This is a genomic window from Alkalihalobacterium chitinilyticum, from assembly GCF_029028005.1.
Lineage (GTDB): Bacteria > Bacillota > Bacilli > Bacillales > Bacillaceae_F > Alkalihalobacterium > Alkalihalobacterium chitinilyticum.
The window spans coordinates 115,343-230,685 of the sequence record NZ_JAOTPO010000003.1 but is presented as its reverse complement, the minus strand read 5'-3'; the positions used below and the strand labels follow the sequence as shown (position 1 = coordinate 230,685).

The window sequence follows — 115,343 nt, the reverse complement described above, 5'->3', positions numbered from 1 at the left end:
AATACCCGATTGAAAACCGTGATTATAGTGAAGAAGAAATTATGAAAGCCGGTAACTATGTACGTGAACTTCTCGATGACAAGGAGGTATAATCATGCCTGAAACATCATTATGTGAGGAACAACAATTATGGGATAAGTGGATTGGGACAAGAGACAACGAAGCAGCAGATTCGTTAATTCGCTTATATATGCCACTCGTTCGATATCATGTTAGTCGAGTTGCGTCTGGGCTCCCGCGCAATGTAAATAAGGATGATTTAATGAGTCATGGAATGATGGGCTTATATGATGCTCTTGAAAAGTTTGACGCTCAACGGGATTTAAAGTTTGATACATATGCTTCTTTTAGAATAAGAGGTGCTATTATTGACGGGTTACGAAAGGAAGATTGGTTACCCCGGTCTTTAAGGGAGAAATCCAAAAAAGTTGAGTCAACAATTGAGAAGTTAGAACAAAGGTTAGGGCGTTATGTGAATGCAAATGAGGTAGCGAATGAAATGGGGACTTCCGAAGAAGAAGTAACTTATATAATGTCTGAAAGTTTCTATGCAAACATGCTTTCGATCGATGAAAAGACAAATGATACAGATCGTGATGAAACGTATAAATCATCGATTGAAGATAAACGCGCCTTAACTCCAGAACAGTCTGTATTGGCAGAGGCTACAAAAAAAGAATTGGCTCGAGTCATTAAAAATTTAAACGAAAAAGAACAGCTTGTTATTAGCTTGTTCTACTTTGAAGAACTAACATTAACCGAAATAGGACAAGTTTTAGACCTTTCCACATCACGTATTTCTCAAATCCATTCAAAGGCTCTATTTCGACTGCAGCAAGTGTTAAAAAAGGCGATAAGCTAATTCATGCCAATCGAAAGTGGTGATTTAAATACTATGACACCTTTAGACGGGGTTTTTGAAATCATAATCAGTAAAGATAAAATGAATGCTACCCTCATTCAAAATCAAAAACTCGAGGCTGAATATCTATTAACGATGGAACAATTGAGGTCTTGGATAAAAGAACACGGAGTGGTTTCAGGAATTAATGAAAGTAACCTTAAGGTCATAATAGATCATGTCGAACCTATTACATCACCAATCGTTATTGCTGAAGGAAAATCTCCAATTAATGGACGTAACGCTTTTTTACAGGCGAACCAATTTGGCGCTGAAACAGACGAAAATGAAGAAGGTCAAGTCGATTTAAAGAAAGTCATTACGATTCCTTCGGTTAGTCAAGGGCAGACAGTAGGGAGAAAGGTCGAAGCAACAGCTGGGCAATCGGGTATTAATGTATTCGGAGAAGAAATCCCTGCAAAGCCTGGCAGAGATTTCATCTTACGTCCCGGAAAAAATACTGCCGTATCTGAGGATAAATTATCGTTAATTGCCCAAGTAGACGGTCAGCAGTGTATCGATAGGAAAACGATTCATGTTTACCCGGTATATGAAGTTCAGGGTGACCTAGACATGAAGACTGGAAATATTGACTTTATTGGGAATGTTACGATACGTGGAAATGTGCCAGCTGGATTTAAGGTGAAAGCTAAAGGAGATATTCGCATCCAAGGAACTGTTGAAGCGGCTACTATCATTTCTGAAGGTTCAATATTTGTTGCAGCAGGCATTGCCGGCCAAGGAAAAGGTTTGATAAAAGCGAAAAAGGATATACACACAACCTTCATTAATCAGGGGAATGTTGAAGCTGATGGTGATTTGCATGTCAATCAATCGATATTGCATAGTAAATGTACTGTTAACGGAAGCATTTACTGTAATAAAGGAAAAGGTAATCTCGTTGGGGGGCAGTTATCTGCTGGAAAAGAAATTTTTGCAAAAGAGATTGGCAATTCGATGCACACTCAGACAGAGCTGTTTATTGGAGTTCACCAGCAAGTATTAGCAGATATTGAGAAGAATAAAAAAATACTCACATTAGCCACAGGGGAGTTAGAAAAACTTAATAAGTTATTACATGTCTTTGAATTAAAAGAAAAACAGGGGCAGGTCCTGCAAGCTAATGAGAGGATTATGAAGCTAAGAGTAAGGAATACACTTCTGCAAACAGAAGAAAAAAAAGTAACAGCTCAAGAAGAGCTCACTGAATTGAACGAGGAATTGGAGCAAGGTCAGACTGGATCCGTTAGGGTTGAACGATCTCTTCTGCCTAACGTTACATTAACATTCGGTAAATATCGTCGGAAAATTACTGCAACTCACCAAAATGTAAAAGTATTTATTATGGATAGTGAAATACAGATCGTTCCCTTATAATAAAGGAAAATGGTAATTGGTGGAGTGTGACATTAGATGAGTTTAAGACCAATTGAAATGCAAGGCTCGTTTACGCGTTCGCAAGCCGCAGGAAAAATTCAAGAACAATTGCAACAACGTGGCCAAGTTGGACAAGATATCATTACAACAGCACATAAAAAAGAAGAAGAGCAAAAAAGGAAGCAGGTCAATAAATCAGATTCATCAGATGCTAGTAAGCTAGAACCGGATAAAGAAAACAAAAAAGAGAAACAACAACATGACAGGAATAGTAAAAAGAAACACAGGAAACAACAGGATAATGACGTACAGCACCCATACAAAGGGAATTTTATAGATTACTCAGGCTAAGGGAGTACAATATGATTCAATTTTTAGTAACTACTAGTCTCGTATTACATTTGCTTACTTTTCTATGGATCGTTACTTTACTTCAGAAAATTAATAATCAACAAACACCTGCAGTCGATGAAGAGAAGCTAAAGCGGGAAATAGAAGATTTACTTTTTGCTTATACATCAGAAATGAAAGAAGAAAACCAACAACTCCTAGAACAATTAAATAAATATAAGCAAGAAAGCTCAACAGCTTCAAGCATAAAGCGTTCTGAAGATCAGGTGAAGGCACCTGAAGTGATGATGTCAACGGAAATGAAAGAAGAAAATAAACGACCTCCTGCTTCAAAGGAGCAAATAGAATATGAAGACTACCAGCCTCCAGCGTTAGAGGTTGAAGAAACGGAAATGTATGAACAATCTAACACAGCGAAAGTTCTTTCTTTGTCTAAACAAGGCTACTCGGCAGAAGAAATAGCAAAAAAACTTCAACTCGGAAAAGGTGAAGTTGAATTAATGATAAAATTTTATCAATAAATCTCCTATGCTACTTGCTATTGCATTCTCGTTGTGGTATATTAATCCACGGTGTTAATCACACACGCATTCTAATTTAGGTGAGGGTGCTGAAAGTTTTTTCAGTCTTACTTAAAGATGAGGATTGCGGAGGAAAACAAAAACCATTGAAGGAGGTGTTTGATGTGGCAGTAATTTCAATGAAACAATTACTAGAGGCAGGGGTACACTTCGGTCACCAAACTCGTCGTTGGAACCCAAAAATGTCTCGCTACATCTTCACAGAACGTAACGGAATTTACATCATCGATTTACAAAAGACTGTTAAAAAGGTTGAGGAAGCTTACAATTTCGTAAGAGACCTAGCAGCAGACGGAGGAAAAGTTTTATTTGTTGGTACAAAGAAACAAGCTCAAGACTCTGTTAAAGAAGAAGCTGAGCGTTGTGGAATGTACTTCATCAACCAACGTTGGTTAGGTGGAACATTAACAAACTTTTCTACAATCCAAAAACGTGTTGGACGTTTAAAAGAGTTAGAAAGAATGCAAGAAGATGGAACGTTTGATGTTCTTCCAAAGAAAGAAGTTATTCTTCTTAAAAAGGAAATGGAGCGTTTAGAAAAGTTCTTAGGTGGAATTAAAGATATGAAGGGTGTTCCAGATGCATTATTCATTATCGATCCACGTAAAGAGCGTATTGCAATTGCTGAAGCTCATAAATTAAACATCCCAATTGTTGCTATTGTAGATACAAACTGTGATCCAGATGAGATTGATTATGTTATCCCAGGTAACGATGATGCAATTCGTGCCGTAAAACTTCTTACTGGTAAGATGGCTGATGCGATTATCGAAGCTACTTCAGCTGCTGGTAATGAAAGTGCAGAGCAAGAAGAAGTAGAAGAAACTGTTTAATTTCATTTGCTCTTCAAAGGGTGGTAAAGGGGTTTGCCCTTTATCACCTTTTTTAAAAGAAAAGTAATCACTCATAGGGTTACTTTTCATGAAAATGGACATGCATATAAGTATTGGCCAGTTCAAAAGGATGACACAAATACTGTTTTAATTTTGAACAATGACTATATATGCAAAATACTACATACAACCATAAGGAGGAATTGATGATGGCAATTACTGCTAGCATGGTAAAAGAATTACGTGAAAAAACAGGTGCAGGTATGATGGACTGCAAAAAAGCATTAGTAGAAACTGATGGTGACATGGAAAAAGCAATCGACTACCTTCGTGAAAAAGGTATCGCTAAAGCTGCTAAAAAAGCTGATCGTATTGCTGCAGAAGGTTTAGCTTACGTAGCAACTGAAGGTAACAAAGCCGTAATCGTTGAAATTAACTCTGAGACTGACTTTGTTGCTAAAAATGATAACTTCAAAAACTTAGTTGCTGAGCTGGCAAAACAAATCTTAGCTGATAATCCTGCAAGTGTTGAAGAAGCACTTTCAAAACCAATGCACGGTGAAACTGTTGAGACATACATTAACAGTCAAATCGCAAAAATTGGAGAGAAGATCTCTCTTCGTCGTTTTGAAATCGTAGAAAAAGCTGATTCTGCAGTATTTGGTTCTTATTTACATATGGGAGGACGCATCGGGGTTCTTACTGTACTTGATGGAACAACTGATGAAGAATTGGCAAAAGATGTTGCTATGCACATCGCTGCAATTAAACCAGTCTACGTTTCTCGTGATGAGGTTCCAGCTGAAGAGGTAAATCGTGAGCGCGAAGTATTAAAACAACAAGCGTTAAACGAAGGGAAACCTGAAAATATCGTAGAGAAGATGGTAGAAGGACGTTTAAGTAAATATTTTGAAGACGTATGTTTACTTGACCAGCCATTTGTTAAAGATGGTGACCATAAAGTTGGTAAATACGTTGCAAACAAAGGTGCTTCTGTTCAAACATTCATTCGCTATGAAGTTGGCGAAGGTATGGAAAAACGTGAAGACAACTTCGCAGAAGAAGTTATGTCTCAAGTGAAGAAATAATGAATTAACTAGGATAGGGAGCACACTGTGTTCCCTATTTTTCAAAAAAGGCATAATAAAAAAGCCCAATGTGGACGTATTTGTCGCTAATGGAGGTAGAGATGAGCAAATATAATCGCGTAGTTTTAAAGCTAAGTGGCGAAGCTTTAGCTGGAGACTTAGGATATGGAATTGACCCAGCAGTCATTCAATCAATTGCAACTCAAGTGAAGGATATTGTAGAACTAGATGTTGAAGTTGCTGTAGTTGTAGGTGGAGGAAATATTTGGCGTGGTATGGCAGGCAGTGCAAAAGGCATGGATCGTGCAACTGCTGACTACATGGGGATGTTAGCCACTGTGATGAACTCTCTTGCTCTTCAAGATAGTTTAGAAACAATTGGGGTTGAATCCCGAGTTCAAACATCAATTGAAATGAGACAAGTGGCAGAGCCTTACATTCGCCGTAAAGCTATTCGTCACTTAGAGAAAAAGCGTGTTGTTATTTTTGCGGCAGGAACTGGTAACCCGTATTTTTCGACAGATACTACTGCTGCTTTAAGAGCTGCTGAAATTGAAGCAGAAGTCATTCTTATGGCAAAGAATAAAGTAGATGGTGTTTACAGTGCGGATCCAGCAGTTGATGCATCCGCTAAGAAATATCAGTCTATTACGTACTTAGATCTATTAAAAGAAGGCTTAGCTGTAATGGATTCTACAGCTTCATCTTTGTGTATGGATAATGATATTCCACTTATTGTCTTCTCAATCATGGAAGAAGGAAATATTAAACGTGCCGTTCTAGGCGAACAAATTGGAACAGTTGTAAGGGGGAGTTAAAATGTCAAAAGAACTTATGCAAGATGCACAAGGTCGAATGAAAAAAGCATTAGATGCTTTAAATCGTGAATTATCTACGTTGCGTGCTGGGCGTGCAAATCCGAGCTTACTTGAAAAAGTAACAGTGGAATATTACGGTGCTCCAACACCGCTGAATCAATTAGCGACAATTTCTGTCCCGGAAGCAAGGATGTTAGTTATCCAACCATTCGATAAAACAGTTATTGGTGATATTGAAAAGGCTATTTTAAAATCAGATCTAGGTCTAACTCCTTCAAATGACGGAACAATTATCCGTATTACGATTCCAGCTTTAACAGAAGAACGTCGTAAAGACTTAGTAAAACTTGTTAAGAAATATGGAGAAGAGGGAAAAGTAGCTGTTCGTAACATCCGCCGCGACATTAATGATGACTTGAAAAAGTTGCAAAAAGACGGTGAACTAACAGAAGACGATCTTCGTCGTTCAACAGATGAAGTGCAAAAGCTGACTGATAAACATATTGCAGATATCGATCAAATTACTACAAATAAAGAAAAAGAAATCATGGAAGTATAAGTGATTTCACGGTACAATAGAATAATGTAAATAGACCCTCTTGATACAGGGGGTTTTTTTACACTGTTTTATTGAAATGATATATTTAAGCAGATTTTGTATTATAGATCATCCATATGGTAAAAATGGATGATGTTGTTTTGGAGGGCTAGAAATGCTTGAGAAATTTAAAAAGTTAAAATCATCTAATGAAATGGATAGACCCTCACTTGAAGTGGATTTAGAAAATGTCCCAGGTCATGTAGCCATCATCATGGATGGTAATGGCAGATGGGCTAATAATAAAGGATTGCCTAGAATAGCTGGTCATCGTGAAGGAATGAAAGTTGTAAATAAGATCGTCAGCCGGGCAAACAAGTTAGGTGTAAAAGTTCTAACACTCTATGCATTTTCAACAGAAAACTGGAAAAGACCTAAACCAGAAGTTGAGTTTTTAATGAAGTTACCTGAGCTGTATCTTGGCAAGGAACTACCTAAGCTGAAAAAAGAAAATGTAAGAGTTAGGTTAATGGGGTGTCCTGATGAGCTGCCTGCTCATACGCTTCGAGCAGTACAAACTGCCATCGAAGAAACAAAAGAAAATACAGGACTCATACTAAATTTTGCTCTTAATTATGGCAGTCGAGTCGAGATTATAAGAGCCATTCGTACGTTAGCGTCTCAAGTTCAAGACGGAAAGATTTCTCCTGAAGAAATAACTGAGGAACAACTTGAACAGTACTTAATGACAGATGATTTAAATGATCCAGATTTACTAATTCGTACGAGCGGTGAACTCCGATTAAGTAACTTTATGCTTTGGCAACTTGCATATAGTGAGTTTTGGTTCACTGATGTTCTCTGGCCAGACTTCACAGAAGAGCACTTCGAGGATGCTATCCGTGTTTATCAAAAAAGAGGTCGTAGATACGGTGGTGTATAGAAAGGAGGAAGGATTATGAAACAAAGAATTATTACAGCCGTCATTGCTGCATCATTTTTTATTCCAATAACGATGTTAGGTGGCTGGCCGTTTACATTAACAATTATTTTGGTTGCTTCTATTGCAATGTTTGAACTATTAAAGATGAAAAAAATTCCTCCTTTCTCATTTATTGGCCTCGTTAGTTTAATTCTAATGTGGATTTTGCTCGTACCTACAAATTGGCTTGATTTATCTATTTTTTCCCATGTGACCAAAGTTGAACTATTTGTATTTATGATCTTAATACTACTAATGACTACAGTTATAACGAAAAATAAATATACATTCGATGAAGTAGGATTTATTATTCTATCATCTGTTTATGTAGGGTTTGGATTTCATTATTTAATCATGACTCGATTAGATGCTGTAAATGGACTAGCACTCGTATTTTTTGTATTGTTCATTATTTGGTCTACCGATTCCGGTGCTTATTTTGTCGGTCGTAAACTAGGGAGAAGAAAACTTTGGCCAGATATTAGTCCAAAGAAGACGATCGAAGGGTCTATAGGTGGGATAATATGTGCTTTTGTAGTTGGTTTTGTATTTCAACTCATATTCCCGATCTTTGACTCGTATATTATTTTAGGACTTGTCATATTAGTTGCATCTATTTTTGGTCAAATGGGAGACTTAGTAGAGTCTGCTCTGAAGCGTCACTACGCTGTTAAGGACTCAGGAAATGTACTTCCTGGTCATGGGGGAATATTAGATCGTTTTGACAGTCTTATATATGTCATGCCGATTTTACATCTGTTACAATTAATTTAAAATGTGGTTTTGTAGTAAAGGGTGAAAGTCATTGAAAAAAATTAGCTTATTAGGTGCTACTGGTTCGATTGGCACGCAAACGTTGGATATAATAACTCAACACCCTGACCGCTTTGAACTTGTTGCAATGTCTATAGGGAAAAATGTGAAACTGGGGATGGAGTTAGTTCACCAATTTAAACCTAAACTATTATCCGTTTTAACAAGAGAAACATTCGAACAAATTAAACACGAAGTACCGAGCAGTGTAAAGTTAAGCTACGGTGATGAAGGTCTCGTAGAAGTAGCGACTTTTTCAGAAGCTGATGTACTTGTGAATGCTGTCATTGGAAGTGTTGGTTTAGGTCCAACTCTTGCAGCGATTGAAGCTGGAAAAACGATAGCGATTGCAAATAAGGAAACGTTAGTAACCGCAGGACACATTGTTACCCAAAAGGCAAAAGAATACGGAGTGTCTCTCCTTCCAGTTGATAGTGAACATTCTGCTATCTTTCAATGTTTGCAAGGTGAGGACATAAAGAAGGTAAGTAGGTTACTTGTAACGGCTTCTGGTGGAAGTTTCAGAGACAAGCGTAGAGATCAATTAACTAATGTTACGGTAGCAGATGCGTTAAATCACCCTAATTGGTCGATGGGTGCAAAAATTACAATTGACTCTGCTACTATGATGAACAAAGGACTAGAAGTGATAGAAGCACATTGGCTCTTCGATATACCATATGATCAAATTGAAGTTCTCTTACATAAGGAAAGTATCATTCATTCTATGGTTGAGTATGTGGATGGAAGCGTTATTGCTCAATTAGGCACCCCAGATATGAGAGTACCGATCCAATATGCGTTGAGCTATCCTGACAGGCTTGATTTCAAGAAACAAGAACGGTTAAACTTATGGGAAGTAGGTAAGTTACACTTTAATAAGCCTGACTTCGAACGTTATCGTTGCTTGAAGTTTGCTTATGAAGCTGGACGTTCTGGCGGCACTATGCCTACCGTATTAAATGCAGCTAACGAAGTTGCTGTTGCAGCTTTCTTAGAAAATAGAATTACGTTTTTACAAATTGAAGATTATATTGAACAAGCATTGGAAAATCATCAACTAGTTAATAAACCTTCGTTAGAAACTATTATTGAAGTGGATCAACAGACTAGAAGGTTTGTTCACTCACTCATGACATAAAGGTGGGGATACGTTCATGAATACTTTAATTGCCATTATTATCATCTTCGGTTTACTTGTGTTTATCCACGAATGGGGACACTTGTATTTTGCAAAACGTGCAGGAATATTATGTCGTGAATTTGCTATAGGGTTTGGACCTAAGTTGTTCTCATTTAGAAGAGATGAAACGCTTTATACGATTCGCTTGTTACCATTAGGTGGCTTTGTTCGTATGGCTGGAGAAGACCCTGAACTAATTCAAATTAAACCGGGATATGAAATTGGCTTAGTATTTAACAGAAGGAATCAAGTATCAGAAATCATTGTAAACAATAAATCGAAACATCCAGAAGCAAAAATTGTTACTGTTGAGCGTGTCGATTTAGAAAAAGATTTATTCATTGAGGCCTATGAAGATGGGGAACTCGTTTCATTTCCAGTCCATGAAAAAGCAAGTATTATTTATGACGAGGAACCTACACAAATTGCACCACTAGATCGCCAATTCGGCTCAAAGACGATTCCACAACGCGCACTAGCTATTTTTGCTGGTCCGATGATGAACTTTGTTTTAGCATTTTTGATTTTGACAGCCTTTGCTCTATTAGCAGGAATGCCAGTAGACGAATCTAGAATTGGAATGGTTTCGCCTGAAGGAGCTGCAGCTGAAGCTGAACTTGTAGAGAATGATCGGATTCTAGCAATTAACGGTCAACCACTTGAAACGTGGGAGGACTTAACATCAGTTATTCAAAAGCACCCCAATCAAGACTTAGTCTTCGAAGTCGAGCGTAATGGGCAAGTCTTTGAAGCAGTGGTAACGCCTCAAGAAAGACAAGGGCCCACTGGTGAGCCTGAAGGTTTTATAGGGGTTGGCCAATCAACAACATTCACCGTATTAGGATCGATTAAATATGGAGTTACTGAAACTTATGTTTTTGCTAAGTTGATCTTTGAGGCATTAGGAATGTTAGTAACTGGTCAATTTTCATTAGATCAGCTAGCAGGGCCAGTTGGAATATATAATTATACGGGTCAAGCAGCTGAAATGGGAATTTTAGTTCTTATGAAATGGGCGGCTATTTTAAGTGTAAATCTTGGTATAATTAATCTCCTCCCTCTTCCTGCCCTTGATGGAGGACGACTCATGTTTATTGGGGTAGAAGCGCTTCGCGGAAAACCAATTGATCCACAAAAGGAAGGGTTAGTTCATTTTATTGGGTTTGCATTATTAATGCTATTAATGCTAGTAGTAACCTGGAACGATATTAATAAATTCTTTTTATAGGAAGGGAAAAACAAATGAAACAAAGCTCATATTTTATCCCAACGATGCGGGATGTACCTGCTGATGCTGAAATTGCCAGCCATCAGCTAATGCTTCGAGCAGGTATGATCCGCCAGACGGCATCGGGAATTTATAGTTATTTACCATTAGGAAAAAGAGTGTTAAAGAAGGTAGAAGAAATTATCCGTGAAGAAATGGATGCTTCAGGAGCGATCGAAGTTTTAATGCCAGCTATTCAACCTGCAGAATTATGGGAAGAATCAGGGCGATTAGGGGATTATGGCCCAGAACTTATGCGTTTAAAGGACCGGCATGACCGGGACTTTGTACTTGGAGCTACTCATGAAGAAGTTATAACAAGTTTAGTCCGTGATGATGTTAAATCATATAAAAAATTACCTTTGAACCTTTATCAAATCCAAACAAAATATCGTGATGAGCGTAGACCTCGATTTGGGGTTCTACGTTCGCGTGAATTTCTAATGAAAGATGCCTATTCATTTGATACGTCAAAAGAAGGATTAGATGTAAGCTATGAAAAGATGTACAATGCTTACACCCGAATTTTCCAACGTTGCGGACTTGAGTTTCGTGCAGTTGAAGCGGACAGTGGTGCTATCGGTGGAACAGATACACATGAATTTATGGTGTTAACAGAAGTCGGTGAAGATACGATTGCCTACTCAGATCAATCAGAATTCGCAGCTAATATAGAAATAGCACCTGTTCAAGCTGAATATACAAAAAGTTCGGAAGCGGCAGAAGTGCTTACGAAAGTTGAAACACCAAACGTCAGAACTATAGAAGAGCTAGTCGGCTTTTTTAATCATCCTGCGGATCTCATGATTAAAGCTATGCTATTTTTAGTAAATGATGAACCAGTAGTAGTTCTAGTACGCGGAGACCATGAAGTAAATGAAATTAAGGTGAAAAACCTTTTTGATAAAGGCGTTGTTGAACTTGCTGCGCCTGAACAAGCAAAACAATTACTAAACTGTGAGACAGGATACATCGGCCCTATTGGTTTACCTGCAAATGTAAAAGTTGTCGCTGATCTAGCAGTACAATATGTAGTCAATGGAGTATGTGGCGCCAATGAGCCAGGCTACCATTTTCAAAATGTAAATCCTGAGCGTGATTTTGAGGTTTCTACTTATGCCGACCTTCGTTTAATCCAAGAAGGAGACCCTTCACCTGATGGGAAAGGTACAATTCAATTTGCAAAAGGAATTGAAGTCGGTCATGTCTTTAAATTGGGCACGAAGTATAGTGAAGCTTTAGGTGCCAGCTTCTTAGATGACCAAGGAAAATCACAACCGATGATTATGGGTTGTTACGGAATTGGTGTTTCTCGAACGGTAGCAGCGATTGTAGAACAAAGCAACGATGAAAATGGTCTAGTGTGGCCAACAACTGTAGCACCATTTGATATTCATCTTATCGCTATTAATGTAAAAGACGAAGCACAGTTAAACTTGGCGGACAAGCTATATGATGAATTAAGAAATAGTCGTTATGATGTCCTTTATGATGAGCGCCCTGAGCGAGCTGGCGTAAAATTCAAAGATGCCGATTTAATTGGTTTACCGATCCGAATTGGTGTAGGTAAAAAAGCATCAGAAGGAATCGTTGAAGTAAAACTTCGTAAAACTGGGGAAATGTTTGAAGTTTCTGTAGAAGAGCTTAATGAAAAATTAAACGAGATCGTTAGTAAGCTCTAATATTTTCAGGGAAATTAAATGAGGCTGACTCATAAGTGACTACAAATCCTTGCAATGTTCAATTGTAAGAAAGGTACAAGCACTTTTCATTTGAGTTAGCCTCATTACCTTTTTACAAATAGAGGAGAAGGAGGAGTCTTATGAATAACCAGGAACAGCAGACACGAAAAGAAAGATTTCAGTTACTCCTTCAGCAAATGTTAGTACCAGAAGAGCTTGTTCAACAATATTTCCAAAATGGACAAATCCTGAAATTGACCATCCATAAAGACAGGAAAGCATGGCATTTTCAATTCCAATTAGATACGGTATTGCCGGCTAATGTATATATTGCATTTTCAGAAAGGCTTACTCAGTCCTTTGAACACATCGCAAAAGTTTCATTTTCTATTCAATACAACAACAGCCAGTTTAGTGAAGCGATGGTGGCAGATTATTGGAAAGTAATTGTTGCGCAACTGAAATCAGTATCGAATGGCTTTATTCCATTACTAGAAAAACAAACACCTAAAGTTAATAACAGGCAATTAATCATCCAAGCTAGAAATGAAGCTGAAAAGGAAGCCTTACTACGAAAATTAGTTGGTCCTATAAAAGAAACTTGTCAAATGCTAGGACTGCCAACATTTCAACTAGAAGTAGAAGTAAAAGAGTCTGTAGAAGAAATGAACAAGTTTATGGAGCAACGTGCAAAAGAAGATCACTCTAAAGTTATCGAAGCGATGATTGAAAAGAAAAAGATGGAAAAAGACGCAGATACAAGAACTGCACAATCTTCTCTTGTTATTGGTTACCAAATTAAGGATGAACCTAGACCAATTAGTGAAATCGTCGACGAGGAACGGAAAATTGCTGTTCAAGGATATGTATTTGACACAGATCTTCGCGAGTTGCGTTCAGGTCGAACGCTTCTTACTTTTAAGATTACGGACTACTCGGATTCAATTATTGTTAAAATATTTTCAAGAGATAAAGAAGATGTACCGTTACTCCAAGGAATTAAAAAAGGAATGTGGTTAAAAGTTCAAGGAATGGTACAAAACGATACATTTGTACGGGATCTTGTAATGATTGCAAAAGATATAAATCAAGTAAAGCCAATTGAGCGAATGGATACTGCTCCAGAGGATGAAAAACGGGTTGAATTACACGTTCATACGACAATGAGTCAAATGGATGGAATGGTAAATGCAGGCCGGTATGTAGAACAAGCTGCTAAGTGGGGGCATAAGGCGATAGCAATTACAGATCACGCTATCGTTCAATCTTTTCCAGAAGCTTACTCAGCTGGTAAAAAACATGGAATTAAAGTTCTATATGGTTTAGAAGCTAATGTAGTTGATGACGGAGTACCTATTGCTTATAATGAAGCGCCACGTCCTTTACTTGAAGACACGTATGTTGTCTTTGACGTTGAGACAACGGGCTTATCTGCTGTTTATAACACTATCATTGAGTTAGCAGCAGTTAAAGTAAAGAATGGTGAAATTATTGACCGTTTTGAGTCATTTGCTGATCCACATGAACCATTAACCAAAATAATCATTGATTTAACTGGAATAACCGATGACATGGTTAAAGGGGCACCAGAAATAGATGATGTCCTCCGAGATTTCCATGCGTTTTGTGGCGATGCCATTCTTGTAGCTCACAATGCGAGCTTCGATATGGGCTTCCTAAATGTAGGATATCGAAAAATTGGATTAGGGGATGCGCCAAACCCGGTAATTGATACTCTTGAGTTAGCTCGATTTTTATACCCACAAATGAAAAATCACCGCTTAAACACACTTTGTAAAAAGTTTGATATTGAACTCGTTAGTCACCACAGAGCGATCTATGATGCTGAAGCAACAGGCTTCCTAATGTGGAAAATGATAAAAGATGCGATTGAGAAAGGGCTAGAGTCTCATGATCAATTAAATCAAAACATGGGTAAAGGTGAGTTTTACAGACAACGACCGTTTCATTGTATAATTCTCGCTCAAACCCAAGAAGGATTGAAAAACTTATACGAGCTTGTTTCGATTGCTCACGTCAATTACTTTTTCCGTACCCCGCGTATACCGAGATCAGAATTACAAAAACGCCGTAAGGGCTTGTTGATCGGAGCATCTGGGTGTGACATGGGTGAAGTATTTGAGGCTATGATGCAAAAGTCGCCGGATGAAGTTGAAGAACTTGCTAAATTTTATGATTACCTAGAGGTCCAACCGCCTTCTAATTTCCCACAATTACTGGAGCGAGAGATCGTTAAAAGTGAAGCGCATCTCGAATTGATTATTCGGAATATCGTGAAATTAGGTGAGAAGTTAGAAAAGCCAGTTGTTGCAACAGGTAATGCTCATTACCTGGATGAAAATGATGCGATATATCGGAAAATATTAATTGGATCACAAGGTGGAGCAAACCCATTAAACCGAAACTCTTTACCTGTCGTTCACTTCCGAACGACTAATGAAATGTTAGATTGTTTCTCGTTTTTAGGGGGAGATCAAGCGCAAGAAGTCGTTGTAACCAACCCTAATAAAATAGCTGACAGTGTGGAGACAATTCAACCGATTCCAGACGACTTATATACACCGAATATTGAAGGTGCTGATGAAGAAGTTCGGCAGATGAGTTATGACCGTGCAAGGAGTATTTACGGTGAAGAATTACCAGAGATTGTGGAAGCGCGATTAGAAAAAGAGCTGAAAAGTATCATCGGCCATGGATTTGCCGTTATTTATTTGATTTCACATAAATTGGTTAAGAAGTCGTTAATTGACGGTTATCTAGTTGGTTCAAGGGGATCTGTAGGTTCTTCATTAGTTGCGACGATGACTGAGATTACAGAGGTAAATCCGCTCCCACCACATTACGTATGTCCGAACTGTCACCATTCGCACTTTTTTAATGATGGATCTGTAGGTTCGGGGTATGACCTACCGGATAAAGATTGCCCTGAATGTGGCACGAAGTATGTTAAAGACGGACAAGATATTCCATTCGAAACGTTCCTAGGCTTTAAAGGGGATAAGGTACCGGATATCGATTTAAACTTTTCTGGTGAATATCAACCACGGGCTCATAACTATACAAAAGTATTGTTCGGTGAAGAAAATGTATACCGTGCAGGTACAATTGGTACTGTAGCTGAAAAAACAGCTTATGGTTATGTTAAAGGATATCAAAACGATAATAACTTGCAAATTCGTTCAGCAGAAATTGACCGTCTTGTTTCTGGTTGTACAGGCGTTAAGAGAACAACGGGACAGCATCCTGGAGGTATAATTGTAGTTCCCGATTATATGAATATCCATGATTTCTGTCCAATCCAGTTCCCAGCTGATGATAAAACATCTGAATGGAAAACGACGCATTTCGACTTCCATTCAATCCACGATAACTTGCTAAAGTTAGATATTTTAGGACACGATGATCCGACGGTTATAAGAATGCTTCAAGACCTTAGTGGTATCGACCCTAAAACAATCCCGACAGATGACACTGAAGTAATGAAAATATTCTCAAGTCCAGAAGTATTAGGCGTAACCGAAGAACAAATTATGTGTAAAACGGGAACGCTTGGAATTCCTGAATTCGGGACTCGTTTTGTTAGACAAATGCTTGAAGAAACCAAACCAAGTACCTTCTCTGAACTCGTCCAAATTTCAGGGCTGTCACATGGAACTGACGTATGGCTAAACAATGCGAATGAATTGATTTATAGCGGTACGTGTGAGTTAAAAGATGTGATTGGTTGCCGTGATGACATAATGGTTTATCTAATTTATGCCGGCCTAGAACCTTCATTAGCATTTAAAATAATGGAAAGTGTACGTAAAGGTAAAGGACTACAAGAAGAGTGGATTGAAGAGATGAAAAAGAATAATGTACCGGATTGGTATATTGGTTCTTGCTTGAAAATTAAGTACATGTTCCCGAAAGCCCATGCTGCGGCATACGTATTAATGGCTGTGCGAATTGCTTATTTCAAAGTTCATTTTCCACTCCTCTATTACGCGGCATATTTTACCGTCCGAGCAGATGACTTTGATCTTGACATCATGGTAAAAGGTTCGACAAGCATTCGTGCGAAAATTGAAGAAATCAATGCGAAGGGCTTAGATGCAGCACCAAAAGAAAAAAGTTTATTAACGGTTCTCGAATTAGCGCTTGAAATGTGTGAACGTGGATTTTCGTTCCAAAAAGTCGATCTATATCGTTCAAGTGCATCAGAATTTATTATCGATGGAAATACACTTTTACCACCATTTAATGCTCTAAACGGTGTCGGTACGAACGCGGCCATCAACATCGTCCGTGCTAGAGAAGAGCGAGAGTTTCTTTCGATTGAGGATTTACAACAACGTAGTAAATCAACAAAAACGGTGATCGAACATTTATTAGATCATGGTTGTTTAGAAGGGTTACCAGAGTCGAATCAACTGTCTCTATTCTAACTTGGTCACATTGCCCTTCTGTTGCAATTAAGGAAAGATTATGATATTGTTTTTATGGCAATACTTAGAATAGGAAGAGAGAAGAGTGGGGAAACCCACTCTTTCTTATTCCTCCTTAAAAGTAAAGGGATAGAAAATTTGGAAAACTGGATATGCAATAAAGGAGGAGCCTATGAGTAATAAGGTTACGGATATTACAGAAGAGTTAGTTTCACCTATAGTAGACGAGTTAGATTTGGAGTTAGTCGATATAGAGTTCAAAAAGGAAGGAAAAAACTGGTTTTTACGAGTTTTTATAGATTCAGAAAACGGTGTTGATATAGAAGACTGTGGAACGGTTAGTGAGCGTTTAAGTGAGAAACTCGATGAACTAGACCCGATTACGCAAGCTTATTTTCTTGAAGTTTCCTCTCCAGGTGCAGAAAGACCTTTAAAAAAAGAAAAGGATCTTTATAAAGCTGTTGGGAAGAACGTACATGTAACTACATATGAACCGATTGAAGGCGAAAAAGCTTTTGAAGGCAAGTTAATTGACTTTGATGGTTCAGACTTGAAAATTGAAGTTAAAATAAAAACTCGTAAAAAAGAAATTACGATTCCTTATACAAAAGTAGCAAGCGCAAGATTAGCCATTATTTTTTAAGGTTTTTATATTGAAAGGGGGAAAGAATTCCATGAATAGTGATTTTATGGAAGCACTATCTACTTTAGAAAAAGAAAAAGGTATTAGCAAGGAAGTTATTCTAGAAGCTATTGAAGCAGCTTTAATTTCAGGTTACAAGCGTAACTTCAATCAAGCACAAAATGTTCGTGTGGATATTAACCGTGAAACAGGAGACATTAGAGTCTTTGCACGTAAAACAGTTGTTGAAGAAGTTTTTGACGCAAGGTTAGAAATTTCTCAAGATGCTGCTAAAGAGTTAAATCCTAATTTTGAAGTGGATGATGTAGTCGAAATTGAAGTGACACCGAAAAACTTTGGACGTATTGCTGCACAAACAGCAAAACAAGTTGTAACTCAACGTGTCCGTGAAGCTGAGCGTGGTATTATCTATTCTGATTTTATCGATCGTGAGGAAGATATTATTACGGGAATTGTTCAGCGACAAGATAGTCGGTTTATCTATGTAGATCTAGGGAAAGTAGAAGCAATTCTTCCTGTCAATGAACAAATGCCAAATGAAAGCTATCGCCATAATGACAGAATTAAGGCATTTATTACGAAAGTTGAAAAAACAACTAAAGGTCCTCAAATTATGATTTCACGCACACACCCTGGACTATTAAAGCGTTTATTTGAACTAGAGGTACCGGAGATTTATGATGGTACGGTTGAAATTAAATCGGTTGCACGTGAAGCCGGGGATCGTTCAAAAATTGCAGTACACGCTGAAAACCCTGAAGTTGATCCAGTTGGAGCATGTGTTGGTCCTAAAGGTCAGCGTGTTCAGACAATTGTTAATGAGTTAAAAGGCGAAAAAATTGATATTGTCCGCTGGTCTGAGGATCCAATAGAGTACGTCGCAAACGCACTTAGTCCTTCAAAGGTTGTTCAGGTAAAAGTGAACGAAGAAGAGAAGATGACTCAAGTTATCGTTCCTGATTATCAACTTTCTTTAGCGATCGGGAAACGCGGACAAAATGCACGACTAGCAGCAAAGCTGACAGGGTGGAAAATTGATATAAAAAGTGAGTCTGAAGCAGAAGAACTTGGGTTATTAGATCCTGTTGAAGAAACATTAGGCCATAATGTAGAAGAAACAGAAACGGCAGTAAATGAAACTGTAGAAGAGGAAGAAATTGAATTAGATAAGTAAGGGAGATGGAGCCAATGAAGCAACGTAAAGTTCCACTTCGAAAATGTATCGTCACCAACGAAATGAAGCCTAAGAAAGATCTCATTCGGATCGTTCGATCTCCAGAAGGGGAAGTTTCTATTGATCAAACGGGGAAAAAGAATGGACGAGGTGCATACATATCTAACGGGAAAGAATACTTTGAGCAAGCGAAGCAAAAAGATACTCTTTCAAAGCACCTTAATATTAAAGTAAGTGAAGAAATTTATGATCAATTAATTGAACAGGTTGGGAAATAATGAACGAAAATAAATGGTTGTCTCTTTTAGGGCTTGCGGCTAGAGCACGAAAAATCGTTTCAGGTGAAGAATTGGTTATAAAAGAAATACGAAAAAAACAAGTTCATCTTGTAATCGTTTCAACAGATGCATCCGAAGCAACAGGGAAAAAGTTAAACGATAAATGTACATTTTATAATACACCTATCCGAATGACTGGAACGAGAGAACTGCTTGGCCAAGCTATTGGGAAGAGAGAGAGAGTCGTATTAGGTGTTATCGACCAAGGCTTCGCGAAGAAGTTGATCTCACTAATCGATCAATAAAGGTGGAGGTAAACATATGAGGAAGATGCGAATATATGAATATGCAAAAGAAAAAAACATTACCAGTAAGGAAGTCATCGAAAAATTAAAAACTTTAGGTTTTTCAGTCACAAATCACATGTCAGTTATTGATGAGGAAGCGATGCGAAAGCTTATCGGGGATAGTAATGGAGATAAAAAAGGTGAAGATGAAGTTTCTTCAAATAAAAAGAAAGAAGACCGTCCATCAAAAATGAAAAAAACAAACAATGATGATAAAGCTAATAATCAACAAAAAAATAGTAATAAAAAAGGCAACAATAATAAGAAGCCAAAAGGGAAAAATAATTTTCAGCAAAATAATCAAGCCCAACAAAAACCTGCGAAACAACCGCTTCCTGACAAGGTTACATACTCAGGTACTTTAACAGTAGGTGAGCTTGCTAAGAAACTTCATAAGGAACCATCTGAAATCATTAAGAAATTACTCTTCTTAGGTGTAATGGCAACGATTAACCAAGAGCTAGATAAAGACTCGATTGAATTAATCGCTGGTGATTATGGTGTAGAAGTAGAAGAAGAAATTATTATTGATGAAACAAATTTCGAAGAATTTGTTGAAGAAGAAAACGAAGCTGAATTACAAGAGCGTCCTCCAGTTGTAACCATTATGGGACACGTTGACCACGGAAAAACAACATTATTGGATTCAATCCGTAATACCAAAGTAACTGCTGGAGAAGCTGGTGGAATTACTCAACACATCGGTGCTTACCAAGTAGAAACCGCTGGAAAACGTATTACGTTCCTAGACACACCAGGTCACGCCGCATTTACAACGATGCGTGCTCGTGGTGCTCAAGTTACGGATATTACCATTCTTGTTGTTGCAGCTGATGATGGTGTTATGCCTCAAACTAAAGAAGCAATCAGCCATGCAAAAGCAGCAGGAGTACCTATTATTGTTGCAGTAAACAAAATGGATAAGGAAGCAGCAAATCCTGACCGAGTTATGCAGGAATTAACGGAATTCGAGTTAGTACCAGAAGCTTGGGGTGGCGACACTATTTTTGTACCAGTATCTGCCCTACAAGGAGAAGGTATTGATGAATTGCTTGAAATGATACTACTTGTTGCTGAAGTAGAAGAATATAAGGCGAATCCAAACAGTTTAGCAAGAGGGACTGTTATTGAAGCCCAATTAGATAAAGGACGCGGACCAGTAGCCACTTTATTAGTTCAATCCGGAACTTTGAAGGTCGGTGACCCTATTGTAGTCGGTAACGCGTTTGGTCGAGTACGTGCAATGACAAATGATTTAGGTCGTCGAGTAAAATCAGTTGGTCCGGCAGCTCCTGTTGAGATTACTGGATTAAATGATGTTCCGCATGCCGGCGATCAATTTAAAGTGTTTGAAGATGAGAAAACAGCTCGTCAAATTGGTGAGACTCGTATGATTCGTCAACGAGATGAAGAGCGTAACGAGACATCTAAAGTAAGCCTTGATGATTTGTTTAATCAGATCCAACAAGGGGAAATTAAAGAGATCAACGTTATCATCAAAGGTGACGTTCAAGGGTCAGTTGAGGCGTTGCGTGGTTCACTAGAAAAGATTGACGTTGAAGGTGTAAAGGTTAATATTATCCATACTGGGGTAGGAGCAATCACTGAATCAGATATTATTTTAGCTGCGGCATCTAATGCTATCGTTATTGGTTTTAATGTTCGTCCAGATGCTAATACGAAGCGAGTGGCTGAGTCAGAAAATGTTGATATTCGACTCCACCGAATTATCTATAATGTAATTGAAGAAATTGAGAGTGCAATGAAGGGAATGCTTGACCCTGAATATGAAGAAAAAGTTATTGGTCAAGTTGAAATTCGTCAAACGTTTAAAGTATCTAAAATTGGTATGATTGCTGGTTCATATGTTACAGACGGTAAAATTACACGTGATTCTACAGTACGTTTAATCCGTGATGGAATCGTTATTTATGAAGGTGCAATCAACGCTCTTAAACGCTTTAAAGATGACGCTAAAGAAGTTGCAGCTGGTTATGAATGTGGTATTACGTTAGAGAAGTTTAATGATGTTAAAGAAGGCGATATTATCGAAGCTTACATCATGGAGGAAATTAAACGTAAATGACAATAGGTGCAGTTTACTGTGAACTATTAATTTATGACGCCCAGTCTTTAAAGGACAAACGCTCAGTTTTAAAAAGTTTAATTACAAGGATAAAACAACGTTTTAATGTATCCGTTGCAGAAATCGGACATCAGAATGTCTGGCAACGATCAGAAATTGCAGTTGTAACTGTATCCGCAAATAAAAATGTGGCAGAACAGGAAATAGATCGAGTTTTATCTTTTATTGATCGTATGACTGAATTGGAACGAACAGTTACAAACTATGAATGGCTGTAATAGCTATTAGTGAGGTGACTTTATATGAGTAATGTTAGAGCAAGCCGTGTTGGGGAACAAATGAAGAAAGAGCTTAGCGACATTATCATGCGTGAAATTAAAGACCCGAGAGTACGATTTGTTACAGTAACTGGTGTTGATGTAACAGGTGACTTGCAGCAAGCAAAAGTGTACATTACAGTACTCGGTGATGAGAAAGAGAAAGAGGATACGATTCAAGGGCTGTCAAAAGCAAAAGGATTTATTCGAACGGAGATTGGAAAACGAATACGTCTTCGAAAAACTCCAGAAATTGAGTTTGAATTTGATGAGTCCATTGAGTATGGTAACCGTATTGAAACGTTATTGACGGAAATAAACAAACAAAAAAATGATTAATTAAGAAGAGGCTGACTCATAAGTGTCTTTATACCTGACAATGAATGGACCGTAATGGCTCGTTAGAAGTAGGTAGATGACTCTTTGCTATTGGAGTCAGCCTCTTTTTTTTCACGTAAATGAGGTGATCAAATGGAATTTAATGGAATATTACCATTACATAAACCTAAAGGAATGACTTCCCATGATTGTGTTTTCCGGCTTCGAAAATTATTAAAAACGAAAAAAGTCGGACATACAGGTACATTAGATCCTGATGTAACTGGTGTATTACCTATATGTATTGGAAAAGGGACAAAAGTAGCCGAGTATATGACCGATTACCCGAAAGAATATGTTGGAGAAGTTACGCTAGGTTGGTCTACAACAACCGAAGATAGCAGCGGAGAGATCGTTGAGAAAAAAAGCGTGGATACGCCGCCTACGGTAGAGCAGGTTAAGAAAATTCTTCAATCCTTTACAGGTGAGATAGATCAAGTTCCACCTATGTATTCTGCTGTGAAAGTAAAAGGAAAGAAGTTATATGAATATGCAAGAGCAGGAATTGAAGTTGAACGACCTGTTAGACGTGTGAACATATACGAGCTACAATTAGTAGAAAATGAAATTAATACAAGCGATAATACCGCGTCTTTTTCATTCCGCGTGAAATGCAGCAAAGGTACGTATGTTCGAACCCTTGCGGTTGATATTGGAAAAGAATTAGGCTACCCGGCTCACATGTCGTATTTGCAGCGGATCGCTTCTGGGCCATTTCAATTATCAGATTGTTATACATTTGAACAACTTGAGGAAATGGTAGAAAAACATGAAATCGAAAACGTACTTTTACCAATAGAAGAAGCCATCAAACACTTTCCTTCAGCTGTTGTAGATAGCCAAACTGAGGCAAAAATTAAAAATGGATCAGTCTTACCACAATTCAAATCAATAGATGAAAATCGATTTTCTGTATATAATGAAGACGGAGTATGTTTAGCAATCTATCAACAACATCCCACAAAGCAAGGTTTGATTAAACCAGAGAAAATGTTCAGTTAACTGTAACTGTACTCAACAAAAAGAAGGTGAAAGACATTGGACGTTATCCATTTAACCTACCCATTAAAGATTAGAAACGAAAAACCAACAGTATTAGCTCTTGGCTACTTTGATGGAGTGCATATAGGTCATCAAAAGGTAATTGAAACGGCAAAGAAGGTTGCAATGGAAAAAGGTTTACTAACTTCGGTTATGACTTTTAATCCGCATCCAAAAGAAGTATTAAGAAAGCCAACAGAGCCAATGATGTATATTACACCGTTAGAAAAAAAAATTGAAGTATTGTCGCAATTAGGTGTCGACCAATTATTTGTTGTTCAGTTTGACCAGTCATTTTCAAAACTAACCCCTCAACAATTCGTTGATGACTACTTAATCAATATGCATGTACAGCATGTAGTAGCAGGTTTTGATTATAGTTACGGCCACTTAGGAAAAGGAACAATGGAAACATTACCTTTTCACTCAAGAGGAGTATTTGGTCAGACAACAGTAAATAAAGTCCAATTAGGCGAATTAAAAATTAGTTCAACATTAATTAGAAGTAAGATTGTAGATGGAGCCGTCGACGAGCTTCCTGAACTTCTCGGACGGAATTACGTTGTCGAGGGTGTTGTTGTACATGGGGATAAACGTGGACGAACTATTGGTTTCCCTACAGCTAATATTAAAGTAACTAATCGATATATGATTCCGAAGCTAGGTGTTTATGCTGTTACGTTGGATGTAAAAGGGACACTGCATGAAGGTGTGTGTAACATCGGATATCGGCCGACCTTTAAAGATGAAGAAGTCATGCCGACAATTGAAGTACATTTATTTGATTTTAACGAAGATATTTATGATGAGGCTATTTCACTTACTTTCCATCAATATATTAGAACAGAGAAAAAGTTTGGATCAATGGATGAACTTATTACACAAATTGAATTAGATAAAAATGCAGCAGAAAGATATTTTCAGCTAAATAAGGCTAAATAACTTGCATTTATCTTTAAAAAAAGGTATTCTAGTATCTGTACTAAAAGTACTAACAACCATTGCTTGGCAAAATCGATTCACCGACGTTTTGCTAGGGAATTGGTGATTATTTTGAAGGAGGTGGATAGGATGGCACTAACACAAGAACGTAAGAACGAGATCATCAGTGAGTTCAAAACTCATGACACTGACACTGGTTCTCCAGAAGTACAAATCGCTATCCTTACTGAGCAAATCAACACATTAAATGGGCACTTACGTACTCATAAGAAGGATCACCACTCACGTCGTGGTCTTTTGAAAATGGTTGGGCAACGTCGTAATCTTTTAACGTACCTACGTAATAAAGATGTAATTCGTTACCGTAACCTTGTTGATAAGCTAGGATTACGTCGCTAATCACAAGTTAACACTTAATAAAAAGCGGGAGCATTCCCGCTTTTTTATTAGGGAAAATTAATGGTTATTTTATCCATTCTGTTGGACATTTGATTTATTCTTTTATTTTAAGTATAAATAGGTAATAATAAAGACAGATTGAACGATTTTGTTTAATGAGAGGAGTACAAACCTGTATGGAACAAGAAAACCAAGTTTTTTCTTTTGAATGGGCAGGTCGCCCGTTAACAGTTGAAACAGGCCAATTAGCGAAGCAAGCAAATGGTGCTGTCATGGTCCGCTATGGTGACACAGCTGTGCTTTCAACTGTTACAGCTTCAAAAGAACCGAAAGATTTACCGTTCTTCCCGCTTACAGTAAATTATGAAGAGCGCCTTTATGCAGTTGGAAAAATTCCAGGTGGCTTTATCAAACGTGAGGGACGACCTAGTGAAAAAGCAATACTCGCAAGTCGCTTGATAGACCGACCGATTCGTCCACTTTTTGCTGACGGATTCCGTAACGAAGTTCAAGTCATTAGTATTGTTATGAGTGTAGATCAAGAATGTTCTTCTGAAATGGCTGCCATGATTGGTTCAAGTTTAGCACTAAGTATTTCTGATATCCCGTTCGACGGTCCGATTGCTGGTGTTACAGTAGGTAGAATTAACGACGAGTTTGTTATTAATCCAACACCAACTCAACTTGAGAACAGTGATATTAACTTAGTAGTAGCGGGTACAAAAGAAGCCATTAACATGGTTGAAGCCGGTGCGGACGAAGTTTCCGAGGAAGTCATGTTAGAAGCTATTATGTTTGGTCATGAGGAAATTAAACGTCTTATTGCATTTCAAGAAGAGGTTGTTTCTAAAGTTGGAAAAGAGAAGTCGGAAGTCGTTTTACGAGAACTTGATCCAGAGTTAGAGCAACAAGTTCGTGCAATCGCAGAGTCGGACTTAAAACAAGCTGTACAAGTTGTTGAAAAACACGCACGTCAAGATGCAATTGATGCAGTTATGAATGAAACAGTTGCCAAATTCGAAGAAAATGAAGAAGTTAGTTTATCTGAAGTAAAAGAAATTTTACATAAGATGGTAAAAGAAGAAGTTCGACGTTTAATAACAAAAGAAAAAGTCCGTCCAGATGGAAGGTCCATTGATGAGATCCGCGCCCTTTCTTCACAAGTTAAATTATTACCAAGAACGCATGGTTCAGGTTTATTTACACGTGGACAAACTCAAGCGCTTAGTATTTGTACATTAGGAGCATTAGGAGATGTTCAAATTCTTGATGGATTAGGAATTGAAGAATCAAAACGTTTTATGCACCACTATAATTTCCCGCAATTTAGTGTTGGTGAAACAGGGCCAATTAGAGGTCCCGGGCGTCGTGAAATTGGACATGGTGCACTTGGTGAGCGTGCATTAGAGCCGGTTATTCCAAATGAAAACGACTTCCCTTATACAATTCGTCTAGTTTCAGAAGTTCTTGAATCCAATGGTTCAACATCACAAGCTTCGATTTGTGCAAGTACATTAGCAATGATGGACGCTGGTGTTCCAATTAAGGCACCTGTTGCTGGTATTGCTATGGGTCTTGTTAAATCAGGCGATGATGTTACGGTATTAACAGACATTCAAGGGATGGAAGATGCCCTAGGTGATATGGACTTTAAAGTAGCTGGTACAAAAGATGGTGTAACTGCACTACAAATGGATATTAAGATCAGTGGTATTGATCGTAACATCTTAAAGGAAGCACTTGATCAAGCAAAACGTGGTCGTATGGTTATTTTAGATAGTATGTTAGCTGCAATCGGTGCATCACGTACTGAACTATCCGAATATGCGCCTAAGATATTGACAATGAAGATTAATCCGGATAAAATCCGTGATGTCATTGGTCCAAGTGGAAAAATGATTAATAAGATCATTGAAGATACAGGAGTTAAAATCGACATTGAACAAGACGGCACAGTGTATATCTCTTCTGTTAATCATGAAATGAACTTAAAAGCTAAGTCTATCATTGAAGACATTGTTCGAGAAGTTGAAGTGGGACAAACATACTTAGGAAAAGTTAAACGCATTGAAAAATTTGGTGCATTTGTTGAACTATTCAAAGGTAAAGATGGACTTGTCCACATTTCACAGTTGGCTGAAGAACGTGTCAATAAAGTTGAAGATGTAGTGAAGATTGGGGATGAAATTTTAGTGAAAGTTACTGAAATTGATCCACAAGGCCGTGTAAACTTATCACGTAAAGTATTACTTAAAGAACAAAAGCAAGAAAGTTAATAAGGAGAGGCTGGACAGTGACCAGTCTCTTTTTAAGCACCTTTAAAGAATGGCGGAATACTTTTCAAGCTCACTTGTTCTACCCTGTCCAATATGTGCATACGATTTAGTACAAGGGGGTAGAGCGATGAGGAGTAAGTTTAGTGTTCATTTATTTATATTTCTCTTTATTATTCTTATTGCATATGGGACGATTCAAAACCCATTTTCAGTGAATTACATAGACCAATTGAAGCAAGAATCAATCATGGTTTCTAAGATGCAAGACCCACTATATGAAAAAATTGCGACTGAGGCGAAAAAGTATGAAAAGGAGCCTATTGACGCAGTTGCAGATAAAGTTTGGAAAGCTGTCCCAGGTTACAATGGCTTGGAAGTTGATATTGAGGCTTCCTACCAGAAAATGAAAAAGGAAGCTGTCTTTGATAAGCATAAGCTCGTGTTTCGTGAACTGGAGCCAAAAGTTCATTTAGAAGACTTACCGCCACTGCCTATTTATAAAGGGAACCCAGAAAAGCCAATGGTTAGTCTTCTTGTAAACGTAGCCTGGGGAAATGAATATTTACCTGATATGTTGAAGATTATGAATAAGCATGATGTTAAGTCGACTTTCTTTTTAGATGGCTCTTGGGTAAAAAATAATCCAAAATTGGCTAAAATGATACTTGAAGAAGGTCATGAGATTGGTAATCATGCCTATTCACATCCAGATATGAAACAACTATCAGCTGCACGTATTAAAGAAGAACTTAATAAAACAAACGAAGTGATCTATGCAACATTAGAAGTTACACCAAAGTGGTTTGCTCCTCCTAGTGGAAGCTTTCGGCAGGAAGTTGTTGATATTGCTGCAAATTTAAATATGAAAACAATCATGTGGAGTGTTGATACAGTCGATTGGAAGCGACCAGATCCCCAATCGATGGCACAAAGAGTTCTGGGTAAAGTTCATCCAGGAGCTATGGTATTGATGCACCCGACTTCATCTACTGCAGCAGGCCTGGAGCAAATGATTGTCGGCATAAAAAACAAAGGGTATCAAATTGGTACCGTCTCACACTTAATGGATGAGTCAAGAATAAATTTTGGTGTAACCCTAGACTAAGTTAGGGGGATGTATATTGATACAAAAAGTTGAACTGCCAAACGGCTTACGTATACTTGTTGAACAAATACCTCATGTTCGTTCCGTTTCAATTGGAATTTGGATTGGAACAGGTTCAAGATTCGAAGAAAAACGTGAAAATGGTGTTTCTCATTTCTTAGAGCATATGTTCTTTAAAGGAACAAAGACGCGTTCAGCTGCTGATATAGCGGAGTCATTTGATTGTATTGGCGGTCAAGTGAATGCGTTTACTTCTAAAGAATATACATGCTATTATTCAAAAGTTCTAGATGAGCATGCGGAGTATGCTTTAGACGTTTTATCTGATATGTTCTTCAACTCTGTTTTTGCTCCTGAAGAGCTTGAAAAAGAAAAGAATGTAGTTTTCGAGGAAATTAAAATGGTTGATGATACGCCTGATGACATTGTTCATGATCTCTTGTCGAAGGCTAGCTTCGGTGAACACCCACTCGGGTTGCCAATTCTTGGCACTGTGGACACATTAACTTCTTTTGATGCCGATTTACTTCGTGACTATATGAGGAGATATTATACTGCAGAAAATGTAGTCGTATCCATAGCGGGTAATGTAGATGAGAAATTAATTGATAAAATCAAGGAAACATTCTCGTCAGTTCAGAAAAGTGATGGAACAGGCAATGTTGAAAAGCCAACATTTTTAGCAGAACATATCGCTAGAAAAAAGGAAACGGAACAGGCCCATATTTGTATCGGATACCAAGGCTTACAAATTGGACACGAAGATATCTACAGCCTAGTACTATTAAATAATATTTTAGGTGGAAGTATGAGCAGCCGTCTCTTTCAAGAAATTCGTGAAAAGCGTGGCTTAGCTTACTCTGTGTTTTCCTATCATACGGCTTACCAAGATGATGGGGTATTAACACTGTACTCAGGCACTGCCCCTCACCAGTTAGACGAATTGTACGATGCTGTAATGGAAACTGTTAAACAACTTAGCAAAGAAGGTATTAAAGATAAAGAACTTAATAACGGTAAAGAGCAACTCAAAGGAAACTTAATGTTAAGTCTAGAGAGTACCAACAGTAGAATGAGCCGAAACGGCAAAAATGAATTACTATTAAAACGTCACCGTTCACTCGATGAGATTATTGAGGAAATTAACAATGTTTCCATTGATGCTGTTAATGATCTAGCTAAGACAATTTTTACTAGTACACCTGCTATTTCTCTTATTAGTCCAAAGGGTGAATTACCAAAAGGGATGCAGTAATAAATATAATATGCGTTATTCCTTAGCAGCATTTAGCTAAGTAACCACTTTTTAATTACCAGGTTGAATTGAACCTGGTATTTTTTTGTCCAATTGTTCATATGAAATATAAAAGGGAAAAGATTTGACAACTAGGGGGGACAAACGTGAGGTTAAGTGAAATTAGCGGGAAGGAAATTATTGATTATCAAAAAGGAGAACGATTAGGTATTCTCGGACAGACGGACCTTGTAATTGATGAGAGTACCGGCCAAATTCAAGCCTTTATCATTCCAACCATGAAATGGTTTGGATTTGGAAAAAAAGATAAAGAAGTTAAAGTATATTGGCACCAAATTAAAAAGATAGGAACGGATATGATCATTATTGATATGGGAGAATTTCAATAAGAAACCGGAATGAAAGGCTGACATTATTGTCAGTCTTTTTATTTTTGAACTAAACACTCACCCATTCAGCATGTAATACATATGCTAGTTGTGAAATAGCTAAGGTAATTACAAATGGATATAAAATTATCCATAAAAAATTAGAGATAGCTACAAGTATTAGCTGATGTACCCCAGTCTTAGCACTAGGTTAACATCTAGCGAATAGGATTTAGAATTAAGTAATTATTCACCAATTAACCCCCACATTGATAAGTATAGGATATATCCTTTACTTATTTAGTAGTTAATTTAATAGGAAAGGGGAGGAATAGAATGCTTACTGGGAAACACATTGTCATCATGGGCGGGGATGCAAGGCAACTAGAAATTATTCGCAAGCTTTCAACACTTGATGGAAAAATCTCGATGGTTGGTTTTGAACAACTGGATGACGGATTTGTCGGTGCAACAAAGAAGCAGATTGATGAAGTCGACTTTCAGTCAGTAGATGCGATCCTATTGCCTGTTAGTGGAACTGGTCAACAAGGTGAAGTGGAAACTATCTTTTCAAATGAAGGAATCAAGTTGACTCAGGAGATTTTAAAAAAGACACCTGACCATTGCGTAGTATATACAGGGATCACAAATGATTATTTAAACCAAACGGTTAAGAGTGCAAACCGCAGACTAGTAAAGTTACTAGAACGAGATGACATAGCTATATATAATTCAATTCCTACGGTAGAAGGTACTATTATGATGGCTATTCAACATACCGATATTACGATTCACAGTTCAAAGGTAGTTGTCATAGGATTCGGTCGTGTGGGTATGTCAGTAGCAAGAACATTTGCAGCATTAGGAGCGGATGTGAGAGTAGGAGCAAGAAACTCCAGTCATATTGCTCGAATAACTGAAATGGGTCTTAAACCATTTCACACATCGAAGTTAATTGATCAAGTTTCAGATGTAGATATTTGTATAAATACGATTCCAACCTTGATCGTTTCGGCAGATGTGATTGCACAAATGCCTACAAATTCACTTATTATTGATCTTGCTTCTAAGCCAGGTGGTACTGATTTCCGTTATGCTGAGAAGCGGGGCATAAAAGCTCTGCTAGCTCCAGGTCTGCCAGGAATAGTAGCTCCCAAAACAGCGGGTCAAATATTAGCTAACGTGTTAGCTGAATTACTAAAAGATCAAGATAAGAAATAAAAAGGAGGACATGGTCATGTCATTAAAAGGAAAGCACATTGGCTTTGGATTAACCGGTTCTCATTGTACGTACGATGAAGTTTTACCTTTAATGAAAAAATTGGTAGAAATGGGGGCTAAGGTTACTCCATTCGTCACTCATACAGTGGCATCAACAGACACAAAGTTTGGAAAAAGTGAAGACTGGATCCAAAAAATTAAAGAAATTACACAAGAGGATATTGTTGATTCAATGCCAAAAGCTGAACCATTTGGCCCAAAGACACCATTAGATTGTATGGTTATTGCCCCAATGACGGGAAATTCCACCAGTAAATTTGCTAATGCAATGACAGATTCACCTGTATTAATGGGTGCCAAGGCCACATTAAGAAATGGAAAGCCAGTTGTGCTAGCTATATCTACGAATGATGCACTCGGGTTAAATGGGGTCAATATTATGCGTTTAATGGCAACTAAAAATATATATTTTGTTCCATTCGGTCAAGATAATCCACAGGTAAAACCTAACTCTCTAGTAGCGAGAATGGAAGCATTACCTGAAACTATTGAGTCTGCGATTGCTGGTAAACAATATCAACCAGTTTTAGTGGAAAAATTCAGAGACTAGTCCTATAACGTTGTTGCTAAAAATTTAGATTTCCCTTAAAGTTTAATAGGAGTGCTTGAGTGATTTACTGTCATTTAAGCTACGGTATGTTAAAATAGATGTCATCAATATGAACTTCTTATTTTGGTGAGTGTTTAAACATCCACTATTAAACTACGAATCTTGAAGGGAGATAGCAATTATGGCAGTTGAAAAAGGATATCATATAGCGGTCGTTGGAGCAACAGGAGCGGTAGGACAACAAATGTTAAAGACATTAGAGGAAAGAGATTTTCCAATTCAATCGGTTAAACTACTTTCTTCTAAGCGTTCTGCAGGAAAGAAGATCATTTTTAAAGGTGAAGAGATTACAGTGGAAGAAGCAACTCCAGAAAGTTTTGAAGGGGTACAGCTGGCACTGTTCAGTGCAGGTGGTTCCGTTTCTAAAGCGCTGGCTCCAGAAGCAGCAAAGCGTGGAGCGATTTGTGTTGATAATACAAGTGCGTTCCGAATGGATGAAAATGTACCTCTAGTTGTACCTGAAGTAAATGAGGAAGATTTGCGACTTCATAACGGGATTATTGCTAACCCAAATTGCTCAACTATTCAAATGGTAGTAGCTCTTGAACCTTTACGTGAAAAATATGGTATTAAAAAAGTGGTTGTGTCAACGTACCAAGCCGTATCTGGTGCAGGGTTAAATGCTATTAATGAAATGAAAGAACAAACAAGGGACCTATTGGAAGGAAAAGAAGTAACTCCAGAAGTTCTTCCGGTAGGCGGGGATAAAAAGCATTACCAAATTGCGTTTAATGCGATTCCTCAAATCGATAAATTCCAAGAAAATGGATACACTTTTGAAGAAATGAAGATGATTAATGAAACAAAAAAAATTATGCATCTTCCAGAATTAGAAGTAGCTGCTACTTGCGTTCGTCTGCCTGTTGAAACAGGTCATTCAGAATCGGTATATGTTGAAACAGAAAAGGGCGGAGCAACAGTTGAAGAAATTAAGGAACTGCTAGCTTCTTCACCAGGTGTAACGTTACAAGATGACCCAGCAAATCAAGTATATCCAATGGCAATTGATTGTGTTGGTAAAAATGATGTATTTGTTGGTAGAATTCGAAAAGATTTAGATCGAGATAACGGCTTCCATATGTGGATTGTCTCAGATAACCTTCTTAAGGGTGCTGCATGGAACTCAGTTCAAATCGCAGAGAGTTTAGTTAAATTACAATTATTGAAATAAGAGTAGGTGTCCTATGAAGGTAATTGTTCAAAAGTTTGGTGGAACGTCTGTTAAAAATGACGAGGTGCGACGATTAGCAGCTCGTCATGTTCAAAGATCGGTAAATGATGGTTATAAAGTTATAGTTGTTGTGTCAGCGATGGGTCGCAGTGGCGATCCATATGCTACCGACACATTACTAAATCTTATAAACACTAAAACGGTGGCGAAGAGAGAACAAGATCTTCTTCTTTCTTGTGGAGAAGTTATTTCTTCGGTCGTTTTTACAGATTTACTAAGTAGCTATGGTGTGCAGGCAACAGCCATGACCGGTGCTCAAGCTGGCTTCAGAACAAACGATGATTTCTCAAATGCAAAAATCTTAGAGATGAAATGTGAAAAGTTATTAAAGACACTTGAAAAAGTTGATGCAGTAGTTGTAGCAGGTTTTCAAGGTCAATCGAAAACGGGTGAAATCACAACTCTTGGCCGTGGTGGCAGCGACACGTCTGCAACAGCAATTGGAGCAGCCGTTGGAGCAGAATGGGTTGATATATTTACAGATGTAGAAGGTGTAATGACAGCAGATCCTCGTATTGTTGAAGGTGCTAGGCCCTTATCGGTTGTTACGTATAATGAAATATGTAATATGGCTTATCAAGGGGCGAAAGTCATTCACCCTCGTGCAGTAGAAATTGCGATGCAGTCAAAAATACCCATTCACATTCGTTCGACTTATTCAGACAGTAAAGGAACGATCGTAACATCCACAGTAGGAGACCAACAAGGTCAAGACGTTCAAGATCGACTAATTACAGGTATTGCCAACTTAGCTAAAGTGACACAGATTAAGGTGCTGGCTAAAGAAGGTCAATATGATCTTCAAGAAAAAGTGTTTAAGGCAATGGCAAATGAAAAAATTAGTGTTGACTTTATTAATATCAATCCATTAGGTGTTGTTTATACAGTAATGGACGAAGTTGCAGATCGTGCAATAGAAGTATTAGAACAAATGGGATATGAACCACAAGTTACACGAAAATGTGCCAAAATTTCAGCAGTCGGGGCAGGAATGACAGGAGTTCCTGGAGTAACAGCAAAAATTGTAGCTGCACTTTCGAAAGAAAACATACAAATCTTACAGTCAGCAGACTCACACACGACCATTTGGGTGCTTGTTAAAGGTGAAGATATGATTAAAGCAGTTAATGCTTTACATGACATGTTTCAGCTTGAGAAAGAAAGTATGTTTGAACCAAGCCGTTCATTGGAAGAATGATACTGTAATGTAGCTACAGTTAAGGAGATGAACAAAGTGAATTTTGGTCGGGTTTTAACAGCGATGGTGACTCCTTTTGATGAGTTGGGTGCAATAGATCTTCCCAAAACAGAATCACTTGTTGAATATCTTATTAACAATGGTTCTGACGGACTCGTTGTTGCAGGTACAACAGGTGAATCACCGACTATAACGAAAGATGAAAAGTTAGCTCTTTTTGAAACTGTCGCAAAAACTGTTAATGGGAGAATCCCAGTTATAGCTGGTACAGGATCCAATAATACGCAAGCTTCAATTGAATTAACAAAGGAAGCTCAATTGCTTGGAATTAATGGGGTAATGGCAGTGGCTCCTTATTATAATAAACCGTCACAACAAGGCATGATTGAACATTTTAAGGCGATTGCCAATTCGACAACTTTACCAGTCATGCTTTACAATATTCCAGGTCGATCAGTAGTCAACATGACTGCCGATACAATTATTGAGTTATCCAAAGTAAAAAATATTGTTTCGGTTAAGGAAGCTAGCGGTGATTTAGAACAAATGGCCGCAATTATTGAAAAAACAGATGCTGATTTTTCGTTGTATAGTGGTGATGACAGTTTAACATTACCGTCTATGGCAATCGGCGGTAACGGTGTTGTTTCTGTAGCTTCACATATCATTGGGAATGAAATGCAAGAAATTGTTCAATTGTTTCAAGCAGGGAGTGTTAATGAGGCCGCTAAACTACATCGCAAATACCTTCCAATTATGAAAGCATTGTTTTTCACTCCAAATCCGACTAGTGTTAAGATGGCACTCCAATTAAAAGGAATTGATGTGGGTAGTGTTAGACTGCCGCTAGTTCCTTTAACAAATGATGAGAAAAACACTCTATATCAAATTATAAGCAGCTGAACCAACGGTTCAGCTGTTTTATTGTTCCAATTTTTCTAGATACATCTTGTTTTCTAATTCATATTTAAGTTATACTACAAACAAGTGATTAGTTCGGGTAAATTTTAATGGCAAAAGGAATAACGCTTATGGCAGATGGCACGCCAATAATTTATAGGACACTAGAAAGAACTTGTAACGATTAGTAACAGTAGAGGTCAATTTTTTCAGGCTAACTTTAATTTCAACGATATTATCTGAAATGAACGCACAGATTAACTTTTAGTGATCTAGGTGTGTATTACCTAATGTTTTTTACGGAGTCTTCTGCCTCGACTACGACGAGTTATCATTGCAGTACGGTAGAATACTAATGATTTTTCACAATATTTGTAAAGTTAGTCAAAATACTTTTATGAAATAAGCATTTATTTAATTGTGCATTTAGGAGGAACATGAATTGTCAAAAGTAAATACAGAAAAGATTCGGGTTTTTGCCTTAGGGGGAGTCGGCGAGATAGGCAAAAATATGTATGTGGTAGAGGTCGAGGAAGATATTATCGTCATCGACTCTGGTTTAATGTTCCCAGATGATGATATGCTGGGTGTAGACATTGTTATACCAGACATATCTTACCTAGTTGAAAACGCTGACCGTGTCCGTGCCATTATTCTAACTCATGGTCATGAAGACCATATTGGTGGTTTGCCATATATATTACAAAAATTAAAAGTACCCGTTTATGGAACAAGATTAACACTTGGATTAGTAGAGGCGAAACTTCGTGAAGCTGGAATATATAAATCAACAACATTAAAGTTAATTGATAATAATTCAGAAATAACGGTCGGCTCAACACCAGTTTCATTTTTTAGAACTAATCACAGTATCCCAGATTCAGTAGGGGTAGTCATTAAAACGAATTATGGTTCAATTGTACATACAGGGGATTTCAAGTTCGATCAGACTCCTGTAGATGGGAAGCACGCAGAAATTGGGAAAATGGCTGCAATAGGTGAGGAAGGAGTACTTTGCTTACTCTCTGACAGCACAAACGCAGAACGACCTGGACACACTCTTTCTGAAACTGTTGTAGGACAAGGTATAGCAGACGTTTTTCAAAATACAATGAACAGAATAATAGTTACTACGTTTGCTTCTAATGTTCATCGAATTCAACAAGTTATCAGTGCTGCGGCAAAGGCAAAGCGTAAAGTTGCCATCGTTGGTCGAAGTATGGAAAAAGTGATCTCGATTGCCAATGATCTAGGTTATTTAAATGCTCCAGATGAATTATTTATAGATGTTGATCAGGTGAAGAACTATCGTCCACATCAGGTAGCTATTATTACAACAGGGAGCCAAGGTGAACCAATGAGTGCTCTTACAAGAATGGCTAGAGGTGCACACCGGCAAATTACGCTTTCAAGTGAAGATACTGTCATTATTGCGGCTTCTCCAATTCCAGGGAACGAGAAATCGGTTTCTAAAATCATAGATCAACTTTACCGAATTGGCGCAGATGTTGTATACGGACATACGAAAGTCCATGCATCTGGTCACGGTAGTGCAGAAGAGTTAAAATTAATGTTAAATCTCATGAAACCGAAATATTTTCTTCCAATTCATGGTGAATATCGAATGCAAATCGCTCATCGTGATCTTGCGGTGGAGGTAGGCGTAAATCCTTCGAAAATTTTCCTGGTTGAAAAAGGGGAAGTTGTTGAATTTCTAGATGGTGCAGGCAGAAAAGCTGGAAAAGTTCCATCCGGAAATGTACTAATTGATGGACTTGGTATCGGAGACGTAGGAAACATCGTATTACGTGATCGTCGTCTCTTATCAAAAGATGGTATTTTAGTTGTCGTTGTTACCTTAAATAAAACAAACGGTGAAATTATCTCAGGCCCTGATATTATTTCAAGAGGTTTTGTCTATGTAAGAGAGTCCGAAAAGCTTCTTGATGAAGCAACCGGAATGGTCAAGCAAACCTTAGTAAAATGTGTAACGGAAAATGTCAATGAATGGTCTTCATTAAAAAGTAACATTAGAGAAGTCTTAAGCCGTTATTTATTCGAGAAGACGAAACGCAGACCAATGATTTTACCAATTATTATGGAAGTGTAATACAAAAGAAGCGGATTTTCCGCTTCTTTTTTTGATGGAGAAAATTACAATACTAATTAATTAGGGAATAATATTTTGTCTATTAGTGAAGATAAATTGTAGTGCTTATTTTTATCCCGTTAAGCTGAAGCTAATACTCCTATTAAAAAAGTTTATGTTTGAACACAGATCACGGCACCGCCTGTGTGAACCTCAGTACCAACCCGTTTGGTTTAACTAATTTTCAGTAGGGATGAAGGAAACCCCACTGAAAAAGTTTCATTTATGTCATTATCATGTTGTAATTGGAATTATTCATCGTTATCACGACATACTAACATTAGATACATATAAAGGAGGATCCTATAATGACTGAATCTAATCAACCACAACAACCTCAAGGTGATGAAAAGCCTGCACTAGATCCTAAATCGAGCATTGTAAATAAAATTCAGGAATTAGGTCAAACGAATGTTCCTGATATGGACGCTTCAAACATACATTGTATGACGATTGTTGGCCAAATTGAAGGTCACATGCAGTTACCACCTCAAAATAAAACAACGAAGTATGAGCATATCATTCCACAGCTTGTAGCTACTGAACAAAATTCAAAGATAGAGGGAATGTTAGTTATTTTAAATACAGTTGGTGGAGATGTTGAAGCAGGGTTGGCAATTTCTGAGATGATTGCATCTATGTCCAAACCTACTGTAACACTCGTATTGGGAGGCGGCCATTCTATTGGTGTACCAATTGCAACGGCTTCAAATTACAGTTTTATTGCTGAAACAGCAACTATGACCATACACCCTGTGCGCTTAACTGGTCTAGTTATAGGTGTGCCGCAAACATTTGAATATTTAGATAAAATGCAAGAAAGAGTCATTCGATTTGTTACGAAACATTCTTCTATTGATGAAGAGAAATTTAAAGAGTTAATGTTTTCAAAAGGCAATTTAACACGTGACATCGGAACAAATGTAATTGGAACAGATGCTGTAGAGTATGGAATTATTAACGAGGTGGGCGGATTAAGCCATGCATTAATGAAGCTTAATGCTTTAATCGAGGAACGTAGAGCAGAGCATGCAGGCGGCGGTGATATTGTACAATGATCCTATACACGATGTTACCTGAAGAAATGATTTTTCCACAAGATGAAACGAGTTTCTCAAAACAACAGACTATTCCAGTTGAAGGTGGGTTATTAGTCGTTGAAGATATTGGGGAGTCGCAATATAAAGTGATCCGTCTCATAAGTAGTGACCCGAGTCAATATTTAAATGATAACTATTCCCCCGGCCGAATAATTATGGGTAAACCCCAACTTTAATAATGAAGACAAGTTTTGGATTATGTTATAATCATAATACAAAACTTGGTTGAAGCAGCCAGTTTTGGCTGCTTTTCTTATTTGAAGTAAATAAATGGAAGATTTGCTACGCTTAACTTTTATGATTGTTGAACGAAAGTTAAATGGCCCTAACATAAAGGTTTTTACTTTATGAGACAAGCACCATAGTAATTTCGTATATTAAGTCGCAATTGAGGGTGAAATAATGTCAAAGAAAAGAAAAAAGAAAAAAACTGAATGGAAATCACAACTGACGTTTGAGCTGATAGGATTATCCTTATTTATTTTATCTATAATTACATTCGCAAAATTAGGCAGTGTAGGTGAAGTTGTTGTTTATTTATTTCGATTTTTTATTGGAGAATGGCATGTAATACTAACGATAGCTTTATTTCTAACGTCACTGTATATCATTGTTAAACGAAGTATACCTTCCTTTTGGACGCGTCGCCTTGCAGGAATTTACTTGCTGTTGTTTTCATTTATTTTATTGAGTCACGTCCGTTTATTTGAGGTATTAGCAACAAAGGAAGGTTTTGAAGACCCTTCTGTATTAAGAAATACGTGGGAATTATTCTGGATGCAAGTACATCAAACTGCCCCTGTCAATGATCTTGGCGGTGGTATGATTGGTGCACTAGGATACGCTGCAACTCATTTTCTATTTGATGCACCGGGAACTTATTTAATCTCATTTTTTGGAATGATCGTTTCTATTTTATTAATTACAAATCAATCTTTATCAGATGTCATTAACCGTGTTCTTAGTAAAGCAAAACAGATCTTTGTAGTGACATTTAGTTTCTTTGAAAAGTTGGTTCGTAGTTGGATAGATGAATTATCAGCCAAATTATCAGAACGAAAAGAAAAACAAAAACAAAAGAAAGAGGTTGCAGCAGAGGAACCACCCGAACCAATTGCTACACCTACTGAACCAGTTATACATGATTTCACGAGTCAAGCCTATGAAGAAGAACCACCGGATCTTACTTTACCACTATCAGATGAAAGAACTGAAGGGAAGGAAAGTCTAAAGGATAAGGAAAATAATGATCAACAGGAACAAATGTCACCACAACCATTAATTATGTCAGAAATAGCGAATGAGGATTATTTATTACCTAGTTTAGAATTGCTGCATTTACCCAATAATAATGGACAACATATGGAAAAACGCCACATATCAGCAAATGCTAAGAAATTAGAGCAAACACTTGACAGTTTTGGTGTCAAAGCGAAAGTAACAGAAGTTCACCTTGGACCAGCTGTTACAAAATATGAGGTTCATCCAAGTGTAGGTGTGAAAGTAAGTAAAATAGTCAATTTAGCTGATGATTTAGCTCTAGCTTTAGCAGCAAAAGATATTCGAATGGAAGCACCAATCCCAGGAAAGTCGGCAATAGGAATAGAAGTTCCGAACAAAGAAGTTGCTCTCGTTACGTTAAGAGAAGTACTCGACTCACCTAAAAACAGACAAGAAGCACATCCGCTTTCGGTTGCTTTAGGCAGGGATATCTCAGGTGAACCGGTATTAGCACCGTTAAATAAAATGCCCCACTTACTAGTCGCAGGTGCAACAGGTAGTGGAAAAAGTGTGTGTATCAACGGAATTATTACAAGTTTACTAATGAAAGCAAAGCCCCACGAAGTTAAACTTATGATGATTGACCCTAAGATGGTTGAGTTAAACGTGTATAATGGTATCCCGCACTTATTGACACCGGTTGTAACTGAACCGAAAAAAGCTTCACAAGCTTTAAAGAAAGTCGTTAGTGAGATGGAGCGACGGTATGACTTATTCTCGCATTCTGGAACGAGAAATATCGAAGGATATAATGATTTAATCAAGAAACAAAATGAAAGGGAAGACGCAAAACAGCCATTATTACCATACATTGTGGTTATCGTTGATGAATTAGCAGACTTAATGATGGTGGCGTCTGGAGATGTTGAAGATTCGATTACACGGCTGGCCCAGATGGCGCGTGCTGCCGGTATTCATATGATTATAGCGACACAACGACCTTCCGTTGATGTTATTACTGGAGTAATTAAAGCAAATATTCCTTCAAGAATAGCATTTGGAGTATCCTCTCAAACAGACTCGAGAACGATCCTAGACAGTGGAGGAGCAGAAAAGCTTTTAGGAAGAGGGGACATGCTCTACCTTCCAGTAGGAGCTACTAAACCGACACGAGTCCAAGGGGCATTCTTATCAGATGACGAAGTTGAATTAGTAGTTGATTTTGTAATTAGTCAACAACGGGCGCAATACCAAGAAGAAATGACACCTTCAGAAGAGCCGGAAATCGTTGCAGAAGTGGATGATGAATTATACCAACCCGCAGTTGATTTAGTCTTAGAAATGAACACAGCGTCTGTATCTATGCTGCAACGTAGATTCAGGATCGGTTATACAAGAGCAGCCAGACTTATTGATGAGATGGAAGCTAGAGGTATTGTAGGACCATATGAAGGAAGTAAACCAAGAGAAGTATTAATTACAAAATCTACAGAAGAAGCATCAGCACAATAATTGTTGGGGTTAAGGAGTGGGGAGAATGATTAAAGCTGATAGTCGTCCATTGTATTTACAAGTCATTGACAAAATTAAAGACGATATAGATCAACAAGTTTTTAAAGAAGGTGAGAAATTACCTTCTGAATTTGAGTTATCCAAGCAGTTAGGTATAAGTAGAGCAACTTTAAGAGAAGCGCTGCGAATACTTGAAGATGAGGGTGTCGTGTTAAGAAGGCATGGCGTTGGTACTTTTGTTCATTCCAAGCCGTTGTTTTCTTCAGGGATTGAGGAGCTGTATAGTGTAACAGATATGATTGCTAATGCTAAAAAAGAGCCTGGTACGATCTTTTTATCTTCTTATGTTGAAGAAGCTACAGAAGATGATCGAGCAAGTTTTAATGAAGATCAGATGGAAAACTGTGTTGTCATTGAAAGGGTTCGAACAGCAGATGATGAGCCCGTGGTGTATTGTTTAGACCGCATTCCTGAAGAGATACTAGGCAAGCATTCAATCCATGAAATTAGTTCCATTTTTACTTTTTTAGAATCGATCGGTCATAGCATTTCATATGCAGTTACAACGATAGCACCTGTTGGATACCACGAAACGATCTCACCGATTTTAAACTGTGAGCCCGAGACCTCTTTGTTGTTGTTGAAACAAATGCATTATGATGAGTCAGATCAACCAATCCTATTTTCGCTAAATTATTTTAGAGCCGATAAATTCAAGTTTAAAGTAGTAAGAAAGCGAATAAAAGCATAACCTATGGCTAAGTAGGAAGTATATTCTTAAAGCAGGGAGTGATTAGGATGAACCAACTGCAGGAAATTCATAGTGAATTGAATGGTATGCATTTACATATGGTAAATACACCAAAGTATAAAACGACTACTCTCGTAATATTGCTAAAGGCTCCGTTACAAGCAGAAACAGTTACAAAAAGAGCATTAATACCGCATATCCTTCAAAGTGGAACTGCAAAATCACCAACAAGAAAAGAGCTAAGAAACCGCTTAGATGAACTTTATGGTGCTAGTCTTTCTGTAGATGTCCAGAAAAAAGGTGAAGAACACGTTATCGGAATTCGAATGGATATTGCGAATGAAAAATTTTTAAAAGACACTACACCGTTGTTGGAAAATGCAGTTCAACTACTGGCAGAAGTGTTATTACAACCGATCCAAGAAAATGGTCAGTTTAAATCTTCGATTGTCGAAAGTGAAAAGCGCTCGCTTAGACAACGTATAAAGTCTGTTTATGATGACAAGATGCGCTATGCAAATATGCGTATAACTGAGGAAATGTGTAAAGGGGAACCATTTGCATTATCAGTACACGGTGATGCAAAACAAATTGATGAAATTAATGAAAAAGATCTTTTTGCATACTACCAACAGATATTAAAAGAAGATAAAATGGACCTGTATATTATCGGTGATATTAATTCAGATGAAGTAAAGGACAAAGTCCAAAAGTATTTCACTTTGCCTGAAGGCCGTACGAATACGGGAATTGAGGTAGAAACAACCAAAAAAGAAGTAACAGAAGTGAACACTGTATTTGATGAGCAAGATGTCAAACAAGGAAAACTTCATATGGGGTATCGCACCTACACGACTTATAAAGATGACGGTTATTACGCACTTCAAGTATTCAATGGCTTATTTGGAGGTTTTTCTCACTCTAAATTATTTATAAATGTTCGTGAAAAAGCGAGCTTAGCATACTACGCAGCATCCCGTTATGAAAGTCATAAAGGAATTATTATGGTCATGTCTGGTATTGAGTTTGAAAACTACGATAAAGCAGTTTCCATAATAAATGAACAAATGGAGAATATGAGAAAAGGTGAATTTACTGAAGCTGAGTTAGATCAAACAAAAGCTATGATTAATAACCAGTTGTTAGAAACGGCGGATACGGCAAGAGGGTACACTGAACTTTTATATCATAATGTAATAGCTAAGCAAGACCGATCACTTGAAGACTGGATTTCAGGTGTTAATAGTGTTACGAAAGAAGATGTTGTAGCTATTGCGAATCAAATCAAGTTAGATACCATCTATTTCCTTAAAGGAAAGGAGGGGACGACAGCATGAAAGAAATCCAATTCGATCAATTAAAAGAAACGCTATACTATGAAAAATTGGAAAATGGTCTTGATGTATATGTCCTTCCGAAAAAAGGATTTAACAAAACATATGCTACGTTTACAACAAAATACGGTTCGATTGACAATCATTTTATTCCACTTGGAGCGAAAGAAGCGATTGTCGTTCCAGACGGAATTGCTCATTTCTTAGAGCACAAAATGTTTGAAGATGAGCATGGAGATGTATTTCAAGATTTCAGTAAACAAGGTGCACAAGCAAATGCATTTACAAGCTTTACTCGTACTGCTTATTTGTTTTCAAGTACTGCTAATGTAAATCAAAATCTTGAAACATTACTTAATTTCGTTCAACACCCTTATTTTACAGAAGAAAGTGTTGAGAAGGAAAAAGGAATTATCGGTCAAGAAATTAATATGTACGATGATAACCCTGATTGGCGTGTATATTTTGGTGTCATTGAAAATATGTATGAGCACCACCCTGTAAAAATCGATATAGCAGGAACGATTCCTTCGATTTCTAAAATAACGAAGGACTTATTATACCAATGTTATGAGACATTCTATCACCCAAGTAATATGTTAATGTTTGTGGTAGGGCCTGTCGAACCGGGTGAAATCCTACAGCAAATAAAAGAAAATCAACAGAAAAAGACGTTTAAAGAACCTGAACAAATTCAGCGGTTCTTCCCGGCAGAAGGCGCGGAAGTTGCTAAAAAGAAAAATGTCATTACAATGAGTGTTCAAACACCAAAATGTCTTGTTGGTTTTAAGGAAGGAAATCCGACGAAACAAGGAACGGATTTACTTGAACATGAGCTTGGCATGAATATATTACTTGATTTAATGTTTGGTCAAAGCTCATCCAATTATCAAGAGCTTTATGATGCAGGATTAATCGATGATACCTTCTCATTTGATTATTCAGCGGAATATGGATTTGGATTTACAATTCTCGGAGGAGATACAAAGTATCCAGACCGATTAGCAGATAAGGTTAAAGAGATGGTTGAAGGATTTATTTCTAGCTCATTAAATCAGTCAGAGGTTGAACGAGCAAAGAAGAAAAAAATCGGATCATTCTTAAGATCATTAAATTCACCTGAATATATTGCTAATCAATTTACCCGTTATCAATTTAATGATATGAATTTGTTTGACGTTGTGTCCACGTTAGAAAAAATTGATGCGGAAACATTAACAGCCATCATGAAAGAACATTTTAACATGGATCGATTTACAGTTTGTCAGGTGAAACCTGAAGGGTATACGGAGGAAAGTTAATTGAAACAAACTTGCTTAATTACAGGAGCAAGTGGAGACATTGGAGCAGCCATTGCAGAAAAAATGGCTGCTCGTGGTTTTTCTCTTTACTTGCATTATTATAAAAATGAACAAGGTATTCAAAAGACAGCCGACATATGCCGTACTTTTGGAGTGAACGTTCAAATTGTTAATGCGGATTTATCCGAAAAAGGATCAGTCAATTATTTAGTCGATCAAATTACGGAACCGATTGATGTGATTATCCATAACAGTGGTTCTTCTTATGTTGGTTTGTTGACGGATATGAAAGACGAAGAAATTGAAAGAAGTATTCAACTAAATTTAACTACGCCCATTCAATTAACGAAGGCTTTATTACCACCAATGATCCGAAAACAAAATGGGTCAGTTATTGTTATTTCCTCGATCTGGGGTTTAACTGGAGCGTCGTGTGAAGTCGTTTATTCAGCAGTAAAAGGCGGGTTAAATTCTTTTGTAAAAGCTTTAGCAAAAGAATTAGGACCGACTGCTATTCGCGTAAATGGTGTGGCGCCAGGAGCGATAAAAACGAATATGCTAACATCATTCACAGATCAGGAATTAGAGCATCTTGAAGAGGATATACCGATGGGAAGACTAGGGACACCTGGAGAAGTCGCCAATGCGGTTTCTTTTTTAAGTTCCAATGAGGCAAGTTATATTAATGGCCAAATTTTATCGGTTAATGGTGCTTGGTATTGTTAATTCTTTTTTTTGACACATTCAATTTTGCATAATTTCCCTACGTTCATGAAAAACTATGATTGAACTTAATATTAAGGAGGGATTCATGTGTCAGTTTTAGATAATTGGGATCAGTGGAAAGATTTTTTAGGTGATCGTCTCAACCAAGCGCAACAGGAAGGGATGAACCAATCTGTTATCTCTGATGTTGCTTATCAAGTTGGGGAATACTTAGCACAACAAGTTGAGCCTAAAAACGAACAAGAACGTATATTAGCCGATTTATGGAAGGTAGCAGATGAGCAAGAACAACACGCTATCGCTAATATGATGGTTAAGCTTGTTCAAAACAATCATTAATATAAAAGTGCTGCATTAATGTGCAGCACTTTTTCATTAGGTAATAAAAACTTGTAGAATCGAAAAGTCTTAGAAAAATATGAAAAAATATAAATAATTTTTTGATACGATGTGAAAAACTATGAGACCAATAGAAATCACTTGTTTATTCCACAACTAATAGCGTAAAATGATAATATATAAGTTAAAATGGTAAATGTTTCTTTACAATGAATAGAATTTTAAGTCGAACTATTCTTAAATATGGCTCGATTCTTTTTCATAAATTTAAATAGTATAGATTTTTTTATTAAGAAAATGGAAATGAAGGAGGGGGGACTGAAATGAAAGAGTGGTACTTAGAATATCAAATACATAAAAATCGTCCAGGTTTGCTAGGTGATATTGCATCATTGCTAGGAATGCTATCTATAAATATTGTTACAATTAATGGGGTTGAAGATAAGCGTCGGGGGATGCTAATTCGCAGTACGTGTGACGATCAAATCGAAAGGTTTCATTCCATTCTTAATACAATTGACAATATTACCGTGATCAAACTTCGTGAACCACATTTACGAGACCGAATGGCTATACGGCACGGGCGTTATATTGAACGTGATGCAGATGATAAAAAGACATTTCGCTTTGTTCGAAATGAACTGGGTTTGCTCGTTGACTTTATGGCTGAGTTAATGAAGAAAAACGAACATTCCTTAATTGGGATCCGTGGAATGCCTCGTGTCGGGAAGACCGAGTCTGTTGTGGCTGCAAGTGTTTGTGCTAATAAACGTTGGTCATTCATCTCATCGACTTTACTTAGACAAACCGTTAGAAGTCAGTTAGCAGATGATGAGCTAGGAGAAAATCACATTTATATTATTGATGGAATTGTCTCTACGATGAGAGCGACAGAAAAACACAGAATATTAGTCAATGATGTAATGAGGCTGCCAGCCGTTAAAGTTATTGAGCATCCTGATATTTTTGTGAGAGAAACAGAATTTACGTTAGATGATTTTGATACAATTATTGAGTTGCGAAATGATGAAACAGAGGAGATTTCTTATGATGTGGTCGAATCTGGTTTTTCATCTTTCGATATTAGTTAAGTTGGTAGGTGTTTTCATTGTCTGAATTAGGCCAAAGATTAAGAGAAGCAAGAGAACAGAAAGATATTAACCTAGATGATTTACAGAAGACAACGAAGATTCAAAAACGCTATCTTCTAGCTATTGAAGAAGGTAATTTTGATGCGCTTCCAGGTAAATTTTATGCTCGTGCCTTTGTTAAAAACTACGCGGAAGCAGTCGGTCTAGACCCAGAAGAAATTTTTCAAGAGTTTGGCAATGAACTTCCTAATCCGCACAAAGAAGGATCCGAATTACCTTCAAGGCGTACCACACGAGCCCAAAAAACACCAACTGCGCCTAAGAAGAAATCAAAAGGGTATTCCATTTTTCCGGCGTTAGTTGCTGGACTCCTTATTATTGTTGTGTTTGCAGGCATATGGGTGTTTGCACAGTATAATTCACAAGATAGTGCTGAGGGAGTTGTTCCAGAGGAACAAGATGACAGATTCGAAGGCGAGATTAGTGAAGAGATACCAACTGTTCCCGATGAAGAAGAGGAAGAGGTAGCAGCAGTGGAAGAAGAAAGCCCTGCTCCTGAAGAAGAAGAGGTTGAGGAACAAACACAAGTCCTTTCACAAACTGATGTTTCAGGAAATCATAGCTACTATACGTTAGATGGAACTGATACATTTGAAGCAAGGCTTGTGGCTGCGGGTCGAAGCTATGTTGGGATTGCAAATGCGAAAGGAAATTCCTTCTTTACTGGTGAAGTTAAAGATGGCGATGAGTTAGATTATGATTTTAGTGCTGAAGAGGAAATTACATTTAATCTTGGTGCATCTAATAATGTTCAATTAATCATAAACGAAGAGCCTTTTGAACTTCCACTAGAAGCTGTTCACCAAAAGGTAACGATTACTTTTGCGCCGGCAAATGAATAGTAGTTTAGCGAAGAGTGGTTCTTACTCTTCGCTTTCTTCTGGTTATTTCTGAAGAATATAACAATGTTAACAACAATTTCTCAATTTGGTACAACGTGTGATACAATAAGAGTTAAGTTGACGTGAGAGTATACTTATCAAAGGTAGAAAGGATGTTTCATTATGGCTAAAGAGCACTCTTTTGATATTGTTTCAGAAATAAATATACAAGAAGTAGATAATGCAATACAACAAGCGATAAAAGAGATTCAAACACGTTATGACTTTAAAGGTTCAAAAAGTACAATCGAACGAACAGCCGATGATAAAATAACGTTAATTTCGGATGATGAATACAAATTAGAAAGTGTTATTGATGTCTTAAAAGGAAAATTCATCAAACGTGGACTTTCACAAAAGTCTATGGATTTTGGCAAGATAGAAAAAGCTTCCGGTGGAACCGTTCGGCAAGTGATCACATTAGTTTCGGGAATTAGTTCTGAACGTGCCAAGGACGTTACTAAATTAATTAGAGACTCTAAGGTAAAGGTAAAAGCACAAATTCAAAATGAGCAAATTCGAGTGACTGCTAAAAGCATAGATGATTTACAGGAGGTCATTCAATTAGTAAAGTCTAAAGATTTGGAGTTCCCTGTGCAATTCGTCAATATGCGCTAAATTTTAAGAAAAGCTTAAGTTAGGGAGGATCTTTGTGAACGTACCAAATCAAATTACAATATCAAGAATTTGTCTCATCCCCATATTTATGATTTTTTTGATCGTTCCAATGGAATTCGGAAATTTATCATTACTTGGTACAGTTGTCCCCGTTTCACACTTTATTGCAGCAATCATCTTTATTATTGCAGCAGCTACGGATTGGTTAGATGGGTATTACGCTAGAAAGTATAAGCTTGTTACGAATTTAGGTAAATTTTTAGATCCGTTAGCCGATAAATTATTAATTACAGCTGCACTGATTTCATTGGTTGAATTACAAATGGCCCCTGCATGGATGGTCATTGTTATTTTGAGCCGTGAATTTGCTGTAACTGGTGTAAGGCTCGTCGCAGCAGCCGATGGTTCGGTAATAGCTGCCAGCCCATTAGGAAAGATTAAAACAGTCTTTCAAATTATTGCAATCTCTGCATTAATGTTACATAACTTTCCGTTTGAACCAATAGGCATCCCGTTTGCTATGTTAATGTTATGGGTTGCAACTATTTTAACCATTGTCTCAGGAATCGATTATTTTATGAAAAATAAACATATTTTTTTGAAGGCATAACTTAGATACTCTGCATGATCATGTCAACTATATCTATTTGAACTGAGGTGCATGAATGAACAGCGAAATAATTGCTGTAGGTTCGGAGCTCTTACTCGGACAAATTGCAAATACCAATGGTCAATTTCTATCGCAGCAATTAGCCCCTCTAGGAATTAACGTTTATTATCATACTGTAGTCGGAGATAATAAGCTGCGTTTGCAGGAAGCCGTCATCCAAGCAAAAAAGAGAGCTAACCTAATCATTATTACAGGAGGATTAGGTCCTACAAAGGATGATTTAACGAAGGAAGCGGTTGCAGAACTGTTAGAACGTGAATTAGTCTATCATCAACCGTCATTACAGCAAATTGAATTATATTTTCATAATAGTAAGAGGGCCATGACTGAGAATAACAAAAAGCAAGCTTTAGTTATTGAAGGAGCTACAGTCCTTAATAATGATCATGGTATGGCCCCAGGAATGGCTTTCTTTGAAGACGGTGTCTATTATTTGTTGTTACCTGGACCGCCAAAAGAATTAAAACCGATGTACACTACATATGGAGAAAGTTATTTACTTGCTAATTTAAGCGAACAATCAGTTATTTACTCTAGAGTTCTTCGTTTTTTTGGAATTGGTGAAGCAAAATTAGAAGAAGTTTTACTAGATTTAATTGAATCTCAAAGTAATCCTACGATTGCACCGTTAGCAGCTGAAGGTGAAGTAACCCTGCGTTTAACTGCTAAACATGAAGATCAAACAAAAGCTGTTCAATTATTAGATGAATTAGAAGCTAAAATTCAAGCTAGAGTGGGTAAGTATTTGTATGGTTATGATGATACATCTCTTATGCAAGAGGTAGTAAATACTTTACGAGCAAAGAATTATAAAATAGCATCGGCTGAAAGTTTAACGGGTGGGTTGTTCAGTCGGCAACTTACAGATTATTCGGGGATATCTGGAGTCTTTTCGAGTGGAGTTGTAAGTTATTCCTCGGAAATGAAGGAAAAAATCCTCTCAGTGTCTAAAAATACATTAGCAGAGTATGGTGCGGTCAGTAGTGAATGTGCAATTGAAATGGCACAAGGTGTTAAAAAATTATGTGAAGCTGATATAGGAATTAGTTTTACAGGTGTAGCAGGGCCAAATCAACATGAGGGTAAGGAAGTTGGTACTGTTATTATTGGTGTTGCTCTACCAAGTGGCGAGTCGAAATCATTTGAATTAAACTTAGCGGGAACTCGCGGACAAATAAGAGAAAGAACTGTAAAATATGGCTGCTATTACTTGCTGAAAGAATTATAAAGGTGGAATTATAGAAATGAGTTATTTCAAAGATTTTAATATTACAGAACAAGTAAAAAAAGCAATTTATGATATGGGATTTGAAGAGCCGTCTCCAATTCAAGAAAAAGCGATCCCTGTCATTTTATCGGGTGAAGATGTCATCGGACAAGCGCAAACGGGAACGGGTAAGACAGCTGCTTTTGGTATTCCAGTAGTTGATAAAGTTACAGAAGACCGCTATGTTCAAGCACTTATTTTAACGCCAACACGTGAATTAGCTATTCAAGTTTCAGGTGAGTTGCAAAAGTTAACGAAGTACAAAAAAATTCGTACATTGCCAATTTACGGCGGGCAATCGATTTCTCACCAAATTAGAGCATTAAAACAAGGAGTTCAGGTTGTAATTGGTACACCTGGACGACTTACAGACCATATTCGAAGACAAACACTAAGCTTGGATAAAGTACATACCGTAGTACTAGATGAAGCTGACGAGATGCTAGATATGGGGTTTATTGAAGATATTGAAGCAATTTTAAAACAAGTCAACGGAGAGCGCCAAACGCTTTTATTTTCAGCGACTATGCCGCCTCCAATTAAGAAGCTGTCATACAAGTACATGAAAAAACCACAGCTTGTTGCAATCAGTAAAGGTGAAGTTACAGCTCCATCAATTAACCAAGTATACTATAAAGTGCTCGAACGTAATAAATTAGATTCATTGTGCCGCATTATTGATAGTGAAGAGATTGATCTTGGAATCATCTTCTGTCGAACAAAAAAAGGTGTATCTGAGTTAACGGAAGCTCTGCAAGCGAGAGGATATATTGCTGATGGCTTACATGGAGACTTAACGCAATCACAACGTGATAATGTAATGAAAAAGTTCCGAGATTCAACCATTGAATTTTTAATTGCAACCGATGTAGCTGCTCGTGGAATTGATGTTGACAATGTTACCCACGTTATTAACTACGATATTCCGCAAGACCCTGAGAGTTATGTACATCGCATTGGTAGAACTGGTCGTGCAGGAAGAAAAGGATTAGCGTTAACTTTAGTTACTCCTCGTGAAATGAAACATCTGCGTTCGATTGAAGATGAGATTAAGATGCCGATTCCATCTGAAAATGTACCAACATTTGCTGAAGTCATTGAAAAACAGCAAGAGACTTGGAAGAAGCAAATAGAAACTGCTATGAATGATGATAAAGACAGTGAATGGTTTGCACCGTTAGTCCATGATCTCCTTAACACCTATCCAGCAGAAAAGATCGTCACAGCTTTACTGAAACGAAACTTCCTTAGTGATAATACGCTCGATGATGATGGCTATAACTTTGGTGAAACAGGTGGAGCTAAAGGTATGGTTCGCTTCTTTATTAATGTTGGAAAAAACGTAAATATGAGTCCGAAAATTTTAATTGAAGAAATTTCTGAACTCGTCGGTATTCCTGGAAAAGCTGTAGGGCGTATCGATATCTTTGATAAATTCACATTCGTTGAAGTTCCTGAAGAAGTGGCCCCGTTTGTTTATGAAGCCCTTCGCTACTCACGAATAAATGGAGCTCGAGTTAATTTAGAGCCTGCAAAACCGCGCCCAAAACGTGAAAAACGTCCGTTAAAGTGATATAATGTAGAAATGTAAATGTAGTGTCTGTGCTCCTCGCATTGTATGATAAGGTGTAGATGATCGGTATAGCACCGATCATCGTTGAGGTGCCTGACACTAGTTAATTAAGCAAACCTTTCCAAAACTCCCCTTCTCCTTTTAAAATTTCCAATTGTAAATTCTTATAAAAAACGAATAAATGTTCGCAAAATCTATTGGCAAAATCAAAAAAAAAAGTTATCATAGGTAAAGACATATGAGATATGTTATACGTGCTACTGGTTCTTCAGTTTATTTACGACCGATATGTACGTATTAAAAATTAAAACCTATAATTTGTAGAAAAAATATTTTCATATATTTGAGGAGATGACGTAATGAGTGATAGAAAAGCCGCATTAGATATGGCGTTAAGACAAATTGAAAAGCAATTTGGTAAAGGTTCTATTATGAAAATGGGTGAGCAAACTGAAACGCGAGTATCAACGGTTTCAAGTGGTGCGTTAGCATTAGATATCGCACTTGGTGTAGGTGGATATCCTCGTGGAAGAATTATTGAAGTGTACGGCCCTGAGTCATCTGGTAAAACAACAGTTGCATTACATGCAATTGCTGAAGTACAACGTCAAGGTGGACAAGCTGCTTTTATTGATGCTGAGCATGCACTTGATCCTGTTTATGCTAAGAAGTTAGGTGTAAATATTGATGAATTACTACTATCGCAACCAGATACAGGAGAGCAAGCATTAGAAATAGCGGAAGCGCTAGTTCGAAGTGGTGCTGTTGATATCATTGTTATTGATAGTGTTGCAGCTCTTGTACCAAAGGCTGAGATTGAAGGAGAAATGGGAGACAGTCACGTTGGTTTACAGGCAAGACTTATGTCTCAAGCACTTCGTAAGTTAGGTGGTGCAATCAATAAATCAAAGACACTTGCCATCTTTATTAACCAAATCCGTGAAAAAGTTGGAGTTATGTTTGGAAACCCAGAGACAACACCAGGTGGACGTGCACTAAAGTTCTATTCTTCGGTTCGTTTGGAGGTTAGACGTGCTGAAACTTTGAAGCAAGGTAACGACATGGTCGGTAATAAGACGAAAATTAAAGTTGTTAAAAATAAAGTAGCTCCTCCATTCAAAGTAGCGGAAGTAGATATTATGTATGGTGAAGGAATTTCAAGAGAAGGTTCTATCCTAGATATTGGGGCAGAGTTAGATATTGTGCAAAAGAGTGGAGCATGGTACTCATTTAATGAAGAACGACTAGGCCAAGGTCGTGAAAATGCAAAGCAATTCTTAAAAGAGAATGTAGACTTGACAGCTGAAATTGAACAACTCATTCGTGCACATTATGGACTTGATGGTGAGATTACAGTTGAGGCACCTAGTGAGAGTGAATTCGAAGATTTACCGTTAGATTTAAAATAAGTAAAAAGAATGGTGCATAAATACGCCTAATAAAATTGCTCTTTTATTAGGCGTATTCGTCATCGAGTAAAACATACGACAGCATTTAGGTAGAGGATGACTCAACGCTAAGTGTCAGGCACTCCAACTGTAAAATTTAGTTTGCTAGTACGAATGGGCAAGGATATTTTACTGTGAGAAGTGTAGACGCTAATGAGTTATCCTCTTATTCTATTTTTAATTAAGAGTACAAAGCTTAAAAGGGAAAGAGGAAGCCCATTGAAGTTCTTATACTTTACTGATACTCATATTCGTGGAACAACACCTAAAAACCGGTTAGATTCTTTTGTAGATACATTAAAAATGAAGCTTGTTGAAATCATGGAAATAAGTAATCGAGAGAATGTCGATGTTATGCTTCATGGTGGGGATGTCTTCGATCGACCAGATTTATCACCAAATGTTGTTGGACAATTCGCGCAAATCTTCCGCCAAGCGAACGCACCGATTTATGCAATTTCTGGAAACCATGATACGTATGGACATAACCCGGAAACGATATCAAGGACGATGCTTGGTTTGTTACATGCGTTTGGTATCATAACTGTGATCTCCCCTGAAGAGCCTTTAGTGATTGAAAAAAACGATGTTAAAGTTCAAATTTCAGGTCAACCTTATCATTACGATATCGATCAGCGTGATGCAAAACTTGATTATTATCCTGAAAATCAATCAGGAGCTGATATACTTATTCATCTCGTTCATAGTATGCTCGTAGAAAAAGCACTTCCTGATGGTATCCCCTACACGTTGATCGATCATATTTGGGGAACAACAGCGGACATTATTCTTACTGGGCATTTTCATGGCGGCTTTGGAATTAAGGAGAGAAATGGAAAATATATATGCAATCCAGGAGCAATTGCTCGAGTAAACAACCATTGGTCTGAAATGAACCGTATCCCAAAAGTCATCATCGGAACAATATCTCAAGATAATATAAAACTAACAGAAATTCCTCTTACATGTGCCTTAAAAGGTGAGGAAGTATTAGATCGAAGTTTCCTAGAAAAGGCTGTTCATCAAGAAGAAAAGTTAAACTCATTTATTCAACAAGTGAAAGAACAATCGGATTTTCAAACGGTAAACATGAAACAGATCATCACGCAAATAGCATCAATGTCGAACGTAGATGATAAGGTGAAGACCGAAGCGTTAAGAAGAATTGAAGTGATTGAAGAATTATGGAAAGGTGGAGACCATGAATTGGATTAAAGAAGTACGCTTAGAAAACTTTCAGTCCCACCTTGATACGAGTATAGAATTTTCCAAAGGACTTAATGTAATTGTCGGCCAATCAGATAGTGGAAAGACAGCTATTTTGCGTGGGATCCGATGGGTTTTATTCAATCAACCAAGAGGAACTGACTTTATGAGAGTTAGTAGTGATTTTGTTCGTGTAACTCTAACGTTTGCCAATGAAGTTAGTATTATAAGAGAAAGAACGAGTTCGAAAAACCGTTATATTATAAAAAAAGTTGGAAAAGAAGATCTCGTTTTAGAAGGGTTTGGTATCCATGTTCCCCAAGAAGTTCTTGATGCTCATCAAATCTACCCATTGAGAATTGACCGGGATATGGAATTATTACTAAATGTTTCTCAACAATTGGATGGGCCTTTTTTACTCGAACAGACAGCTTCTGTAAGGGCTAAGACGATCGGTAGAATTAGTGGTGCACATTATATTGATATGGCTGTAAGAGATACAACAAAAGATGTGGCTAAACTCCAACAACAGACAAAGCACGTAGAAGCGGAAGTCAATATACTGAAGGAGAAAATAGAACCCTATCAGTTTTTAGATCATGCTAGGGTAGCACTTGATCAATCGGAGCAAAAGTACAGGGATCTCAAACGAAAAGATGAAAAACTTTCCAAACTAGAAAACTTAAAGAATAGCTTGCATGATTTATCGATAAGTGAAGAAACTGTAAAGAAACATCTTTCTGTTCTTAAAGGGATAGATGAGTGGGAGCGGTCTCTAGAAAGGCTGCAATTTATTAACGAAAAGAAGCGCTCATTTCAACTGAAGCGAAGTCAAATAGCAGAAATTAGAAAAACGATGGATACGTGTAAACTTTGGATTCAAAAAACGAATGGTGTAGATGTTGCTAATAAAAATGTCACTGTTATTGTACAAAAATATAATCTGCTAACTCAACTCAATTATTTAAAGAAAACCTCCAATCGTTTAGAAAGTAGTTTACTAGACGTACAAACGACGATAAGTAAAACTGCTTTCGCAACTCTTTCTGAAGAACAAAAAGTACAGAAGTTACTCCAAAAAGTAAAAAGAGCAAGAGAGCTCAAACGTCTTGAGCAAAGCTATAAAACATTGAATAACCAAATGATTAGCATGAAGAGAACAATTGAACGTTTAGAAGAAGCAACTATGAGTGAGGAAAAATATAAACAATTACAATCCAACATTCAAGGACTAGAATCTTATCAACTTTTACTAGAAAAGCTCCAAGATGTAAACAAACGCTTGAAAGATGGTGCAACTTTTATTGCAAAGAAAAAGCAGGAAGAATTGCAGTTACGAACTAATTATGAGCAACGCTTAGTAGAAAAAGAGGAATGTCCAACTTGCGGCGGGCAATTAAATCGTTCAGCAATTAAACAATTATTAAACGGCGGGTGAAAAAATGTGAAACATGTTGAACATGAACTAACAAAGATCAAAGAAGCAATCGATAAAGCAAAAGATATGCGATATCGAGCTGAGGCAAAGCTAGAAGAACTAGAAAATCAACAAAAACGATTATTAGATGAATTAGAAGAGCTTGGTGTTAAGCCGGAAAATTTAGAAGCAGAAATAAAGAAGCTTGAAGAAGAAATTGAAAGAGGATTAGCAGAAACAAAAGCCATCATACCTAGGGAATTGATGGAAAAAAATGAGTAGATTCGAAAAAGCATTTAACGAATTGAAGCAGGATTTACATCGATCTCAAAATGAGTGGGTCCGTCTGGATGCTGAGCGAAAATTATTAACTGAGCAATTAGAAGAGAAATTAAATGCACTGGAACAGTTTTATGAAACGAAAGATACGTATGAAAAAGCAAGAGTATTATTACAACAGTCTGCAGAATATGCTCGGGAACAGGCAAAACAGCAAATTGAAAGTTTAGTAACAAACGCATTACAGTTTATTTTTGGCCCTCTTTTTGAATTTCAGATTGAAATCGAAGAACAAGGAAATAAGCCTGTTGCTGAATTTTACGTCGTCTCTGATTATGAGGGGATTAAAGTTAAAACTAAGCCGCAAGAAGCACGAGGTGGCGGTGTAGTGGATATTGTTACACTCGCATTGCGTGTTGCTCTTATTGAAACGACCCAACCGAAAATGGATGGCCCGATCCTTCTAGACGAGCCAGGTAAGCATGTTTCAGGAGAGTATGTTTTGTACCTTTATGAATTCCTTAAATCGATTAGTACGATGTTTGATCGACAAATTATTATGATTACTCACAACCAACATTTGGCACAGTCCGGTGACAGAGCTTATTATGTAGATATTCGCGATGGTATTAGTGAAGTTAATCGAACTGACAATGCTTGACAACAAAATTATCCAACTATACAATTAAGGAGAATACGGCATTTTAAATGTCATGTTTCCTTCATGAGGTGTGTAAGTTAACGCACGATAATTAACGAATGATAATATGACTTTTGGAACCAACAATTAGATAGCAAGAGGAGGTGACTACATGGATAACGTCTTAATCATCTCCATTTTGCTTGTTGTCTCTGCAGGTGTTGGTGCAGTTGTTGGATATCTTGTTAGAAAATCCATTGCTGAAGCGAAAATTTCTAGTGCGGAACATGCTGCCAAACAGATTGTTGAAGATGGTAAACGAGAAGCTGAAGCTAGTAAGAAGGAAGCCGTTCTTGAAGCTAAGGACGAGGTTCATAAACTTCGCATAGAAGCTGAGCGTGACATTCGTGAACGTAGAAATGAGATTCAAAAACAAGAGAATCGTTTGGTTCAAAAAGAAGAGATCCTTGACCGTAAAAGTGAAACTCTAGATAAGAAAGAGGAATCATTAGAAAAGAGAGAGGAGTCTCTCGCCAAAAAACAACGACATATTGAAGAGATGGATAGCAAAGTGGAGGAAATCTTGAATAAGCAGAAAACTGAGCTCGAACGGATTTCTGGACTATCTCGAGATGAAGCGAAAGAAGTTATTCGACGTGAAGTTGAGCAAGACCTTACCCATGAAATGGCAGTGTTAGTCAAAGATCGATTAACACAAGCGAAAGAAGAAGCTGACAAGAAAGCGAGAGAAATTCTATCGTTAGCTATTCAAAGGTGCTCAGCAGACCATGTTGCAGAAACAACGGTTTCTGTTGTAAGTCTTCCTAATGATGAAATGAAAGGTCGCATCATAGGAAGGGAAGGTCGTAATATTCGCGCTTTAGAGACGCTTACAGGTATTGATCTAATTATTGATGATACTCCTGAGGCAGTAATCTTATCAGGCTTTGATCCGATTCGAAGAGAAATAGCCCGAACAGCGTTAGAGAAACTTGTTCAAGATGGACGAATTCATCCAGCTCGTATTGAAGAAATGGTAGATAAATCTCGTCGCGAGGTTGATGAGGCGATCCGTGAATACGGTGAACAAGCAACCTTTGAAATGGGAATCCATGGCTTACATCCAGACCTTATTAAAATATTAGGTCGATTAAAGTTTAGAACGAGTTATGGTCAAAACGTCTTGAAGCACTCGATGGAAGTAGCTTACTTGGCTGGACTGATGGCTGCTGAACTTGGTGAAGATGTTCAACTTGCTCGTCGTGCTGGCTTACTCCATGATATTGGAAAAGCAATAGATCACGAAGTAGAAGGAAGCCACGTTGAAATTGGTGTAGAGCTTGCTACGAAATACAAGGAACATCCAGTTGTAATTAATAGTATTGCATCACACCATGGTGATACCGAACCAACTTCAATTATTGCCACACTCGTAGCTGCTGCTGATGCGTTAAGTGCAGCACGACCTGGTGCTAGACGAGAAACTCTAGAAACGTATATACGTCGATTAGAGAAACTTGAAGAGATATCTGAGTCTTTTGAAGGTGTTGAAAAGACTTATGCAATTCAAGCTGGACGAGAAGTTAGAATAATGGTAAAACCTGATATTGTTGATGACGCACAAGCCTACAAACTGGCTCGTGATATCACGAAAAAAATTGAAGAAGATCTCGATTACCCGGGGCATATTCGTGTTACTGTAATACGTGAAACCAGGGCTGTTGAGTACGCAAAATAAAGTGGTGAAAACCACTTTATTTTTTTTCTAAGATTTAACTAAATAACTTGTCATTGATAATTATTTATAGATATGATGGTACATATACTTTGTAAGTAAGTTTGTAGAAAAGAGGCACGAAATGAAGATATTATTTGTTGGAGATGTAGTCGGTTCTCCAGGTAGAGCCATGGTTAAAGAATACTTACCGAAATTGAAAAAAAAATACCGTCCACAAATTTCGATTATAAACGGTGAAAATGCTGCAGGTGGAAAAGGTATTACCCAGAAAATATATAAAGGTTTCCTTGATGCTGGCGCTCAAGCAGTGACATTAGGTAACCACTCATGGGATAATCGTGAAATTTTTGAATTTATTGATGACGCAAAGACGTTAGTACGTCCTGCTAATTATCCAGATGGAACACCAGGACAGGGCTATACAATTGTTAAAATAAATAGCATCGAAGTCGTAGTAATTAACTTAATGGGAAGAACATTTCTTCCTCCAAACGACTGCCCTTTCCGAAAAGTTGATGAGATATTAGAGCAAGTAAAAGCTAGAACACCATATATATTTGTTGATTTTCATGCAGAAGCAACGAGTGAGAAACAAGCAATGGGTTGGTATTTAGATGGAAAAGTAACAGCTGTCGTAGGAACACACACACATGTACAAACGGCTGACCAAAGAGTATTACCAAAGGGAACAGCTTATATAACAGATGTTGGAATGACTGGACCATATGACGGCATATTAGGGATGGAGCGTTCAGCAGTATTAAACAAATTCTTGACGAATCTCCCTGTACGATTTGAAGTTGCTGATGGCAGGGACCAATTAAATGGTGTCGTAATTACTGTGGACGAAAAAAGTGGTCGAGCAAAATCGATCGATCGTGTATTAATCAACGAGGATTCTCCATTCTTCGAATAAAAAAATGAGAGAATATTTCGAAAACACCTCCTTATTAGCAGGAATATTTGAATATTTCGGGAATATATTTAATAAGCGGCAATTTTCATCATTAAGGAGGTACAAGAAATGGAGATATTAAAAGTTTCAGCAAAATCTACACCTAACTCTGTAGCAGGAGCACTGGCAGGTGTCATAAGAGAACGAGGCGCAGCAGAAATTCAAGCAATTGGCGCTGGTGCTCTAAACCAGTCAATTAAAGCGATTGCAATCGCCAGGGGGTTTGTTGCACCAAGTGGTATTGATCTCGTTTGCATTCCTGCTTTTACAGATATTCAGATTGATGGTGAAGAAAGAACAGCGATAAAATTAATTATCGAGCCAAGATAAAAGGCTCAAAAAAGGGCTAACTTGCAAAAGTTTCTCTATGCAAATAAGAGAAACTAGACGCTATAGTTAGCCTTATTTTTGTGTATTTATTAAGATTGTAAAAAAAAATTTTAAAAAAGTAATAAAAACCTTTGAAGTAGGTAGTCAACTTTTGTTAAAATTATGTCAAGATCGTGAACGAAAATGTTCCGATCCATTTTGACAAATTTTATACGTTTTCACTATTCCGTAATATTTTCCTTTAAAGTCTTGCTTTTTCTTATGGATAGATTTATTATTGTAATCGTTTAGTACATAATTATTCATGAGCATGGCACGTAAGTTACCCAAAGTTAGCCTAGTGAATTTACAAAGGGATTTACTATGCATAGTGGAAACAGTCATTCTCATTCAATACGCCAAAGGGGTGGAGAAAATGATCAATCAACTTTCTTGGAAAGTTGGAGGACAGCAAGGGGAAGGTATTGAAAGTACCGGAGAAATCTTTGCTATTGCACTTAATCGTTTAGGGTACTATTTGTACGGGTATCGACACTTTTCTTCTCGTATCAAAGGTGGACATACGAACAATAAAATCAGAGTAAGCACAAAGCAACTTAATGCAATTTCAGACGACTTAGATATCTTAGTAGCATTTGACCAAGAAACAATTGATGTCAACTACCATGAACTTCGTGAAGGTGGAGTAGTTGTTGCTGATGCTAAATTCAATCCTACATTAGCAGAGGATTCTAAAGCGACATTGTATGCGGTTCCATTTACTGAAATTGCTAATGAACTCGGAACTTCTCTTATGAAGAACATGGTTGCAGTTGGTGCATCAAGTGCTATCCTTGGTTTACCTGCAGAGTCTTACCGTGAAGTTGTTGAAGAGATCTTTAAGAAAAAAGGTATGTCAGTTGTTGAAAAGAACATGGAGGCTATTCAAGCTGGTGCTGACTTCTTCAACAAAGAGGCTGGTGGTCAAATTGAGTCTCTTCAATTAGAAAAAGCTGATGGGAAAAAACGTATGTTCTTAATCGGGAATGATGCGATCGCGATGGGTGCTCTTGCTGGAGGATGCCGTTTCATGCCTGCATACCCTATTACTCCTGCATCAGAAATCATGGAATATTTAATCAAAAAGCTTCCTGAGTTCGGTGGAACAGTTATTCAAACTGAAGATGAGATTGCTGCTGTAACGATGGCGATTGGTGCCAACTATGCTGGTGTTCGTACACTAACAGCTTCAGCTGGTCCTGGTTTATCACTAATGGCAGAAGCGATTGGTCTTTCTGGTATTACAGAAGTTCCATTAGTACTCGTTGACACACAACGCGGGGGTCCTAGTACTGGATTACCAACAAAGCAAGAACAATCTGATTTAATGGCAATGGTATATAACACTCACGGTGATATCCCGAAAGTTGTTATTACTCCAAGTACAGTAGAAGAGGCATTCTACGATACAATTGAAGCATTCAATATTGCTGAAGAGTATCAATGTCCTGTCATTATTGTAACTGACCTTGCTTTATCATTAGGTAAGCAAACAGTCGAGCCATTAGATTACAATAAGATTGAAATTCGCCGAGGTAAGTTTGATATAAATGAAGAGTTACCTGAGCGTGTAGATGGAGAGTACTTCAAACGCTTCTTAGTAACTGAAGATGGAGTATCACCACGTGTTGCTCCAGGAATGAAAAATGGTGTTCACCACGTAACTGGGGTTGAACATGATGAAACAGGGAAACCATCTGAAAGCCCTGAAAACCGTGTAGCACAAATGGACAAGCGATTACGCAAATTAAACACGTTGGCGGACCGCTTCGATACACCGGTATATACGAATGCACCACATGAAGAAGCAGATCTATTAGTTATTGGTATTAACTCTACTCGTGGAACAATTAACGAAGCAATGCCACGATTAGAAGCTGATGGAATTAAAGTAAACCATGCACATGTACGTTTACTGCACCCATTCCCGACAGAACAATTAAAGCCATTAATGGATCGTGCTAAGAAAGTTGTAGTTATTGAAAATAACGCAACTGCACAATTAGCAAGTATTATTAAGATGAATGTTGGCGGAACAAATGTTGAGAGTATGCTTAAATATGACGGTAACCCATTCCTGCCATCAGATATCTACAAACAATGCAAGGAGTTGGTCTAAATGGCAACATTTAAAGACTTTCGTAACAAAGTAAAGCCTAACTGGTGTCCAGGGTGTGGGGATTTCTCGGTACAGGCAGCTATCCAACGTGCCGCTGCAAATGCTGGATTAGAGCCAGATAGTCTTGCTGTTGTTTCAGGTATTGGCTGTTCTGGTCGTATCTCGGGTTACATTAACTCATATGGTTTCCATGGTGTCCATGGCCGTGCTTTACCAATTGCACAAGGTGTAAAAATGGCAAATCGTGATTTAACAGTTATCGCTTCAGGTGGAGACGGTGATGGATTTGCGATCGGTATGGGGCATACAGTTCATGCTATTCGTCGTAACATCGACATTACGTATATCGTAATGGATAACCAAATTTACGGTTTAACAAAAGGTCAAACATCACCTCGTAGTGAAATGGGCTTTAAAACAAAGAGTACTCCAGGTGGTTCAATTGAGTCTGCGTTAAACGTAATGGAAACAGCTCTAACTGCAGGAGCAACTTTTGTTGCACAAAGCTTCTCAAGTGACCTTAAAGAACTAACATCTTTAATTGAACAAGGGATTAACCATAAAGGTTTCTCATTAATCAACGTATTTAGTCCTTGTGTTACATTTAATAAAGTTAACACATATGACTGGTTTAAAGATAACCTAACTAGCCTGTCTGCAATTGAAGGTTACGATTCGTCTAATCGTATGCAAGCGATGCAAACGTTGATGGAAAATAATGGTCTAGTTACAGGTCTTATCTACCAAGACAAAGAAAAGAAATCGTACCAAGAACTAGTTGCTGGTTACGACGAAAATGGTCTTTCTAAACAAGACCTAAAACTTGATGAAGAGAAATTCAATCAGTTAATGGCTGAATTCATGTAATTTAATATAATTAGGAAAAGACGTCCAATGGAATTGGGCGTCTTTTTCATAATTGTATCATAGTAAAAAGAGAATTTATATAAATTTCAGAAAATTGTTAAAATATTTTGATGGATTTCTTTCCTTTAGTGTTAAAATTAAGAATGTAACAGATTAATCGTATTGGGGGAGATGAAAGGTGTTTAGTTTTTATTCCCGTATAGTTGTTGCATATGATGGTTCTTCTTTAGGAAAGAAAGCATTAGAAATGGCAAAAGCTTTAGCAAAACAAGATGACAGAATTGAAGTTAACGTTCTCTATGTATTAAATCCGAAATACTTAGGAAGTGAATTTGGCGTTTATGAAATGCTTTTGGAAAACCAGAAGGAAAAGATTAAAAAAACATTAGATGATGCAAAATCCGTCATGGAGGAGTTAAAAAACCCCAAAGACTATGTCGTATTAAATGGTAATCCTGCAGAAATGATCATCGAGTATTCGAAAAAGAAAGATGTCGACCTGATTGTAATTGGAAGCAGAGGGCTTAGTACAATTAAAGAAATTGTCTTAGGCAGTGTAAGCCATAATGTTGTACAACATGCACACTGTCCGGTACTTGTAGCTAAATAAATAAAGAATTTATAAGGTGCATCTAGTCTTTAGGATGCATCTTTTTTATTATCGATCTAAAGACAGTCTGCCATTGTGTTTTAAATAAAAGACATAGATTTTATGATTCTATCTTAAGCCATAAAGTTTCATTAGTTCTTCAAGGGTTATTCATATGAAATGTTGTGTAGAATGATAGAAGCGTATATAATATTATTTTGTACGTCTCATTATATTTCTCTAAAATATGAGAAAGGAGCTATATATTATGAATGAAAATAATAACAACAAAAGCAAAAAGGTTTCCACACAGGACGTAAAATCCTCTAGTGGAAACAGTTCTAAAGACTATAGTAAATATTTCGACTTCTCTAATGCTAAAGTGACAGAGAGAGAAGATGGTAAAAAAGTAATGAAAATTAGTGGCCGTAGTATTCTGATTAACGATCAACCGGATTATTCAAAAGGTAAGCGTCGCGGTAAGGAAGATGTTCAAGTTCATTATGACTTTAACATTCCTGAAGATATGAAAGAAATTGGTAAAGGAAAATCTTTCTTAATTCGCACATACGGCTGTCAAATGAACTACCATGATACAGAAAACATGGCAGGGATGCTATTAGAGCTAGGATTTACAGAAACAGAAGATACAAATATAGCAGATATCATTATTTTAAACACTTGTGCGATCCGTGAAAATGCAGAAAACAAAGTGTTTGGTGAAATTGGTAATTTAAAGCCTCTAAAAAGAGAAAGACCAGAATTAATCTTAGCAGTATGTGGCTGTATGTCACAAGAAGAAGGCGTAGTAAACCGTATTATGCAGAAGCATCAGCACATTGACCTGATTTTTGGAACTCACAATATTCACCGCTTACCACAATTATTAAAAGATGCGATCTTTGGTAAGGAAATGGTTGTTGAAGTTTGGTCAAAAGAAGGCGATATTGTTGAAAATATGCCACGTAAGCGTCAAGGTAATACTCAAGCGTGGGTAAATATTATGTATGGCTGTGACAAGTTCTGTACGTATTGTATCGTCCCTTATACGCGAGGAAAGGAACGTAGCCGCCTTCCTGAGGATATTATTGCAGAAGTACGTGAGTTAGCTCGCCTAGGCTACAAAGAAGTGACTTTGCTTGGTCAGAACGTAAATGCATACGGTAAAGATATCGAAGGAATAGATTATGGACTTGGAGATTTAATGGATGAACTCCGTAAAATTGACATTCCAAGAATTCGCTTCACGACAAGTCACCCGAGAGACTTTGATGATCATTTAATTGAAGTTCTTGCTAAAGGTGGGAACTTAGTTGAGCATATCCATTTACCGGTGCAACACGGAAATTCAGAAATTCTAAAATTAATGGCACGTAAGTATTCACGTGAGCAATATTTAGTGTTAGCTGGTAAAATAAAAGAAGCGATTCCAAATGCATCTTTTACGACTGATTTAATCGTTGGTTTTCCAAACGAAACCGAAGAGCAGTTTGAAGATACACTTTCATTAGTACGTGAAATTGAGTTTGACAGTGCGTTTACGTACATCTACTCGCCACGTGAAGGTACACCTGCCGCTAAAATGGTTGATAATGTTCCAATGGAAGTTAAAAAAGAGAGACTAGCTCGTTTAAATGCTTTAATTAATGAAATTTCAGCTAAGAGAAACTTAGATTATCAAGATAAAGTGGTCGAAGTTTTAGTTGAAGGAGAAAGTAAGAAGAATCCAGAGATTTTATCAGGTCGTACACGAACTAATCGTCTTGTGAACTTTAAAGGGCCGGAGTCAGTTATCGGCAACATCGTCTATGTAAAAGTGACAGATGCTAAAACGTGGTCGTTAGATGGAGAAATGGTTGAATTAGCAGAGGTGAAGGAATAATGGAAAAAATGTATACGAAAAGAGAAATTGTTGAGAAAGCAACAGAACTGGCAAAAATGATTGCTGAAACAGAAGAAGTAGATTTCTTTAAGAAAGCCGAAAAGCAAATTAATGAAAATGTAAAAGTTCAAGAATTAATGGCTAAAATCAAGCGTACACAAAAAGAGGCTGTTAACCTACAACATTATGGTAAAATAGAGGCCCTAAAAAAAGCAGAAGCTAAAATTGATGCTTATCAAGAAGAGTTAGATCAAATTCCGTTAGTACAAGAATTTACAAGCAGTCAAATGGAAGTTAATGATATTCTTCAACTTGTATCATCAACGATTTCTAATACGGTGACAGATGAAATTATTAAGTCAATGGATGGAGATCTATTAAAAGGGACAACGACGAAAAGTCCATTCAGTTCAGGTGGATGCAAAAGCTAAGGACCTATCAAGAAGCCTACTCTAATTAAGAGAGGCTTCTTTTTTTAGTAGATCTGTATGTAAATAAATTCATAGCTGTACTGACGGAATTAAAGCTACATACTATCGTTAAATAGTTCCAAGAAAGAAAGTTTAATAATTCTTTCATGTATTCTGCTGCATGTGAATACTCTATATTAATCAATGAAAAACTGCCCAAAAAATAATTTAATCAAATCTAGAAAAGGGAACATAATTGTAAGGTTTGCCTCATATCGTTTTATAGATTATGTATTGAAATTATCGTCTCTTTCTACAAGAAGAAATTAATTTTTTTGGCACAATGGTTATTCGCCCTGCATAGGATGGAAGTGAAGAAATTGGCGACGCTAGTTTGACCTAAGACTAAGACATCGTATTTTGAATTAGATGGACGCCGGTCTAATTTATCGGACTATCAAAGTCAGGCTTTCTCCTATGACTTAACTTCGACACCTAGACACGATGTTGAAGCGAAGTACTTACGGCGACATGCCGAGTTTTTCTAACGATTTGATCGAGGAGGGTTCACTCATGTCACAAACGGATAACTTAAATTATCGTGAAATTATTACGAAGGCGGTTTGTGGTAAGGGAAGAAAGTTTACTCAAGCTAGTCATACAGTAAGCCCTTCCCACAAGCCTACTAGTATCCTTGGTTGTTGGATTATCAACCATAGGTACGAAGCAGCTAAAAAAGGAGATACGGTGGAAGTACAAGGCAGTTATGACATTAACTGTTGGTATTCTCACCAAAACAACACGAAGACTGAAGTAGCTACTGAAACGGTAACTTACACAGACGTGGTACCATTGCAAGTTAAGGATGACAACATTTTATCTGATGATGTGCAGGTTATGGCTAAAGCAATTCAGCAGCCTAACACACTTGAAGCAACAATTTCACCGAATGGCTCAAGTGTTGTCGTTCAAGTAGAACGTGAATTCTTGACTGAAGTAATTGGCGAAACGAAAATTCATGTCGCGGTTCATCCTGATGGAACGATTGCTGAATTAGATCCTTCAATGTTTGAAGAAGACGTAACGGATGAAGAGTTCGAAGACTTAGACCCTAACTTCATGATGGGTGACACAGAAGAATAGTTGATTGGAGCTAGGAAGGAAACTACTTCCTAGTTTTTTTATTTTTATGGATGTGTACTTATTGAGGTGTCAGGCACCTTTAACCAACTAAAGGTGCCTGACACCTCTTCTATGAATATGATATAATGATAGGCGTAAAATGTAGAATTTTGGGGGATTACAATGGCACAGCATACGCCTATGATACAGCAATATTTAGGAATTAAGGCACAATATAAAGATGCCTTTTTATTTTTTCGTTTAGGAGATTTTTATGAATTATTCTTTGAAGATGCGAAGCTCGCAGCAAAAGAATTAGAGATTACATTGACTGGAAGAGGTGGTGGTGAGGACCGAATTCCGATGTGTGGAGTTCCTTATCACTCAGCTGAGCAATATATTACTCAATTAATAGAAAAAGGGTATAAGGTTGCCCTATGTGAGCAAGTAGAGGACCCGAGAGAAGCGAAAGGCGTCGTTAAACGGGAGGTTGTGAAGTTAATTACGCCTGGAACAGTAATGGATGGTAAAACCATTGCTGATAAAGAAAATAATTTTATAACATCTGTATCCGATCTGGATGATGGACGGTTCGGTTTTGTTCGTACGGATTTAACGACTGGTGAAAGTTCTATTACCGTATTAACGGGTGGAATAGATGAAGTCATTTATGAGCTTGCTTCGACTGCAGCTAAAGAAGTCATTGTTTCACCAGACTTTAACGAGTCGTATCTTGAGATGGTAAAGCAGCGATTAGCAATCACTATATCATTTGAAGCGGATGAGGGAGTGCCTGAATTCTTTAAACCAAATTGTGAAGGAATTGAACATGACTACCTCGTGGCAACGATTGGAAGGCTATGTAATTATTTAGTTCGAACACAAAGGCGTTCGCTCGATCATTTACAGCAAGTTCAATATTATACGGCTAATCAATATATGAAAATTGATTATCATTCAAAGCGAAACCTAGAATTAATTGAAACGATTCGAGAGAAAAAGAAAAAAGGCTCATTACTATGGATTGTTGATGCAACTGTAACGGCTATGGGTGCCCGCTTACTAAAAAAGTGGTTAGAGCGTCCATTAATTAATCAAGGAGAAATTGAAGAGCGTTTAACCGTTGTTGAGACTCTTATGGAGCAGTTCTTTGCTAAGGAAGAGTTAAGAGAAGCGCTGACGGAAGTATATGATTTAGAACGCCTAGCCGGGAAGGTAGCCTACGGTAATGTGAATGCACGTGAACTTGTGCAACTACGCAGATCCCTTCAACAGGTTCCCAAGATCGTTCATATCGTACAACAGCTTAATGTACCTCTATCAGAACGCTTAATTACGACAATCGATCACTGTGATGAACTTTTAGACTTGTTAGAAACGAGTATTGTTGACGATCCCCCGCTCTCTGTAAAGGATGGCGGCATGATTAAAGCTGGTTTTAATAGGGAACTAGATACTTATAGAGATGCGAGCTTAAATGGAAAGACGTGGATTGCTGCACTTGAACAAAGAGAGCGGCAGGAAACCGGGATCAAATCGCTTAAGATTGGATATAACAAGGTCTTTGGCTACTATATTGAGGTTACTAAGTCGAATATCCCAAATCTGCCAGAAGGGCGTTACGAGCGAAAACAAACGCTAGCGAATGCTGAACGTTATATAACGCCAGAACTTAAAGAAAAGGAAACACTCATTCTAGAAGCAGAAGAAAAAATAGAGTTGCTTGAATATGATTTATTTCAAATGATCCGTGAACAAGTAAAAAGTTATATACGCCAACTTCAACAACTTGCTAAAACCATTAGTACAATCGATGTTTTACAAAGCTTTGCGACAATTAGTAATGAACAACACTTTGTGAGACCGCAATTTACTGAAGATCGTCAAATTCAAATTGAGAATGGCCGGCATCCGGTCGTTGAAAAAATGATTGACCGTGGTCAATACGTTTCAAATGATGTTGTCATGGATCGTGAACGGGAAATCTTATTAATTACGGGACCAAATATGGCCGGTAAAAGTACGTATATGAGACAGTTAGCATTAACATCGATTATGGCGCAAGTCGGGTGTTTTGTTCCTGCAACAACTGCAGTTCTTCCAATTTTTGATCAGATCTTTACAAGAATTGGTGCAGCAGATGATTTGGCAAGCGGACAAAGTACATTTATGGTGGAAATGTTAGAAACAAAACATGCATTAACAAATGCAACAGAAAATAGTCTGATTCTTTTAGATGAAATTGGCAGAGGAACATCTACCTACGATGGGATGGCACTCGCTCAGGCGATTGTTGAATATATTCATGAACAAATTGGAGCCAAGACTTTATTCTCCACTCACTATCATGAACTTACCGCTTTAGAACAACAATTAGAACGACTTAAGAACGTTCATGTTTCAGCAATAGAGGAAGATGGAAAAGTTGTCTTTTTACACAAAGTGGTTGACGGACAAGCTGACAGAAGCTATGGGATCTATGTTGCGCAATTAGCAGAACTTCCAGAACATGTGATTGTTCGAGCTGATGAAATTTTACACCAATTAGAGGGCGGCGAAAAACAAGCAGTATTACCTGCCGAACCTAAGAAAGAACTTAAAGTACACGAAGAAAAAGAGGAACAACCTGTGCAGTTATCTTTATTTGGTGAAGAAGAGCAACGACCGAAAAGAACACAAGTTAGCTATGTAGAAACAGGAATTATTAAAGACATAAAAATGTTAGACATCCTCAATATGACACCATTTGAAGCGTTACAAATGTTAAATGACATTCAACGCAAATTAAGAAAATAGCAAAGGGAGGTGCGTGAAGCCATGGGGAAAATTGTAAAGTTAGATGAACAGCTTTCAAATAAAATCGCAGCTGGGGAAGTGGTGGAACGCCCCGCTTCAATTGTTAAAGAGTTAGTCGAGAATGCAATTGATGCAAACAGCACACAAATCGTCATTGAAGTTGAAGAAGGCGGACTTTCCAAAATTAGAATACTGGATAATGGTGATGGTATTTTGCCTGATGATGTTGAAACGGCATTTTATAGACATGCAACAAGCAAGATTAAGACGGACAAAGACCTTTTCCATATTACGACTTTAGGTTTTCGTGGAGAAGCCCTTCCAAGTATCGCTTCGGTATCATACCTTGAATTGAATACAAGTACAGGTGATGGTGCAGGGACAAGTATTCAATTAGAAGGTGGAAAAATAATTGCAAAACAGTCGGCTAACAGCAGGAAAGGAACTGAAATAACGATAACAAACCTTTTTTATAATACTCCGGCGAGGTTGAAGTATTTGAAGACAGTTCACACGGAATTGGGTAACATAAGTGATATTGTAAATCGCATTGCACTGGCAAACCCTGAAATTGCATTTGAACTTTACCATAACGGCAAGCAAATGCTACAGACGAATGGAAATGGAAGTCAACTGCAAGTCTTACATTCGATATATGGTGCGGCTGTCGCTAAACAAATGTTACCAATCGAATTAGAAACGATTGACTTTCAAGTTACCGGTTTTATTGTGAAGCCTGAGGTAACTAGAGCATCCAGGCAATATATGTCTACATTTGTAAATGGAAGATATATTAGAAATTATTCATTAGCAAGAGCGATCCAAGAAGGGTATCATACGTTGCTTCCAATTGGTCGGTATCCGATTGTTGTACTTAACATAAAGATGGATCCTTTATTAATTGACGTCAATGTTCATCCTTCTAAATTGGAAGTTCGATTAAGTAAAGAAGATGAACTAACGACGCTCGTCAAAGAGGGAATTCAGAATGTCTTTAAAAAAACACAGCTCATTCCTGAAGTCGTTCGAGAAAAGAAGGAAAAACCAAAATCTGAACAAATTGCTTTTCAACTCCATCATGAAAAACAACAGGTAAGGCCAGTTGAATATCAACCGACTATTCCTGTGACTGAAACCTACAATGCGTCTACACCAACTAAACACTATGCAGAACAAGCAATCGAAACTGACGATGATTTTCAAGAGGAAAACAGCATCTCTTGCGAAACAGTAGAGAAAGTCGAAATGCAAAAAGATATACCAGTAGAAATTGCAGTTAAAGAACAACCGTCGCCTGATTTGGAACGAAGTGATCGTGTGCCGACTCTTTACCCGATTGGTCAAATGCACGGAACGTATATTCTTGCCCAAAATGAACAAGGTTTATATATTATTGATCAACACGCGGCACAAGAAAGAATTAAATATGAATATTTTAAAGAAAAAGTCGGACAAGTTACTTCACAACTACAAGACCTTCTCGTTCCAATCACACTTGAATGCACTCAGAGTGAATTTATTACCTTAAAGGAACACACTGAAGAATTAAAAGAAGTCGGATTGTTTTTAGAGCCGTTCGGTAATCAAACCTATATTATCCGCTCGTATCCAACTTGGCTTCCAAAAGGTCATGAAGATGAAACATTGCGAGAAATGATTGACGAAGTCCTTTCTAAGAAAAAAATAGACATCAAAAAACTTCGTGAAGAAGCTGCCATACTCATGTCTTGTAAGGCAGCGATTAAAGCTAATCGTCATTTAAGGACGGATGAACAGTTTGCTTTATTAGAAAGTTTACGGAAATGTATCGATCCGTTCACTTGTCCACATGGGCGCCCAATCCTTATTCATTACTCGACGTATGAAATGGAAAAAATGTTCAAAAGGATCATGTAAAAAGTGATGTGTAATGATTATCACTCTTTCAATATGGATATAATGATAGATGGCATATCTACTAATTAGTTGCGATAAAGGCGGGAAAAAGTCTATAATATGGAAGCACTATAGTGAATGTGGAGAGATAATGTGTATATAACAACAGCCTTAAAGCATAATGAAAAGTTAGTAGAAGAAGCTAAAACGATAAGCTTAGACTTGGATGCACTATATATTGACAGGGAAGACAAACCGATAGAGGTGATGATAGAAGAGCTTGGGGATGACATTTTTGTAGTCGGGAAGAAAAAGCTCTTCTATTACTCCATTCATTCAACAGAGCCTTTCTTTTTTCACCCTAATTCGGCGATGTTCCGTTTTAAAAGATTACAGAAAGACGGTTATGATCCATTTATAGAAGTTTCCCAGTTGCAAGAAGGGATGTCTCTATTAGATTGTACGTTAGGTCTTGGGTCGGATGCGATTATTGCTCAATCAGTCGTTGGTTCATCGGGAAAAGTGGCAGGGATTGAAGGGAGCCGGTCAATCGCCTATATTGTTAAAGAAGGTTTGAAGCATTGGGATTCTGGTAATAACTTGTTTAATCAAGCGATGCGCTCGGTACAAGTTATTCATGGGAATCACTTTGAAGTCCTCCGTAGATTAGAAGATGCTAGCTACGATGTCGTTTATTTTGATCCGATGTTTGAAGCTGATCTAGAAACATCGCAAGGCTTAACACCGCTAAAGTCCTTAGCCCTGTATCAACCAATAACTGTTGAAACAATTAAAGAGGCAAAGCGGGTAGCGAGACAACGGGTTGTTTTTAAAGATCATTGGAAAAGTGATCGGTTTGCTAAATTCGGTTTTGACGTGATAAAAAGACGAACTTCTAAATTTCATTTCGGTTACTACGATATAAACAGTCAAATGAATAAATGAAAAAGAAACAAAAAGGGTGTTGTCATGAAGGAGAAGCTTGTTGTTATAGTTGGCCCTACAGCGGTTGGAAAAACTAAGATGGGCATAGAGCTAGCCAAACGTTTCAACGGGGAAATTATTAGTGGTGACTCCATGCAAATTTATAAAGAGATGGACATTGGTACCGCGAAAGTAACGATAGAAGAGATGGATGGAATTCCTCATCACTTGATTGACATCAAGGAGCCGACAGAGCCTTTTTCGGTTGCTGAATTTAAAGGTTACGTTCAGCCACTGATAAAATCGTTAAATGCACAAGGAAAATTACCATTTATCGTTGGAGGAACGGGTCTATATATAAACTCAGTCATACAAGATTATAACTTTGCGGATACATCTACTGATTTCAAGTTTCGAGAAGAAATGGAGAAGTTTGTAGAAGAGCATGGAGTTGAACAACTTCATCAGCAATTAAGAGTTGTGGATCCTGTCAGTTATAATGCTATTCATCCGAATAATTACAGACGAGTTATTCGAGCCTTAGAAGTGTTGAAGCTAACGGGAAAAACATTATCTGAATACCAACAGACCCAAACGAAAGAGTCGCCTTATGACTATGTCTTTATTGGCCTGACGATGGACCGGGACGTATTATATAAGCGTATAAACGACCGTGTCGATCTGATGATTGAACAGGGGCTGATAGAAGAAGCGTACCGTCTGTATAATCATGGGGTTCGGGAATGTCAATCTGTACAAGCCATTGGCTATAAAGAAATTTATGAATACATAGAAGGAAAAGTGACTAAGGAAGAAGCGATCGAAATCTTAAAGCGAAACTCTAGACGTTATGCGAAAAGACAATATACATGGTTTCGAAATAAAGCAGATGTTCACTGGTTTAACATGACAAATGCAAATTTTAATGAAAAGATTATAGAAATTCAACAATTTATAGAAGGAAAGCTTTATAATCATAGCGAAATAAAATAACAGTACATAGAAGGGGGACTTATAAATGAAGCAATCCGTTAACATTCAAGACCAATTCCTAAATCAACTACGCAAGGATAATATCGCAGTTACTGTTTTCTTGTTAAATGGTTTCCAGTTACGTGGATTAATTAAAGCGTTTGATAATTTCACAATTATCCTAGAGAGTGAAGGAAAACAGCAACTTGTTTATAAACATGCTATTTCAACTTTTGCTCCGCAGCGTAATGTTCAAGTGAATATTGATCCAGAACAACAATCGTAAAGATTGGAATTGGTGAGGGTTACTCGTAAGTGTTATTACCTTGATACTAAGATGCATATCTTAGTAAGGTATTGTGCACTTTGGAGTAACCCTCTTTTTCTTGCTGAAAAATCTTATTAGGCATTTGTCACAAAAACTAGGCGGATGCGTATAGTATTGTAATCGATTGTAAACAGAGGGGTGAAACAATGAAAAATACAACAGTTACCCGCTCGAAAGGACAAATTAATGTTGTCCTGAACCGTGAAAATAAGCGAGATAAGGAAAGTTTATATCGAAAAGAACAACCTTTTGGAAATACATTGGCCGAAAAACATGAAGTGCTTGAGCGTATGGAAAAAGAATTGTCCTCGTTAGTTGGATTAAACGATGTAAAACAATTGTTAAAAGAAGTATATGCGTGGCTTTACATCAATAACTGTCGTAAAGAAAATGGGTTAAAAAGTTCTAGACAGTCTTTGCACATGATTTTTAAAGGCAATCCTGGAACGGGAAAGACGACAGTAGCGCGCCTCATTGCGAAGCTATTTCATGAAATGGAAGTACTTTCGAAGGGACATCTGATTGAAGTTGAGAGAGCTGATTTAGTAGGTGAATATATTGGACATACCGCGCAAAAAACGAGAGAAGTACTAAAGAAAGCTCTGGGTGGGGTGCTATTTATTGATGAAGCGTATTCTTTAGCTCGCGGAGGAGAAAAGGATTTTGGTAAAGAAGCGATCGATACGCTAGTTAAAGCAATGGAAGATCAACAACATGACTTTATTTTAATTTTAGCTGGGTACGGTAGAGAAATGGATTATTTCCTATCCCTAAATCCTGGTTTGCCATCCCGTTTCCCAATCACCATTCCTTTTGAAGATTATTCAACGGAAGAATTAATGGAAATTAGTGAAATTATGTTAGCGGAAAGAGAATATCAGCTATCAAGGCAAGGGGAACAAAAAGTTCGAGATTATTTACGACGCATTAAAGGAGAACAAGGAAAAACGTTTAGCAATGGCCGATTTGTGAGAAACTTAATTGAGCAAGCAATTCGTACTCAGGCTGTTCGCCTTCTGGTTGAAGGGAAGTACGACCGGCAATCACTATCCACTCTTCAAGCAGAAGACTTTGACTTTGAGAAGTCTAGAGTCCAGCCGTTTTCTTGACATTTTGTGGACGTATGTGTAATATCTTCAAGACGGAATTAGAAATCGAAGGTTGTGAGTTCATAGTGCAAGAAGTTAGAAATGATTCAAAAGAACGCGTTATCTTAGCAGGTTGTCAAACGAAAGATCGAAATGATGACCATTTCTTATATTCTATGGAAGAGCTTAAATCTTTAACAGCAACGGCTAACGGTGAAGTTGTTGCTATGATTGATCAAAAGAAAGTGTCCATTGATCCGGCGACCTATTTAGGACGTGGTAAAATCGAGGAGCTTTCGCTGCTAATAGAAGAGAAAGAACCAGATTTAGTGATTTTTAATGATGAGTTATCGGCTGGTCAAATTCGAAATATATCCTCTATATTTGGAGAAGGTGTACGTGTGATAGACCGTACGCAGCTCATCTTAGATATATTTGCGCAACGAGCGCAATCAAGGGAGGGTAAGCTCCAAGTTGAGCTTGCCCAATTAAATTATCTTCTGCCCCGTCTTATGGGACGAGGTTTAGCTTTATCTCGTTTAGGTGGTGGAATAGGAACGCGTGGTCCCGGTGAAACACAGTTAGAAACTGATAGAAGGCATATCCGCCGTCGTATGGACGAAATCAAACAGCAACTATCAACGATCGTTCAACATCGAAAACAGTATCGCGAGCGACGAAAAGAAAATCAAGTGTTACAAATCGCCTTGGTTGGTTATACAAATGCAGGGAAATCTACAATTCTTAATCGTTTAACTGCGGCTGACACATTTGAACAAAACCTATTGTTTGCAACTTTAGATCCGACGACAAGAAAATTGAAATTACCGAGTGGATTGAACGTTTTATTGTCCGATACGGTAGGATTTATTCAAGATCTTCCAACGACATTAATTGCTGCCTTCCGTTCAACGTTAGAGGAAGTTCAAGAGGCTGACCTGATTTTACATATTATTGATGCCTCACATGAGAATTTTAGTGAGCACGAGAAGACCGTTTTAAAGTTATTAGAGGATCTGGATGTTAATGAGATACCGATGTTGACAGTCTATAATAAAGCGGATCTAATTCAGGATAAAGAAGATGTTTTTGTTCATTCATCAGAACTGTTAATCTCAGCAAAAGATGAAAAGCAATTAAGAAAGCTGCAAGATAAGATTGAAGAAACACTTAAACAAGAAATGGTCTTTTATAAAGCAAAAATTCATTCCGATCAAGGAAAATTACTAGCAAGAATTAAAACGGAAACAATTCTTTTAAATCAAGATTGGGATGAAGAAACAGAAACTTATGAATGTGAGGGATACGTTCATCCGAATCACTCACTTGCACATCAACTAAACCAAACAGAGCATTAAATAGCAGGGAGAATAGTATGTACGAACAATTTTCATTTGGACAACAATTACAACCAATTGTAGAGAGAACAGAGAAGAAATTAACAGAACAATTTCAAGAAATTGATCGAGTGACTGAAACAAACCAGCTTCGAGTTTTACAAGCCTTTCAAAAATTTCAAGTCGGTGATTTTCATTTTACACCTTCGACTGGTTATGGTTATGACGATACAGGAAGAGACACTTTAGAAGCGATCTATGCCCACGTATTTGGAGCTGAAGCTGGTTTAGTTCGACCGCAAATCATTTCAGGTACCCATGCGATCGCTACAGCACTATTCGGTGTCCTTCGTCCTGGAGATGAATTAGTTTATATTACAGGTAAACCGTATGATACATTAGAAGAAGTTGTAGGTATTCGGGGAAATGGAAACGGCTCTTTAAAAGACTTTCAAGTGTCGTATAATGCGATACCACTAACAGCTGAAGGAACAGTCGATTTTACAGCTGTGCAACAAGCGATTACAGAAAAAACAAAAGTGATTGGAATTCAGCGTTCGAAAGGTTATGATAACCGTCCATCATTCACAATTGATCAAATTGAAGAAATGATTCGATTTGTAAAAGAAATAAAAAGCGACGTTATTGTTTTCGTTGATAATTGCTACGGTGAATTTGTAGAATTGAAAGAACCGTGCCATGTCGGAGCCGACTTAATGGCGGGGTCTCTCATTAAAAATCCTGGGGGGGGCATCGTAAAAACAGGCGGCTATTTAGTTGGAAAAAAAGAGTTAGTAGAGTTAGCCTCCTATCGTTTAGCAGCACCAGGTATCGGTGCGGAAGGCGGCGCCTCTTTATACAGCTTGCTCGAAATGTATCAAGGTTTCTTTTTAGCTCCTCATACCGTATCCCAGGCGTTAAAGGGAGCTCACTTTACAGCTGCTTTCCTCGAAGAATTAGGAATGAATACACAGCCCGCATGGTACCAAAAAAGAACAGATCTCATACAATCCGTACAATTTGACGATCGTGATAAGATGGTTGCATTCTGTCAGGCAATTCAACAGGCCTCGCCGATAAATTCGCATGTCGTCCCACATCCAAGTCCAATGCCGGGTTATGAGGATGATGTTATTATGGCGGCGGGAACTTTTATCCAAGGGGCAAGTATCGAGCTGTCAGCCGATGGTCCGTTGCGTCCTCCTTATGTTGCCTATGTACAAGGGGGATTAACCTATTCTCACGTAAAAATTGCAGTTGTGAAGGCTGTAAATCATCTATTGGAAAAAAGGTATTTGATACTTTAAGGCAAAAGCACTCAGGGGAGTGCTTTTTTTTTATGTGATTTTATGAGGAATCGCAGTAATAGCGGTACTCCTAAAAGATCTAGAATGCGAATGTTAGAAAAAGATCGAAAAAAGTAATAATTTGAAAAAAACCAATGTTAACTTTCCTCACATCTATTGACACGATAGCTAACATCTATTATTCTAATAATAAGTTCTAGAGAAGGAGGTTTGGTTATGAGCGATCAAATCCGTCGTAATATGCCACTGTTTCCAATAGGTATAGTAAAACAGTTAACAGAATTATCAGCAAGACAAATTCGTTATTACGAAGAGCATGGACTCATTCATCCAGTGAGAACAAACGGTAATCAACGTTTATTTTCATTCAATGATGTAGATAAGCTTTTAGAAATTAAAACATTAATTGAACAGGGTATTAATATATCAGGAATTAAGAGAATTCTTGAGTTAAATGAAAAAGCGGCTGAAATGGGGACAATAGCTCAAGGACAACCAGCTGAAATCTCGGATAAAGAACTGCGTAAACATTTGAAGAATGAACTGATAATGGCCGGTCGAAACGGGAAGGCTTCTATTATACAGGGGCAGTTATCTCGCTTCTTCCACTAAAATCAATTCTTTTATAAACTCTTGAAAGGGGAATACATAATATGGCTAAGTTTACTAAAGAAGATATTCAGAAAGTAGCAAAAGAAGAAAATGTACGTTTTATTCGTTTACAGTTTACGGATTTAATGGGGATTATTAAAAACGTAGAAATTCCTGTCAATCAACTTACGAAAGCATTAAGCAACCAAATGATGTTTGATGGTTCATCAATTGAGGGATTTGTTCGTATTGAAGAGTCTGATATGTATCTATATCCAGATCTTGATACTTGGGTAATCTTCCCTTGGACTTCAGAAAAAGGTAAAGTTGCACGTTTAATTTGTGATGTTTACCAACCAGGTAAACCAGGTGAAGCACCGACTCCATTTGCAGGAGACCCGCGTGGTATTTTAAAGCGTGTATTAAAAGAAGCAGAAGAGTTAGGGTTTACATCTTTTAACATTGGACCTGAACCAGAGTTCTTCCTTTTCAAAAATGATGAAAAAGGTGAGCCGACTTTAGAATTAAATGATAAAGGTGGATATTTCGATTTAGCTCCTACTGACTTAGGAGAGAACTGCCGCCGCGATATCGTACTTGAGTTAGAAGAAATGGGCTTTGAAATTGAAGCATCTCACCATGAAGTAGCTCCAGGGCAACATGAAATTGACTTCAAATATGCGGATGCAATTAAAGCGTGTGATGAGATCCAAACATTTAAGCTAGTTGTAAAAACAATTGCTCGTAAACATGGATTACATGCAACGTTCATGCCTAAACCATTATTTGGTGTGAACGGATCAGGGATGCATTGTAACATGTCTTTATTCACATCTGAAGGAAATGCTTTCTTCGACGAGACGACAGAATCTCAATTAAGTGAAACAGCAATGCAGTTCTTAGCTGGTATTTTAGATCATGCGGAAGGATTTACAGCTATTACGAACCCGCTTGTAAACTCATATAAGCGTTTAGTTCCTGGCTACGAAGCACCAGTATACGTTGCATGGTCAATGCGCAACCGAAGTCCATTAATCCGCATTCCAAACTCTCGTGGTTTAAGTACTCGCGTAGAAGTTCGTTCTCCAGACCCGGCTGCGAACCCTTACTTAGCAATGGCTGTTATGCTGGCTGCTGGACTTGATGGAATCAAGCGTAAGCTTACTCCACCAAAAGCAACTGACCGTAACATCTACATCATGAGTAAAGAAGAGCGTGAGGAAGAAGGAATTAAAGATCTTCCAGCAACTTTAAAAGAAGCAATGGATAAATTAGCTCAAGATGAAGTGTTAGTCAAAGCTTTAGGTGAGCATGCTGTTGAGCACTTTATTGAAGCTAAAGAAATCGAGTGGGATATGTTCCGTACACAAGTTCACCCTTGGGAGCGCGAACAGTACTTATCTTCATATTAAAAAACATAAAAACCTTGGAGCTATATGCTTCAAGGTTTTTTTAAATTTGGCTCATAAGCTGACAAAAAATCAATTTTAAATGAAACTTGCCGAATAGTTGCCGGTACAATCAAAAAAGATGTGGATAGTAAAAAAAATACCCCGGCTTAAGGGGTACTTTTTTAATGAATGGTTCGAAACACACCAATTACTTTTCCAAGGATCGTACAGTTCTTAAGAATAATCGGCTCCATCGTTGAATTTTCAGGTTGAAGGCGTATATAGTCTTTTTCACGGAAGAAGCGCTTAACGGTTGCTTCATCTTCTTCAGTCATAGCTACTATAATGTCTCCGTTGTTTGCTGTTTGCTGTTGACGAACGATAACCATATCTCCATCGAAAATCCCGGCTTCTATCATACTATCTCCATCAATGATAAGAACATAGACTGAATCGTTAGAAACTAGTCGTTCCGGTAAAGGAATATACTCTTCTACATTTTCAATAGCTGTAATAGGTTGTCCAGCTGTTACTTTTCCGATGACTGGAACAAAAGACGTTCTTGTATCTATTCCCGGTTCAGCTTCAACTTGATCATGGTCAATAACTTCAATTGCTCTTGGTTTAGTCGGGTCACGGCGAATAAGGCCTTTTTTTTCGAGGCGAGACAGATGACCGTGTACAGTAGAACTTGACGCTAGCCCTACAGCTTCACCAATCTCTCGGACTGAAGGTGGATAACCTTTTTTTCGTACTTCGGTTTTGATATAATCTAAGATTTCTTGTTGTCTTTTTGACACTTTTGTCATCACTGACACCTCATTTATCCAATTAATCTTAAATAAAGTATATCATGTCAAAAAAACGGATGCAAACATAAGTTCTAATTTATTATTGACACGAATAAGCGTTCTCTTCTACAATAATAGACAAGAACATACATTCCTATGAGGTGATTTTGATGAAATTAATAAATTTAAGTCGACAAGAGATTTCACTAGTTATTATATTTGTACTTTCTATCGTGTTTTTTGCATATATGTCTTTAGCTGGTGCTGAAAAACAAGGGTTAGCAGAGCCTGTTGAAGTAGTTGTTAAAGAGGGAGATACATTATGGGGGTTTGCTACTAGGTATGAACATCCATTTTCAATTGATGAGTTTATACAATGGGTGCTCCAAACGAATGAGATGCAAGAGTCAAATTTAATAGCAGGACAAACATTAGTCATTCCAGTAGATACAAACAGTAGGTGAATATAGTTGGTAAAGGCAGTTATTTATTGTAGGGTAAGTACGAATAATGAGGAGCAAACATCATCTTTGAACCGACAAGCTGAGGAGTTAATGGATTTAGCTGACCGTCTTCAGTTTGAAGTGGTACAGGTTGTAAAGGAGCGGTTAAGCGGCTACGAGACAGATAGAGAAGGAATCATTGAAGTATTAGAATTACTTAAGAATGGTGCAGATGTATTACTCATCCAAGACGATACGAGGTTAGGAAGAGGAAATACAAAGACTGCTCTTCTTTTTCAGATTAGAAAAATGAACAAAAAGATTTATACTTTATCTAGTTTGGGGAACGAACTAGAACCAACTGAAATGGACACGATCCTAATGGATATCATTGGAATTGTGGAGGAATATCAACGGAAATTACATAACATGAAAATTAAAAGAGGGATGAAGAAAGCTATAAATGAAGGATACCGCCCCCAAAAGAACTTAACAAATCATCAAATGGGCGGCAGAAAGAGAAAAGAATTACCGATTGATGAAATTATCAAGTTAAGAGATAAAGGACTTACTTTTTCTGAGATTAGCAGTTTTTTAAACGGGATTGGTTATGATACGTCGAAAGCAACGGTAAATCGGCGGTATTTAGAGCATATTGAAAAAGTCAACAAAGTTGAATGATATTAGTTGTTCGTGTACATTAATAGAAGAAATGGATGAGTCTTCTAGGAGGAATAAAGGATGTTATCAAAAGAGAAAATTGCACGAATAAATGAACTAGCCAATCGAGCTAAAACTACAGGTTTAACTGCAAAGGAAGTTGAAGAACAGAAGGAATTAAGAGCAGAATATGTGAAAACATTTCGTGCATCGTTTAAAAACCAACTTCACTCTGTTAAAGTCGTGGATGAAAAAGGGCAGGATGTCACCCCTAAAAAGTTAAAAGATGCCAAAAAAGGAAATAACGATATACAACATTAATTGGATGATATTACTTATTATCGTAAAAGCTAACTTTGATAGATAAAATTTACTTTGATTCCTTGTTAAAACAAGAAAGAAAGTATATGATGAAAAACGTATAGACACTAGTTAGATATAATAGAAAGGGTGACAAAAGGGATGACTTCTCACGTTGAAAAATTAGCAGTAAATACGATCCGAACGTTATCAATCGATAGTATTGAAAAAGCAAATTCAGGACATCCAGGTATGCCAATGGGAGCAGCACCAATGGCATTTTCATTATGGACAAAATACATGGCGCATAACCCTAGCAACCCAGACTGGTTTAACCGTGACCGCTTTGTTCTTTCAGCAGGGCATGGTTCGATGTTACTTTACAGCCTCTTACACTTAACAGGTTATGATTTATCGATCGAGGAATTACAAAACTTTAGGCAGTGGGGAAGTAAGACACCAGGCCATCCAGAGTTTGGTCACACGCCAGGTGTTGAAGCAACTACAGGTCCTTTAGGACAAGGTGTTGCAATGGCAGTAGGTTTTGCAATGGCAGAACGACACTTAGCTAGTACATATAATAAGGATAATTTCCCAGTTGTTGATCACTATACGTATTCTATTTGCGGTGATGGGGACTTAATGGAAGGTGTTTCTCAAGAAGCAGCTTCACTTGCAGGGCATCTTAAACTAGGTCGCCTCGTGATTATGTATGATTCAAATGACATTTCTTTAGATGGCGAATTAAATATGGCATTTTCTGAAAATGTAGCACAACGTTACGAAGCCTACGGGTGGCAAGTAATTCGTGTTGAAGACGGGAATGACCTTGACGAAATTGGAAAAGCGATTGAGTCTGCAAAAGCCGATGATCGCCCTACATTAATAGAAGTGAAGACAACGATTGGCTATGGCTCTCCAAATAAATCAGGGAAATCTGCATCACATGGTGCACCGCTTGGTTCAGATGAAGTTAAATTAACGAAGGAAACATACGAGTGGGCGTTTGAAAATGAGTTCCATATTCCTGAAGAAGTTGCTGAATACTATGCGAATGTAAAAGAAGCAGGTGCGAAGCAAGAAGCTGAGTGGAATGAGATGTTCTCGAAATATAAAGAAGCGTATCCTGAGCTTGCTGCACAATTAGAAATGGCTATCAAAGGCGAGCTTCCACAAGGGTGGGCTGATCATGCACCTGTTTATGAAGTAGGAAAAGGAGTGGCTACTCGTTCTGCTTCAGGAGATGCTATTAATGCATTTGCAGCTACTGTTCCACAATTAATTGGTGGTTCAGCAGACTTAGCTTCATCGAATAAGACAATGATGAAAAACACAGGTAATTTTAATCGTGAGGACTACAGTGGTCGTAACATTTGGTTTGGTGTCCGTGAGTTTGCGATGGGTGCAGCTGTAAATGGTATGGCTCTTCACGGCGGTGTTAAAGTATTCGGTTCGACGTTCTTCGTTTTCTCGGATTACTTAAGACCAGCCATTCGCCTGTCGGCACTAATGAAGTTACCAGTAATCTATGTATTTACACATGACAGTATTGCGGTTGGTGAAGATGGACCGACACATGAGCCTGTGGAGCAATTAGCTTCATTGCGAGCTATGCCTGATATTTCAATCATTCGTCCTGCGGATGGACATGAGACTGTCTCAGCATGGCGCTTGGCTTTAGAAAGTAAAGATCAGCCAACAATTCTCGTATTATCACGTCAAAACTTAACTACGCTTGAAACAACACAAGAACATTCTTATGAAGGTGTGAAAAAGGGTGCTTATGTCGTTTCAAAAGCGATCGGACAAGCTAGTGCGCTATTACTAGCAAGTGGGTCCGAGGTGACATTAGCGGTAGAGGCTCAAAAAGTGTTAGAAAAAGAAGGCATCTATACATCTGTTGTAAGTATGCCGAGCTGGGATCGTTTTGAGCAGCAGTCTGCTGAATATAAAGAAAGTGTCATTCCGAGTGAAGTGAAAGTTCGATTAGGTATCGAAATGGGCTCATCATTAGGTTGGAGTAAGTATGTAGGTGATCAAGGTGATGTAATTGCCATTGATCGTTTCGGTGCATCTGCTCCTGGTGAGAAAATCATGGAAGAATACGGATTTACAGTTGAGAATGTCGTTGCACGTGTTAAAGCAATGCTTCAAAAATAATAATTCAATTACTGTACAGAAGGACTGACTGCATAGGTCAGTCTTTTCTGCGTACTCGGTCCTTAGTATATGCAAACGAAACAAGCTCTTTTAACTTATGTTAGTTTTCGTCTTCATGAAATTTTTAGTTCCCGCACAAGTATTTCTAAACAATCGACAAAATTAGAAGGTATGTTCTCCATTAAAGTGACAACAATTTTTCTCCCACTATATTATACTTGTCAAAAATGGTGGGGGGAATATGATGCGAAAATATGATATCTACCTAATTAACGAGGAAGTGGCTCAACATTATTTTGGACAAGAGTCTAAACTTTTTCACTTATTCTTAGATGAGACAAGAGCGTTAGAGGATACTAAAGATATTATTAAGAAACAAATTGAATATATTTCAAGTCCGATATCTGTTATTGAACTACAACAAAGATTACTCCAATCCTTTAAACATCGTACCGATTATTTCTTTTTTGACCATGCCCATCGTATTCATTTGACTGAACCATATAGTAAAGCACAGTTGTTTATCTTCCCAAATTATATACATATGGTTAGTGACGGATCGTTTGAAGCGGAAACCATGTTTTTTGAAGTGATGAGGAAAATTAGCCCGTCTTTTTTTGCACTCGATGTTTCAACATATCGGTACGGGTGGTTAAACCCCATTAAACAAGTAAAGCTTGTATAAAGATTTTTTCATTTGACCTTTTATTCATTGGTGGGTTACGTTATAATAAATAAGATTGTAGTAGTCATTCTATAATAATTTGATGAAAATGTTTTTCAACAAGAAGGAGGAAGCCGTTTTATGTGGATTAATATCCTAGTAGGTACATTGTGCCTTATTGGTGGAGTTGCGATTGGCTTTTTTATTGCCCGTAAAACAATGATGAACTATTTAAAGAAAAACCCGCCAATTAACGAACAAATGTTACGCGTCATGATGATGCAGATGGGACAAAATCCGTCACAGAAGAAAATCAACCAGATGATGAAGGCGATGCAAAAGCAAACTGGCAAATAATCTTTGCTAGGACAGGCTTTTCAGCTATAGAGGGAAATTATAAATTATTAAAAGTACATGGAAAGGTTAATTCTTGTCCATATTTATGGTTAATCTTTCATCTACTAAAAAACCACTATTTTCTGTTAGAAAAATTAAGCAGAAGAAGGTGGTTTTTTGCTGTTACTGGAGCTCAAACGTATTGGAATTGATACAAGGGAAGAAAAATATATGCATAAATCTTTTTCCAAATATAAGGATAGACCTATAGCCAGATACGTGTCGTTTTGTTAAAATTATTTTGTCGTTTCGATTTTCGAAAGATTTCTACTATTATTATTTTTTAAAAGCTATATAGAGACAGAAAAGAGGGGAATAATGAAGGTCTTTATTGATTTGTGGTGGTACTTTAAGAAAGAAAAACGCCGATATGGGTTTGGGATCCTAACTTTGATGGTCGTATCTTTCTTATCTCTATTACCTCCTTATATTGTTGGGGTTATCGTTGACCATATTGAACGAGGTACTCTTACAAAAGATATTTTATTGCAGTGGGCATTGATTTTACTAGCAATTGGGGTTGCCACTTATATTTTTAGATATATTTGGAGAATTATGATTTTCGGTGCCTCTATTCGTCTTGCTAGATTGTTGCGTAATCAACTGTATGAGCACTTTACCAATATGTCACGCAGGTTTTATCAGAAGCGTCGTACAGGAGATTTAATGGCTCATTCAACGAATGATATTAAAGCGGTTGAACAAACGGCAGGTGCCGGTGTCCTTACTTTAGTTGATTCATTAACAATGGGAGGCTTTGTTATTATTACAATGGCTGCTACCATAAGTTGGAAGCTGACCTTGATTTGTCTGATCCCTATGCCTTTTATGGCGTTATCGACGAGCTATTACGGTTCATTACTGCATAAACGCTTTGCAGGAGCTCAAGCAGCATTCTCAGAACTTAACGATAAAGTTCAAGAAAGTATGACAGGAATCCGGGTAACGAAAGCATTTGGTCATGAAGACGCCGATGTGGAGTCTTTTAAGAAAAAGTCTAATCAAGTCGTCGAAAAAAATGTTGCCGTAGCAAGGGTAGATGCCTTATTTGACCCAACGATTTCATTGATTGTAGGAATCTCGTATTTTCTTGCGGTTGTTTTTGGTGCGAGATATGTAATTGCGGATGAGATGACAATTGGTCAATTAACAAGCTTCACTATTTATTTAGGATTACTTATTTGGCCAATGCTGGCTTTCGGTTGGTTATTTAATATAGTCGAACGAGGAAGAGCTTCTTACGGTCGAGTATCGTCGATATTAAGTGAGAAGATTGAGATTAGTGACTCGGATGCGAAGCACAGTGAAATGCCAGAAGGAAATATTTCATATCATATTGACTCGTTTAATTATACTGAAGGTGAAAAGAATACATTAGAAAATATTCATTTTGCGATTCAGAAAGGGCAAACTCTTGGTATCGTAGGAAAGACTGGAAGTGGAAAAACAACACTTCTTAAGTTACTAATGCGTGAATTTGATGTAACTGACGGCGAAGTGCACATAGATCATCGTTCAGTGAAAGACTATGATTTTGATGCTTTACGAACGGCTATTGGATATGTGCCACAAGATCACTTTTTATTCTCAGCGACCATTGCTGATAATATTGCATTTGCTAAACCAACGGCTTCTATTCAAGAGATTATCGATGTGAGTAAACTAGCTTCTATACATGATGATATCGTTCGTTTTCCTGATGGTTATGAAACGATTGTTGGTGAACGCGGGGTTACTCTTTCAGGCGGTCAGAAGCAAAGAATATCGATTGCTAGAGCCCTTATTTTAGACCCTGAAATATTAATACTAGATGACTCTCTATCAGCAGTTGATGCGAAAACGGAAGAACAAATCCTTCACGCGTTACGTTATGAGCGAAAGAATAAAACAACGATTATTACCGCGCATCGCTTGAGTGCGATTAAACATGCGGACTTAATTATTGTTTTAGATGAAGGGAAAATTATTGAGCAAGGAAATCACACGATATTAATGGAGCAAAATGGTTGGTATCGAAAAATGTATGAGCATCAACAACTCGAGTCTTTGGTGCAGCAAGGAGGGGACAATCATGCAACATAAAGATCGTGTTCTTAGTGCAAAAGAGCAACGTGCTGTTTTTAAGAGATTGCTAGCTTATACAAAACCACATATAAAAACGATGACATTTGCTTTTGTGCTGTTAATCCTTGCGACAGGTGCCGATATTGTAGGGCCTATTCTTGTTAAGATTTTTATTGATGATTATTTAACACCTCGTGTGTTTGAATTTAGAGCTTTAGTTATTTTAGCAACTACGTATATCGTACTCCATTTAAGTGCTGTAATCTTAAATTATGTCCAATTGTTTACGTTTCAAAAAGTAGCTTTGAAGATTATTCAACAAATGCGAATTGATGTGTTCTCAAAAGTTCAGAAACTAGGACTCTCATTTTTCGACCGTACTCCAGCTGGAGGGTTAGTATCACGAATAACGAATGACTCTGAGTCGATTAAGGAACTATATGTAACGGTTTTAGCAACTTTTGTACAAAACTTTATATTCTTAATTGGAATATTTGTAGCGATGTTTTACCTCAATGCGCAATTGGCGTTTTTCTGTTTATTCTTATTACCTATCTTGTTTTTATTGATGCAAATGTATCGAAAGTTCAGTTCTCGCTTTTATGCGGATATGAGTGAAAAGCTGAGCCATTTAAATGCTAAGTTAAATGAGTCGATTCAAGGAATGTCGATCATTCAGTTATTTCGCCAAGAACGCCGGATGAGAAAAGAGTTTAAAGACATTAATGATCAGCATCAAAAAGCCTGGATGAAAAGCATGAAATTGGATGGACTTTTACTAAGGCCGGCTGTGGATTTTGTTTCGATCTTGGCGTTAATTCTAATTTTAAGTTTTTTCGGTATAACTTCATTAAATAGCCCGATCGAGATTGGGGTATTGTATGCTTTTGTCAATTATTTAGATCGCTTCTTTGAACCTGTTAATCAGATGATGATGCGCCTTTCTCTCTTTCAACAAGCCATCGTTTCTGCGGGGAGGGTATTTAAATTACTCGACCACGATGAACTTGCTCCCACTCAAGTAGGGGATCATTCAGCTAAGGTTACAAAAGGTGAGATTGAATTTAAAAACGTTACTTTTTCATATGATGGGAAAACCGATGTTTTAAAAAATATCTCATTTAAAGTAAATGAAGGTGAAACTCTAGCCCTTGTAGGTCATACCGGTAGTGGGAAAAGTTCAATCATAAATATTTTGATGAGGTTTTATGAGGTGAAAGAAGGCGAAATTTTAATTGATGGTCAGCCACTTCAGTCTTTCTCGGAAGCAGAGTTGCGCAATCGATTAGGTTTAGTTTTGCAAGATCCTTTTATGTATACAGGAGATATCAAATCGAACATCCGCCTGTATCATGAGCATATTACAGATGAACATGTAGAAGAAGCTGCAAAGTTTGTTCATGCTCATTCATTTATTGAAAATCTTCCAAACGGTTATGACACTGAAGTAGCAGAACGTGGATCCACATTATCAAGCGGGCAGCGTCAACTTCTATCATTTGCAAGAACGATGGCCATTCAACCAAAAATATTAATATTAGATGAAGCTACGGCTAGTGTTGATACGGAAACTGAAGAAGCCATACAAATTGCATTAGAAAAAATGCGAAAAGGAAGAACAACGATAGCAATTGCTCACAGACTTTCCACTATAAAGGATGCGGACCATATTATTGTTCTCCATCAGGGGGAAATTGTCGAGCAAGGTAATCATGAAGAATTGTTAAAGCAGTCAGGACTTTACCATAAGATGTATTTGTTGCAGCAGGGTGTTGAAAAAGAGGTCGGAATTTCATAATAAAAAAGCCTTAACTCTTGTATTAGAATAGGAGTTAAGGCTTTTTTAATTGTGTTTCTCTCTCATTTGATTTTTGTAATTGGTCGTAAGAGTTTAATAGTCTATCAAGTTCTTGACTTTGCTGTACGGCAATTGGAGAACTTAATCCATACATTAGGCCTACTGTAATTAATTTATTTCGTTGCTCTTCTATCGTTGCTAGTATAATATCTCTACACATGATGTTCTCCTTCGTATTTACATCTATTAAAAATTATACAAAAAACTGGATAAAATCTCAACTGATTGAAAGAAAATTACACAATTATCAATTATTGTTATATGAGAATAATATCAATTTAAATAAATTCGCTCGACGATTGACGGATATACTGTACGGGGGTATAGTAGAAGTGTGAGGTGATCGTATGAAAAAGGAAATACCTTTAGAAGTTATAAATGAAGTACCATCATTTTCAGTGACCAAACGGCAAGAAGAAAAAGAAAAGCTACAAAACCGCTTAAAGAGAATTGAAGGTCAAGTAAGAGGTATACAAAAGATGATTGATGAAGATCGTTATTGTGTAGATGTACTTGTTCAATTATCTGCTGTAAATGCAGCTCTAAAAAAAGTCGGATATACATTGTTAGAACAGCACACGAAAGGTTGTGTTGCCAATGCCATTAAATCGGGTGAAGAAGAACAAGCCTTAGATGAGTTAATGAAAGTCATCCATCAATTTACAAAATAAAAGGCAGGTGATCATGATGGAAAAACGCGATATGAATATACCGATACAAGGTATGACATGCGCAGCTTGTTCGACGAGGATTGAAAAAGTCTTGAATAAGATGGAGGGTGTTGAAGCGTCTGTTAACCTCTCCTTAGAAAAAGCTTCTATCCAAATCGATCCTACTAAAAATACATCGGAAAACGTAGTTGAAAAGATTGATAAATTAGGTTTCTCAGTTCCGATTAAGAAAGTAGATCTAGATATTAAAGGAATGACATGTGCTGCTTGTTCGTCAAGAATTGAAAAAGTGGTTGGAAAAATGGAAGGGGTAAAAGAGGTTCAAGTAAATCTCCCGTTAGAAAAAGGAACAGTCACTTTTTATGAAGGATTAATAGAGCTTGAATCAATTACAGAGAAAATCCATAAGTTGGGATTTGAAGCAAAGTTACCAGTAGATGAAATTCCAGAAGTAGATGAAAAGGAATTAGAGATTAGAAAGCAACGAAATAAATTTGTATTTGCTTTGATTTTCTCACTCCCGTTATTTATTACGATGATTGATCATTTTTACCCTGAGCGCATGTTATTGCCTCATTGGTTAATGAATGGATACTTACAATGGGTATTAGCAACGCCAGTACAATTTTATGCTGGATGGCAGTTTTATAAAGGGGCTTACAAAACTTTAAAAAACAAGAGTGCTAATATGGATGTTCTGGTTGCAATGGGGACATCAGCTGCTTATTTCTACTCTGTGTGGCTCGTTTTACAAGGAGAAGTCTACTTATTTTTTGAAACGAGTGCAGTGATTATTACACTTATACTTCTTGGTAAACTATTAGAGGCAAGAGCGAAAGGAAGAACGTCTGAGGCGATTAAGAAAATGCTTAGCCTCCAGGCAAAAAAGGCAACTGTCATTAGAAATGGAACAGAAATTGAAGTTCCAATTGAAAGAGTTGAACTAAACGACATCGTTGTTGTTAAACCTGGGGAGAAAATACCTGTAGATGGTACGATCGTAGAAGGATATTCCAGCATAGATGAGTCCATGCTTACAGGAGAAAGTATACCTGTTGATAAAAGTGTTGGTGACGATGTGATTGGTGCTACGATCAATTCACATGGCAGCTTTAAATTAAAAGCAACTAAAGTGGGGAAAGACTCAACACTGGCTCAAATTGTTAGAATAGTTGAGGAAGCACAAACATCGAAAGCACCGATCCAACGAATGGTAGATATTATTTCTGGTTATTTTGTTCCGACTGCGTTTGGAATTGCGGTCTTTTCATTTATCCTTTGGTACTTCTTCTTAGGAGCAAGTTTTGAGATCGCATTGATTAATTTTACAGCTGTATTAGTTATTGCTTGCCCATGTGCTTTAGGTTTGGCCACACCTACATCCATTATGGTAGGTACAGGAAAAGGGGCTGAATATGGTATTTTATTTAAAGGTGGAGAGCAATTAGAAACAGCTCATAAAATTAGCACAGTCGTTTTTGATAAAACAGGTACAATTACAAAAGGGGAACCAGCATTAACGGATCTTTTTGTGTATGAACATTCTCAAAAAGAAGATGTTTTGCAATGGATAGCAAGTTTAGAGCAAAATTCTGAGCATCCATTAGCTCGAGCGATTGTTAAAGGCGCTAAAGCAAAAGATATACCGTTAATTCAGCCTGAACAATTCGAGGCTATACCTGGAAGAGGTATAAAAGGTGTAGTCGATCATTCAGATGTTTTTGTTGGAACTAGAAGACTCATGAGCGATTATGGTATTCTAATCAAAGATGAGCATGAAGAAATGTTAAAAAGGCTGGAATTTGAAGGTAAAACAGCGATGCTGGCAGCAAAAGACGGTCAACTCACAGCGATTGTAGCTGTTGCTGATGAAGTGAAAGAAACATCTAAGGAAGCAGTTCGCCAATTGAAAAGCATGGGCCTTAAAGTTGTTATGCTCACAGGTGATAATGAGCGAACGGCTAATGCGATTGCTGAACAAGTAGGGATTGATTTGGTTTTTGCTGAAGTTTTACCAGATGAAAAAGCCAAAAAAGTGGAAGAGTTGAAAAAACAAGGGCAAAAGGTTGTCATGATTGGTGACGGTATTAACGATGCGCCAGCACTAGCTGTTGCTGATATAGGAATGGCCATTGGAACTGGAACAGATGTAGCGATTGAGGCCTCAGATATCACGTTAATGCGGGGAGATTTATTAGCTGTTCCGCAAGCGATTAAAATGAGTCAATTAACGATGCGCAACATTAAACAAAATTTGTTCTGGGCATTTATTTATAATTCTATCGGTTTACCAATCGCCGCTGCAGGCTTATTAGCGCCATGGGTGGCAGGAGCTGCGATGGCTTTTAGTTCAGTTTCAGTAGTTAGCAATGCTTTACGTTTAAAAAGGGTAAAGCTTTGATAATAAATTAAATGAAAGAGGAGATATGAAAATGATGAAAGAAACGATTAAAGTAAATGGAATGACATGTGGACACTGTAAAGCTTCAGTAGAAGGAGCATTAACTAAACTTGCAGGTGTTGTGAGTGCAGAAGTTAGTTTAGAAAATAAAGAAGTAACGGTTGATTTCAATGAAGAGCAAGTAACAGTTGAGCAATTAAAAACTGAAATCGAAGACACTGGCTTCGATGTAGCTTAATAGTTTAGAGAAGGGAGCCAAATGCATATTTGTGCTCCCTTCATAGTTTTTTCATTAAAAATAGATATAATTTATCGATATCGCCTTTATAGTGAAGTCAAAAGTGTGGTTCTATTACTTTTAACGTAATATATACATATCTTGCTCACTATTACTACCTAAAGCGGTAATAATCAAAAAGGAATGGAGTGTACTATATGAAAAAATATAATAAGAAAATGATCTTAGTGTCCGTTTTCATTTCAGGTGGATTACTTTTAACGGCGTGCGGACAAAATGAAACGCTTCCTGAGGCTGCACCTGATGCTGAAGCGGAAAATACGGTAGAGGAAGTTGAAGTTGAGGCTACAGAAGAAGTCGAGGTGGAAGAGGCAGATATCGTACGTGAAGAAACAGCTGAGATCAGTCATACGCACGGTCTCGAATTAAATCCTTCTAACCCAGACAGTTATTTAATTGCGACACATTATGGTGTAGTGGAGTATGAAGGGCCGAATCAAGCTTATGTTCTTGGTGAAATGAGAGATGACTTTATGGGCTTCAGCCGCGTCGCGGATACCCAGTATCTCATGTCGAGTGGGCATCCTGGACATGGAAGTGATCTTCCTGACCCGTTAGGATTTATGTGGAGTGAAAATTCTGGTCAGACATGGGAGTTCAGGAGCTTACTTGGAGAATATGATTTTCATGCGCTTACGGCGAGTTATCAAGACAATAACCACATTCTAGGTCATGCATTGGATTTTAAAAACAATTTCCAATCACTTATTTTCAGAAGTAATGATCAAGGCTTTAATTGGGATCGTGTAGAAACGAACGGCCTACCTTTAGATCAACATGCCGTTCATGACATGGCTTTTTCACCTGAAGATGATAAGATTGTATTTGCGGCTACTGCAAAAGGGTTATTTAAATCTGATGATAGCGGAGTTAATTGGTCAGAATTAGCTACAGGTAATATTAAGGGGCTTGCTGTACTTGGTAATGATGAAGTGTATTATTTTAACGGAAGTAATGAAGAGCTTTACCGATGGACTGGAGAAAAAAGTGAAACTATTTCTTACCCACCTGAGTACGGTGCCGTCAATTATATCGTCGTAAATGAAACGGGAAATCTCATAATGACTACGGAACGTTCATCTTTACTAAAGCAAGAAAGTAATGAAAACTGGAACGTCTTGATTGATAACGGTCAAGTAAAGTAAGAAAGGAATTGTACGTTGAAAAATTTGTCTTTAGTATTAGTTTTTATAACTGTTGGAGTTTTCATATGGTTTGGCAACTATCAAGAATCGTCAGCTACTAATGAGGGCCATTTAGTATTACCGCAAGTAGGTTATCAAGCTCCTGCATTTTCACTTGAAAACTTCGAAGGGCGCATGATCGACTCAGAAGAGTTTCAAGGCAAACCTGTATTACTTAATTTTTGGGCCTCTTGGTGTCCGCCGTGCCGAGTAGAAATGCCGCATCTTATCAGTGTGTACGAGCAATTTTCAGATCAAGTGGATTTTGTCGGAATCAATATGGCCCATCAAGATCGTAATGAGGCTGCACTTGGATTTATTGCTAATTATGAAGTACCTTACGATAATTTAGTCGATTATGATGGGGAAGTTGCACGACAATTTCGGGTCACTGCTTTTCCAACAACTGTTGTCATTGATCATAAAGGTATTATTACTTACCGTCGGGTCGGTGGAATGACTGAAAGAGAATTGATGAATGTCATGCATTCAGTTCTTGAGGAAGGAAGTAATTAATATGTTTGATCCTTTAAATACATTACAGATTGGACCCGTTCAATTGTCAGTGACCATGATTGCCTACATGATTTGTGCCGCTACGTTTTATGGTATTTTAAACTACTCACTAAAGAATACAGATTGGGAAATCAATCGGGAAAATATATTAAATCAAGTGTCAACCACATTTGTCATTTTTTTAGTGGTTTATAAATTTTGGCCATTTATTCTGGAACCATCATTATTATCTAATTTGAGTAATCTAATTTATTATGCTGGAGGACCAGGATCAATTGTTGGTGCAAGTATCATAAGCTCAGCTTTCTTTATCGTCAGTTGGCTGAAGCAAAGATGGGGCATTCACCTCATTGATCGAATAAGTATCGCTGCTTTTAGTAGTTTAATTATGTATTCGATCGTACTGAAAGAAGTAGGGCAAAGTAATCCGCTTAATTTCGGCTGGAAGATTGACGGTGTTTATTTTCATCCGGTGAATGTATACCAAACTGTATTACTTGTTGTGTTTCTTTTTTTTACACTGCAATGGACAAGGTTAAATGGAAAAGGAAAAACAACGATTGTTTTAATAATCGCTTTGATTTTTACGAAAACCTTGCTTGTCCCATTTCAAATCAAGTAATATAGATTTGGATATGCTATAATTAAATTTATCGTTACAGAAAGGGGGCTAGCAATTGACCACATCAGTTCTACTAACAACCATTGGTGCAGCGATGATGGCGACATTGGCGATCATTATTCGTTTAAAAGCAACGAAAAAACCTGCATCGATAAAGAAGATCGTTTTACCTCCTTTATTTATGTCGACAGGATTTTTAATGTTTTTATATGAACCGACAAGACCAGCACCTCTGCAAGTTCTTGAAGCTCTTTCGGTGGGGATGCTTTTCTCTATATTATTAATAAAAACATCGAAGTTTGAAATAAAAGATCAGGAAATCTATTTGAAGCGTTCGAAAGCTTTTGTATTCATACTTGTTGGCCTACTGATCGCTCGTATACTATTTAAGATCATTATCGGGGATTCGATTAATGTTGAAGAGCTTAGTGGCATGTTCTTCTTGTTGGCCTACGGAATGATTATCCCGTGGCGAATTGCAATGTACTTATCATTTAGAAAAGTAGAGCAAGAATTGAAAAATAGCAGTAAAGAAACATTGGTGCCTGCAGAAACATAATAAAAAGGATGGAATTCAAGGTTCCATCCTCTTTATTTATAATAATGCTTGATACGGTGCGACATCAATTTGTTTTTCATTTAATTTCTTTAATAAAAATTTATGATCGCGTTTTGGTGTTGCCAGAATATAACCACGTACAACCAGCTCTTCTGTAATCACATCTGCTTTTTCCTCAACTGCTATCTCGCCAATTTTTCCAGCAATTTTTTGCCTGGCCACATCGCGAAAAAGTTCTGGAACTGGAGATACAAGTTCTTCTAAGAGTTGTTTCATATCATCCGGCCACAAATGAATGGTTTCTTTAATATAATGATCTTGCCAATCTAAAATCGACATTCCATCTTCTTTTGGCAGTTTCTTTAAAAATTTCCTAAACATAAAATATCCACCAATAAACATGACGGTTACTAAAAAAATCGTCCAAAAAACGATAAACCACATAAACCAAGTAGACATATTAACACCTCAATACTTTCATCTAACCATTAAATATTAACATAATAGGGGACGAACATAAAATATATTTTACTCGTTCACTAATTTTCTATAAAATAGAACATTGAGGTGGTTAATTCATGTTGTTTGAAATTTTAATGTACGCACTCCATTTATTTATTTCGATTATCTTTTTTATCTTAATCCCTTTACCTGTCATCATCCATGTGACTGTAACTGAAGGTTCGGAACGGATTCATTTAATTTTAAAGATTTATAAAAAGATAATTATGATTGCACATGGTGCGTTAGTTGTTATGCTTGTAACAGGTGTATTCATCCGATTTGACCTTTCATTGTGGACAATCATCGTTGTTATCGTCTGGGTAATTATTGGAGCTTATTTAGGGTTAACAGCAAAATTTGTGCGAGAGTCCCTAGAAGCAGCGGACAATAAGAAAGTGTTTGACGAGTCGGTAAATAAAGTAAAAATGTTTAGTACTTTACTTATGTTAGCGATTATCGCCATGTTTATCATTAAGTTTACTGATTTTCTATAAACTAAACAAACACAAAAAAGCGCTATTAGCGCTTTTTTGTGTTTGTTTTCACGTAATAAAGAGGCAAGGATCACCTTGCCTCTTATATTCAGATCATTATTTTACATACGCTGTTCCTACAATGACTAGTAGGATAAATAATACGACGATCAATGAAAATCCTTTCCCTGCTCCACCGTGACAGCCGTGGAATTGAGGTCCAGCTTGATAGCCGTGAAACTGTGGTGCTCCATAGAAGTTCATAAATGGATGCCTCCTTTTTGTAGTTTCAATATAAGTATATGTAAAGGCATCCCTAATGGGTGGGCGATTGTCACGAAAGCATCCAGATTGGGCTGATACCTAGCTAAAAAAGTTAAAGTGTACTTAATAAATAGGAATACCAACATTTGGTTACATAAAACATTGCAGTCTGACACATGTTATAGATACATCATACAAAGGAGGTCATTTAAATGGCAAACAACAATAGTTCAAACAAATTAGTAGTACCAGGAGTTGAGCAAGCCCTAGACCAAATGAAGTATGAGATCGCACAAGAATTCGGTGTGCAATTAAGTGCTGATGGCACGTCTCGTTCAAACGGGTCAGTTGGTGGAGAGATTACAAAACGTTTAGTTCAAATGGCTGAACAACAGTTAAATGGTAATCCCACAAAATAATTATTCCTGACCACACCTCCAAAATTAAATATATATGGAATTAGAAGCAGGTTTTCACCTGCTTCTTTTTATTTTGTTTACTTTAAATTCAAACTAGATAAAACAATAATTTCATAAACCCGTGCCGCCAACTAATGGGAAATCACTGCATGGTTTGGGAGGAGGCAGCACGGATAGCCATCAGAAAAACGTTAAGACGAATTCAAAAAACGTTCATTCTGACGATTGAGATTATTTTATACAAATTTTAATAAAAATAATCTTATTTATATCAGTCTTGAGACTGATTACAAATTAAACCCTAAACAGGATAATTTTCCTAGATGTAAGTAATATAATCTTCTTGTATGAGAATATATTGTATCTTGTTGGCTAATAGTTGGAGTTTCATTGTGCACATAATTTAATGGAAGAAAAAGGGCGGAGGAAAAGAATGATGGGTTTCTTAAATTTTTTATTAAAGCGGAAGTTAATCGTTGGGTTGATGGTTGTGTTTGTGATATTTATAGGAACATATGCAACGACAAAGTTAGATCAAGAGTTAATGCCGCCTATTACTTTCGACGGTGCCGTTATTCATGTGGATGCAGGAGATATGACAACTCTTGATGTGGAGCAACGGGTTACGACCCCTATTGAACAGACCTTGCTTGGAATTGATGGTGTGGAAGGATATCAATCTTCATCCAGTGTTGGCAACAGTACGATAACGATAGAGATTGAAGAAGGTCGCGGTGAAGAGGTTTCAAACGAGGTGAAATCGACATTAAATGGCTTGAAACCGCAACTGGATGGAGTAAATGAGATTCATGTTTTCCCGTATTCCATGAATGGAACGTATGAGTTTTTTATGGATATTTCGAACGGCGATAAAGAAACTATGGCTATTTTTGCAAGAGAAGTATTAGAGCCTCGTTTGGAAGCATTGCCGGAAGTACGTGACGTTGACTTAGTCGGTATGAATCAAAAAGAAATTTTTATTGAATTAAAGCAAACTAAAATGGAAGAGTTAGGTCTTAATGCGCAACAAATTATGGGGATCATTCAACAGTCAAACATTGAGGTTGCATTAGGTGTATTGAACGAAGAACAAAATAAACCAACTTTGCGCTGGAATACGTCTATCCAAAATGTCAATGATGTAAAAAATATCGCAATACCTACAATAAATGGTGTGAAAAAATTAAGTGATGTAGCTTCTGTCTCGGAACAATCGAGTGAACATTCGGCAGGAGTTTGGAAAAACGGAAGTGATCATTTCATCCTTGTTCAAGTAGGAAGAGCATCTGATGTGACACAAATTGAAATGGCTGCAGCGATAAGAGCTGAGATTGATAAAATTAGCGCTGCTGGTTTAGTTGAGGGCTTTGAATTAAATGAAGTTGTTTCACAAGCAGACTATGTGACTGATGCGATTGATGGGGTGTCCCAAAATGTTTTAATTGGAGGGATACTCGCTTTATTCGTATTGTTATTATTTTTACGGAATATACGAGCGACGATCATCATTGGCTTAGCGATTCCTGTTTCTATTTTATTAACGTTTACGGCAATGTGGTATTTTGACTACAGCTTTAATATGTTAAGTCTCGTTGGGCTAGGGTTAGGAATTGGTATGATGGTCGATGCTTCTATTGTCATCCTTGAATCGATCTTTAAGAAAAAAGAACAAGGCCTTGGAAATTACGAAGCTGTTGTGAAAGGAACAAAAGAAGTATCCACCGCTGTATTAGCCTCGATGTTAACTACGATTGTTGTCTTTTTGCCGATTGGATTACTCGGTGGAGAAGCTGGGAAGTTCATGATTATTTTATCATTAGTCGTTGTGTTTACACTTGTAAGTTCAGTCATTGTATCTTTTACATTAATTCCGGTGCTTGCAGAAAACTTCTTAAAAGTTAGTACCAAAGCTAAAAATCGAAGTGAAGGAAAGATTATTAGGCATTATGGAAAATTAATTTCTTGGATGGGAAGAAAGAAGCGTTATCGTTACAGTGTCATTGTATTGTTTATTATGATGTTTGTTGGATCATTAACACTAGTATCCAAAGTACCAATGACAATCATGCCAGACGTTTTTAACCGATATTCTGAAGTGATGGTGCAATTAGAAAGTGGAACGACACCATCTGAGCGGGAGGAAATCGCATTAGAAATGTACGACCGCTTAAAAGGAGTTTCAGATTTAACCAATACGATTGTCATCGACAATATTAATTCGATTTACGCCATTATTAATATGACGCCAATTGAAGAGGCGACTACTGAACAAAGCGAAGTCAATGAACAAATTTTATCTGCCCTTCGAGTTTTAGAAGAGCAGTACCCGATCACAAGTGTTGGTTCTGCCATGAATATGGGTGGCGGCTTCCCCATCTCACTTGAAATTAACGGAGAAGATCTTGGGGAATTGGAAGGAATTTCAAACAACTTAATGCATGAACTTGAACAAATTGATGGGTTAGTTGGTATAAAAGCCGCCTCTGGAGAAAAGATGTTAGATGAAATCAATATAGTCTTGAAGGAAGATGCAATCAAAGAGGATAATCTAACCCCTTTACAAATCTCGAATGTCATTCAACCATTATTTTTAAAGAGTCCGATTGGAGAAGTCACCGCTGAAGATAATACGCCTAGACCATTAATTCTAACAACTGATCAACAAATGGACCGTAAACAGCAGCTGCTTAATTTCGAGTTCACAACGCCAACAGGGGAAAAAGAAAAACTGTCTAAATATATAGAGCTTGAAAAAAATACAGTTCCGACTCAAATCGATCGAAAAGACGGTGAACGATATGTAACGGTTATCGCGGATTTAGAAGGTCGTGACCTTGGCTCGGTTAATCGTGATATTCAACAAATGCTCCAAGACTTTAATACACCAAATGGGTACTCGATTTCTATGAGTGGTGATCTTGAAGCACAACAAGAAGCAATGCAAGAAATGATCATTATTCTAGGAATTGCACTGTTTCTTGTGTATGTGGTAATGGCTGTCCAATTTAACAGTTTAAAGCACCCGATTATTGTCATGTCGATCATCCCTATGACGATTACAGGCGTCATCTTAGGGCTGTTTATTACACAAATGGAGTTAAGCATTATGTCCGCGATGGGTGTCGTCATGTTGATCGGAATCGTCTTAAACAATGCGATTTTATTAATTGATCGAACGAAGCAGTTAAGAAATGCTAATTACCAAGTTGCAGAAGCCGTAGTAGAAGCCGGTAAATCAAGATTACGACCGATCTTTATGACGACATTAACAACAGTAGGCGGCATGTTGCCACTAGCTCTCGCGACCGGTGTGTCGAGCAGTTATCAATCTCCGTTAGCAACAGTAGTCATCTCAGGATTACTCTTTGCGACAATGATTACGCTCGTTCTCATTCCTGCAGTTTATTTATTGTTTGAAGACATTTCAAGAGGAGTAGGCAGGCTGAAAAGAAGAAAAACTAAAGATAAAGTGAGTGCAGAAAAAAATGATATGAAGGAAACTACGTTATAGATTTACTTACACCACATAACAGTTAATAGACAGAACCATCTAGATGCATGCAGCACCCATCTAGGTGGTTCTTTATTGTTTTTTACAGTGCTACCTCTCAAATACGAAATGAATATCGGTTGGTAAAGTATTTAATTTGTTGAATTACCAATGAACTATGCTTCTATCAGCTTCATTGTGATCTAGCCCATAACAAAGACTTTGAGTATACATATTTAGTATGCTTTTTCTGATTTCAGAGTAATTCGTTATATAGAAATAAAAAAAGGACCCGAAAATGTAATAGAAGTTATGATTGCATTTCTCTCTCCTGCAAAAGGCTTAACTTTATGAAAACAAATAGAGAATGGAAAAAGTAACATTCTCTGTTTGTGATTGAGTCCTAGTAAAATATATACTTTTTCAAGGATAGTTAAGACATTCCACCATTTGTCTATGAGAACAAGTACATAATGAATCACAAGAAAATGTTCCATAATTAACCAAATTAAGTATGAAAATCCTATCTTTTCGAGTGGCGAAGGAACACTCCTCTTAATATGGAATATTTAGCGTGTCGGAATAAAAATCGCCTTGTTTAATAAGTTTCTTTCGGCAAATTAAACGATTGGGAGTGTTTTTATGAAAAAGAAGAAGGTAGTAAAAACATTAGGAGCAATGGTACTGTGTACAAGTTTATTAGCTCCAACATTTACACCAAGTGTATTTGCACAAGAAACAACTTCTCATCATCATGATTATTCGATCTCAGGGTTTATGACACATGAACAAATGGCAAAGCGACTTAAACAAATTGAAAGAACGAGTCAAGGAAGAGTCCAGGTGGAAGTGGTAGGCGAATCCAACAGAGGACGAGACATTTATATGGCACGAGTCGGAACAGGGGATAGAGTCGTATTAATCCAAAGTGAGATCCATGGGAACGAAAAAACAGGAACAGAAGCAATTATGAATATGCTTCAACAGCTTGGGAATAACTCACGACAATCTCAAAAAATTCGTGACGAACTCACTATAGTTTTCATGCCTAAGATGAACCCAGATGGAGCTGAAATGGATAAACGACGAAATGATATGACGTGGGCTGAGGTTGTTGAAGCTTTCCCTCAACTTTCAAATGCTAGTGCTCCAGCCTGGAACTACCTAGATAGAGGAGTTAGTCAGAGCTATAATTATGCAGAAAATCCTGGATTTGACGTAAACCGTGATTTTAATCCAAATTTAAATTATGTTCCTCAACCTGAAGATTTTCCAGGTCGATCAGCAGCACCTGGCTGGTTTATAACACCAGAAGCACAAGCTTCACGTGATGTATATAAAGGTTTATTAGAGGAGTTTGGAAACGTTGATGTATTCGTTGACCTTCACCACCAGGGGATATATTACGTAGAAGGAACAGATGACAGAGTGACACTATCGATTTCAGGTCAGTTTGTTCAAGACCCTAATACAGAACAAGGAGCAAAGTATCAAGAGTACAAAGAAAAATATAACTATGATTTCTCTCGACAATTAAATGTTGCCATCTATGATGCGTTGAATAGCATTGGTAACTCACCGTTTGGAAATGTAACACTTTATTCTCAGGGACTGGATCTGCCAGGTACTGCCCTAGGAACCTATGCGTTAAATGGTAGTGGAACGGTTCTGTTTGAAGTAACTGGACAAACGCAAAATTTTGGTCAAAAAGAACGTGGTAAACTCGTTAAAGCTGTAGAGCGCGGATTATATGGAATTATTGACGGTATGGTTGATGGTTCTGTATATGAAATTGACCCGGAAGAATATGAAAATATTCCACTTACATCAAGATGGCCAGCAAGTGGTAGTTTTTAATAATAGGACATCATCAAAAAACAACCATTCTCTTTGTGAAATGGTTGTTTTTAATATTTTGAGTACTAGCTATATCTTTTGTTTGTTACACTTTTTTCAAAGAACGGTTTTAGGACAAGGCAATGTGAATTTTTAGAAGTTCTTTTGATTTTAAGCGCTTATTTACGTCTCCATAAATCAGACTGACCCATTATTCCTTTAAATTGGTCATAGGACTCTTTAATTGTTTTACATTTCTCACAAGTGCTGTTGCTATCTTTCGTATTTTCAATCTCTTCAGTTAAGTCTCTGCCACATTCTCTACAGAAAAAAGCCGGATATAACACTGAATTGCCCCTTCTTTTTTCTTCATAGTATAACCGGGAATGTATACCGATTATTCAGTAAATTAAAGTTGTATTTATGTTAATGATGACTATCGTTAATAATAATTTTATATTAATGATTTTGGCGGGACTGTGTGGGAATCGAACCCACCGGAGACGGCACGCGCCTCCCGAGAGGTTTTGAAGACCTTGGGGGACACCAGTACCCCAGCCAGCCCCGTATAGAAACTTGCGGACAACTAAACACTATTATAGTATTTTTCGTCCTGTAAATTCAAGAGTTGTTTTTTCTTGAGGTTCGCGGTTGACGCTGGACACTCGAATACCTATACTAAAAAAGTTATCATTCTATACATAAATTAGGTGAAGTAAATGGACTTTGATATTCAATATTTATCATTCTTCGTCATTGATAGTGAAGGACAAGGGGAACAAGGAGCGAAAAGCTACAAACATTATCAAACGTTAGATGAAGTTTCTTACGTGAATCATCCTTTAAGTGACTTTCTTGAAGGGGAGTTAATGAAAATTTCAAAGCGAAAAGTGGAAAGACATCCAAAGTCTGACCAAGTCCCTACGAAGATAGGCAGGTTTCTCGTAGAAGAAGGCTATGACTTAGCGTCAAACCCAAATTACAATCAATTTAATAAAATTCGTAGTGCTGAGTCTTCGGGCGATTTTCAACTTAGCTGTGAACAATTAGTCCGATCCTATATGGATACAAGTTCGATCCGAGGAGGCGCCTTAATTGTTGCTCGAGCTAAATTAAATAAGTACTTTGATGAACCATTTGTTTTCGTTTTAAAATGTGATTTTGAACCGAAAGTAGCTACCATTACAGATGAAAGAAGTTTAATTCAACAAGTAGAAATGGCGATTACAACGAAAAATATGAAATCAATTCAATACCCGTACATGCCAGAAGAGGGAATGATCGAAGAATGGGAGCTTAAAATTCACCAATCGTCTCACTCCCGTTATTTTGAAGATTTCCTTAAGTTTGTAGAGTATGAACGGTCGATGCCTGAAATCGTGAAAGATCAAGTCATTACATTGGCAAAGCAGTATTATGAAGATACGGGAGTTATGCCTAACCTGAAAATTACAGAGCCTGAGGAAGAGGAAACAGTAGAGACCGAAGAAACAGAAGCTACAAGTCCTACTGAAGCACCGTCACCACCACCACAAACAGATTTCGATACAACGATGGAAGTATGGGCGACAACGCCAAAACGGGAACTCCAAGAGCAGTGGTCAGCTGAACAAGTGATGGAAGCGTCTTATCATCTTGTCGAACAAATTCCTGAATTAGACTTATCGTTTAAATTAGATCATATTGGCATTAAAGCACTTCTTTCTGACTTTGGTGTCAACGTTCATATCGGAAAACAAAATGGTCGCTATTACGTATTATTAGAAGGAGACAGGCTGGAGTTTGGCAAAGGAGCTTCACCGGTTGAGTTCTTAAGACCGAATGAGATGAAAGATATCATCGATAAGATTGGGAAGTAATTAAAAAAAATTCATTTTACACTCTTTTATTTTTTGTTTATCGCATAGAAACTTATGGATAACAAACAATAACAATGAGGTGATGACGGTGAATAAAGAGATTACTACGGCTTTAACGACGATCGGTATTGCTCAGTTACTGAAAGTTCCTTTAAATAAACAGGCGACGGGATCATGGAATTGGAAGTCGGTTATTGAAAGTGGGAATATGCCGAGTTCACACTCAGCAGGTGTTACTGCATTAGCGACGTACGTTGGTTTAAAAAAGGGGTTTACTTCTGTCGATTTTGCGTTAGCATCGGTGTTCGGCATGATTGTCATGTATGACGCTCAAGGTATTCGAAGACAAGCTGGAGAATTATCGATAAAAGTAAATCATTTGGATGATGAAGTAGAAAGACTAGCGGGGCATGACCGGCATGCGGCACATGAAGAAGAGGATCGCAAGCTAAAAGAGATGTTAGGACATCAACCGCGCGAAGTCTTTGCTGGAGCGTTATTAGGTGCTTTTACAGGAGCGATGAGTTACTTTTTAAACAAGAGATAGAGGCTATTATCCACTGGATATAGCCTCTTGTTTTTTTATTATTTTTGCTTATTTTCAATAGGTAAGTGAACGGAAACGGTTGTTCCACTGCCAAGTTCACTATCGATATGCAGGGAACCGTTATGATTTTGGATAATCTTATACGAAACCGTCATTCCAAGGCCTGTCCCTTTTTCTTTCATAGTAAAGAATGGCTCGCCAATTCTTTGCAGGCGTTCTTTCTCAATGCCACAACCTTCATCGATTACATTAACGCAGATGTTTCCTTCGTTTTGAATAATCTTAACCTTGATGAGGTCACCTTCGTTAGAAGCCTCAATTGCATTTTTAATAATATTAATAAATACTTGCTTCAGATGGTAGGCTTCACAATCAATGAGAGGGAGGTCATTTGCAGCATCCACCTCTATTTTAACCCCGGACATTTTTGCCTCAGAGATCATTAAATCGATAACACTTCTTACTAAACTAACGATGTTATTTTTAGTAAAGGCTTCTTTTTGAGGTTTCGCTATTAATAAAAGCTCATTTACGATAATGTTGATCCTTTCTAATTCTTTATCCATAATTCCTAAATAAAAGTCATTATCCCCTTTATTTTCTTGGATTAACTTAACAAAGCCTTTTAAAGAGGTTAGTGGATTGCGAATTTCATGTGCTACACCGGCAGCTAATTGTCCTACGACAGAAAGCTTTTCATTTTTCGCAATCAATTCTTCCGCGCGTTTAATGTCAGTCACGTCTCTTCCAATAACGAATAATGATTTACGTTTTCCTTCTTTAGTGAACAAAGGGACTTTAATGACTTGAAAAATTCTTTCCCCTTCTTCTAGTTGAAGAACTTCTTCAAATTGTATTGGTTTTCGCTTGGCCCATGCATCTTCGTCTGTTTTAACACACTCTATGAAGTGCTCACGATAGTCAGGGTATAACTGACTAAGTTCTGCATCATTCTTCCCAGAGTAGTCTTCTTCGTTCAGATCATATAGCTTATAAGCGAAATCATTTAGTTGGAGCCAACGATTTTCACCATCTTTTATAGAAATAAAATCTGACATCGCATTAATAAAAGAGGACAGCATTTCGCGTTCTTCTTCAACTTTTTGCATTTTATATTGGTTTTTAAAGAGGATAAAAAATAGTATTCCTGACACAACGATAAAAAACCAGCCTTTAAACGTTCTCCATATCGTATCTATATTATTGGACTGCTCCATATGAGTTAGGAATAGGTCTGTACCGAGAATCCAAACGATCCCTAATATAATGTATAGTAAGGGAATTTTATAATAAGGTTTAGCTTTTAATAAGCGACTTAAAGCTTTCATACTATCCGCCTTTCTCAATCGATTCAAGCACTATTATAACACTTGTTCCACAGAAGGTTATAAGATAATTAATGTAAATATTTTAGCATTATTAAAAAAAATAGTTATAATAGGGTGAAATGAGCTAGTTGAGGTGATCAAGATCGAAACACATTATACGATAGGTTTAGCAGGTCATATCGATCATGGAAAAACATCATTAACAAAAGCACTAACGAATATGGAAACGGATCGATTAAAAGAAGAACAAGAGCGGAATATTTCAATCGAGTTGGGATATGCTTATTTTCAACTTACAGACGGATCCGTCATCTCAGTTATTGATGTGCCAGGACATGAGCGGTTTATACGGCAAATGATTGCAGGAGTTGCCGGTATTGATTTAGTGTTGCTTGTTGTTGCAGCGGATGAGGCTGTGATGCCGCAAACGAGAGAACATATTGAAATTCTCAGCCTTCTTGGTATTGAACGCGGAATAATAGTAGTTACGAAAATAGATAAAGTGGATGAAGAATTACTAGCGTTAGTTGAAGAGGATATTCGCTCAGAATGTACAGGGACGTTTCTTGAGAGCGCCCCAATCTGTAATGTAGACAGCGTTAGTTTAAAAGGGATTGATGTTTTAAAGCAATTAATTAACAATGAACTCCACTTTGTAACACATCGAAACTCAATGGGTCCTTTTCGTTTGCCTATTGACCAAGTATTTTCTGTTCAGGGACAAGGGACTGTAGTACGTGGAACGGTTTATGAAGGTAGAATAAGAGAAGGTGAATTTCTTGAAATCTTACCATCTGAACTAAAGACACGAGCACGGCAAATTCAAGTCCATCACCAGCCTGTTCAAGAAGCAGCAGCCGGTCAAAGAGCGGCAATCAACATCGGAGGTTTATCAAAGGATGAGGTGAAACGAGGAGATGTTCTCGTTTCTTCACAACATTACACAGTAACAACGATGATCGATGTCTCGTTACAAGTTGTAAAAAAACTAGATTATCCTGTCAAGCAAAGAGGGTACATAAAAGTACATATTGGCACTGCGGAAGTCTATGGTAAGATCATTATGTTTGATCGAAACAAACTGGAGGAAAAAGAAGAAGTACTCTGCCAATTGCAGCTCGAAGAACCAGTCGTTACAAAGCGAGGGGACCATTTTATATTAAGGCGTCCTACCCCTATGGAGACGATCGGCGGGGGAATAGTGATAAACGCAAATGGGCAAAAGTACCGTTTCGGTGATAAAACAGTAGAAATGCTTAAACGTAAACAAGCAGGTGAACCCAAAGACATCATAATCGAAGTTGTGAAAACGCAGCAAAGTGTGACTCATGAACAATTATTAATTCAATCTGCAATTGATGAAGAGGAATTAACAGTTATGATGGACCAACTCTTAGAGACAAATAAGATCATAGAGTGGGAGAAGGGACAATTTACATTACAAACTCTTTATGAGAGCACGTTGTTACAAATGAAAGAGGACCTCAGACAATTTCATGAAACTAACTCTATGCAAATCGGTAAAAAGAAGGCAGAGATTACTCAAAGTTTTGGAACAATTATTCAGCTGAAACTTCTAGAATATTTTATTCAGTTAGCTGTTGAAAAGGGTGAAATTACGAGAGAAGGACCTTATTTAGCATTGAAAGAATTTACACCGTCTATCCCTAAAACATGGGAAAAGCGGATCAACTTTATTTGTTCGGGCTTAAAAGAAGAAGGCGTGAATGTATCACCTTTAAGCGACTGGTTTACACGGCAGCAAATTCCATCAGACCTTCAAGAAGAGATTAGGCATTTCTTGTTGAGAAACGAACAACTATATGCCCTCGATGAAAAACACTTTATTCATGCTGATGTTTTAAAGGAAACAGTTACCCATTTACAAAATGGAACGAGTCAGGAATTTTCGCTCAAAGATGCGAAAGAAGTTTTGAATGTTTCTAGAAAGTATCTTGTTCCGTTATTAGAACTGTTAGACCGGATAGGTTATACAACCCGACAAGAGCAAAATCGAGTGTGGAAATAGTATAAAAAAGCCAGGTACCCTAAACTCGTAGAGTTTTCGGTACCTGGTACTCTTATGTCTAACGAAAATATTTACTTTACATATATTGCTTTTTCCTGCTTCTCAATTACATCACCGATGATCCTTGCCTCACGGATTCCCTTTTCTTTCAGCTCATTAATATAGAGTTCCGCTTCTCTTTTAGGAAGGCTGATGAGTAACCCTCCCGAAGTAATCGCATCACAAAGAATGGCTTTAGTACTTTCTGTGAGAGAGTTGTCATAGTGAACGACATCATCCAACCACTTCGCATTAGCCTTAGAGCCGCCAGGTATAATTCCTTTATCAGCCAACTCATAAGTCCCATCGAGTAGAGGAACAGCCTCATGATCAAAAATAAAGCTTACTTCACTAGATTTTGCCATTTCAAAAGCATGTCCTAACAATCCAAAGCCTGTTACATCCGTTACAGCATGTGGCTGATAGGGAGATAACGTTTCAGAAGCCGTTTTGTTTAATGCTGCCATGACTTCGGTAACAATTGCTTCTTGTTGTTCTGAAACGGCATTTCTTTTTATCCCTGTTGTTAGTATTCCTACGCCGATGGGTTTGGTTAAAACGAGTACATCACCGTGTTTTGCCCCATAATTTTTAAATACGCGTTTAGGATGAACAAAGCCGGTAACAGATAGACCAAACTTAGGTTCTTGATCATCAATTGAATGCCCGCCGATGATTACAGCACCAGCTTCTTTCACTTTGTCCGCTGCGCCTAACAAGATTTGGGCAAGCATTTCTTCTGGAAGTTTCTTAATAGGGAAACCAACTATATTTAAAGCCGTTTTCGGAACTGCTCCCATTGCATACAAATCACTTAATGCATTCGCAGCAGCGATTTGACCAAACATATAAGGGTCGTCAACAATCGGTGTGAAATAATCAACCGTTTGAACGATCGCTAGGTCCTCTGTTATTTTATATACACCAGCATCATCAGATGTTTCTAGTCCAACGAGAACATTAGGATCTTCAGTCGTTTTAGGTAAATGGCACAAAACTTGTGCCAGGTCGCCTGGACCTAATTTGCATCCTCAACCAGCTTTTGTAGACATTGCTGTCAGGCGGATTTTTTCACGTTCGTCCATGTTTTTCTCCTCCTTCCACCTTCATTTAATCTTAGTATAATGAATGTTTTTGCATACTGGCAAATGATACCTTACAATGGAAGGTGAAATACTATGATGAAGGGAAGGTTGTTTTTTTATGAATTATAAAGTATCTGTTCAATTTTGCATGATGTGAAACTTCGCACCTAAAGCCGCAAGGTTTGCGGAAGAGTTATTTAATCACTTTAGAGGAAATATTGAAACATTAGAGTTAATCCCAAGTTCAGGTGGTGCTTTTGAAGTAACCGTGAATGGAGAACAACTCTATTCGAAGCTTGAAACAGGTGAATTCCCTGAAACAAGTCTGATTATTGACAAAATGGAAAAAATGTAAGAAACGATATAATATAAAAGGCGTTTTGAATTATTACCTGACTGGTAACCTTTATGTGAAAGATACGCTAGTTAAACGAAAAGAGGCTGACATCAGGATACAGCCTCTTTTTCATGGTTATTAAGTAACGAACGAAACGAGAAGAGGGTTTTCAATGAATGAGTTAATGAGACAACTGCCTCCAATTCACGAAATTCAAAAACATGAGAGGTTTTTAGCAATAAAAGATATGTACAACCTTTCACAAGACCAATTGACTGTAATGGCTAAGGAAGTGGTAGCACATATTAGAAAAGCATGGCTCAATACTTCTGACAGCGAGTGCACTCTAGCCCCCGAACAAATTCAGCATTTTATTATTGAGGAACTTGAAAAGAAAGTGAAGGAATTTTCAGCTTACTCTCTTCAACGTGTCATTAATGGTACAGGAACCATCTTACATACGAATTTAGGCAGGGCGAAGTTAAGTGAAGAAGCCATTGATCAAGTTGTTTTAGTGGCGAGAAATTACTCTAACTTAGAATACAATATCGAAAGCGGTACAAGAGGCTCAAGACACGATATTATTGAGAAAGTGATTAAGACCGTTACCGGTGCAGAAGCTGCGATGGTTGTGAATAATAATGCAGCAGCAGTATACCTTATTCTAAAGGCATTAGCGAAAGAAAAAGAGGTAATCGTTTCTCGAGGTGAATTAGTTGAGATTGGCGGCTCGTTTCGAGTTTCTGCGATTATGGAAGAAAGCGGAGCAACACTTGTTGAAGTTGGTACAACAAATAAAACGCACTCGTTTGATTATGAAGAAGCGATAACAGAACAAACCGCTATGATCATGAAAGTGCACACGAGTAATTTTAAGACGATTGGGTTTACCGCCTCTGTTCCTTTAAAAAATCTTACATCGATAAAAAAGGATCACCCTCAAGTACTATTGTATGAAGACTTAGGAAGCGGTGCTCTTCTTGACTTTCGTGATTTCCACATTGGGGAAGAGCCAACGGTCAAGGAAGCGTTAGGAAATGGCGCAGATATCGTATCCTTTAGCGGAGATAAGCTTTTGGGCGGTCCACAAGCCGGTATTATCGCTGGAAAAAAAGCCATTATTCAACGTTTGAAAAAACATCAATTAGCACGGGTACTAAGGGTCGATAAAATGACACTAGCAGCACTAGAAGCTACGTTAAAAGCTTATACCTATTCTGATGAAATGCAAAATGAAATACCTACTGTTAAGGCTATATTAGAGTCTAAAAGCAGTATTCAAAAAAGAGCCATGCAATTTTTAGAAAAAGGACAAGGCTTACCATTTCACTTAAAACTCGAAGAAGGAACATCACAAATTGGCGGTGGAACGATGCCAGGAGTTGAATTAGGCACCTTCTTAGTGTCCATTGCAAGGAAAGGGTGGAGTGCACAGCGGTTATTTAACGAATTACGTTTAAGTGAACCTTCTATTGTTACTCGAATTATTGATGAGAAAGTACACATTGACTTACGCACCATTACAGAGGAAGAGGTGGATATTATCATTACCACGCTTCAACATCTATAATAAAACAATAAAATTAAGCATCGATTCCCATCAGTGGAAAAAAATTCTCCACTGATGGAAATGCATCTATTAACCCTCACCATCGGTTTGGCCAACGTGATTCCGTTGTTTTACTTTTTTAGAACCTTTCATTGGTGCCGGTTGACCCGGGTTCTCTCCTTTAGGGGCATTCTTGCGGATATCTTTGTAAGAATTGTGTTCTGCCATAATTCATCCCTCCTTTATTTAAACAAGCATCAGATAGCATCTAATAACTTACAGTAATAGTATCTAAAATCTTTATTCGGTTTATTCGATGAATAAAGCAACATAAAGTAATGAAAAATAAAATGAGATTATTGAGGAGGGATACTATGCCTTATCATAAAGATAAACAACAATCGTTCCAAGCCGCAGAACAAGCTTTTGTTCAAGCCCAAGAAGCGACAGCTTCCATTGACACAACTAGGGCAGATTATGGACATAATGTAAAAAGAGCAAAGCAAGAAATAGAAGAAGCATTTACTCAAATCAATAAAGCTTTAACCAATGCATCAGAACATCAAAGAGAACAGCTAAGTAAATACGAACAGGACTTAGAGCAGTTACGAAGTCAAGTCCAAGAGTAAACGTCAACAGAACATGAAGCACCCCCAATTTAGTCAAAGATCTAAATTGGGGGTGCTTTTCTGTTCACAATGTTAGTGTCTATTGTCTTCGCGGGGGGAATGTGTAAATTTCAAATGTCACACGCCATATTCAATAGTCAGCCAACATAGCCGTTATTTTACTTATTGATTTTTCTTTTTCTTTTTATTGTTTTGTCTTTGTTCCTCAGTCAATGGTTCATTTGCCATCTCTTGCCCAAACTTGGAATTATAGCCTACATCTTTCCCTTGTCCCTTAGCAGCATTAGCTCCAGGAATGATGTGGTTAGACTTTCGTTTAGTCAATGAAATCACCTCCATTACAATAGTTTTTCTAAAATCTTAATATTAATTTAAAAAATTCATTTATTCTTTAAGAATCTTTTGCTATTCTAGAGTAGGGAAAATGACATTCGAGTGTTAAAAGCGCTTACCTAGGTGCTTTTACAAAATTTAATTAAATTTTTTCCCAACTATTTCGACAACTTTGTCAAACTGTTATATAATAGCTATGAGGAGGGAATACATATGACAAATACTTTTAACGCACGTTCATCTTTTGAAGCGAATGGTAAAAAGTTCGATTACTATCGCCTTCAAGCATTAGAAGAAGCTGGTGTTGGAGAAGTCTCTAAACTTCCTTATTCAATTAAGGTTTTATTAGAGTCAGTTCTTCGCCAAGAAGACGGTTTTGTTATTAAGAAAGAACATGTAGAAAATCTAGCAAAATGGGGAACTAGTGAAGTACAAGACATTGATGTACCTTTCAAACCTTCACGTGTAATTTTCCAGGACTTCACTGGAGTACCTTGTGTCGTTGACCTTGCTTCTTTACGTAAAGCAATGGCTGACCTAGGTGGAGACCCGCAAGTAATTAACCCTGAAATTCCTGTTGATCTTGTAATTGACCACTCAGTTCAAGTAGACAAAGCAGGTACTGCTGACTCATTAGAGTTCAACATGAACCTTGAATTCCAACGTAATGAAGAAAGATATCAGTTCCTTAGCTGGGCGCAAAAAGCATTTGATAACTATCGTGCTGTTCCACCAGCAACAGGTATCGTTCACCAAGTTAACTTAGAGTATTTAGCAAATATTATCCAAACAACAACAGATGAGAATGGTACAGTAGCATTACCAGACTCAGTATTTGGTACAGACTCTCATACAACAATGATTAACGGTATTGGTGTTCTTGGATGGGGTGTTGGTGGTATTGAAGCAGAAGCTGCAATGCTAGGACAACCTTCATACTTCCCAGTTCCTGAAGTTATTGGAGTAAAAGTTACTGGACAACTTCCAAGTGGAACAACTGCTACTGACGTGGCTTTAAAAGTTACTCAAGTACTTCGTGAAAAGAAAGTTGTTGGTAAATTCGTTGAGTTCTTCGGTGAAGGACTTGCACAAATGCCGCTTGCAGACCGTGCAACAATTTCTAACATGGCTCCTGAATATGGTGCTACATGTGGTTTCTTCCCGATTGATGAGGAAGCATTAAACTACTTACGCCTAACAGGACGTTCTGAAGAGCAAATTAAGTTAGTTGAAGAATATTGTAAAGCGAACAGCATGTTCTACGTTCCTGGTGAAACTCCAGATCCAGTATTTACTGATGTAGTAGAACTTGATCTTTCTGAAATTGAAGCTAACCTTTCAGGTCCTAAACGTCCACAAGACCTTGTACCACTTTCTCAAATGCAGGAATCTTTCCGCAATGCAGTAGTGGCACCTCAAGGAACTCAAGGTTTAGGTCTTTCAGAAGATGAGTTCAACAAAGAAGTTACAGTTCAATTAGCGAATGGTAATGAAACAACAATGAAAACAGGTGCAATTGCAATCGCTGCAATCACAAGCTGTACAAATACATCTAACCCGTACGTACTAGTAGGGGCAGGTCTTGTTGCGAAGAAAGCTGTAGAAAAAGGCTTACAAGTTCCTGAGTATGTAAAAACATCTTTAGCACCAGGTTCAAAAGTTGTAACAGGTTACTTACGTGACTCTGGACTACTTCCTTACCTTGAGCAATTAGGATATAACATCGTTGGTTACGGCTGTACGACTTGTATCGGTAACTCAGGTCCTCTTGCTGACGAGCTTGAAAAAGCAATCGCTGACAATGACTTAACAGTTACTTCTGTACTTTCTGGTAACCGTAACTTTGAAGGACGTATTCACCCGTTAGTGAAAGCGAACTACTTAGCTTCACCTCCATTAGTAGTTGCTTACTCATTAGCAGGTACTGTAGATGTAGATCTTAAGAACGATCCAATCGGTAAAGATAAAGACGGAAACGATGTATTCTTTAAGGACATTTGGCCAACTGCTGAAGAAGTTTCTGCTGTTGTAGAACAGACAGTAACTCCTGAGTTGTTCCGTAGAGAATATAATGATGTATTCGAAAGTAATGAGCGTTGGAATGAAATCGAAACAACTGAAGATGCGCTGTATAAGTGGGATGATGAGTCTACTTACATTGCTAATCCTCCGTATTTCGAAGGACTTTCAAAAGAGCCAGGCGAAGTTAAGCCATTATCTGGTTTACGTGTATTAGGTAAATTTGGTGATACAGTTACAACTGACCATATTTCACCTGCTGGTTCATTCAGCAGCACTACTCCAGCTGGAAAATACCTTGTTTCTAAAGGTGTTGAACCAGTAGACTTTAACTCATATGGTTCTCGTCGTGGACACCATGAAGTAATGATGCGTGGTACGTTTGCAAACATCCGTATCCGTAACCAAGTTGCTCCTGGCACAGAAGGTGGATTTACAACTTACTGGCCAACTGGTGACGTAATGGCAATTTATGATGCGGCTATGAAGTATAAAGAAGATGGTACTGGCTTAGCTATCCTTGCTGGTAAAGATTACGGTATGGGAAGCTCACGTGACTGGGCAGCTAAAGGTACGAACCTTCTTGGTGTTAAGACGGTTATCGCTGAGAGTTATGAGCGTATCCACCGTTCTAACCTAGTATTAATGGGTGTTCTTCCACTTCAATTCTTAGAAGGTGAAAGTGCTGAAACATTAGGCTTAACTGGAAAAGAAACGTTTGAAGTAGCAGTTACAAATGATGTTAAACCTCGTGATATTGTAACGGTTACTGCAACAGATGAAGCTGGAAAGAAAACGCAATTTGATGTTCTAACTCGTTTTGATAGTGAAGTTGAAATTGAATACTACCGTCACGGTGGAATCCTTCAAATGATCCTTCGTAACAAACTAGCTAACGAAAAAGCAAATGCTTAATTTATAAGAAACAAACAAGGCTGACCCGCTGGTCAGCCTTGTTTTATTTTTTATAAAATTAAAAATGCAAACACTACATCAATGTTATTTCTTAATATAATACGTAGCTCGGTCGGTCTTAATGGTCATAAACTCTTTAGATGTTTCAAATGATAACAGTTCCCGGATCGGTAATTCATAACTATTCAATGGAAGTTTAGCCTTACCATTTGTATGGACGACGGTTCCTTTGCCACGTAATTGAATAGTGTACGGGTCAACATAATCATCCGTATCTTCCACTTGTTCCACGATTTCCACTTCCTCAAGTGACAGAGTATTTCTGTCTACATCATCTCGTTCTTGTTTCTCAATAGAAAGCTGTTCACCTTTCCAATCATTTAGGTGATTAAGTATCGATTGAATTTCTTCATTTGACTTGCTAGACATTTTGAATCCCCCTTCCATTTTACATTCATATTTTCTTCTACTTTAGCCAAACCTATGAACGAAAAATTAAAACTTCTGTGAAAGAGAGGAAAAAAGAAATGGGACGTACAAAAAAAGGTAATGCAAATGCCAATCGAAATAACAATGCTAAAAAGCAAGGGAAAAAAAATCATGCTGAAGAATTTGCATCTTATGCGGAAGTAGAATCTGAAAAAATGAGCCGAGACATGGATAAGTAAGGGAGACTAATAAATATGACAGTTCAAACGCAAATTCAACAAGCGCTGGCACAAGCCCAAAGTGTTCAAGCGAGTCTTGTACAATTTTCGTTGGAAACAGAAAATCAATCAGCAAAGCAAATGTTCGAACAATTAGCTCAACAGCAAAAGAACATTTGTAATTTACTTGAAGGTCGATATCAGCAAGTTTTAAACGAGGAGCCGCAATTTAATCAAAATCAGTAAAATAGGTTTTTGTGTATAAAAAGACTTCTCGATATGGCTTCTTTCAAGGCTAAGACGGTATGGGCTGACTCCTAGTGTTTATACACCCATTTAAAGAGTGGTGTATTTTACTTTATTAGAGTCAGCCTGCTTAATTTAGAAAGGAGTATAGATTACATGTTTGAATTTTGGACAGGGTCACCGGATTTAGCAGTGTACGGATTTTTGATACGAGCACTTATTGTTTATGTTTATGTTTTTCTTTTGGTTAAGATATTAGGTCAGCGTTCTCTAA

Annotated in this window: 112 protein-coding genes and 1 tRNA gene (2 of these 113 running past the window's edge); 102 read left to right on the top strand and 11 right to left on the bottom strand. The window is 37.6% G+C overall.

Going from position 1 to position 115,343, the window contains the following annotated elements; genetic code table 11:
- From N7Z68_RS06060 to glnA, 73 genes are all read left to right on the top strand, one after another.
- On the top strand, positions 1-92 hold the 3' portion of the coding sequence (locus N7Z68_RS06060; protein ID WP_275117572.1) for a hypothetical protein. Its footprint begins 241 nt before the window's first position; the window shows 92 of its 333 coding nt (coding positions 242-333); the start codon falls outside the window, past its left edge; the stop codon is at positions 90-92.
- Positions 93-94: 2 nt separating this feature from the next.
- Positions 95-862: a FliA/WhiG family RNA polymerase sigma factor gene (locus N7Z68_RS06055; RefSeq protein WP_275117571.1), complete on the top strand. Its 768-nt coding sequence runs from the start codon at positions 95-97 to the stop codon at positions 860-862.
- A 3-nt stretch (positions 863-865) separates the two neighbouring features.
- A complete protein-coding gene (locus N7Z68_RS06050; RefSeq protein ID WP_275117570.1) occupies positions 866-2,278 on the top strand; it encodes a flagellar assembly protein A in 1,413 nt (470 codons plus the stop codon).
- Between the two features lie 36 nt (positions 2,279-2,314).
- A complete protein-coding gene (locus N7Z68_RS06045; protein ID WP_275117569.1) occupies positions 2,315-2,629 on the top strand; it encodes a hypothetical protein in 315 nt (104 codons plus the stop codon).
- Between the two features lie 11 nt (positions 2,630-2,640).
- Positions 2,641-3,150 (top strand): DUF6115 domain-containing protein, encoded by a 510-nt coding sequence (locus N7Z68_RS06040; protein WP_275117568.1) that lies wholly within the window; start codon positions 2,641-2,643, stop codon positions 3,148-3,150.
- Between the two features lie 164 nt (positions 3,151-3,314).
- Positions 3,315-4,043: a 30S ribosomal protein S2 gene (rpsB, locus tag N7Z68_RS06035; RefSeq protein ID WP_275117567.1), complete on the top strand. Its 729-nt coding sequence runs from the start codon at positions 3,315-3,317 to the stop codon at positions 4,041-4,043.
- Between the two features lie 209 nt (positions 4,044-4,252).
- Positions 4,253-5,131 (top strand): translation elongation factor Ts, encoded by an 879-nt coding sequence (tsf, locus tag N7Z68_RS06030; RefSeq protein WP_275117800.1) that lies wholly within the window; start codon positions 4,253-4,255, stop codon positions 5,129-5,131.
- Between the two features lie 101 nt (positions 5,132-5,232).
- Complete coding sequence (gene pyrH / locus N7Z68_RS06025; protein WP_275117566.1) at positions 5,233-5,949, top strand: UMP kinase; 717 nt, start codon at positions 5,233-5,235, stop codon at positions 5,947-5,949.
- Position 5,950: 1 nt separating this feature from the next.
- On the top strand, positions 5,951-6,508 hold the full coding sequence (frr, locus tag N7Z68_RS06020; RefSeq protein ID WP_275117565.1) for a ribosome recycling factor: 558 nt from the start codon (positions 5,951-5,953) through the stop codon (positions 6,506-6,508).
- 154 nt (positions 6,509-6,662) lie between these two features.
- Positions 6,663-7,430, top strand: coding sequence for an undecaprenyl pyrophosphate synthase (gene uppS, locus N7Z68_RS06015; RefSeq protein WP_275117564.1), 768 nt, complete (start codon positions 6,663-6,665; stop codon positions 7,428-7,430).
- 15 nt (positions 7,431-7,445) lie between these two features.
- Positions 7,446-8,243, top strand: coding sequence for a phosphatidate cytidylyltransferase (locus tag N7Z68_RS06010; RefSeq protein ID WP_275117563.1), 798 nt, complete (start codon positions 7,446-7,448; stop codon positions 8,241-8,243).
- Positions 8,244-8,274: 31 nt separating this feature from the next.
- Positions 8,275-9,423: a 1-deoxy-D-xylulose-5-phosphate reductoisomerase gene (locus tag N7Z68_RS06005; RefSeq protein ID WP_275117562.1), complete on the top strand. Its 1,149-nt coding sequence runs from the start codon at positions 8,275-8,277 to the stop codon at positions 9,421-9,423.
- A 16-nt stretch (positions 9,424-9,439) separates the two neighbouring features.
- Positions 9,440-10,693 (top strand): RIP metalloprotease RseP, encoded by a 1,254-nt coding sequence (rseP, locus tag N7Z68_RS06000; RefSeq protein ID WP_275117561.1) that lies wholly within the window; start codon positions 9,440-9,442, stop codon positions 10,691-10,693.
- Between the two features lie 14 nt (positions 10,694-10,707).
- Positions 10,708-12,414: a proline--tRNA ligase gene (locus tag N7Z68_RS05995; protein ID WP_275117560.1), complete on the top strand. Its 1,707-nt coding sequence runs from the start codon at positions 10,708-10,710 to the stop codon at positions 12,412-12,414.
- Positions 12,415-12,554: 140 nt separating this feature from the next.
- The gene (locus N7Z68_RS05990; RefSeq protein ID WP_275117559.1) at positions 12,555-16,862 is read left to right on the top strand and encodes a PolC-type DNA polymerase III; all 4,308 of its coding nucleotides are present in this window, start codon (positions 12,555-12,557) and stop codon (positions 16,860-16,862) included.
- A gap of 172 nt (positions 16,863-17,034) precedes the next feature.
- Positions 17,035-17,505 (top strand): ribosome maturation factor RimP, encoded by a 471-nt coding sequence (gene rimP / locus N7Z68_RS05985; RefSeq protein ID WP_275117558.1) that lies wholly within the window; start codon positions 17,035-17,037, stop codon positions 17,503-17,505.
- Between the two features lie 31 nt (positions 17,506-17,536).
- Positions 17,537-18,679 carry a transcription termination factor NusA gene (gene nusA / locus N7Z68_RS05980; protein ID WP_275117557.1) on the top strand — a complete coding sequence of 381 codons (1,143 nt, stop codon included), beginning with the start codon at positions 17,537-17,539 and terminating at the stop codon, positions 18,677-18,679.
- Positions 18,680-18,693: 14 nt separating this feature from the next.
- Positions 18,694-18,957 (top strand): RNase P modulator RnpM, encoded by a 264-nt coding sequence (rnpM, locus tag N7Z68_RS05975; protein WP_275117556.1) that lies wholly within the window; start codon positions 18,694-18,696, stop codon positions 18,955-18,957.
- A complete protein-coding gene (locus N7Z68_RS05970) occupies positions 18,957-19,262 on the top strand; it encodes a YlxQ family RNA-binding protein (protein WP_275117555.1) in 306 nt (101 codons plus the stop codon). Before rnpM ends, N7Z68_RS05970 begins: the two co-directional genes overlap by 1 nt.
- A gap of 16 nt (positions 19,263-19,278) precedes the next feature.
- Positions 19,279-21,390 carry a translation initiation factor IF-2 gene (gene infB / locus N7Z68_RS05965; protein WP_275117554.1) on the top strand — a complete coding sequence of 704 codons (2,112 nt, stop codon included), beginning with the start codon at positions 19,279-19,281 and terminating at the stop codon, positions 21,388-21,390.
- Positions 21,387-21,668 (top strand): DUF503 domain-containing protein, encoded by a 282-nt coding sequence (locus tag N7Z68_RS05960; RefSeq protein ID WP_275117553.1) that lies wholly within the window; start codon positions 21,387-21,389, stop codon positions 21,666-21,668. The genes infB and N7Z68_RS05960 overlap by 4 nt, the downstream gene beginning before the upstream one ends.
- Before the next feature lie 24 nt (positions 21,669-21,692).
- A complete protein-coding gene (gene rbfA / locus N7Z68_RS05955; protein ID WP_275117552.1) occupies positions 21,693-22,046 on the top strand; it encodes a 30S ribosome-binding factor RbfA in 354 nt (117 codons plus the stop codon).
- Between the two features lie 132 nt (positions 22,047-22,178).
- A complete protein-coding gene (gene truB / locus N7Z68_RS05950; protein ID WP_275117551.1) occupies positions 22,179-23,087 on the top strand; it encodes a tRNA pseudouridine(55) synthase TruB in 909 nt (302 codons plus the stop codon).
- 36 nt (positions 23,088-23,123) lie between these two features.
- A complete protein-coding gene (gene ribF, locus N7Z68_RS05945; RefSeq protein WP_275117550.1) occupies positions 23,124-24,068 on the top strand; it encodes a bifunctional riboflavin kinase/FAD synthetase in 945 nt (314 codons plus the stop codon).
- Positions 24,069-24,197: 129 nt separating this feature from the next.
- Positions 24,198-24,467 carry a 30S ribosomal protein S15 gene (rpsO, locus tag N7Z68_RS05940; RefSeq protein WP_275117549.1) on the top strand — a complete coding sequence of 90 codons (270 nt, stop codon included), beginning with the start codon at positions 24,198-24,200 and terminating at the stop codon, positions 24,465-24,467.
- Between the two features lie 176 nt (positions 24,468-24,643).
- The gene (gene pnp, locus N7Z68_RS05935; protein WP_275117548.1) at positions 24,644-26,743 is read left to right on the top strand and encodes a polyribonucleotide nucleotidyltransferase; all 2,100 of its coding nucleotides are present in this window, start codon (positions 24,644-24,646) and stop codon (positions 26,741-26,743) included.
- A gap of 127 nt (positions 26,744-26,870) precedes the next feature.
- On the top strand, positions 26,871-27,848 hold the full coding sequence (locus N7Z68_RS05930) for a polysaccharide deacetylase family protein (protein ID WP_275117547.1): 978 nt from the start codon (positions 26,871-26,873) through the stop codon (positions 27,846-27,848).
- Positions 27,849-27,864: 16 nt separating this feature from the next.
- Entirely contained in the window at positions 27,865-29,103 is a 1,239-nt protein-coding gene (locus N7Z68_RS05925; RefSeq protein ID WP_275117546.1) for a M16 family metallopeptidase, read from the top strand.
- A gap of 146 nt (positions 29,104-29,249) precedes the next feature.
- Complete coding sequence (locus N7Z68_RS05920) at positions 29,250-29,492, top strand: YlmC/YmxH family sporulation protein (protein ID WP_275117545.1); 243 nt, start codon at positions 29,250-29,252, stop codon at positions 29,490-29,492.
- A 315-nt stretch (positions 29,493-29,807) separates the two neighbouring features.
- Entirely contained in the window at positions 29,808-30,692 is an 885-nt protein-coding gene (gene dpaA, locus N7Z68_RS05915; protein WP_275117544.1) for a dipicolinic acid synthetase subunit A, read from the top strand.
- A gap of 16 nt (positions 30,693-30,708) precedes the next feature.
- Positions 30,709-31,302, top strand: a complete 594-nt coding sequence (locus tag N7Z68_RS05910) for a dipicolinate synthase subunit B (protein ID WP_275117543.1) — start codon at positions 30,709-30,711, stop codon at positions 31,300-31,302.
- 181 nt (positions 31,303-31,483) lie between these two features.
- Complete coding sequence (gene asd, locus N7Z68_RS05905; RefSeq protein WP_275117542.1) at positions 31,484-32,533, top strand: aspartate-semialdehyde dehydrogenase; 1,050 nt, start codon at positions 31,484-31,486, stop codon at positions 32,531-32,533.
- 13 nt (positions 32,534-32,546) lie between these two features.
- The gene (gene dapG, locus N7Z68_RS05900; protein ID WP_275117541.1) at positions 32,547-33,791 is read left to right on the top strand and encodes an aspartate kinase; all 1,245 of its coding nucleotides are present in this window, start codon (positions 32,547-32,549) and stop codon (positions 33,789-33,791) included.
- A gap of 27 nt (positions 33,792-33,818) precedes the next feature.
- A complete protein-coding gene (gene dapA / locus N7Z68_RS05895) occupies positions 33,819-34,694 on the top strand; it encodes a 4-hydroxy-tetrahydrodipicolinate synthase (RefSeq protein ID WP_275117540.1) in 876 nt (291 codons plus the stop codon).
- A 439-nt stretch (positions 34,695-35,133) separates the two neighbouring features.
- Entirely contained in the window at positions 35,134-36,801 is a 1,668-nt protein-coding gene (locus N7Z68_RS05890) for a ribonuclease J (RefSeq protein ID WP_275117539.1), read from the top strand.
- 347 nt (positions 36,802-37,148) lie between these two features.
- Positions 37,149-37,898, top strand: a complete 750-nt coding sequence (locus tag N7Z68_RS05885; protein ID WP_275117538.1) for a ClpP family protease — start codon at positions 37,149-37,151, stop codon at positions 37,896-37,898.
- Positions 37,895-38,116: a YlzJ-like family protein gene (locus tag N7Z68_RS05880; RefSeq protein WP_275117537.1), complete on the top strand. Its 222-nt coding sequence runs from the start codon at positions 37,895-37,897 to the stop codon at positions 38,114-38,116. Before N7Z68_RS05885 ends, N7Z68_RS05880 begins: the two co-directional genes overlap by 4 nt.
- Before the next feature lie 226 nt (positions 38,117-38,342).
- Positions 38,343-40,673, top strand: a complete 2,331-nt coding sequence (locus N7Z68_RS05875; protein WP_275117536.1) for a DNA translocase FtsK — start codon at positions 38,343-38,345, stop codon at positions 40,671-40,673.
- Positions 40,674-40,698: 25 nt separating this feature from the next.
- Positions 40,699-41,424: a GntR family transcriptional regulator gene (locus N7Z68_RS05870; protein ID WP_275117535.1), complete on the top strand. Its 726-nt coding sequence runs from the start codon at positions 40,699-40,701 to the stop codon at positions 41,422-41,424.
- A gap of 47 nt (positions 41,425-41,471) precedes the next feature.
- On the top strand, positions 41,472-42,761 hold the full coding sequence (gene yfmF, locus N7Z68_RS05865; RefSeq protein ID WP_275117534.1) for an EF-P 5-aminopentanol modification-associated protein YfmF: 1,290 nt from the start codon (positions 41,472-41,474) through the stop codon (positions 42,759-42,761).
- Positions 42,758-44,059: an EF-P 5-aminopentanol modification-associated protein YfmH gene (gene yfmH / locus N7Z68_RS05860; RefSeq protein WP_275117533.1), complete on the top strand. Its 1,302-nt coding sequence runs from the start codon at positions 42,758-42,760 to the stop codon at positions 44,057-44,059. Before yfmF ends, yfmH begins: the two co-directional genes overlap by 4 nt.
- Positions 44,060-44,785 (top strand): elongation factor P 5-aminopentanone reductase, encoded by a 726-nt coding sequence (ymfI, locus tag N7Z68_RS05855; RefSeq protein ID WP_275117532.1) that lies wholly within the window; start codon positions 44,060-44,062, stop codon positions 44,783-44,785. It abuts the gene before it with no gap.
- 87 nt (positions 44,786-44,872) lie between these two features.
- Positions 44,873-45,124 carry a DUF3243 domain-containing protein gene (locus tag N7Z68_RS05850; RefSeq protein WP_275117531.1) on the top strand — a complete coding sequence of 84 codons (252 nt, stop codon included), beginning with the start codon at positions 44,873-44,875 and terminating at the stop codon, positions 45,122-45,124.
- Positions 45,125-45,447: 323 nt separating this feature from the next.
- Positions 45,448-46,215, top strand: coding sequence for a YmfK family protein (locus N7Z68_RS05845; RefSeq protein WP_275117530.1), 768 nt, complete (start codon positions 45,448-45,450; stop codon positions 46,213-46,215).
- Between the two features lie 8 nt (positions 46,216-46,223).
- On the top strand, positions 46,224-47,117 hold the full coding sequence (locus N7Z68_RS05840) for a helix-turn-helix domain-containing protein (RefSeq protein WP_373323112.1): 894 nt from the start codon (positions 46,224-46,226) through the stop codon (positions 47,115-47,117).
- 162 nt (positions 47,118-47,279) lie between these two features.
- Positions 47,280-47,774, top strand: coding sequence for a YajQ family cyclic di-GMP-binding protein (locus N7Z68_RS05835; protein ID WP_275117528.1), 495 nt, complete (start codon positions 47,280-47,282; stop codon positions 47,772-47,774).
- Between the two features lie 34 nt (positions 47,775-47,808).
- Positions 47,809-48,384 (top strand): CDP-diacylglycerol--glycerol-3-phosphate 3-phosphatidyltransferase, encoded by a 576-nt coding sequence (pgsA, locus tag N7Z68_RS05830; RefSeq protein WP_275117527.1) that lies wholly within the window; start codon positions 47,809-47,811, stop codon positions 48,382-48,384.
- A gap of 55 nt (positions 48,385-48,439) precedes the next feature.
- Entirely contained in the window at positions 48,440-49,672 is a 1,233-nt protein-coding gene (locus N7Z68_RS05825) for a competence/damage-inducible protein A (RefSeq protein WP_275117526.1), read from the top strand.
- A gap of 16 nt (positions 49,673-49,688) precedes the next feature.
- Complete coding sequence (locus N7Z68_RS05820) at positions 49,689-51,284, top strand: DEAD/DEAH box helicase (RefSeq protein ID WP_275117525.1); 1,596 nt, start codon at positions 49,689-49,691, stop codon at positions 51,282-51,284.
- A gap of 359 nt (positions 51,285-51,643) precedes the next feature.
- Positions 51,644-52,693, top strand: a complete 1,050-nt coding sequence (gene recA / locus N7Z68_RS05815; protein WP_275117524.1) for a recombinase RecA — start codon at positions 51,644-51,646, stop codon at positions 52,691-52,693.
- Between the two features lie 258 nt (positions 52,694-52,951).
- On the top strand, positions 52,952-53,947 hold the full coding sequence (locus tag N7Z68_RS05810) for a metallophosphoesterase family protein (protein WP_275117523.1): 996 nt from the start codon (positions 52,952-52,954) through the stop codon (positions 53,945-53,947).
- On the top strand, positions 53,934-55,376 hold the full coding sequence (locus N7Z68_RS05805) for an AAA family ATPase (RefSeq protein WP_275117522.1): 1,443 nt from the start codon (positions 53,934-53,936) through the stop codon (positions 55,374-55,376). Before N7Z68_RS05810 ends, N7Z68_RS05805 begins: the two co-directional genes overlap by 14 nt.
- Positions 55,377-55,382: 6 nt before the next feature.
- Positions 55,383-55,637 (top strand): hypothetical protein, encoded by a 255-nt coding sequence (locus N7Z68_RS05800; protein ID WP_275117521.1) that lies wholly within the window; start codon positions 55,383-55,385, stop codon positions 55,635-55,637.
- Positions 55,630-56,295: a DNA repair protein RecN gene (locus N7Z68_RS05795; RefSeq protein WP_275117520.1), complete on the top strand. Its 666-nt coding sequence runs from the start codon at positions 55,630-55,632 to the stop codon at positions 56,293-56,295. The genes N7Z68_RS05800 and N7Z68_RS05795 overlap by 8 nt, the downstream gene beginning before the upstream one ends.
- Positions 56,296-56,446: 151 nt before the next feature.
- Positions 56,447-58,012: a ribonuclease Y gene (gene rny / locus N7Z68_RS05790; protein WP_275117519.1), complete on the top strand. Its 1,566-nt coding sequence runs from the start codon at positions 56,447-56,449 to the stop codon at positions 58,010-58,012.
- Positions 58,013-58,133: 121 nt separating this feature from the next.
- Positions 58,134-58,928, top strand: coding sequence for a TIGR00282 family metallophosphoesterase (locus tag N7Z68_RS05785; protein WP_275117518.1), 795 nt, complete (start codon positions 58,134-58,136; stop codon positions 58,926-58,928).
- A gap of 108 nt (positions 58,929-59,036) precedes the next feature.
- The gene (locus tag N7Z68_RS05780) at positions 59,037-59,297 is read left to right on the top strand and encodes a stage V sporulation protein S (RefSeq protein ID WP_275117517.1); all 261 of its coding nucleotides are present in this window, start codon (positions 59,037-59,039) and stop codon (positions 59,295-59,297) included.
- 415 nt (positions 59,298-59,712) lie between these two features.
- Positions 59,713-61,455 carry a 2-oxoacid:acceptor oxidoreductase subunit alpha gene (locus N7Z68_RS05775; protein WP_308447212.1) on the top strand — a complete coding sequence of 581 codons (1,743 nt, stop codon included), beginning with the start codon at positions 59,713-59,715 and terminating at the stop codon, positions 61,453-61,455.
- Positions 61,456-62,322 (top strand): 2-oxoacid:ferredoxin oxidoreductase subunit beta, encoded by an 867-nt coding sequence (locus tag N7Z68_RS05770; RefSeq protein WP_275117516.1) that lies wholly within the window; start codon positions 61,456-61,458, stop codon positions 62,320-62,322.
- Positions 62,323-62,500: 178 nt separating this feature from the next.
- A complete protein-coding gene (locus N7Z68_RS05765; protein ID WP_275117515.1) occupies positions 62,501-62,932 on the top strand; it encodes a universal stress protein in 432 nt (143 codons plus the stop codon).
- 247 nt (positions 62,933-63,179) lie between these two features.
- Complete coding sequence (gene miaB, locus N7Z68_RS05760; protein ID WP_275117514.1) at positions 63,180-64,793, top strand: tRNA (N6-isopentenyl adenosine(37)-C2)-methylthiotransferase MiaB; 1,614 nt, start codon at positions 63,180-63,182, stop codon at positions 64,791-64,793.
- Entirely contained in the window at positions 64,793-65,224 is a 432-nt protein-coding gene (locus tag N7Z68_RS05755; protein ID WP_275117513.1) for a YlbF/YmcA family competence regulator, read from the top strand. Before miaB ends, N7Z68_RS05755 begins: the two co-directional genes overlap by 1 nt.
- A 552-nt stretch (positions 65,225-65,776) precedes the next feature.
- Positions 65,777-66,346: an outer spore coat protein CotE gene (locus N7Z68_RS05750; RefSeq protein ID WP_275117512.1), complete on the top strand. Its 570-nt coding sequence runs from the start codon at positions 65,777-65,779 to the stop codon at positions 66,344-66,346.
- 162 nt (positions 66,347-66,508) lie between these two features.
- Entirely contained in the window at positions 66,509-69,121 is a 2,613-nt protein-coding gene (gene mutS, locus N7Z68_RS05745; protein ID WP_275117511.1) for a DNA mismatch repair protein MutS, read from the top strand.
- Between the two features lie 21 nt (positions 69,122-69,142).
- Positions 69,143-71,017: a DNA mismatch repair endonuclease MutL gene (gene mutL / locus N7Z68_RS05740; RefSeq protein ID WP_275117510.1), complete on the top strand. Its 1,875-nt coding sequence runs from the start codon at positions 69,143-69,145 to the stop codon at positions 71,015-71,017.
- A gap of 132 nt (positions 71,018-71,149) precedes the next feature.
- Positions 71,150-71,941 (top strand): class I SAM-dependent methyltransferase, encoded by a 792-nt coding sequence (locus N7Z68_RS05735; protein ID WP_275117509.1) that lies wholly within the window; start codon positions 71,150-71,152, stop codon positions 71,939-71,941.
- A 24-nt stretch (positions 71,942-71,965) separates the two neighbouring features.
- Entirely contained in the window at positions 71,966-72,913 is a 948-nt protein-coding gene (gene miaA, locus N7Z68_RS05730; RefSeq protein ID WP_275117508.1) for a tRNA (adenosine(37)-N6)-dimethylallyltransferase MiaA, read from the top strand.
- A gap of 25 nt (positions 72,914-72,938) precedes the next feature.
- Positions 72,939-73,178, top strand: coding sequence for an RNA chaperone Hfq (gene hfq, locus N7Z68_RS05725; RefSeq protein WP_075386030.1), 240 nt, complete (start codon positions 72,939-72,941; stop codon positions 73,176-73,178).
- A 188-nt stretch (positions 73,179-73,366) separates the two neighbouring features.
- Positions 73,367-74,329 carry a stage V sporulation protein K gene (spoVK, locus tag N7Z68_RS05720; protein WP_275117507.1) on the top strand — a complete coding sequence of 321 codons (963 nt, stop codon included), beginning with the start codon at positions 73,367-73,369 and terminating at the stop codon, positions 74,327-74,329.
- A 65-nt stretch (positions 74,330-74,394) separates the two neighbouring features.
- Complete coding sequence (gene hflX, locus N7Z68_RS05715) at positions 74,395-75,666, top strand: GTPase HflX (RefSeq protein WP_275117506.1); 1,272 nt, start codon at positions 74,395-74,397, stop codon at positions 75,664-75,666.
- A 17-nt stretch (positions 75,667-75,683) separates the two neighbouring features.
- Positions 75,684-76,952, top strand: a complete 1,269-nt coding sequence (locus N7Z68_RS05710; RefSeq protein WP_275117505.1) for a methionine gamma-lyase family protein — start codon at positions 75,684-75,686, stop codon at positions 76,950-76,952.
- A gap of 216 nt (positions 76,953-77,168) precedes the next feature.
- Positions 77,169-77,564: a MerR family transcriptional regulator gene (locus tag N7Z68_RS05705; RefSeq protein WP_275117504.1), complete on the top strand. Its 396-nt coding sequence runs from the start codon at positions 77,169-77,171 to the stop codon at positions 77,562-77,564.
- Positions 77,565-77,605: 41 nt separating this feature from the next.
- Positions 77,606-78,955: a type I glutamate--ammonia ligase gene (gene glnA / locus N7Z68_RS05700; protein ID WP_275117503.1), complete on the top strand. Its 1,350-nt coding sequence runs from the start codon at positions 77,606-77,608 to the stop codon at positions 78,953-78,955.
- A 161-nt stretch (positions 78,956-79,116) separates the two neighbouring features.
- On the opposite strand, the gene lexA is transcribed toward glnA, so the two are convergent.
- Positions 79,117-79,743 carry a transcriptional repressor LexA gene (gene lexA / locus N7Z68_RS05695; RefSeq protein ID WP_275117502.1) on the bottom strand — a complete coding sequence of 209 codons (627 nt, stop codon included), beginning with the start codon at positions 79,741-79,743 and terminating at the stop codon, positions 79,117-79,119.
- 152 nt (positions 79,744-79,895) lie between these two features.
- Here lexA and yneA point away from each other — a divergent pair, with 152 nt between their 5' ends.
- From yneA to N7Z68_RS05655, 8 genes are all read left to right on the top strand, one after another.
- Positions 79,896-80,189, top strand: a complete 294-nt coding sequence (gene yneA / locus N7Z68_RS05690; protein WP_275117501.1) for a cell division suppressor protein YneA — start codon at positions 79,896-79,898, stop codon at positions 80,187-80,189.
- Between the two features lie 6 nt (positions 80,190-80,195).
- Positions 80,196-80,849, top strand: coding sequence for a YneB family resolvase-like protein (locus tag N7Z68_RS05685; protein WP_275117500.1), 654 nt, complete (start codon positions 80,196-80,198; stop codon positions 80,847-80,849).
- A gap of 60 nt (positions 80,850-80,909) precedes the next feature.
- Positions 80,910-81,149, top strand: a complete 240-nt coding sequence (locus N7Z68_RS05680) for a DUF896 domain-containing protein (protein ID WP_275117499.1) — start codon at positions 80,910-80,912, stop codon at positions 81,147-81,149.
- Positions 81,150-81,290: 141 nt separating this feature from the next.
- Positions 81,291-83,288, top strand: coding sequence for a transketolase (gene tkt / locus N7Z68_RS05675; protein WP_275117498.1), 1,998 nt, complete (start codon positions 81,291-81,293; stop codon positions 83,286-83,288).
- 241 nt (positions 83,289-83,529) lie between these two features.
- Positions 83,530-83,973 carry a sporulation inhibitor of replication protein SirA gene (gene sirA / locus N7Z68_RS05670; RefSeq protein ID WP_275117497.1) on the top strand — a complete coding sequence of 148 codons (444 nt, stop codon included), beginning with the start codon at positions 83,530-83,532 and terminating at the stop codon, positions 83,971-83,973.
- A 120-nt stretch (positions 83,974-84,093) separates the two neighbouring features.
- Positions 84,094-84,309, top strand: coding sequence for a YneF family protein (locus N7Z68_RS05665; protein WP_275117496.1), 216 nt, complete (start codon positions 84,094-84,096; stop codon positions 84,307-84,309).
- Positions 84,310-84,666: 357 nt separating this feature from the next.
- The gene (locus tag N7Z68_RS05660; protein WP_275117495.1) at positions 84,667-86,430 is read left to right on the top strand and encodes an ABC transporter transmembrane domain-containing protein; all 1,764 of its coding nucleotides are present in this window, start codon (positions 84,667-84,669) and stop codon (positions 86,428-86,430) included.
- Positions 86,420-88,210: an ABC transporter ATP-binding protein gene (locus tag N7Z68_RS05655; RefSeq protein ID WP_275117494.1), complete on the top strand. Its 1,791-nt coding sequence runs from the start codon at positions 86,420-86,422 to the stop codon at positions 88,208-88,210. The genes N7Z68_RS05660 and N7Z68_RS05655 overlap by 11 nt, the downstream gene beginning before the upstream one ends.
- A gap of 34 nt (positions 88,211-88,244) precedes the next feature.
- On the opposite strand, the gene N7Z68_RS05650 is transcribed toward N7Z68_RS05655, so the two are convergent.
- Positions 88,245-88,430 (bottom strand): aspartyl-phosphate phosphatase Spo0E family protein, encoded by a 186-nt coding sequence (locus tag N7Z68_RS05650; RefSeq protein WP_275117493.1) that lies wholly within the window; start codon positions 88,428-88,430, stop codon positions 88,245-88,247.
- Between the two features lie 187 nt (positions 88,431-88,617).
- Here N7Z68_RS05650 and N7Z68_RS05645 point away from each other — a divergent pair, with 187 nt between their 5' ends.
- The 7 genes from N7Z68_RS05645 (at position 88,618) to N7Z68_RS05615 (ending at position 94,521) form a co-directional block, all read left to right on the top strand.
- Positions 88,618-88,941: a metal-sensing transcriptional repressor gene (locus tag N7Z68_RS05645; RefSeq protein WP_275117492.1), complete on the top strand. Its 324-nt coding sequence runs from the start codon at positions 88,618-88,620 to the stop codon at positions 88,939-88,941.
- 13 nt (positions 88,942-88,954) lie between these two features.
- Positions 88,955-91,342, top strand: coding sequence for a heavy metal translocating P-type ATPase (locus N7Z68_RS05640; RefSeq protein WP_275117491.1), 2,388 nt, complete (start codon positions 88,955-88,957; stop codon positions 91,340-91,342).
- Between the two features lie 31 nt (positions 91,343-91,373).
- Positions 91,374-91,580, top strand: coding sequence for a copper chaperone CopZ (gene copZ / locus N7Z68_RS05635; RefSeq protein WP_275117490.1), 207 nt, complete (start codon positions 91,374-91,376; stop codon positions 91,578-91,580).
- Positions 91,581-91,777: 197 nt separating this feature from the next.
- A complete protein-coding gene (locus tag N7Z68_RS05630; protein WP_275117489.1) occupies positions 91,778-92,785 on the top strand; it encodes a F510_1955 family glycosylhydrolase in 1,008 nt (335 codons plus the stop codon).
- 15 nt (positions 92,786-92,800) lie between these two features.
- Positions 92,801-93,340: a TlpA family protein disulfide reductase gene (locus N7Z68_RS05625; RefSeq protein ID WP_275117488.1), complete on the top strand. Its 540-nt coding sequence runs from the start codon at positions 92,801-92,803 to the stop codon at positions 93,338-93,340.
- Position 93,341: 1 nt separating this feature from the next.
- Entirely contained in the window at positions 93,342-93,962 is a 621-nt protein-coding gene (locus tag N7Z68_RS05620) for a hypothetical protein (RefSeq protein ID WP_275117487.1), read from the top strand.
- A gap of 55 nt (positions 93,963-94,017) precedes the next feature.
- On the top strand, positions 94,018-94,521 hold the full coding sequence (locus N7Z68_RS05615) for a CcdC family protein (protein ID WP_275117486.1): 504 nt from the start codon (positions 94,018-94,020) through the stop codon (positions 94,519-94,521).
- Positions 94,522-94,557: 36 nt separating this feature from the next.
- Here N7Z68_RS05615 and N7Z68_RS05610 read toward each other — a convergent pair whose 3' ends face one another.
- Complete coding sequence (locus N7Z68_RS05610) at positions 94,558-94,980, bottom strand: DUF2621 domain-containing protein (RefSeq protein ID WP_275117485.1); 423 nt, start codon at positions 94,978-94,980, stop codon at positions 94,558-94,560.
- A 119-nt stretch (positions 94,981-95,099) separates the two neighbouring features.
- Between N7Z68_RS05610 and N7Z68_RS05605 the strand changes: the two genes are divergently transcribed.
- Positions 95,100-95,519 (top strand): hypothetical protein, encoded by a 420-nt coding sequence (locus tag N7Z68_RS05605; RefSeq protein WP_275117484.1) that lies wholly within the window; start codon positions 95,100-95,102, stop codon positions 95,517-95,519.
- Positions 95,520-95,615: 96 nt separating this feature from the next.
- On the opposite strand, the gene N7Z68_RS05600 is transcribed toward N7Z68_RS05605, so the two are convergent.
- A complete protein-coding gene (locus N7Z68_RS05600) occupies positions 95,616-95,762 on the bottom strand; it encodes a YjcZ family sporulation protein (protein ID WP_275117483.1) in 147 nt (48 codons plus the stop codon).
- Positions 95,763-95,974: 212 nt separating this feature from the next.
- Here N7Z68_RS05600 and N7Z68_RS05595 point away from each other — a divergent pair, with 212 nt between their 5' ends.
- From N7Z68_RS05595 to N7Z68_RS05585, 3 genes are all read left to right on the top strand, one after another.
- Positions 95,975-96,181, top strand: a complete 207-nt coding sequence (locus N7Z68_RS05595; RefSeq protein ID WP_216827877.1) for an alpha/beta-type small acid-soluble spore protein — start codon at positions 95,975-95,977, stop codon at positions 96,179-96,181.
- Between the two features lie 433 nt (positions 96,182-96,614).
- Complete coding sequence (locus tag N7Z68_RS05590) at positions 96,615-99,692, top strand: efflux RND transporter permease subunit (RefSeq protein WP_275117482.1); 3,078 nt, start codon at positions 96,615-96,617, stop codon at positions 99,690-99,692.
- Positions 99,693-100,313: 621 nt separating this feature from the next.
- Positions 100,314-101,528: a M14 family zinc carboxypeptidase gene (locus tag N7Z68_RS05585; RefSeq protein WP_275117481.1), complete on the top strand. Its 1,215-nt coding sequence runs from the start codon at positions 100,314-100,316 to the stop codon at positions 101,526-101,528.
- Between the two features lie 158 nt (positions 101,529-101,686).
- Here the strand turns inward: N7Z68_RS05585 and N7Z68_RS05580 are convergent, their stop codons facing one another.
- Both N7Z68_RS05580 and N7Z68_RS05575 read right to left on the bottom strand, forming a co-directional pair.
- Complete coding sequence (locus N7Z68_RS05580; RefSeq protein ID WP_275117480.1) at positions 101,687-101,854, bottom strand: hypothetical protein; 168 nt, start codon at positions 101,852-101,854, stop codon at positions 101,687-101,689.
- A 122-nt stretch (positions 101,855-101,976) separates the two neighbouring features.
- Positions 101,977-102,073 (bottom strand) — tRNA-Sec (locus tag N7Z68_RS05575).
- A gap of 153 nt (positions 102,074-102,226) precedes the next feature.
- Here N7Z68_RS05575 and N7Z68_RS05570 point away from each other — a divergent pair.
- Both N7Z68_RS05570 and N7Z68_RS05565 read left to right on the top strand, forming a co-directional pair.
- Positions 102,227-103,366 carry a DUF3900 domain-containing protein gene (locus tag N7Z68_RS05570; protein ID WP_275117479.1) on the top strand — a complete coding sequence of 380 codons (1,140 nt, stop codon included), beginning with the start codon at positions 102,227-102,229 and terminating at the stop codon, positions 103,364-103,366.
- Between the two features lie 88 nt (positions 103,367-103,454).
- Entirely contained in the window at positions 103,455-103,913 is a 459-nt protein-coding gene (locus tag N7Z68_RS05565; RefSeq protein ID WP_275117478.1) for a divergent PAP2 family protein, read from the top strand.
- 38 nt (positions 103,914-103,951) lie between these two features.
- On the opposite strand, the gene N7Z68_RS05560 is transcribed toward N7Z68_RS05565, so the two are convergent.
- On the bottom strand, positions 103,952-105,241 hold the full coding sequence (locus N7Z68_RS05560; RefSeq protein WP_275117477.1) for an ATP-binding protein: 1,290 nt from the start codon (positions 105,239-105,241) through the stop codon (positions 103,952-103,954).
- 133 nt (positions 105,242-105,374) lie between these two features.
- On the opposite strand from N7Z68_RS05560, the gene selB reads away from it, so the two are divergent.
- Entirely contained in the window at positions 105,375-107,270 is a 1,896-nt protein-coding gene (gene selB / locus N7Z68_RS05555) for a selenocysteine-specific translation elongation factor (protein ID WP_275117476.1), read from the top strand.
- Between the two features lie 71 nt (positions 107,271-107,341).
- Here the strand turns inward: selB and selD are convergent, their stop codons facing one another.
- Positions 107,342-108,394, bottom strand: coding sequence for a selenide, water dikinase SelD (selD, locus tag N7Z68_RS05550; RefSeq protein WP_275117475.1), 1,053 nt, complete (start codon positions 108,392-108,394; stop codon positions 107,342-107,344).
- A 118-nt stretch (positions 108,395-108,512) separates the two neighbouring features.
- On the opposite strand from selD, the gene N7Z68_RS24335 reads away from it, so the two are divergent.
- Together N7Z68_RS24335 and selA are read left to right on the top strand one after the other, a co-directional pair.
- Positions 108,513-108,749, top strand: a complete 237-nt coding sequence (locus N7Z68_RS24335; protein ID WP_486918815.1) for an Rdx family protein — start codon at positions 108,513-108,515, stop codon at positions 108,747-108,749.
- A gap of 154 nt (positions 108,750-108,903) precedes the next feature.
- Positions 108,904-110,301 (top strand): L-seryl-tRNA(Sec) selenium transferase, encoded by a 1,398-nt coding sequence (selA, locus tag N7Z68_RS05545; RefSeq protein ID WP_275117474.1) that lies wholly within the window; start codon positions 108,904-108,906, stop codon positions 110,299-110,301.
- A gap of 69 nt (positions 110,302-110,370) precedes the next feature.
- On the opposite strand, the gene N7Z68_RS05540 is transcribed toward selA, so the two are convergent.
- A complete protein-coding gene (locus N7Z68_RS05540) occupies positions 110,371-110,508 on the bottom strand; it encodes a small acid-soluble spore protein P (protein WP_216827852.1) in 138 nt (45 codons plus the stop codon).
- A gap of 146 nt (positions 110,509-110,654) precedes the next feature.
- Here N7Z68_RS05540 and N7Z68_RS05535 point away from each other — a divergent pair, with 146 nt between their 5' ends.
- Complete coding sequence (locus tag N7Z68_RS05535; RefSeq protein ID WP_275117473.1) at positions 110,655-110,909, top strand: DUF2524 family protein; 255 nt, start codon at positions 110,655-110,657, stop codon at positions 110,907-110,909.
- 162 nt (positions 110,910-111,071) lie between these two features.
- Here the strand turns inward: N7Z68_RS05535 and sspO are convergent, their stop codons facing one another.
- A complete protein-coding gene (sspO, locus tag N7Z68_RS05530; RefSeq protein WP_075386108.1) occupies positions 111,072-111,233 on the bottom strand; it encodes a small acid-soluble spore protein SspO in 162 nt (53 codons plus the stop codon).
- Positions 111,234-111,455: 222 nt separating this feature from the next.
- On the opposite strand from sspO, the gene acnA reads away from it, so the two are divergent.
- A complete protein-coding gene (gene acnA, locus N7Z68_RS05525) occupies positions 111,456-114,176 on the top strand; it encodes an aconitate hydratase AcnA (protein WP_275117472.1) in 2,721 nt (906 codons plus the stop codon).
- Positions 114,177-114,260: 84 nt separating this feature from the next.
- On the opposite strand, the gene ymzB is transcribed toward acnA, so the two are convergent.
- Entirely contained in the window at positions 114,261-114,605 is a 345-nt protein-coding gene (gene ymzB / locus N7Z68_RS05520; protein WP_275117471.1) for a protein YmzB, read from the bottom strand.
- A 98-nt stretch (positions 114,606-114,703) separates the two neighbouring features.
- On the opposite strand from ymzB, the gene ypzF reads away from it, so the two are divergent.
- The 3 genes from ypzF to N7Z68_RS05505 all read left to right on the top strand — a co-directional run.
- Complete coding sequence (gene ypzF, locus N7Z68_RS05515) at positions 114,704-114,844, top strand: protein YpzF (RefSeq protein WP_275117470.1); 141 nt, start codon at positions 114,704-114,706, stop codon at positions 114,842-114,844.
- Between the two features lie 15 nt (positions 114,845-114,859).
- Positions 114,860-115,069 (top strand): DUF1657 domain-containing protein, encoded by a 210-nt coding sequence (locus tag N7Z68_RS05510; RefSeq protein WP_275117469.1) that lies wholly within the window; start codon positions 114,860-114,862, stop codon positions 115,067-115,069.
- 156 nt (positions 115,070-115,225) lie between these two features.
- Positions 115,226-115,343, top strand: partial view of a DUF421 domain-containing protein gene (locus N7Z68_RS05505; protein WP_275117468.1) — the 5' portion only. It continues 599 nt past the right edge of the window; only the first 118 of its 717 coding nucleotides appear in the window; it begins with the start codon at positions 115,226-115,228; its stop codon lies off the right edge, out of view.

What these genes read in the sequence shown, in the direction of transcription:
- N7Z68_RS06055 (WP_275117571.1), top strand. Translation starts at nt 95, where the DNA reads ATGCCTGAAACATCATTATGTGAGGAACAACAATTATGGGATAAGTGG.
- N7Z68_RS06050 (WP_275117570.1), top strand. Translation starts at nt 866, where the DNA reads ATGCCAATCGAAAGTGGTGATTTAAATACTATGACACCTTTAGACGGG.
- N7Z68_RS06045 (WP_275117569.1), top strand. Translation starts at nt 2,315, where the DNA reads ATGAGTTTAAGACCAATTGAAATGCAAGGCTCGTTTACGCGTTCGCAA.
- N7Z68_RS06040 (WP_275117568.1), top strand. Translation starts at nt 2,641, where the DNA reads ATGATTCAATTTTTAGTAACTACTAGTCTCGTATTACATTTGCTTACT.
- tsf (WP_275117800.1), top strand. Translation starts at nt 4,253, where the DNA reads ATGGCAATTACTGCTAGCATGGTAAAAGAATTACGTGAAAAAACAGGT.
- pyrH (WP_275117566.1), top strand. Translation starts at nt 5,233, where the DNA reads ATGAGCAAATATAATCGCGTAGTTTTAAAGCTAAGTGGCGAAGCTTTA.
- frr (WP_275117565.1), top strand. Translation starts at nt 5,951, where the DNA reads ATGTCAAAAGAACTTATGCAAGATGCACAAGGTCGAATGAAAAAAGCA.
- uppS (WP_275117564.1), top strand. Translation starts at nt 6,663, where the DNA reads ATGCTTGAGAAATTTAAAAAGTTAAAATCATCTAATGAAATGGATAGA.
- N7Z68_RS06010 (WP_275117563.1), top strand. Translation starts at nt 7,446, where the DNA reads ATGAAACAAAGAATTATTACAGCCGTCATTGCTGCATCATTTTTTATT.
- rseP (WP_275117561.1), top strand. Translation starts at nt 9,440, where the DNA reads ATGAATACTTTAATTGCCATTATTATCATCTTCGGTTTACTTGTGTTT.
- N7Z68_RS05995 (WP_275117560.1), top strand. Translation starts at nt 10,708, where the DNA reads ATGAAACAAAGCTCATATTTTATCCCAACGATGCGGGATGTACCTGCT.
- N7Z68_RS05990 (WP_275117559.1), top strand. Translation starts at nt 12,555, where the DNA reads ATGAATAACCAGGAACAGCAGACACGAAAAGAAAGATTTCAGTTACTC.
- rimP (WP_275117558.1), top strand. Translation starts at nt 17,035, where the DNA reads ATGAGTAATAAGGTTACGGATATTACAGAAGAGTTAGTTTCACCTATA.
- nusA (WP_275117557.1), top strand. Translation starts at nt 17,537, where the DNA reads ATGAATAGTGATTTTATGGAAGCACTATCTACTTTAGAAAAAGAAAAA.
- rnpM (WP_275117556.1), top strand. Translation starts at nt 18,694, where the DNA reads ATGAAGCAACGTAAAGTTCCACTTCGAAAATGTATCGTCACCAACGAA.
- N7Z68_RS05970 (WP_275117555.1), top strand. Translation starts at nt 18,957, where the DNA reads ATGAACGAAAATAAATGGTTGTCTCTTTTAGGGCTTGCGGCTAGAGCA.
- infB (WP_275117554.1), top strand. Translation starts at nt 19,279, where the DNA reads ATGAGGAAGATGCGAATATATGAATATGCAAAAGAAAAAAACATTACC.
- N7Z68_RS05960 (WP_275117553.1), top strand. Translation starts at nt 21,387, where the DNA reads ATGACAATAGGTGCAGTTTACTGTGAACTATTAATTTATGACGCCCAG.
- rbfA (WP_275117552.1), top strand. Translation starts at nt 21,693, where the DNA reads ATGAGTAATGTTAGAGCAAGCCGTGTTGGGGAACAAATGAAGAAAGAG.
- truB (WP_275117551.1), top strand. Translation starts at nt 22,179, where the DNA reads ATGGAATTTAATGGAATATTACCATTACATAAACCTAAAGGAATGACT.
- rpsO (WP_275117549.1), top strand. Translation starts at nt 24,198, where the DNA reads ATGGCACTAACACAAGAACGTAAGAACGAGATCATCAGTGAGTTCAAA.
- pnp (WP_275117548.1), top strand. Translation starts at nt 24,644, where the DNA reads ATGGAACAAGAAAACCAAGTTTTTTCTTTTGAATGGGCAGGTCGCCCG.
- N7Z68_RS05930 (WP_275117547.1), top strand. Translation starts at nt 26,871, where the DNA reads ATGAGGAGTAAGTTTAGTGTTCATTTATTTATATTTCTCTTTATTATT.
- dpaA (WP_275117544.1), top strand. Translation starts at nt 29,808, where the DNA reads ATGCTTACTGGGAAACACATTGTCATCATGGGCGGGGATGCAAGGCAA.
- N7Z68_RS05910 (WP_275117543.1), top strand. Translation starts at nt 30,709, where the DNA reads ATGTCATTAAAAGGAAAGCACATTGGCTTTGGATTAACCGGTTCTCAT.
- asd (WP_275117542.1), top strand. Translation starts at nt 31,484, where the DNA reads ATGGCAGTTGAAAAAGGATATCATATAGCGGTCGTTGGAGCAACAGGA.
- dapG (WP_275117541.1), top strand. Translation starts at nt 32,547, where the DNA reads ATGAAGGTAATTGTTCAAAAGTTTGGTGGAACGTCTGTTAAAAATGAC.
- dapA (WP_275117540.1), top strand. Translation starts at nt 33,819, where the DNA reads ATGAACAAAGTGAATTTTGGTCGGGTTTTAACAGCGATGGTGACTCCT.
- N7Z68_RS05885 (WP_275117538.1), top strand. Translation starts at nt 37,149, where the DNA reads ATGACTGAATCTAATCAACCACAACAACCTCAAGGTGATGAAAAGCCT.
- N7Z68_RS05880 (WP_275117537.1), top strand. Translation starts at nt 37,895, where the DNA reads ATGATCCTATACACGATGTTACCTGAAGAAATGATTTTTCCACAAGAT.
- N7Z68_RS05875 (WP_275117536.1), top strand. Translation starts at nt 38,343, where the DNA reads ATGTCAAAGAAAAGAAAAAAGAAAAAAACTGAATGGAAATCACAACTG.
- N7Z68_RS05870 (WP_275117535.1), top strand. Translation starts at nt 40,699, where the DNA reads ATGATTAAAGCTGATAGTCGTCCATTGTATTTACAAGTCATTGACAAA.
- yfmF (WP_275117534.1), top strand. Translation starts at nt 41,472, where the DNA reads ATGAACCAACTGCAGGAAATTCATAGTGAATTGAATGGTATGCATTTA.
- yfmH (WP_275117533.1), top strand. Translation starts at nt 42,758, where the DNA reads ATGAAAGAAATCCAATTCGATCAATTAAAAGAAACGCTATACTATGAA.
- N7Z68_RS05845 (WP_275117530.1), top strand. Translation starts at nt 45,448, where the DNA reads ATGAAAGAGTGGTACTTAGAATATCAAATACATAAAAATCGTCCAGGT.
- N7Z68_RS05835 (WP_275117528.1), top strand. Translation starts at nt 47,280, where the DNA reads ATGGCTAAAGAGCACTCTTTTGATATTGTTTCAGAAATAAATATACAA.
- N7Z68_RS05825 (WP_275117526.1), top strand. Translation starts at nt 48,440, where the DNA reads ATGAACAGCGAAATAATTGCTGTAGGTTCGGAGCTCTTACTCGGACAA.
- N7Z68_RS05820 (WP_275117525.1), top strand. Translation starts at nt 49,689, where the DNA reads ATGAGTTATTTCAAAGATTTTAATATTACAGAACAAGTAAAAAAAGCA.
- recA (WP_275117524.1), top strand. Translation starts at nt 51,644, where the DNA reads ATGAGTGATAGAAAAGCCGCATTAGATATGGCGTTAAGACAAATTGAA.
- N7Z68_RS05805 (WP_275117522.1), top strand. Translation starts at nt 53,934, where the DNA reads ATGAATTGGATTAAAGAAGTACGCTTAGAAAACTTTCAGTCCCACCTT.
- N7Z68_RS05795 (WP_275117520.1), top strand. Translation starts at nt 55,630, where the DNA reads ATGAGTAGATTCGAAAAAGCATTTAACGAATTGAAGCAGGATTTACAT.
- rny (WP_275117519.1), top strand. Translation starts at nt 56,447, where the DNA reads ATGGATAACGTCTTAATCATCTCCATTTTGCTTGTTGTCTCTGCAGGT.
- N7Z68_RS05785 (WP_275117518.1), top strand. Translation starts at nt 58,134, where the DNA reads ATGAAGATATTATTTGTTGGAGATGTAGTCGGTTCTCCAGGTAGAGCC.
- N7Z68_RS05780 (WP_275117517.1), top strand. Translation starts at nt 59,037, where the DNA reads ATGGAGATATTAAAAGTTTCAGCAAAATCTACACCTAACTCTGTAGCA.
- N7Z68_RS05775 (WP_308447212.1), top strand. Translation starts at nt 59,713, where the DNA reads ATGATCAATCAACTTTCTTGGAAAGTTGGAGGACAGCAAGGGGAAGGT.
- N7Z68_RS05770 (WP_275117516.1), top strand. Translation starts at nt 61,456, where the DNA reads ATGGCAACATTTAAAGACTTTCGTAACAAAGTAAAGCCTAACTGGTGT.
- miaB (WP_275117514.1), top strand. Translation starts at nt 63,180, where the DNA reads ATGAATGAAAATAATAACAACAAAAGCAAAAAGGTTTCCACACAGGAC.
- N7Z68_RS05755 (WP_275117513.1), top strand. Translation starts at nt 64,793, where the DNA reads ATGGAAAAAATGTATACGAAAAGAGAAATTGTTGAGAAAGCAACAGAA.
- N7Z68_RS05750 (WP_275117512.1), top strand. Translation starts at nt 65,777, where the DNA reads ATGTCACAAACGGATAACTTAAATTATCGTGAAATTATTACGAAGGCG.
- mutS (WP_275117511.1), top strand. Translation starts at nt 66,509, where the DNA reads ATGGCACAGCATACGCCTATGATACAGCAATATTTAGGAATTAAGGCA.
- mutL (WP_275117510.1), top strand. Translation starts at nt 69,143, where the DNA reads ATGGGGAAAATTGTAAAGTTAGATGAACAGCTTTCAAATAAAATCGCA.
- miaA (WP_275117508.1), top strand. Translation starts at nt 71,966, where the DNA reads ATGAAGGAGAAGCTTGTTGTTATAGTTGGCCCTACAGCGGTTGGAAAA.
- hfq (WP_075386030.1), top strand. Translation starts at nt 72,939, where the DNA reads ATGAAGCAATCCGTTAACATTCAAGACCAATTCCTAAATCAACTACGC.
- spoVK (WP_275117507.1), top strand. Translation starts at nt 73,367, where the DNA reads ATGAAAAATACAACAGTTACCCGCTCGAAAGGACAAATTAATGTTGTC.
- N7Z68_RS05710 (WP_275117505.1), top strand. Translation starts at nt 75,684, where the DNA reads ATGTACGAACAATTTTCATTTGGACAACAATTACAACCAATTGTAGAG.
- N7Z68_RS05705 (WP_275117504.1), top strand. Translation starts at nt 77,169, where the DNA reads ATGAGCGATCAAATCCGTCGTAATATGCCACTGTTTCCAATAGGTATA.
- glnA (WP_275117503.1), top strand. Translation starts at nt 77,606, where the DNA reads ATGGCTAAGTTTACTAAAGAAGATATTCAGAAAGTAGCAAAAGAAGAA.
- lexA (WP_275117502.1), bottom strand. Translation starts at nt 79,743, where the DNA reads ATGACAAAAGTGTCAAAAAGACAACAAGAAATCTTAGATTATATCAAA.
- yneA (WP_275117501.1), top strand. Translation starts at nt 79,896, where the DNA reads ATGAAATTAATAAATTTAAGTCGACAAGAGATTTCACTAGTTATTATA.
- N7Z68_RS05680 (WP_275117499.1), top strand. Translation starts at nt 80,910, where the DNA reads ATGTTATCAAAAGAGAAAATTGCACGAATAAATGAACTAGCCAATCGA.
- tkt (WP_275117498.1), top strand. Translation starts at nt 81,291, where the DNA reads ATGACTTCTCACGTTGAAAAATTAGCAGTAAATACGATCCGAACGTTA.
- sirA (WP_275117497.1), top strand. Translation starts at nt 83,530, where the DNA reads ATGATGCGAAAATATGATATCTACCTAATTAACGAGGAAGTGGCTCAA.
- N7Z68_RS05665 (WP_275117496.1), top strand. Translation starts at nt 84,094, where the DNA reads ATGTGGATTAATATCCTAGTAGGTACATTGTGCCTTATTGGTGGAGTT.
- N7Z68_RS05660 (WP_275117495.1), top strand. Translation starts at nt 84,667, where the DNA reads ATGAAGGTCTTTATTGATTTGTGGTGGTACTTTAAGAAAGAAAAACGC.
- N7Z68_RS05655 (WP_275117494.1), top strand. Translation starts at nt 86,420, where the DNA reads ATGCAACATAAAGATCGTGTTCTTAGTGCAAAAGAGCAACGTGCTGTT.
- N7Z68_RS05650 (WP_275117493.1), bottom strand. Translation starts at nt 88,430, where the DNA reads ATGTGTAGAGATATTATACTAGCAACGATAGAAGAGCAACGAAATAAA.
- N7Z68_RS05645 (WP_275117492.1), top strand. Translation starts at nt 88,618, where the DNA reads ATGAAAAAGGAAATACCTTTAGAAGTTATAAATGAAGTACCATCATTT.
- N7Z68_RS05640 (WP_275117491.1), top strand. Translation starts at nt 88,955, where the DNA reads ATGATGGAAAAACGCGATATGAATATACCGATACAAGGTATGACATGC.
- copZ (WP_275117490.1), top strand. Translation starts at nt 91,374, where the DNA reads ATGATGAAAGAAACGATTAAAGTAAATGGAATGACATGTGGACACTGT.
- N7Z68_RS05630 (WP_275117489.1), top strand. Translation starts at nt 91,778, where the DNA reads ATGAAAAAATATAATAAGAAAATGATCTTAGTGTCCGTTTTCATTTCA.
- N7Z68_RS05620 (WP_275117487.1), top strand. Translation starts at nt 93,342, where the DNA reads ATGTTTGATCCTTTAAATACATTACAGATTGGACCCGTTCAATTGTCA.
- N7Z68_RS05610 (WP_275117485.1), bottom strand. Translation starts at nt 94,980, where the DNA reads ATGTCTACTTGGTTTATGTGGTTTATCGTTTTTTGGACGATTTTTTTA.
- N7Z68_RS05605 (WP_275117484.1), top strand. Translation starts at nt 95,100, where the DNA reads ATGTTGTTTGAAATTTTAATGTACGCACTCCATTTATTTATTTCGATT.
- N7Z68_RS05600 (WP_275117483.1), bottom strand. Translation starts at nt 95,762, where the DNA reads ATGAACTTCTATGGAGCACCACAGTTTCACGGCTATCAAGCTGGACCT.
- N7Z68_RS05595 (WP_216827877.1), top strand. Translation starts at nt 95,975, where the DNA reads ATGGCAAACAACAATAGTTCAAACAAATTAGTAGTACCAGGAGTTGAG.
- N7Z68_RS05590 (WP_275117482.1), top strand. Translation starts at nt 96,615, where the DNA reads ATGATGGGTTTCTTAAATTTTTTATTAAAGCGGAAGTTAATCGTTGGG.
- N7Z68_RS05585 (WP_275117481.1), top strand. Translation starts at nt 100,314, where the DNA reads ATGAAAAAGAAGAAGGTAGTAAAAACATTAGGAGCAATGGTACTGTGT.
- N7Z68_RS05570 (WP_275117479.1), top strand. Translation starts at nt 102,227, where the DNA reads ATGGACTTTGATATTCAATATTTATCATTCTTCGTCATTGATAGTGAA.
- N7Z68_RS05560 (WP_275117477.1), bottom strand. Translation starts at nt 105,241, where the DNA reads ATGAAAGCTTTAAGTCGCTTATTAAAAGCTAAACCTTATTATAAAATT.
- selA (WP_275117474.1), top strand. Translation starts at nt 108,904, where the DNA reads ATGAATGAGTTAATGAGACAACTGCCTCCAATTCACGAAATTCAAAAA.
- N7Z68_RS05540 (WP_216827852.1), bottom strand. Translation starts at nt 110,508, where the DNA reads ATGGCAGAACACAATTCTTACAAAGATATCCGCAAGAATGCCCCTAAA.
- N7Z68_RS05535 (WP_275117473.1), top strand. Translation starts at nt 110,655, where the DNA reads ATGCCTTATCATAAAGATAAACAACAATCGTTCCAAGCCGCAGAACAA.
- acnA (WP_275117472.1), top strand. Translation starts at nt 111,456, where the DNA reads ATGACAAATACTTTTAACGCACGTTCATCTTTTGAAGCGAATGGTAAA.
- ymzB (WP_275117471.1), bottom strand. Translation starts at nt 114,605, where the DNA reads ATGTCTAGCAAGTCAAATGAAGAAATTCAATCGATACTTAATCACCTA.
- ypzF (WP_275117470.1), top strand. Translation starts at nt 114,704, where the DNA reads ATGGGACGTACAAAAAAAGGTAATGCAAATGCCAATCGAAATAACAAT.
- N7Z68_RS05510 (WP_275117469.1), top strand. Translation starts at nt 114,860, where the DNA reads ATGACAGTTCAAACGCAAATTCAACAAGCGCTGGCACAAGCCCAAAGT.